At 34.6% G+C, this 91,357-nt stretch carries 88 protein-coding genes; 16 read left to right on the top strand and 72 right to left on the bottom strand.

All coding sequences use genetic code 11. The features are described from left to right. Positions 1-421: 421 nt before the first annotated feature. The 31 genes from ACWG42_RS05915 to ACWG42_RS05765 all read right to left on the bottom strand — a co-directional run bounded on the left by ACWG42_RS05915 (position 422) and on the right by ACWG42_RS05765 (position 35,359). Positions 422-970, bottom strand: coding sequence for a PTS transporter subunit EIIC (locus ACWG42_RS05915; protein ID WP_455790803.1), 549 nt, complete (start codon positions 968-970; stop codon positions 422-424). Between the two features lie 209 nt (positions 971-1,179). After that, positions 1,180-1,923 carry a triose-phosphate isomerase gene (tpiA, locus tag ACWG42_RS05910; protein ID WP_455790800.1) on the bottom strand — a complete coding sequence of 248 codons (744 nt, stop codon included), beginning with the start codon at positions 1,921-1,923 and terminating at the stop codon, positions 1,180-1,182. Positions 1,924-1,947: 24 nt separating this feature from the next. Further along, positions 1,948-3,126, bottom strand: a complete 1,179-nt coding sequence (locus ACWG42_RS05905) for a phosphoglycerate kinase (protein ID WP_455790798.1) — start codon at positions 3,124-3,126, stop codon at positions 1,948-1,950. A 204-nt stretch (positions 3,127-3,330) separates the two neighbouring features. Continuing rightward, positions 3,331-3,930 (bottom strand): hypothetical protein, encoded by a 600-nt coding sequence (locus ACWG42_RS05900; RefSeq protein ID WP_455790796.1) that lies wholly within the window; start codon positions 3,928-3,930, stop codon positions 3,331-3,333. A 15-nt stretch (positions 3,931-3,945) separates the two neighbouring features. After that, positions 3,946-4,635, bottom strand: coding sequence for a hypothetical protein (locus tag ACWG42_RS05895; RefSeq protein ID WP_455790795.1), 690 nt, complete (start codon positions 4,633-4,635; stop codon positions 3,946-3,948). Beyond that, on the bottom strand, positions 4,632-5,336 hold the full coding sequence (locus ACWG42_RS05890; RefSeq protein ID WP_455790793.1) for a hypothetical protein: 705 nt from the start codon (positions 5,334-5,336) through the stop codon (positions 4,632-4,634). Before ACWG42_RS05890 ends, ACWG42_RS05895 begins: the two co-directional genes overlap by 4 nt. Next, positions 5,324-6,205 (bottom strand): ATP-binding cassette domain-containing protein, encoded by an 882-nt coding sequence (locus ACWG42_RS05885; protein WP_455790791.1) that lies wholly within the window; start codon positions 6,203-6,205, stop codon positions 5,324-5,326. Before ACWG42_RS05885 ends, ACWG42_RS05890 begins: the two co-directional genes overlap by 13 nt. Positions 6,206-6,207: 2 nt before the next feature. Further along, the gene (locus ACWG42_RS05880) at positions 6,208-6,573 is read right to left on the bottom strand and encodes a GntR family transcriptional regulator (RefSeq protein ID WP_455790790.1); all 366 of its coding nucleotides are present in this window, start codon (positions 6,571-6,573) and stop codon (positions 6,208-6,210) included. Positions 6,574-6,681: 108 nt separating this feature from the next. Next, on the bottom strand, positions 6,682-7,701 hold the full coding sequence (locus ACWG42_RS05875) for an SIS domain-containing protein (RefSeq protein WP_455790789.1): 1,020 nt from the start codon (positions 7,699-7,701) through the stop codon (positions 6,682-6,684). A gap of 21 nt (positions 7,702-7,722) precedes the next feature. Beyond that, on the bottom strand, positions 7,723-8,538 hold the full coding sequence (locus tag ACWG42_RS05870; RefSeq protein ID WP_455790788.1) for a PTS system mannose/fructose/sorbose family transporter subunit IID: 816 nt from the start codon (positions 8,536-8,538) through the stop codon (positions 7,723-7,725). After that, positions 8,528-9,307, bottom strand: a complete 780-nt coding sequence (locus ACWG42_RS05865) for a PTS mannose/fructose/sorbose/N-acetylgalactosamine transporter subunit IIC (protein WP_455790787.1) — start codon at positions 9,305-9,307, stop codon at positions 8,528-8,530. Before ACWG42_RS05865 ends, ACWG42_RS05870 begins: the two co-directional genes overlap by 11 nt. 21 nt (positions 9,308-9,328) lie before the next feature. Then, positions 9,329-9,799 carry a PTS sugar transporter subunit IIB gene (locus ACWG42_RS05860; protein ID WP_455790785.1) on the bottom strand — a complete coding sequence of 157 codons (471 nt, stop codon included), beginning with the start codon at positions 9,797-9,799 and terminating at the stop codon, positions 9,329-9,331. Positions 9,800-9,817: 18 nt separating this feature from the next. Further along, on the bottom strand, positions 9,818-10,228 hold the full coding sequence (locus ACWG42_RS05855; protein WP_455790783.1) for a PTS sugar transporter subunit IIA: 411 nt from the start codon (positions 10,226-10,228) through the stop codon (positions 9,818-9,820). Then, positions 10,210-11,058 (bottom strand): sugar phosphate isomerase/epimerase family protein, encoded by an 849-nt coding sequence (locus ACWG42_RS05850; RefSeq protein WP_455790781.1) that lies wholly within the window; start codon positions 11,056-11,058, stop codon positions 10,210-10,212. Before ACWG42_RS05850 ends, ACWG42_RS05855 begins: the two co-directional genes overlap by 19 nt. After that, complete coding sequence (locus ACWG42_RS05845; RefSeq protein ID WP_455790779.1) at positions 11,048-13,792, bottom strand: sigma 54-interacting transcriptional regulator; 2,745 nt, start codon at positions 13,790-13,792, stop codon at positions 11,048-11,050. The genes ACWG42_RS05850 and ACWG42_RS05845 overlap by 11 nt, the downstream gene beginning before the upstream one ends. Before the next feature lie 337 nt (positions 13,793-14,129). Next, the gene (locus ACWG42_RS05840) at positions 14,130-15,641 is read right to left on the bottom strand and encodes an IMP dehydrogenase (protein WP_455790777.1); all 1,512 of its coding nucleotides are present in this window, start codon (positions 15,639-15,641) and stop codon (positions 14,130-14,132) included. A gap of 144 nt (positions 15,642-15,785) precedes the next feature. Next, entirely contained in the window at positions 15,786-16,208 is a 423-nt protein-coding gene (locus ACWG42_RS05835) for a pyridoxamine 5'-phosphate oxidase family protein (protein WP_455790775.1), read from the bottom strand. Beyond that, a complete protein-coding gene (gene ucpA, locus ACWG42_RS05830; protein ID WP_455790773.1) occupies positions 16,205-16,999 on the bottom strand; it encodes an SDR family oxidoreductase UcpA in 795 nt (264 codons plus the stop codon). Before ucpA ends, ACWG42_RS05835 begins: the two co-directional genes overlap by 4 nt. Positions 17,000-17,059: 60 nt before the next feature. Next, positions 17,060-18,499 carry a glycogen synthase GlgA gene (gene glgA / locus ACWG42_RS05825; RefSeq protein WP_455790771.1) on the bottom strand — a complete coding sequence of 480 codons (1,440 nt, stop codon included), beginning with the start codon at positions 18,497-18,499 and terminating at the stop codon, positions 17,060-17,062. Beyond that, positions 18,499-19,614: a glucose-1-phosphate adenylyltransferase subunit GlgD gene (gene glgD, locus ACWG42_RS05820; protein ID WP_455790769.1), complete on the bottom strand. Its 1,116-nt coding sequence runs from the start codon at positions 19,612-19,614 to the stop codon at positions 18,499-18,501. The genes glgA and glgD overlap by 1 nt, the downstream gene beginning before the upstream one ends. Positions 19,615-19,616: 2 nt before the next feature. Then, positions 19,617-20,753 carry a glucose-1-phosphate adenylyltransferase gene (locus ACWG42_RS05815; protein ID WP_455790767.1) on the bottom strand — a complete coding sequence of 379 codons (1,137 nt, stop codon included), beginning with the start codon at positions 20,751-20,753 and terminating at the stop codon, positions 19,617-19,619. 282 nt (positions 20,754-21,035) lie between these two features. Continuing rightward, entirely contained in the window at positions 21,036-21,791 is a 756-nt protein-coding gene (locus ACWG42_RS05810; RefSeq protein ID WP_455790766.1) for an ABC transporter ATP-binding protein, read from the bottom strand. Further along, the gene (locus ACWG42_RS05805) at positions 21,784-22,656 is read right to left on the bottom strand and encodes an ABC transporter permease (RefSeq protein WP_455790764.1); all 873 of its coding nucleotides are present in this window, start codon (positions 22,654-22,656) and stop codon (positions 21,784-21,786) included. Before ACWG42_RS05805 ends, ACWG42_RS05810 begins: the two co-directional genes overlap by 8 nt. 23 nt (positions 22,657-22,679) lie before the next feature. Continuing rightward, positions 22,680-23,663: an ABC transporter substrate binding protein gene (locus tag ACWG42_RS05800; protein ID WP_455790762.1), complete on the bottom strand. Its 984-nt coding sequence runs from the start codon at positions 23,661-23,663 to the stop codon at positions 22,680-22,682. Positions 23,664-24,191: 528 nt separating this feature from the next. Next, positions 24,192-26,177: a hypothetical protein gene (locus ACWG42_RS05795; RefSeq protein ID WP_455790760.1), complete on the bottom strand. Its 1,986-nt coding sequence runs from the start codon at positions 26,175-26,177 to the stop codon at positions 24,192-24,194. 17 nt (positions 26,178-26,194) lie between these two features. Beyond that, entirely contained in the window at positions 26,195-26,671 is a 477-nt protein-coding gene (gene rlmH, locus ACWG42_RS05790; protein ID WP_455790758.1) for a 23S rRNA (pseudouridine(1915)-N(3))-methyltransferase RlmH, read from the bottom strand. Positions 26,672-26,806: 135 nt separating this feature from the next. Continuing rightward, positions 26,807-28,657: a hypothetical protein gene (locus ACWG42_RS05785; protein ID WP_455790756.1), complete on the bottom strand. Its 1,851-nt coding sequence runs from the start codon at positions 28,655-28,657 to the stop codon at positions 26,807-26,809. Positions 28,658-28,807: 150 nt separating this feature from the next. Continuing rightward, on the bottom strand, positions 28,808-29,533 hold the full coding sequence (locus ACWG42_RS05780) for a LytR/AlgR family response regulator transcription factor (RefSeq protein ID WP_455790754.1): 726 nt from the start codon (positions 29,531-29,533) through the stop codon (positions 28,808-28,810). Positions 29,534-29,556: 23 nt separating this feature from the next. Beyond that, positions 29,557-31,866, bottom strand: a complete 2,310-nt coding sequence (locus ACWG42_RS05775) for a GHKL domain-containing protein (protein WP_455790753.1) — start codon at positions 31,864-31,866, stop codon at positions 29,557-29,559. Between the two features lie 370 nt (positions 31,867-32,236). Continuing rightward, positions 32,237-33,439 (bottom strand): FprA family A-type flavoprotein, encoded by a 1,203-nt coding sequence (locus ACWG42_RS05770; RefSeq protein WP_455790751.1) that lies wholly within the window; start codon positions 33,437-33,439, stop codon positions 32,237-32,239. A gap of 12 nt (positions 33,440-33,451) precedes the next feature. Continuing rightward, positions 33,452-35,359 (bottom strand): acyl-CoA dehydrogenase family protein, encoded by a 1,908-nt coding sequence (locus tag ACWG42_RS05765; RefSeq protein WP_455790750.1) that lies wholly within the window; start codon positions 35,357-35,359, stop codon positions 33,452-33,454. A gap of 601 nt (positions 35,360-35,960) precedes the next feature. On the opposite strand from ACWG42_RS05765, the gene ACWG42_RS05760 reads away from it, so the two are divergent. From ACWG42_RS05760 to ACWG42_RS05750, 3 genes are read left to right on the top strand one after another with little or no spacing between them, the layout of a single operon-like run. Further along, on the top strand, positions 35,961-37,595 hold the full coding sequence (locus ACWG42_RS05760; RefSeq protein ID WP_455790748.1) for a PTS transporter subunit EIIC: 1,635 nt from the start codon (positions 35,961-35,963) through the stop codon (positions 37,593-37,595). 50 nt (positions 37,596-37,645) lie between these two features. Further along, entirely contained in the window at positions 37,646-39,586 is a 1,941-nt protein-coding gene (locus ACWG42_RS05755) for an aminopeptidase (protein ID WP_455790746.1), read from the top strand. After that, entirely contained in the window at positions 39,573-40,076 is a 504-nt protein-coding gene (locus tag ACWG42_RS05750) for a hypothetical protein (protein WP_455790745.1), read from the top strand. The genes ACWG42_RS05755 and ACWG42_RS05750 overlap by 14 nt, the downstream gene beginning before the upstream one ends. Before the next feature lie 39 nt (positions 40,077-40,115). On the opposite strand, the gene ACWG42_RS05745 is transcribed toward ACWG42_RS05750, so the two are convergent. From ACWG42_RS05745 to ACWG42_RS05675, 15 genes are all read right to left on the bottom strand, one after another. Continuing rightward, complete coding sequence (locus ACWG42_RS05745) at positions 40,116-40,862, bottom strand: MBL fold metallo-hydrolase (protein WP_455790743.1); 747 nt, start codon at positions 40,860-40,862, stop codon at positions 40,116-40,118. Positions 40,863-40,877: 15 nt separating this feature from the next. Further along, positions 40,878-42,221: a replicative DNA helicase gene (dnaB, locus tag ACWG42_RS05740; protein ID WP_455790741.1), complete on the bottom strand. Its 1,344-nt coding sequence runs from the start codon at positions 42,219-42,221 to the stop codon at positions 40,878-40,880. A gap of 11 nt (positions 42,222-42,232) precedes the next feature. Continuing rightward, positions 42,233-42,679 carry a 50S ribosomal protein L9 gene (rplI, locus tag ACWG42_RS05735; RefSeq protein ID WP_455790740.1) on the bottom strand — a complete coding sequence of 149 codons (447 nt, stop codon included), beginning with the start codon at positions 42,677-42,679 and terminating at the stop codon, positions 42,233-42,235. Further along, positions 42,657-44,648: a GGDEF domain-containing protein gene (locus tag ACWG42_RS05730; RefSeq protein ID WP_455790739.1), complete on the bottom strand. Its 1,992-nt coding sequence runs from the start codon at positions 44,646-44,648 to the stop codon at positions 42,657-42,659. The genes rplI and ACWG42_RS05730 overlap by 23 nt, the downstream gene beginning before the upstream one ends. After that, positions 44,641-45,552 carry a DUF2232 domain-containing protein gene (locus tag ACWG42_RS05725; protein ID WP_455790737.1) on the bottom strand — a complete coding sequence of 304 codons (912 nt, stop codon included), beginning with the start codon at positions 45,550-45,552 and terminating at the stop codon, positions 44,641-44,643. Before ACWG42_RS05725 ends, ACWG42_RS05730 begins: the two co-directional genes overlap by 8 nt. Positions 45,553-45,703: 151 nt before the next feature. Next, entirely contained in the window at positions 45,704-46,897 is a 1,194-nt protein-coding gene (locus ACWG42_RS05720) for a tyrosine-type recombinase/integrase (protein WP_455790736.1), read from the bottom strand. An 81-nt stretch (positions 46,898-46,978) separates the two neighbouring features. Next, positions 46,979-47,182, bottom strand: coding sequence for an excisionase (locus ACWG42_RS05715; protein WP_455790735.1), 204 nt, complete (start codon positions 47,180-47,182; stop codon positions 46,979-46,981). Position 47,183: 1 nt separating this feature from the next. Beyond that, positions 47,184-48,482, bottom strand: a complete 1,299-nt coding sequence (locus tag ACWG42_RS05710; protein WP_455790733.1) for a Rep family protein — start codon at positions 48,480-48,482, stop codon at positions 47,184-47,186. Between the two features lie 306 nt (positions 48,483-48,788). Then, positions 48,789-49,307: a hypothetical protein gene (locus ACWG42_RS05705; protein WP_455790732.1), complete on the bottom strand. Its 519-nt coding sequence runs from the start codon at positions 49,305-49,307 to the stop codon at positions 48,789-48,791. After that, positions 49,307-49,687 carry a hypothetical protein gene (locus ACWG42_RS05700; RefSeq protein WP_455790731.1) on the bottom strand — a complete coding sequence of 127 codons (381 nt, stop codon included), beginning with the start codon at positions 49,685-49,687 and terminating at the stop codon, positions 49,307-49,309. The genes ACWG42_RS05705 and ACWG42_RS05700 overlap by 1 nt, the downstream gene beginning before the upstream one ends. A gap of 462 nt (positions 49,688-50,149) precedes the next feature. Next, complete coding sequence (locus tag ACWG42_RS05695; protein ID WP_455790730.1) at positions 50,150-50,767, bottom strand: hypothetical protein; 618 nt, start codon at positions 50,765-50,767, stop codon at positions 50,150-50,152. Positions 50,768-50,780: 13 nt separating this feature from the next. Beyond that, complete coding sequence (locus tag ACWG42_RS05690; protein WP_455790728.1) at positions 50,781-51,494, bottom strand: hypothetical protein; 714 nt, start codon at positions 51,492-51,494, stop codon at positions 50,781-50,783. Positions 51,495-51,567: 73 nt separating this feature from the next. After that, entirely contained in the window at positions 51,568-52,320 is a 753-nt protein-coding gene (locus tag ACWG42_RS05685; RefSeq protein WP_455790727.1) for a hypothetical protein, read from the bottom strand. 16 nt (positions 52,321-52,336) lie between these two features. After that, positions 52,337-53,113 carry a hypothetical protein gene (locus tag ACWG42_RS05680; RefSeq protein ID WP_455790725.1) on the bottom strand — a complete coding sequence of 259 codons (777 nt, stop codon included), beginning with the start codon at positions 53,111-53,113 and terminating at the stop codon, positions 52,337-52,339. 16 nt (positions 53,114-53,129) lie between these two features. Next, complete coding sequence (locus tag ACWG42_RS05675; RefSeq protein ID WP_455790723.1) at positions 53,130-53,903, bottom strand: hypothetical protein; 774 nt, start codon at positions 53,901-53,903, stop codon at positions 53,130-53,132. A gap of 134 nt (positions 53,904-54,037) precedes the next feature. Here ACWG42_RS05675 and ACWG42_RS05670 point away from each other — a divergent pair, with 134 nt between their 5' ends. Beyond that, positions 54,038-54,253 carry a helix-turn-helix domain-containing protein gene (locus tag ACWG42_RS05670; RefSeq protein ID WP_455790721.1) on the top strand — a complete coding sequence of 72 codons (216 nt, stop codon included), beginning with the start codon at positions 54,038-54,040 and terminating at the stop codon, positions 54,251-54,253. Between the two features lie 267 nt (positions 54,254-54,520). Here ACWG42_RS05670 and rpsR read toward each other — a convergent pair whose 3' ends face one another. The 5 genes from rpsR to ACWG42_RS05645 form a co-directional block, all read right to left on the bottom strand. After that, entirely contained in the window at positions 54,521-54,751 is a 231-nt protein-coding gene (gene rpsR, locus ACWG42_RS05665) for a 30S ribosomal protein S18 (RefSeq protein WP_455790720.1), read from the bottom strand. A 22-nt stretch (positions 54,752-54,773) separates the two neighbouring features. Beyond that, positions 54,774-55,244 (bottom strand): single-stranded DNA-binding protein, encoded by a 471-nt coding sequence (ssb, locus tag ACWG42_RS05660; RefSeq protein ID WP_455790718.1) that lies wholly within the window; start codon positions 55,242-55,244, stop codon positions 54,774-54,776. A 21-nt stretch (positions 55,245-55,265) separates the two neighbouring features. Beyond that, positions 55,266-55,559 carry a 30S ribosomal protein S6 gene (gene rpsF / locus ACWG42_RS05655; protein ID WP_455790716.1) on the bottom strand — a complete coding sequence of 98 codons (294 nt, stop codon included), beginning with the start codon at positions 55,557-55,559 and terminating at the stop codon, positions 55,266-55,268. Positions 55,560-55,904: 345 nt separating this feature from the next. Then, positions 55,905-56,645: an AAA family ATPase gene (locus ACWG42_RS05650; RefSeq protein WP_455790715.1), complete on the bottom strand. Its 741-nt coding sequence runs from the start codon at positions 56,643-56,645 to the stop codon at positions 55,905-55,907. 212 nt (positions 56,646-56,857) lie between these two features. After that, positions 56,858-57,640, bottom strand: a complete 783-nt coding sequence (locus ACWG42_RS05645) for a nitroreductase family protein (RefSeq protein ID WP_455790713.1) — start codon at positions 57,638-57,640, stop codon at positions 56,858-56,860. A gap of 182 nt (positions 57,641-57,822) precedes the next feature. Here ACWG42_RS05645 and ACWG42_RS05640 point away from each other — a divergent pair, with 182 nt between their 5' ends. Continuing rightward, positions 57,823-59,142, top strand: coding sequence for an MATE family efflux transporter (locus ACWG42_RS05640; protein WP_455790805.1), 1,320 nt, complete (start codon positions 57,823-57,825; stop codon positions 59,140-59,142). Positions 59,143-59,170: 28 nt separating this feature from the next. Here ACWG42_RS05640 and ACWG42_RS05635 read toward each other — a convergent pair whose 3' ends face one another. Genes ACWG42_RS05635 through ulaG form a run of 8 tightly spaced genes read right to left on the bottom strand, consistent with a single transcriptional unit; the run spans position 59,171 to position 65,970 of the window. After that, a complete protein-coding gene (locus ACWG42_RS05635) occupies positions 59,171-59,992 on the bottom strand; it encodes a Cof-type HAD-IIB family hydrolase (protein WP_455790712.1) in 822 nt (273 codons plus the stop codon). Continuing rightward, the gene (locus ACWG42_RS05630) at positions 59,985-60,845 is read right to left on the bottom strand and encodes an L-ribulose-5-phosphate 3-epimerase (protein ID WP_455790710.1); all 861 of its coding nucleotides are present in this window, start codon (positions 60,843-60,845) and stop codon (positions 59,985-59,987) included. Before ACWG42_RS05630 ends, ACWG42_RS05635 begins: the two co-directional genes overlap by 8 nt. Continuing rightward, positions 60,832-61,530, bottom strand: coding sequence for an L-ribulose-5-phosphate 4-epimerase (locus ACWG42_RS05625; protein WP_455790708.1), 699 nt, complete (start codon positions 61,528-61,530; stop codon positions 60,832-60,834). The genes ACWG42_RS05630 and ACWG42_RS05625 overlap by 14 nt, the downstream gene beginning before the upstream one ends. Position 61,531: 1 nt before the next feature. Next, the gene (locus tag ACWG42_RS05620; protein ID WP_455790707.1) at positions 61,532-62,563 is read right to left on the bottom strand and encodes a hypothetical protein; all 1,032 of its coding nucleotides are present in this window, start codon (positions 62,561-62,563) and stop codon (positions 61,532-61,534) included. A gap of 59 nt (positions 62,564-62,622) precedes the next feature. After that, a complete protein-coding gene (locus tag ACWG42_RS05615; RefSeq protein WP_455790705.1) occupies positions 62,623-62,922 on the bottom strand; it encodes a PTS sugar transporter subunit IIB in 300 nt (99 codons plus the stop codon). 18 nt (positions 62,923-62,940) lie between these two features. Further along, positions 62,941-64,425 carry a PTS ascorbate transporter subunit IIC gene (locus ACWG42_RS05610; protein ID WP_455790703.1) on the bottom strand — a complete coding sequence of 495 codons (1,485 nt, stop codon included), beginning with the start codon at positions 64,423-64,425 and terminating at the stop codon, positions 62,941-62,943. A gap of 21 nt (positions 64,426-64,446) precedes the next feature. Then, a complete protein-coding gene (locus tag ACWG42_RS05605) occupies positions 64,447-64,902 on the bottom strand; it encodes a PTS sugar transporter subunit IIA (RefSeq protein ID WP_455790702.1) in 456 nt (151 codons plus the stop codon). A 9-nt stretch (positions 64,903-64,911) separates the two neighbouring features. Continuing rightward, positions 64,912-65,970 carry an L-ascorbate 6-phosphate lactonase gene (gene ulaG, locus ACWG42_RS05600; protein WP_455790701.1) on the bottom strand — a complete coding sequence of 353 codons (1,059 nt, stop codon included), beginning with the start codon at positions 65,968-65,970 and terminating at the stop codon, positions 64,912-64,914. Between the two features lie 244 nt (positions 65,971-66,214). Between ulaG and ACWG42_RS05595 the strand changes: the two genes are divergently transcribed. Further along, a complete protein-coding gene (locus tag ACWG42_RS05595; RefSeq protein ID WP_455790700.1) occupies positions 66,215-67,009 on the top strand; it encodes a hypothetical protein in 795 nt (264 codons plus the stop codon). An 11-nt stretch (positions 67,010-67,020) separates the two neighbouring features. After that, a complete protein-coding gene (locus tag ACWG42_RS05590) occupies positions 67,021-67,809 on the top strand; it encodes a DeoR/GlpR family DNA-binding transcription regulator (protein ID WP_455790699.1) in 789 nt (262 codons plus the stop codon). A 45-nt stretch (positions 67,810-67,854) separates the two neighbouring features. On the opposite strand, the gene ispD is transcribed toward ACWG42_RS05590, so the two are convergent. Continuing rightward, positions 67,855-68,499, bottom strand: a complete 645-nt coding sequence (gene ispD / locus ACWG42_RS05585; RefSeq protein WP_455790698.1) for a 2-C-methyl-D-erythritol 4-phosphate cytidylyltransferase — start codon at positions 68,497-68,499, stop codon at positions 67,855-67,857. Beyond that, complete coding sequence (locus ACWG42_RS05580; RefSeq protein ID WP_455790696.1) at positions 68,496-70,760, bottom strand: bifunctional diguanylate cyclase/phosphodiesterase; 2,265 nt, start codon at positions 70,758-70,760, stop codon at positions 68,496-68,498. Before ACWG42_RS05580 ends, ispD begins: the two co-directional genes overlap by 4 nt. A 117-nt stretch (positions 70,761-70,877) precedes the next feature. Here ACWG42_RS05580 and mscL point away from each other — a divergent pair, with 117 nt between their 5' ends. Next, positions 70,878-71,345 carry a large conductance mechanosensitive channel protein MscL gene (gene mscL, locus ACWG42_RS05575; protein WP_455790694.1) on the top strand — a complete coding sequence of 156 codons (468 nt, stop codon included), beginning with the start codon at positions 70,878-70,880 and terminating at the stop codon, positions 71,343-71,345. Between the two features lie 19 nt (positions 71,346-71,364). Here mscL and ACWG42_RS05570 read toward each other — a convergent pair whose 3' ends face one another. The 7 genes from ACWG42_RS05570 to ACWG42_RS05540 form a co-directional block, all read right to left on the bottom strand. Continuing rightward, a complete protein-coding gene (locus ACWG42_RS05570; protein WP_455790692.1) occupies positions 71,365-72,117 on the bottom strand; it encodes an SDR family NAD(P)-dependent oxidoreductase in 753 nt (250 codons plus the stop codon). Between the two features lie 11 nt (positions 72,118-72,128). Beyond that, entirely contained in the window at positions 72,129-73,469 is a 1,341-nt protein-coding gene (gene mgtE / locus ACWG42_RS05565) for a magnesium transporter (protein ID WP_455790691.1), read from the bottom strand. A 25-nt stretch (positions 73,470-73,494) separates the two neighbouring features. Next, positions 73,495-73,659, bottom strand: coding sequence for a hypothetical protein (locus tag ACWG42_RS05560; RefSeq protein WP_455790689.1), 165 nt, complete (start codon positions 73,657-73,659; stop codon positions 73,495-73,497). Positions 73,660-73,863: 204 nt separating this feature from the next. Continuing rightward, on the bottom strand, positions 73,864-74,115 hold the full coding sequence (locus tag ACWG42_RS05555; RefSeq protein ID WP_455790688.1) for a DUF3781 domain-containing protein: 252 nt from the start codon (positions 74,113-74,115) through the stop codon (positions 73,864-73,866). Between the two features lie 124 nt (positions 74,116-74,239). Continuing rightward, a complete protein-coding gene (locus tag ACWG42_RS05550) occupies positions 74,240-76,237 on the bottom strand; it encodes an AAA family ATPase (RefSeq protein WP_455790687.1) in 1,998 nt (665 codons plus the stop codon). 69 nt (positions 76,238-76,306) lie between these two features. Continuing rightward, positions 76,307-76,549, bottom strand: a complete 243-nt coding sequence (locus ACWG42_RS05545; protein WP_455790685.1) for a hypothetical protein — start codon at positions 76,547-76,549, stop codon at positions 76,307-76,309. A gap of 9 nt (positions 76,550-76,558) precedes the next feature. Further along, complete coding sequence (locus tag ACWG42_RS05540; RefSeq protein WP_455790684.1) at positions 76,559-77,803, bottom strand: DNA polymerase Y family protein; 1,245 nt, start codon at positions 77,801-77,803, stop codon at positions 76,559-76,561. A gap of 157 nt (positions 77,804-77,960) precedes the next feature. On the opposite strand from ACWG42_RS05540, the gene ACWG42_RS05535 reads away from it, so the two are divergent. Together ACWG42_RS05535 and ACWG42_RS05530 are read left to right on the top strand one after the other, a co-directional pair. Beyond that, a complete protein-coding gene (locus tag ACWG42_RS05535; protein WP_455790682.1) occupies positions 77,961-78,545 on the top strand; it encodes a LexA family protein in 585 nt (194 codons plus the stop codon). Positions 78,546-78,593: 48 nt separating this feature from the next. Then, positions 78,594-78,851 carry a hypothetical protein gene (locus ACWG42_RS05530; RefSeq protein ID WP_455790681.1) on the top strand — a complete coding sequence of 86 codons (258 nt, stop codon included), beginning with the start codon at positions 78,594-78,596 and terminating at the stop codon, positions 78,849-78,851. An 80-nt stretch (positions 78,852-78,931) separates the two neighbouring features. On the opposite strand, the gene ACWG42_RS05525 is transcribed toward ACWG42_RS05530, so the two are convergent. After that, positions 78,932-79,792 carry an NmrA family NAD(P)-binding protein gene (locus tag ACWG42_RS05525; RefSeq protein ID WP_455790679.1) on the bottom strand — a complete coding sequence of 287 codons (861 nt, stop codon included), beginning with the start codon at positions 79,790-79,792 and terminating at the stop codon, positions 78,932-78,934. Continuing rightward, positions 79,785-80,213, bottom strand: a complete 429-nt coding sequence (locus ACWG42_RS05520) for a MarR family winged helix-turn-helix transcriptional regulator (RefSeq protein WP_455790678.1) — start codon at positions 80,211-80,213, stop codon at positions 79,785-79,787. Before ACWG42_RS05520 ends, ACWG42_RS05525 begins: the two co-directional genes overlap by 8 nt. A gap of 219 nt (positions 80,214-80,432) precedes the next feature. Here ACWG42_RS05520 and ACWG42_RS05515 point away from each other — a divergent pair, with 219 nt between their 5' ends. Continuing rightward, the gene (locus ACWG42_RS05515; RefSeq protein WP_455790676.1) at positions 80,433-81,107 is read left to right on the top strand and encodes a response regulator transcription factor; all 675 of its coding nucleotides are present in this window, start codon (positions 80,433-80,435) and stop codon (positions 81,105-81,107) included. Next, the gene (locus ACWG42_RS05510; RefSeq protein WP_455790675.1) at positions 81,097-82,110 is read left to right on the top strand and encodes a sensor histidine kinase; all 1,014 of its coding nucleotides are present in this window, start codon (positions 81,097-81,099) and stop codon (positions 82,108-82,110) included. Before ACWG42_RS05515 ends, ACWG42_RS05510 begins: the two co-directional genes overlap by 11 nt. Before the next feature lie 36 nt (positions 82,111-82,146). Here the strand turns inward: ACWG42_RS05510 and ACWG42_RS05505 are convergent, their stop codons facing one another. Together ACWG42_RS05505 and ACWG42_RS05500 are read right to left on the bottom strand one after the other, a co-directional pair. After that, a complete protein-coding gene (locus ACWG42_RS05505) occupies positions 82,147-83,133 on the bottom strand; it encodes a N(5)-(carboxyethyl)ornithine synthase (protein WP_455790674.1) in 987 nt (328 codons plus the stop codon). A gap of 383 nt (positions 83,134-83,516) precedes the next feature. After that, positions 83,517-84,491 carry an ORF6N domain-containing protein gene (locus ACWG42_RS05500; RefSeq protein ID WP_455790673.1) on the bottom strand — a complete coding sequence of 325 codons (975 nt, stop codon included), beginning with the start codon at positions 84,489-84,491 and terminating at the stop codon, positions 83,517-83,519. A gap of 485 nt (positions 84,492-84,976) precedes the next feature. Between ACWG42_RS05500 and ACWG42_RS05495 the strand changes: the two genes are divergently transcribed. From ACWG42_RS05495 to ACWG42_RS05480, 4 genes are all read left to right on the top strand, one after another. Then, on the top strand, positions 84,977-85,744 hold the full coding sequence (locus tag ACWG42_RS05495) for an ABC transporter ATP-binding protein (protein WP_455790672.1): 768 nt from the start codon (positions 84,977-84,979) through the stop codon (positions 85,742-85,744). Next, a complete protein-coding gene (locus tag ACWG42_RS05490; RefSeq protein ID WP_455790671.1) occupies positions 85,734-87,791 on the top strand; it encodes an ABC transporter permease in 2,058 nt (685 codons plus the stop codon). Before ACWG42_RS05495 ends, ACWG42_RS05490 begins: the two co-directional genes overlap by 11 nt. A gap of 358 nt (positions 87,792-88,149) precedes the next feature. Continuing rightward, entirely contained in the window at positions 88,150-88,917 is a 768-nt protein-coding gene (locus ACWG42_RS05485; RefSeq protein ID WP_455790669.1) for an ABC transporter ATP-binding protein, read from the top strand. After that, entirely contained in the window at positions 88,907-90,952 is a 2,046-nt protein-coding gene (locus ACWG42_RS05480) for an FtsX-like permease family protein (protein ID WP_455790668.1), read from the top strand. Before ACWG42_RS05485 ends, ACWG42_RS05480 begins: the two co-directional genes overlap by 11 nt. Positions 90,953-91,357 lie beyond the last annotated feature (405 nt).

The raw sequence follows: 91,357 nt of genomic DNA, 5'->3' as shown, positions 1-91,357 counted from the left end.
AAAAAGAAAATGACAAGATTATAATAAAGGATTCTTTGGACTTTTCTATATTCGAACATAATACACAAAGACAAGGCAAAGCATCTACATCAAATTATATAAAAGGATTCATGGCAAGACATTAAAAGACTGCTCGCTACGCTCACAGCCTTTTAATATAAGATTTAATTTTATATGGTAATAATTCCACACTTACTTGACACTAACGGATTCTCGTTTAGAACAAACCTACGGAAAAAGCTATCCATTGGCATGTTAACTCGCGCGTTGCTCTCTTGTAAAAGCAACATAATCTATCTCGCAACAAAACACTTGCGCACTGCTTCTCGTCACCACGTATACACCTCACTGTGAAGTGTGGGTATTCTGTATTTAAGTTTGCGATATCCACTTCCGTTTTAAGTTAGTGTCTTTAGCCACGTTAAGAGAGCGCACAGTTACCATATAATGCATAACCACCAGTAGGGAATAATTCTTTTAAAGGTTCTGTAGAGTTCGCAAATTCATTTACATTCGCTAACCAGTGTGTCCAGTTTCCATCAGGAATTACTGCAGGCCCTAAATCAAATGGTACCCATAAGAAATGATGAAGACCTGTCGGCATTGTTAACTTTTCAATAAATGTAAACAAGAATACGCCAGCTCCCCAAAATGTAAGCATAGCTTGAATAAAATAATTAAATGTAATATAAATCACAAAGGACTCCATCGCAGCCCTTCCACCTTGCTTATTAGCTAAACCAAGTGGTAATGAAATTGCATATAGCAATGGCAACTGATTGAAGATTGCATATCCTCCATCATATAGCATTGACCAGAACTGATACCATATTGTCGTACTTTCCGCAATACTTCCCATAATATTAACATTCATGAAAATAGAAGATAGACCAATGATAATCCCTGCGAAAGGCATTAACATAACTGGTGCCATCATGGCTCCCCCAAAACGTTGTAATTTTTGAACCATTTTATTTCCTCCTCTTTATTTTTTGATGCTGTGTTATAAGCGCTTTCAACACCTGCTATTTTTATACCATATACGTATATAAAAGAATAGCATTTACATGATTTATGGTATATATGCTCTAACAACGTAACTTTTTCTTTTTTGCGGTAAAAATTCCAAATGCATAGAAACAAAAAAAAGAAGCGAATTTCTTTCGCCTCTTCGTTACATTATTTTGTTTTGTTGATGATATCTGTAAAGCTATCAGCTTTTAAGCTAGCTCCACCGATTAATGCACCATCGATGTCTGGACATGCCATGTATTCAACGATGTTTTCTGGTTTAACAGATCCACCATATTGTACACGAACGCTGTTAGCAGCTTCATCACCATACATAACTTTAACTTGGTCACGTACGATTGCACAACATTTTTGAGCATCTTCTTTTGTAGCTGATTTACCAGTACCGATTGCCCAGATTGGTTCATAAGCAATTACCATGTTTGCCACACATTTAGGGCAAAGGTCAGCTAAGCTTCCTGTTAACTGTGTACGGATAACTTTTTCAGTTTCTCCAGCATCGTATTGAGCTTCTGTTTCACCAATACAAAGGATTGGAGTAATATCTGCATCAATTAAGCGTTTTGCTTTTTTGTTTACTGTTTCATCAGTATCCCCGAACATTTCACGACGTTCAGAGTGTCCAATGATACAATATTTTAAACCGATTTCTTGAAGCATTGGTACACTTACTTCACCAGTAAATGCTCCATTGTCTTCGAAGTGGCAGTTTTCAGATGCGATTACTAAGTTTTTAGCGTTTTTAATAGATTCGTTTAATGCTAAGAAAGATGTTCCTACACCGAATGTAGCATTGTCGTGGCAAATAGGATCTACTGCTTTGATAAATTCAACTGCTTCAGCAATTGTTTTATTCATTTTCCAGTTTCCTATGATAATTGGTTTTCTCATGATTTTTCTCCTGTTTTCTATTTTTTATTTGTCTGCGATTACTGCGATACCAGGTAATTCTTTACCTTCCATATATTCTAGAGAAGCCCCTCCACCTGTAGAGATGTGAGAGAATTTTTCTGCGAATCCTAATTGGATAGCTGCAGCAGCAGAGTCTCCACCACCGATTACTGTAGTAGCACCAGGTAACTGTGAGATTGCTGTACAAACTTCTAATGTACCAGTTGCGAAAGGTTTCATTTCGAATACACCCATAGGTCCATTCCATACAACTGTTTTTGCTCCAGCAAGAGCATCTTTATATAATTCGATAGATTTAGGTCCAATGTCTAATCCCATGTAATCAGCAGGAATGCTTTCATTGTCTGCAATTACAGTATTTGCATCTTCAGCAAATGCATCAGCACAAATGTGATCCACTGGTAAAATCAATTTTCCGTTTGCTTTTTCTAAGTATTCTTTTGCAAGTTCAACCTTGTCTTCTTCAACAAGAGACTTTCCAACGCTAAGACCTTGTGCTTTTAAGAATGTATAAGCCATTCCTCCACCGATCAATACTTTATCAGCTTTTTTCAACAAGTTGTCTACAACAGCGATTTTATCAGAAACTTTTGCTCCACCGATGATTGCCACAAATGGACGAACAGGTGTATCAACAGCAGCTCCTAACATTTTAACTTCTTTTTCCACTAAGAAACCTAATGCATTAGGTAAAATAGAAGGAATTCCTGCAGTAGAAGCATGTGCACGGTGTACACTTCCGAAAGCGTCTTCTACGAACATATCTCCAAGAATAGCCCAGTATTTAGCAAGTTCAGCATCATTTTTGCTTTCTCCAGCTTCATAACGAGTGTTCTGCATAACAACGATTTCTCCATCGTTTAATGCAGCTACAGCATCTTCTAATTCTTTTCCACGAGTAACAGAAACGAATGTTACCTTAGTATCTACTAATTCGCTTAAACGATCAGCTACACAGTGCAAATCATTTTTCGCTTTGTCTTCTTCAGTTTTAACTTTTCCTAAGTGAGACATCAAAATGACTTTCGCATTATTTTCTACTAAGTATTTGATTGTAGGTAATGCTTGAATGATACGGTTGTCATTAGTGATTTTCCCATCTTTTCTAGGAACGTTGAAGTCACAGCGTACGATAACACGTTTTCCTGCAACATCTAAATCTTTTACAGTTCTTTTTGCCATTATAAAATCCTCCTTATGCTAGCGCATTTATTATACCACTATCTGCCTTTTTCTGTAAAAGGATTTTTGTGATTTTGCGAAAATAATCACAATTTCTTTACAAAAGTTGAAAATGACAGCAAATCCGGCATATTTCCACCATAAAATGCGCGTTTAGAAACGTTCGTATCTCATACAAATTATACAAAAAAAAGAAAAGTGCATTTACACTTTTCCAAACTTATCCTTATGACCTACAGCGCACAAACTTTCTTTAAACTGTTCAAAATCTTCCTTTTTTAATCTTTGACTTATTGTCTTTTTTCCCCTCACATATACCGTCACTCTATTTTTTACACTACAATCACACTCAATCTCACGAAGTTCACTATAAGGTATCCAACATTTTCTGAAATAAAGTTGGTTATCTTCTACGATAATCATTACATAATCATGATAAATAAGTGAGGTATTAGAAAGTAGAATGATAAGAATCAAATCCATAATGTCATATGTTCTTTCAGCGATCGTATTAATTACATATAGTAAACCAAGAATGGACATACATAATGCAATCGTTTCAAGCTTTATTGGTGGTTTTTTGAGTATGTTTCCCTTACTAACACGACATGCGCGCATATCTCGACAAAGAGCCTTCAATAAGAAACCATTAAATACTATATAAATACCAAGAATCAACAATTCAAGCCAGTTAGACAAAGGTTTCCATGAGACTAAAAGGATAAACGCTATTAACAAAAGAATTATAAATATCCCTCTTAGTACAAATAATGTTTGATACGTTTTCATCGTAAATTGCTTCATATCATGACCTCCTTCTTAATGTAATCTTTTGAATCGCATTTTTTCATTTAATTCATGTCTTGTTCGATAACAGTACTTTCCATATATAGAGAAGATTGGTAGAACTACAAACATAATGGGAATCAAAAGAAATAAACTCGTTGGTTGATAGAAAGATAGAAAATCTAGTGGTAGTTCTCCACGAACAATACATGCAATAAATATACAAATATAAATTCCTGTTAGAATACATCCAAGCACCTTTTTCGCGCTTATTTGCGCAAAAACTACTAGGATTCCATATAATCCTGTTAATGTACTCGCCCAAATACACAATACTATGATTCGTGAATCCATTGGCACGAAGAGTGCAAAAATCCCAAACAATACAAGTTGTATCGTTATATAAATGGCAGAAGTCACACCTACATAGGCAATCACACCTTTTTTATAGATGTTGTATTGTTTGGGAAATTGATGCATGAGCAAAGAAAGACTCGTTCTCTTACGATCACTAAAGACTCGGAAGTCATTAATTAAAACTAGGAATAAAAAGTAACAACAATATGCAAATCCTAATAAAGAGAGTGTAGCTCCATCCTTATTAGAAGAGGTCACACTCAAAAGCATTACACCCATCGCCATTCCAAAAAGACAGCACAGATACGTAACTCGTCGTTCTGAAAAAGGACATAACATATAATATAGTTTTATTGTATTTTTCAATTTAACCACCTACTTTTCATGAGTTTAAGTATTCTTTTTACACACCAAATTGTAATGATGAGGCAAAGCACTAAGAAACATAGAGCATATAAAATGATTTCTATTGTAAGCACGTTTCCATCCCCTGCTATATAATCATACATAAAAGTTATAGAGAAGAATGCTACATATACTACACCTGAAAATGTAGTGGTTTTTTCTTTTTTTAAATTCATGTATACCCATGCAGCACTAAATGGAAGCATAGATCCATACACATAGGCAGTAGAAAATGAAATTCTAGAATATCCTAATATAATCATTAAGGTAGCTGCCCCAAAAAGCAAGATTGTTGTAATGACAAATGTTATAACCAGATTCCATTGAAATTTTTGAAAACTATTCGGTAACATCTTATAAAGTATGATTTCTTTTTCATTCTTTGTAACGAAAGATGATAAATGACTTTGTGTATAAAATAATACTGCCACATATACAATGATTGGAAAAATTATTCGAGGGAACATTTCATATATTATATAGTACAAGATACTATCGCTATTTCCATTTGTTAGACGAATAAGATTTTGCGCTTGATTACTCAACAGATAATACGCAACGAGGTACGTGCATGTAAATTCAATCATAAATTCTACTTTTAAAAGTTTGGGGATAGAGGTAATGTGATAAAGCTTATATGCTTCTTTTATTATTGAGAACATAAAGGTTCCTTCTTTAATAAGAAGATCGATAGTTCACGTAAATCAGGTTTCATGATGGTAATATCCATCTCTTTTGATAAACCTTGTGCTTCTTCTTTATACATAAGCCCTTCCACATATTCCCCATGTTCGCGCATGTGAAGATATCTCTTTTTCAGTGTATCTTGATCCTTCTTATTCCCTTGTACGATGACATAGCGACCACATACATCATCAATTAGTCCTTGTTCAAGGATGCATCCATCTTTCATAAACACAACATAATCCGCAACATTATTCACTTGTTCAATGTTATGGGTTGAATAAATAATGGTATGTTCTTCATCCATTAGATACGCTCTCATCTTCTCTTGTAATAAGTCTTGCATAACTGGGTCTAAGTTTGCGGCTGGCTCATCCAACAACAAATATTTCCCTTTTCTCGCCAACATTGCACACAACATCAATTTCATTTGATTCCCTGTTGACATTTCTTTAATTTTCTTTGATTGTAGTTTGTTTTCTTGAATTAGTTCAAACTCATTACAAAGTTTTATAAACTTTGACTCATCGAATGCATGAAACCCCAATTTCATAAGTTCACATACTTTTTTAATATCCATAAAGCTTGGAAAACAACAAGAATCAGGTACATAAACCATCGATTCCTTAAAGCTATCATCATCTTCTTCTACCATGGCACCATCATGAAATACTTCCCCATCACATGTGATGAGTTGGCTCATAATCTTCAGAAGCGTTGTTTTTCCTGCTCCGTTGTTTCCAATAAATACAGTTGCTAAACCTTTTGGAATAGATAAAGATAATTCGTTGATTGAGAATTCTTTATACTTCTTTGTTACATTTTTTAGTTCAATTGCGCTTTGCATATCTATACCTCCATTAGTGTTTTCAAGATTATAATCACTTCTTCATCGCTTACGTTTGCTATTTTTGCCGCATCAAGCGCTTTTTGTAAATTCTCCTCTACAATGCGAATATGTTGTTCACGTATCATTTCTTCGTCTTGTTCATTCACATAGTAGCCTTTTCCTGCTTTCGAACTAATCAACCCTTCTTGTGTCAATTGTTCATATGCTTTTAAGGTAGTTACGACACTCAATTTCAAATCGGCCGCAAGGGATCGAACACTAGGAAGATAATCTCCACTCTTAAGTTCACCACTTAAAATTTGTGCTTTAAATGCTTCCGCGATTTGTTGATACAGTGCTACGTCTGATTTCTGATTTATTTGCATGAACTCACCTCGGTCTCTAACTGTTATTGTTCTACAATAACAGTATATACAGTTAGAAAAGTAATGTCAATAGAAAAAGTCCTGATTTTACTCAGAACTTTCTTGCTTCTAATAATCAAATTGACGATAGTATCTACGATAATCTAAATTATGACCTGTATGTGCTTCTAAATGAGCCGCTAAACGATCCACTAAACATGTTGAACAAACAAGAGGAGCTACAATCCAACGGAACTCTTTTGGCATATCATCAAGTGCATATTCTGCAGTATCAATAACCACTAGTTTATCCGTATGGCTCTCTAAGAATTTTTGTGCACGTTCATCTAATGCTCTTCCTTTTCCTTCTCCTTTGATTAAGAAGACGCTAATACCTTTTTCAATCAATTCTAAAGTACCATGGAAGAATTCAGCACTTGTGACTGCTTTTGTTTTAATCCATTGCATTTCTTCTAAGATACACATGGAGAATAAGTATGTTTCTCCCCACATTTCAGTACCACCAACCCAATATTGAATAGGTGCATCATAATGTACAGCTGCAATTTTCTCAGCTTTTTCATCGAATTGCTCTTTCACTTTTAATAGGTTTTCTGGTAGTTTTGATAATCCATCCGCAAATGCTTCATAGTTATCAAATTCTTTTTTATTATGTAATAAACGGAAGAATAACCAATATAACAGAATATATTCATACTCAACTCCATTTTTGTGTTTCATAGGCACCATGTAAGTACATGCTTTTGCGAGTGGAGAATCTTCGTTCCCTGTACAACAAACTGTACGAATACCATTTTCTTTACATGCGTTCGCAATCGCAACGCTTTCTTTTGTATCACCTGATTTTGAAAGTGTGATTACAATGGAGTTTTTATTTAACTTTTTATTTCCACAAGTTAATAGCTCCGCAGCTTGTTGAACATAGACAGGAATGGTAGTAAGTTCTTTTGCGAATTCATCAATCGCCATCATTGGGGATAATGATCCACCAACTGCTGTAAAGAAGATATTTTCAAAGCCTTCCTTGCTTATTTTATCCGCAATATCCTCTGCGATTTTTCTAGCCTTGCGTATTTCTTTTGCACTTTCTCTATATGCTTCTTCATTAAATTTCAATAACTTTTTCATTTCTATTTGTCCTTCCTTTCTCTAGAATAATCCTACCGCTTTACCTGCGATACCAATGATCATAGTACAAACAATCAATACAAGTGGATTTACTTTTTTCTTTAGTAACCAGTAATAAATCCAAGTAACACCAAGACCTATCATACCTGGCATAATGCCATCTAAAATGCCTTGTAATTCAGTTGCGGTTTCACCGCTACCAATCTTTAATGCAATTCCTGTATACACCATGTCTTTACACATTGCACCAATTACCATAATACCAAGGATACCAGCAGCAAGTAGGATTTTATCCATCATGCCTGATTCACGCATTTTACTTAAGTAACTGAATCCTAAGTTATATCCCAACTGTGCTCCACCAAAACGAACAATGAATGCTGGAATATTATAAATTAAGAAATATAGCAATGGACCTATTGGATTTCCATTCAGTGCGAAAGATAACCCAATACCTAATGCAATAATACGAATACATCCAACAAAGATAGAATCACCGATTCCAGATAAAGGTCCCATCAAAGCTGTTTTAATACTGGAGATAGCTTCTCCATCTACTTCTCCAGCTTTTTTCATTTCTTCCATAGAGGCAACTACGCCTCCAACAAAAGGAGCGAACTGTGGTGTAATATTGAAGAATTCAACATGACGTACTAATGCATCTTGATATGCTTCTGAATCATCTGCATATATTTTTCTTAAGATAGGATTCATCATCAAGGCAAATGCGATATGCATTTGACGTTCATAGTTCCAAGAATACTCCATACCTAATGAACCTACATTTACGGCCATTTTATTTAAATCTTTTTTCGTAACCTTGTAATTAGAAGTCATCGTCTTCTACCTCCTTTGCTCCTTGTGTTTCTGTTGCTAATGTCCCATTTTTAGGATTCAAGAAACCAAATTGAACAAATATAATTACAACACCAAGGATTGCTACACCAAGTACTGGCATACCGATATATGCTGAACATATAAATCCTAAGAAGAAGTAAGGAATGATTTGCTTTGTTAGAATCATACGCATCAACATTGCAAATCCAAGTGCAGGTAATAATCCAGCAGCGGCAGACATACCATCAATCAACACTTGTGGAACTGCATCAATAAGACCTTTCATATTTTCTACACCTAAATAGAATGCAAAGAATACAAGTAGGAAACGACGCATGGTATTTAACATACCAATCATAAAGTGCGTTGTCATAATGCCTTTGTATTTTCCTTTTTCTGCATAGCTATCTGTCCAGCGTAAAATGAATGAGTTAAAGATATTCAAGAAGTTTCCTACTGCAAGAGAAATTAAACCAATTGGCATTGCTAGTGCAATCGCCGCTTCTGTTCCTTGACCAGTAGAAATTGCAAATGCAGTCGCTAGCACTCCACCAACGATAGAATCAGGTGGGATATAAGCACCTATACTAACGGCACCCATAAAGAATAATTCTAAGTTTGCTCCTATGATCAATCCTTGTTGTAGATCTCCTAAGACCAAACCAACAAGCGGACCTAACACAATTGGACGGTTGATATAGAGAGAACCGAATTGATAATCTAATACCCCCAAAGCCCCAATAAACCCAATTAAAATTGCTGTTAACATATTTTCCTCCTTATGTTTTCTTTACAAAACAGATGAAACTTGAGTTTTTGTATCTGCAGCTAATTGTCTAATTTCCACCTCCAAACCTCTTTCTAACATTTCACGAATTGCTGTTTCTTCGTCTTTTCCAACATAAACAGCTTTTGAAATCTGTCGATATCCATCTTGTTTCTTCGCACCACCAAGATTAATACTTGTAATACTTGAGCAACTTGCACTTAAGCGATTTGCGTCTTGTATGCTTTGTACAACGATGAGTAATTTATACTTATCCGTAACTCCACTGTTGATAGATTCAATGGAATCTTTTATATTTTTGATAACTAATTTCACACCCGCAGGCTTTCCTAGTTTTAATGTTGTTTTCCAAATTTCATCATCCACTACACTATCACTCGCTACCAATATACAATCTGCACCAACAGCATTCGTCCATGAAAATGCAACTTGCCCATGCAATAATCGATGGTCGACTCTACAAAGTTTAATCATTTGAATTCCTCCTTTCTTTTAAAATTCTTCCTCTTCACTTATCTGTTCACAAATGTTGCAATATACAATGCTTCTATTCAGTTCTGGTAATACTCTTCGTATCAACACATCTGCTTCTTGATCCTTGTATAAGAACAAATTCATTAACAGTGGTAAATTCATTCCTGTAATCAAATAGAACTTTTCTCTGTTGATATAGTTCATCAGTTCGTTGTTAACGCTTCCTCCTAACAAATCACTACATGCTATAATTTCATCTTCCGTAGGAATGGAGTGTATTGTATTTTTAATTGTTTCTTTAATATCTGTTTCTCCATTTACATAACCAGTTATCAAATGTACATTCTCTTGTTCTCCAAGAATAATTTTTACAGATTCATAAATCCCTAAGGCAAATCTGCCATGGCTTGCTATAATATAATGTCGCATAAGCATTCTCCTTCTATTTTCTTCCATGTCTTCAATGTCGTTTTTTCTCCCATCCAAGGTTCTTGAAAATATCGAGAAGACGCTGTCTCTAGTGATAAAAAGCCTTTATATTGATACTTCTCTAATTGCTTTAAATCTTCTTTTAAATTTCTATCTCCATCTCCCCAAGCAAGATGGCCTGTTGGATTTCCGTCAACGAAATGGATTAGAGCAATCTGATTTGGGAATGTTTCAAAGTAATCTTGGATTGTATCTTGTGCACGTGCCATTGCTCCAAAATCAATACATATTTGCAATGCATCATGTTGTACTTCATCAAAATAGCGTTTTAAATCTTGTACTGTATTTACTAAAATCGATTCATCTGGTTGCAGTGCTTCCATCACCAAGCATATTGCATGTTGTTTTGCTAGGTTCGCAATACGCCTCATCATGGTGATAGAACGCAACCATGCTTCCTCTTTATCTTCATCAAGGTACGCCCAACCACTTGTTACTAATACTTGGTTGCATCCAAGTAAGCTTGCTACCTCTATGATTTGTTGATAATAGGCAAATACTTCTTCTATCCTATCTTTTGACGCAATGTTATACGGCTTAGGGTTTGTTTGTTCAGGACAAATTCCAATGATTGATACGTTATATTTGGCTTCTAATTCTTTTAAAATTTGAACATCATCGTGGCGTGTATGATCAATATAGAAATGCATCGGTCCACACCAAAGTTGAGCATAGTGAATCCCTGCTTCCTGTAATCTTGCGAAGAATGTCTCTAGATGGTAATAACGATAATGTTGATTCATTCCCGCAATACGCTCTTTAAAATTCATCTTCACCTTGCCCTCCAACATCATCATGCTCTATATATTCGTATAAATATGCAATTTCACTTACAGGCATTTTTACGTGATAGTGACATAACATAGCATCGAAACTACGATTCACATTTTCTATGAAGGTTTGATGATTCTTTTCAAAATCATGCAACTCTTTGTAGTTTTCCAATGCAGTCTTAGTCACAAGACGTTCCACTAAGAAACAAATATGTATATAGATTCCTACAATCGTTTTGCTTTGAAACTTGCGATTCATAATATGTTGCAGTGCATTCATAGAATCAGATACATGATCGAGTAATGTTTGTGCATTTAGTATGGTGATATTTTCCATTACAGACTGCAAAGAGAAATTTTTTAAGAGTACTTGATCAAATTGTTCAATTTCTTCAGGATTCAAATATTCCCTTAACACATGATTTACAATATCAATGTCTTTAAAGTTCATAATTTCTTCCAAGGTTACACTCTTCACATTTTTAAGTTTCAAATGATATGGCTTTATCATTAAAACAACATCATATGTTCGAAAGAGTATATCGTTATCTCCATGCTTTAACAATTCATCATAATCATATTCGATCATCTTTAATTCAATAGATTTAGGTAAGCTTTTTCGAAATAAACTACTTAACTTTTCTGCGACAACAACACCTGCATCATTTGTAAATACAATTGCTTTTTCTTTTTTCGCAACCGATAACACTTTGTAGTGACATTGTGCTTCTTCACAAGCTACTTTTAATATCTCTTCTAATTCATAGTGTTGTAGAATTTTCGTTCCAATATTTAAGGCAAGTGATGTCGATATATTATTGATAACACCTACATTCACACTACCTGCAATTTCACTTCCAATATCCTCTAGTGATCCCATATCTACCAATAAAATGATGTTTTTGATATGACGATTATCACTGATAAATGCATTCAGTTTATCATTCACTTCTTGAATAGAAGTATCTAAAGGCATATCAATTGCCTCAAATAGATACATCGACAATAAGGAGTTAGCCGCATCCGCTATGGAAGTTGCTGTTGAATATCCATGACTCAATACAATCCCAATCGTATCTTGACTATGAATATCTTTGTTGTACACATGTATGTTCATGATTAAGAAAATCAAGTTCATATCATGCAATGTGATATTTAAATGAGATTGTATTTGTTTCAATATCAACTCTGATAAAATATATTCATTTAACATCTCTTTATGTAAAACAGCGAGTGCATCTTTAATTTCTTCTCGATGATCACTTTCCCACTCACGATAACGTGAGAAGTTTTTCTGTGAAGATAAAATCATCCTTGTTAGAACATATCCACAATTCACTGGAAGATTGATATTTCTGCTAGATTTCACAGCATTCAAAATATCAAAGACTATTTTTTCAATTGCACTCAATCGAGCATCAGAATAATTTTCCTTAAAGATTAAGAAATCATAATAATGACGTAGTATCTTTTGACCATCCAACAAAAAGGACGGAAAGGAATCTGCATTCTTTTTATATACCTCTAATAGAAGATTCCACATATTCATCACTTGATCATTATTTGTATGTTGATCTAATAAATCCACGCGAAACATTCCTTCATCTTCTTTACGTGATAAAGCAATATTCACAGTTCTCAATATTTCTACTGGAAGATGGTACATGTACACATTTAATTGAGGCTCGTTCTTTGCTTCTACATAAGCATTTGCACATATCGTTGTGATACATTTCTTTAGTTCGTTAATATTATTTTCAAATTCATATTCCAACAATAAGCTCAACATGCGTTCTTGCATATAGATTGGTAAATCTAAATGTTCTTGTTCTTCTCTAAAGAATTTGATGATGAAACTCTTTTTCTCGTCATCGTTACGGTTTCTAAGTGGGGGGATATTACAAATAACGGGAACATTTAATAGTAAGCTTTGTGATAATAAATTTTGAGGATCATCATGACAACTCATAATAATTCTTGTATTACATTCCACTATGATTTTCTTCTCACTATCACGGACAATTTTTCCACTCTTTACATAATCCGCAAGTTGTTCCTGACAATCTTCACTCAAGTAATCTACATCTTGGATATAGAGGATTCCTCCATCCGCGCGTTCTATTGTTCCTTTGATAAGTTCATTGCTTTTTTCATCATAAGAACCAAACAACTCTTTCTTATACGAAATTCCATCACTTGTCTTCATCACTTTCATCTTAATAAAGTTTGCTTTATTATCAGATAGTCCATGATTGATACAAAACTCATGACATAAACGAACAAGATAGCTTTTTCCACAACCCTTTTCTCCATACAATAGTACAGGTAGACCACCATCTGGATATAATAGTGCAGATTTTATTTGTGAGATACCATATTGCAAACTTCCTTCCGCTCCGATAGCTTTTTGAAAATCTAACAGTGTAGGACTATTCTCTTGAAGAGCTTTAAAGAATTCACGTACACTAAGAAATTCTATCTGTTGAAATTCCACATGATACTTCTTTTCTAATTCTTTACGATCAAAGTAATACACGGGACGAGAACTTATTTTTATTACGGTTTCTTCTTTTACTAATTCATTCAAATATTGTGATGTTAGTGTTCTTGATTGATTCAAAGCATTGGATATATGAATCGTTGTAAATACAGATAACTCATCCATATTGATATTTTTACTAATCTTTTTCATATGCTGTGCTATTTGTACTTTCGAACTTATATAACTCATTATTTCTCACCTCCTTGAACCACGTTTCATGGTTTCATTATAATGAGTACATGCAATCGAGTCTTTTCTTTCAAAAAAACGCGACACAAAACAAGAAAATTGTTGAATAATTGACACTTGTAATACTTTCAACAGTTCTTGTGTCAATTTATTCAACACTGTCATTGTATCGCAGTTAGTGTTGAATAACGAGATATACAAAAGGAAGTGTTAAAAAACTATGAACACTTCCTAAATTTCTTTATTAATTTTTACTTTTATATACATTTATTGGAAACCATGCAAATATCATATTTCATCCATGATGACAGAAAAAAGAAGTTCACTAGGAACTTCTCTATTTCACTTTCGCATCAATTGTATTATCTTTTACTACAACGTCATGTGCTCCACCTTCTACAATACTAGTAGAAGATACAAGCGTCATTTTCGCATTTTTCTGTAATTCTGGAATTGTTAATGTACCACAGTTGCACATGGTATGTTTTACCTTACTTAAGGTTAAATCCACATTGTCTTTTAATGCTCCAGCATAAGGCACATAAGAATCAACACCTTCTACGAATGAAAGTTTTTTACTTCCTCCCATATCATAACGCTGCCAGTTACGTGCACGTGCACTACCTTCTCCCCAATACTCTTTCATGTAAGTACCATTGATAGTAACTTTCTTTGTAGGAGATTCTTCAAAACGAGAGAAGTAACGACCCAACATAACGAAGTCAGCACCCATTGCTAAAGCAAGTGTAATGTGATAATCATGTACGATACCACCATCGGAACAGATTGGTACATAGATACCAGTTTCTTCGAAATATTCATCACGAGCTTTCGCAACTTCAATTGTTGCGGTTGCTTGTCCACGACCAATACCTTTTTGTTCACGAGTGATACAGATGGATCCTCCACCAATACCAATCTTCACAAAGTCAGCACCTGCTTCTGCTAAGAATCTAAATCCTTCCGCATCCACAACATTTCCTGCACCAACTTTTACGCTGTCTCCATATGTTTCACGTACCCATTTTAACGTAATTGCTTGCCATTCACTGAATCCTTCACTGGAGTCAATACATAACACGTCAGCTCCTGCTTCTACAAGCGCAGGGATACGTTCTTCATAATCTCTTGTATTGATACCTGCACCAACCAAATAACGTTTCTGTGCATCCAATACCTCACTAGGATTTTCTTTGTGAGAATCGTAATCTTTACGGAATACAAACGCAACCAAGTTCTGATTGTTATCAATGATTGGTAATTGGTTCAATTTATTGTCCCAAATAATATCATTTGCTTCTTTTAATGTACATCCTTCTTTACCACAGATTAATTTTTCAAATGGTGTCATGAAGTCAGATACTTTAGAATTTTCATCCATTCTAGATACACGGTAATCTCTACTTGTAATAATACCTAATAGTTTACCATTTCCTGTACCATCTTCTGTTACAGCCATAGTCGCATGACCATTTTCTTCTTTTAATGCCAAAACTTCCGCAAGTGTTGCGTCTGGGCGAATATTAGAATCGCTATGCACAAAACCTGCTTTTGTCATTTTTACACGACGTACCATCGCTGCTTCATCTTCGATTGATTGTGAACCATAAATAAAAGACAATCCACCTTCTCTAGCTAAAGTACATGCCATCTTTTCACCTGATACAGACTGCATAATTGCAGATACCATAGGGATATTTAAATAGATTGGTGATTCTTCACCTTTTTTAAATTTTACCAAAGGTGTTCTTAAAGAAACATTTGCAGGAGTACAATCTGCACTTGAATATCCAGGAACAATTAAATATTCACTGAATGTATGAGAGGGTTCATCAAAATAGTATGCCATTTTATACATCTCCTTCTTTATATTCGTCATGATACTTTCCTAATTTATCAACGATATTTTAATCAATTATAATGAGAAAAGAACACGAAGTCAAGACAGTTTGAAAATATTTTCATAAATACTTTAACTTATGTTCTTTCTACTTTATTTTATTTCAAATGTTTCCGACTTAAAGGCACTATAAAACCTACCTTTATGTGCTGTAAAACGCAATACACAATAATCTGGATCATGAACACCCTGTGGATAATACATCGTGTCCTTCTCTTCCCAAATCATCTCTTTGTATGTATCCTCTTCTAGTACTTCCATCTCTCCAAGTAACATCACGCCTCGAAAGAAACGTTTATCACTAAAGTAAATACATGCTTTTTTATTCTTTAGATATTGTTGAACACGCATTGAAGAGGTATTGGTTGTGAAATAAAATGTCTTAATCCCCTCTCTCACTCTTGGCGCTAACATCGCTTTTGTATTTGGAAACCCATCTTCATCGATTGAACTAATATATGCGACGCTTTGTTTATCGATTAAATTCCCTATGGTAAGTTGTGGATCACGCATCATACGCCAACACTCACCGTTTCAGGAAGCGTGCTTCCTCCATCGATCACAATTTGTGTACCTGTGATATAACGACTTTCATCACTTCCAAGGAACGCAGCTAAATCTCCCACTTCACAAGGATCTGCCAAACGTCCAATTGGTGTCGCATCCGCGATTCCTTGTTTTACACTCTGTGGATTTTTTTCATCACTTGCTAAGGCAATACTATCTGCCATTGGAGTATCCACATATCCTGGACAAATTGCATTCACAGTAATGTTTTTATCCGCAAACTCTCTAGCTAATGCTTTGGTCAGTCCAATTAAGGCAGCTTTACTCATCGCATATCCTGCTTCCCCACAATCCGCAACCATATATCCTGTCACAGAACTCATAATCACAACCTTACCATACTTCTTCTCCACCATTATAGGCAAAACTGCTTGTGCAATATTCCAAGTTCCCTTAACATTCACATCCAAATGAAAATCACGATCCTCACTACTTGCCTCTAGGAAGTTTCCTAAACGACAAACACCCGCATTGGACACAAGAATATCAATTGTGCCAAACATCTCTACACCAACACGCACTGCCTCTTTACAATCTAGCATATTAGAGACATCCGTTTTCACAAAGATTGCTTTTATATCATATATACGCTCCAATGTCTCACATAGAGTTTTTGTCTCTTCTCCTCGCGCACACAATATTAAGTTCGCACCTTCACTCGCATACACCTTCGCAATACCTTCACCAATACCCTTTGACGCCCCTGTAATAAGAGCCACTTTACCACTTAATTTTCCCATACTCAGTTCCTTTCTATGATTTTTAAAAAAGGAGTCATTTACATGACCCCTTCTAGATGCTTATGGATGTAACTGCGCATACAATTGACAATACGTATTCGCACTCTTTTCCCAACTTACATCAGTATTCATCGCATTACGTACTAACGTCTTCCAATCTTCTGGACAATCGTAGTATACATGAATTGCTTTCCAAAGAACACTTACCAATTCATCTGAATTGTAGTTCGCAAAGCTAAAGCCATTTCCACTCTTTTCAAACTCATTGAATGGAGTCACTGTATCTTTTAAACCACCAGTTTCTCGTACCAACGGCAATGTTCCATAACGCATAGATATCAATTGAGATATTCCACATGGCTCAAACAAAGAAGGCATCAAGAACAAATCACTTGCCGCATAAATACGATGCGCTAAAGATTCATTGTACCCTTTATAGAATGCTATCTTTCCTTTATTGCCTGCTTCTAATTGTGCCATTTTTTCTTCGATGCTTGCCTCTCCACTTCCCAATACTGCAAGTTGAATTGGCATACCACATATTTCATGTAGTTTTTCCATCAATAGATAAAATCCTTTTTGCCAAGTAAGTCTCGATACAACTCCTACTAATAACACACCAGAATCTACCGTAAGACCTAACTCTTTTTGTAACGCTTCTTTATTTAAAGCTTTCGCTTTCTTAACGTTTACTTTATTGAAATGATATGGTACTTCTGGATCTGCTTTACTATCCCAATACTCAATATCGATTCCATTGGTAATACCCCATAAATCATAACGGCGAATATTCAATACCATTTCCAAATGTTCCCCATATTGAGGAGTTAAAATCTCTTGGGAATAGGAAGGAGATACAGTCGTTACTTTATCGGCATATAAGATACCAGATTTCATAAAGCTAATACCACCATCATATCGTACATTTCCATTATCGAAAATACGATAATCAAGTCCTAAACAACTATCCAACATTTCCACACCAAAGTTTCCTTGATATGCTAAGTTATGAATGGTATACACATGCGAAATGTTACGGTAACGTTCATCAAAGCTATGTCCTTCTTTGCACATTGCTGGAATCATTCCCGTATGCCAATCATGACTATGCATGATTTCAGGGAAATAATTCAACTGATTCAACATTTCAATAACTGCTTTCTGGAAATACGCAAAACGTTCTCCATCATCCATATACCCATATAAAGCATCTCTTTCAAAGTATCCCTTATGCTCAATGAAATAGAATTTCACACTTCCATTCATACAAGAGAATACATTGACAGGTACTTCATGATACGCAATGGAAACACTATACTGCGCTTCCAATTGGAAAGTGCTATGATATTTCTTTGCTATTGGTGCATACAGAGGCATCACAACGCGCACTTCATGTCCTTTTTTCACCAACTCTTGTGGAAGTGAACCAATTACATCAGCCAATCCTCCACTCTTGATATATGGCAGACCTTCTGCCGCAACCATTAAAATTCTTGCCATTAGATTTTATCATTCCTTTTTACGTATAGTGGTTGTTCAGGTAATCCAATAAGTTCTTTTTTGCGCGTTATCTTCGCCTGTTTATCCACAACTACGTTTTCAATATGAACATTTTCACCAACATGAGCGCCTGGAAGAATTACACAGTTTTTCACCACTGCACCTTCCATGATTTCTGCTCCACGACCAATGACACTGTTCTCTACATCACCATTGATCATACATCCATTGGATACCATGCTATTTGACACATGAACACCTGAGGAATACTGTGTTGGACAAGAATCATTCGTTCTTGTATAAATTGGCCAATCATTCGCAAATAAATCCATTGCTTTATCATAATCCAACAAATCAATGTTTGCTTTGTAATAACTCTTAAAGTCATTGATACAAGCTACAAATCCACGATGCGCAACACCACGAATATCCAACTCTGCACATTCATCATTTACGATATCTCTAAACCAATAAAGAGAAGAGATATTTGCTGCTTTTACCACAAGTTCCATAAACAACTCTTTGCTCATGATGTAAGTTTCCAAAGAAATCGCTCTTTGTTTTGCATTTCCTCTATTCTTTCCAATCGCAAGAACACCTTTTTGTTTATTTAACTCTAACGTATCACAGTTAATAAATGTTTCTTTTGCATTGTCTACGTTTTGATACAACATTGTAATATCTGCACCACTTGCAATATGCACATCCAATAGATCACTAAAATCTTGACGATATACCATATGACTAGGCATTAAAATCACATATGGAGTATTCACTTGTTCAATTGCCTGCATGTTGTACATGTAAGAATTGATATCGTTGCTATAGAAATCATTTTCATCCATGCTCTTTGCTGGTAAAATATGAAGTTTTCCACGTTTTGAATTGATATTATAATGACGACCAGTTCCTAAATGTTCTAATAAACTTCTAGGATTTGTCTTCACAAATACTTTGATTTGATTTACACCACTATTACTTAAATTTGAGATAGGGAAGTCTACCAAACGATATCTTCCAAGAAATGAGAACGCTGAGATAGGACGATAGTCCTGCATTGCTTTTACATGTACGCTCTGTCCTTCGAAATTCACAATTCCAAATGCATTACACATACTTACTCACCCCTCACTCTCTTGCTGACCAGTTCAATTTCTTCACTGTTAGGATCTCCCACAACAGCTCCTGGATCAACTTTAACACCTTGTGCAATAATTGCACGATGCACCACTGCACCTTCACCAATTTCAACATCTGGCATCAATACAGCATCATTTACTACAGCGCCTTCACCAATTTCAACGTTCGTAAACAATACAGAATTATTAACTTCTCCATTGATCAAACATCCCTGATTGATATAAGCGTTGTTCACTTTACCTTTTGGTCCTACAAAATGTGGAACTGTTGCTACATCTTCCGTATAGATTTTCCAGTTAGGATCATTTAAATCCAACTCGTTATCTTTACTCAATAGATCCATATTTGCTTCCCATAAAGAATCTACCGTACCAACATCTTTCCAATACCCTTCAAAACGATAAGCGACCAAACGCTTTCCTTCATCTAGCATTGCAGGAATAATATCTTTACCAAAGTCATGGCTACTATTTGGATCATCCATATCCGCCACTAATTTTTTACGTAAAGACTTCCAATCAAAGATATAAATACCCATAGAAGCTAAATTACTCTTAGGATGTTCTGGTTTCTCTTCAAACTCAACAATACGTCCTTGTTCATCAGTATTCATAATACCAAAACGACTTGCCTCTTTAATAGGCACAGGAAGTACCGCAATGGTCGCATCCGCATTGTTCGCTTTATGACAAGATAACATCTTAGAATAATCCATTTTGTAGATATGATCTCCAGACAGAATCAATACATATTCCGGATTGTGACTGTCAATGAAATCGATATTTTGTGAAATTGCATCTGCAGTTCCGCGATACACATCAAAAGCAGCGCCATCTTTTTCACGAGGAGGCAATACATACACACCACTATCTTTTGCATCTAAACCCCAACGCTGACCAGCTGCTGCATAAGAGTTTAAAAGAACAGATTCATACTGTGTTAGTACACCAACTACATTGATGTTCGAGTTTGCACAATTACTCAGAGGAAAATCGATAATTCTATATTTTCCACCATAGTAAACTGCAGGTTTTGCGATTTTTTTTGTAAGGGCGTATAGTCGCGTTCCGCGCCCTCCGGCTAATATCATAGCCAACATGTTGCTTTGTCTCATGTTAAATCCCCCCTTAGGAATTTGTTTATACATTAAGTATAAAGTCTTTTTGGATAAATTTCCACCTTTTTTGTGATAAAATTTCACTTTTTGTATGCGTTTACACAAATCTTGTAATAAATGTATGTAAAAGCAAAAACACACAGAAAAGTCAAGTTAAAATATCGTAATTTTCGCATCTTTTTTCGTGATATTTTTTACTTGAAAAACTTCCTGCATGTTCATTATACTATCATGATTTTCTTTTTATGAGTGCAAAGACTCATTTCCAATTTCTGTAATCTATATGAAATCGTACATATTCAACAAATCATCCACCGTAGTCTTTGCGCGTTCTTCCCCTTCTAATACTTTTACAATCTTTCCTTCATTTAAAATGATGGTCTTATTGCCATAGGCAAGTGCTTGTTTCATATTGTGCGTAATCATCAATGTTGTAATATGATGTTCCTTCACAATTTTATCTGTAATATCCATAACTGATTGTGCTGTTTTAGGATCAAGTGCTGCCGTATGTTCATCCAAGAGTAATAATTTTGGTGTCACGATGGTAGACATTAACAACGTTAATGCTTGTCTTTGTCCTCCCGACAACAATCCTACTCTTGTCGACAAACGATCTTCCAATCCCAACCCAAGTTGTCCCAACTTTTCTATAAAGAATGCACGATCCCCTTTTTTAATCGCTTGAGCTAACGTTGTTCTCTTCCCACGACTATATGCAAGTCCTAAATTCTCTTCAATGCTCATATTAGGTGCAGTTCCCTTCAAAGGGTCTTGAAACAACCTTCCCACATCTTTCGCTCTTTTATACTCTGGCAAATATGTTAAGTCTTTACCATCTAATAGAATCTGTCCACTATCTACACCCACAGTTCCACTGATCACATTCAACAAGGTACTCTTACCAGCCCCATTTGTCCCAAGGATACTAATAAAATCTCCATCTTCCACATGGAAGGAAACATGATCTAACGCAACTCTTTCATCTACCGTTCCAGGATGAAACGTTACACATAAATCTTTTAAATCAAGCATGATGTTTCCTCCTTTTATTCTTCAAATACGGCAATGAAATAGCCAACGCAACTAACGCTGCAGAGAATAAGTTCATATCACTAGACGCAATTCCCAACTGCAACGCCACCGTTAATATAAAACGATAGACAATGGCACCTATAATTACCGCAAGAAATTGAAACGCCATTGTCCTACGACGTATAAACGCTTCTCCTACGATGATAGAAGCCAATCCAACCACCATCATACCAATACCACCACTCACATCCGCAAACCCTTGATTCTGGGCAAACACTGCCCCTCCAAGAGCCACAAGAGCATTCGCAATCGCAATCCCCATAATCTTCATTGTATCTGAATTAATAGAAGATGCCCTTACCATAGCTTCATTGTCACCCGTAGCACGTAAACTCATCCCCAACTGTGTCTTCAAGAACACATACAACACCAAAATCAATACCATTAAAATTATACCCACAATAATTAAATTCGTATATTCTCCTAATATATTCTCAAATGGTGTAAAAATTGTTTCCTTTCCAAACAAAGAAACGTTTGGCATACCACCTAATATTTTAAGATTGATTGAGTAAAGAGCAGTCATGGTCAAAATTCCTGCCAAGATCGCCTGTACTTTACATTTGGTTTGTAAAACACCCGTAACAATACCAGCAAATCCTCCACACACCATCGCAAACAGCAGTCCTAAAAATGGATGTCCTTGAGAAGCGAACACGGCAGATACTGCACACCCTGTCGTAAAGCTTCCATCAATTGTTAAATCCGGAATATTCAAAATCTTAAATGAAATAAAAACCCCAAGGGACATGATTGCGAAAATCAGTCCTAATAAAACCGCTGTCTGTATGGTACTAAATGCCATGTATGCTCATCCTCTCTCTACAATTACATCTTCACAAGATTTTCACTTTTTGCGACATCCTCTGGTAATGTAATTCCTAACTCTTTCATTGTTTTCTCATTCACATAAATATTCAAATCTGTCTTAAACACTTTTACTGGTAAATCTTTTACATCTTTTCCCTTTAAAATCGCATCTACCATTTTCGCAGTTTCTTTTCCTAAATTTGTATAATCAATTCCCACGCTCGCAAATCCACCATCACTTACCATAGAATCTGCACCTGTATATACTGGAACTTTTTTCTTATTTGCTTCATTTACCAATGCGCTCATAGAACTTGCTACGGTGTTATCATTTGGCGCAAAGATTGCATCGCATTCTTCTGTTAACACACTCACTGCACTTTGAATCTCGGTAATATTTGCCCCACTACCTTCTTTTAAAGTAATGTTGTGTTCCTCACAGAACTTCTTCGCTTTTTCAAGATTAGAAACTGAGTTTGCTTCACTTGTATTGTAAATAAATCCTAGTGTTTTTAAATCTGGATTCACTTTCAACGCCAAATCAAGAATTTGATCCACCTGAATCTCATCACTTGTACCCGTGATATTATTCTCAGGTTTATTTAAATCTTTCATTAAGCCAGCTCCTACTGGATCTGATACAGCAGAGAAAACAATTGGAATATCCTTGCTATATTTAGCCGCAGACATTGCTGTCGGTGTCGCAATTGCCACAATAACATCACTCTTATTTCCTGCAAACGTAGACATGATTGAATCTAATGTATTGGATTGTCCACCCGCATCCTTAAAGGATAACTTAATATTTTCTCCATCTACATATCCCAACTCTTTCATTTCTTCCTTAAAGCTATCACGAATTGTATTCAAAGATTTATGCTCCACAATCTGTGCTACCGAAACTACTGGAATCTTATCTTCCTTTTTATCTTCACTGCCACACCCTGCCATAACACTCATTCCTAATACACATACTGCCATCATTTTAATAAATTTTTTCATGTTCTTTCTCTCCTTCACTCATTGTGTTCACATGATTCATGTTTGTTTTGAAATACACCCTATGCTTTTGCCATCGCCATTCCTCTGTGTTCTTTAACACAATGACCACCTCCTTTATATAAAAAAAGCACCCGTCCATAAGTCAATTGACTACAGGACAGATGCGAATAAATTCATCTGCGGTACCACCTGATTTGATCTTTTCCTATTTGAAGAGATCCTCTCATTCGAAATGCATACACATTCCTAGCTTTATAACGTAAGCATACGTCTTGGATACTAAGCATTCGCTTTTCCCCTTGCCCTTAGGAGTCCATTTACAAGACTGCATCTCTGTCGCGTTTCCAGCAATTCGCAACTCTCTATTAGCGCATATCATGTTTTATCTCTCCGTCATTGGTTTCTTATAATTTACACCTATTTCTATTGTAAGTCAATACATAAATGTAAGTTATTTTAAAATTTTACTGAAAATTGTTTCATTAAGCTTTAAGCCCTTTTATTTTTGACACATATTTCACTATGTCCCTATTTTTCTTTTAACTCACAAATTTTGCTTATATCAGTATACTCACTTTCGAATAACTTTTGCAACTTATCTTTATCTGAATTTTCATTACCATATGTTCTATATAAGTATTCCCAATCACAATCAGACACGACCACTTTTTTTAATTCATTAGGATAATTTATAGTATTGAAATGTAAGCTCTTTGTATCGAATTCTTCAAATAGGCTTGAAAAAATATAAATGCTATCATTTCCCACTATTACTGGAACTATAATGCTAGTATCCTGTTTTTGGTATATCGATATATATTGGAAACCTTCGTTATTGTTTTTCGGCAAAAATAGCTGTTCTTTTGTAGAAAAAACAAAAGTATTACTTAAAGTAGTTTCTGTGACATTTGTCAAATAATTGTACAGATATATAGGAATCACTATTACAAAGCTAGCTATCATAGCATATTTCAAAATTCTCTTTTCATCTTTGCTATATTCTTTCAGTTTGACATTCATCCCATAAATAATCCCTGCAATAAAAAATTGTATTAAATAGATTACTACAGATAAAATTAAGGATAATGAAAACCAACTATTTTTGATAGTAGAAAATTCTTTTATAATGAGAGAAAGCAAATGATTTTGATAAGGGGTAACTAATAAATAAAAGAACAATAACATAATCAATATATTTAATATAGTACCTAGAAAAGCTATGCAAAACTGAATATTATTAACCTTTATCAAACTAAGATCATTAAATATTGTTCGACATATTATAAATGATAAAAAATAATTAATCAAATAGATTATTAACACCGTATGAACTATCGCTTTGAAATTGTCATTATCTATTAGCAAATGGAATATAATCACCGCCAGAACTATATATAATAAAATTTTTCTTATGACTTTTCCAATCCATGCAAAGCTTTCTTTCTCAATTGAAAACTTTATTACAAAATTTAAAATACATATAATTACAGCAACAAAGACCATTGAGAAAAATAACGATAAACTAGTTAATGTCGTATTTGTATGCATATGATACAGAGGGATATTATAATATTTTAAAGTTTGTATGTCAGGGAAAATCTTAAGAGCTAGACTTATTATACCGAACGCACTTAAACTAGCAGTTATAAACGCAAATATATTGTTTTTTGCAAAGGCTATAAAGCCCTCATCGTGAACTAAGTCCTCTCTTGTAGAACCATTATTATCCAACTGTAAAGTCTGCTCACTAATTCTCCCGAATTTAATATCTAAAGAATCAAAATCATATCCCTTTACTACTACAACTTCTTTGTTACGTATAAAACATTTAATCTTGTTTTTTTTCACGTCGTATTTAACTAAATAATGCATTCTATCATTTATTAAAAATCTTTTAAATATAGTGTAGCTTTGCTTGACTTCTCCACGTATCATATTAATAAACTGGAGCAATCTTATTTCTATTAAATTCAATATGTATTTATTATTTCTTTTCTCAATTACATCTGTTATTTTCTTTGTATAATGGAATTTCTTGTGATTTTTATTTAAGCCATAACGTAACGCATTAGATATTATTTCATATCCATCCGCATAAGTTAAAAAAATTATTTTTTTCTTATCAATTCCCAAATTACGTAACAACGTTATTAAAATATTTGCCTTTTCTTTTGGAGATAAATAAACATTTGTTCCTTTTGTTAAACCCAATCCAGGCCAATCTATTGCAAGTATTCTCTTACTTGTATCACATTTTGAATCAACATGAAGGGAAGGAAAAGATACACTCTCGTTTGCAACAAAAAAATATATTTCATTAGATTTAGAGTTACTATCATAATATCTTATAGGAATTGTAATTTCACTTCCTCTTGAATCTTCAAAAACATAGCTAAACACATGAAATTTGTCACTATTTATAAACTTTTTCACTTTATCTCGAAACACAATACCCACTTTTACTAAAATTATAAACACAGATAAACAAAATATAATCATTAATATTTTTCCCATTATATCCCTCCTTCTTCCTATTTATGATATGGATTATTGTTTTGAATCATAAATGCACGATATATCTGTTCTAGTACAAGAACGCGTGTCATTTGATGGGTAAACGTTAAATCCGATAACTTCCAACGATAATTACATCGTTCATATACATTCTTCCCAGGTCCCAAAGAACCTGCAATAACAAATGTTATATTACTGTTTCCACTTGTTTGCAATTGTTCAATTTTATAGGAAAACGTTTCGCTATCTACCATCTCTCCCCATAAATCTAACAGAATTACATATTCACTCTCTTTTATCTTCGATAAAATTCGTTCCCCCTCTTTCTCCTTCACCTGCTCATTTTGTGCTTCACTATTCGTCTGTGGAGCATTCTCATCACTCACTTCTATAATTTCAAGCTTTGTAAAAGGACGAAGACGTTTCTCATATTCCTCAATCTGCATACGCAAAGCTTTTTCCTTCAATTTTCCAACCGCAACTATTTTTATCATAAGAACTCCTATTCCCACACGTATCTATTCGCAAGTATTATACCATGTTTTCACAAAACCTCTCATCGTCTTTCATAATGTATAAAAACTGAAGATGTCACTATACAAGCTAACACACTTCAGTTTTCATTATATCTATTTAAAATAGATGCGATTTTTTATTTCTTTTACTGCTTGTGAAAATAAGAATTTAGTGAACCTTGCTTTTTTTCTGAATCCTTTAAAACAATCTAATGATTCGATATCAGCAAATGCCAATCTTCTTTGTCTTGCCATATACACTACACCAGCACTAATTACCGCAACCATTAGATATTGTTGGAAAGCTGTATTATCACCAGTATCGATAGATGGTTTTGTAGGCTCTTTAACTACAGGTGCAATTGTACTTACTTTACCGATTACTCCATAATAACTAAAATGATCTGTTACAAACTCTATGTATCCATCTTTAACTTCACTTGGAATTATAGATACATTTCCATTATTGTCTACATAAATAATTTTCAATTCTTTCATAGATTTCATTTCATCATTAAGAAGTATGCTGATTTTCATACTTCCATCAGGTTGAATAGCAATTCCATCTTTTAGAAGTTTGATATCAAAAAGTCCTACGACACTTGTATCTGGAGCAACTTCTAATACGTTCTTTTTAATGTTATCAATCTCATTTTGTGGTTTAGAAACAACACTCAAGATAAGACTAGAATCAAACTCTTTGCCATCCACATACTCTGCTTTTGTACCTGTGCTTGTATTTTCTAGAATGTCTTTTGAAGGAAGTTTAGGTATCACTTCAGTTTTTATTTGACCACAAACACTACAAGTATGTTTCATGACTCCTTCTTGTGTGATTGTAGCCGGTGTGGTGACAATACCTTCATCCCATGTATGATCGCCAAGGTTTACTTTTGCTCCATCATCCATAGTACATTCATGCCAGTGACTTGTTTCATTTTTTGACCATGTATCTACTGCAGTATGTTCATGCTTCTTGCTATGGTAATATGTACTACTTCCTGCTCCTAATGCTTTTAAATCTGTACTTGTAGCAAATGGAGAACCTTCCACTGCAACAATATCATTTTCATTTGAGCCCTTATAAACTTCGACACGTTCATTAAGTGTAGGTTCAATTACAAATGTACCCCTAGCTCCAATGCTCCCTACTCCTTCAGCACCCTTTGCAATTACCTCTGCAGATCCCTTTATAGAAAGTGCTGCCTTTGTCCATATACTATAGTCTGATTTAGAACTAGCGTCAATATAACTATCCTTGATAGTTATATCCTGAGTACTATATACCGCAACAAAGTCACTTTCCGCAGTTACAGTCGATTCTTTTTCTATCGTGATTGGACCAGTTATCCTAAATGCATTCATTTCTGTCCCTGTTGCTTTTGCCTCTACTTCACTGTCTGATATTGTCAAATTACCTAAAGCGTTTATACCAAAATAAGTACCGCTACATGTAATATCGGAACCATTTTTTACCATTACATTTCCATCAGATATGATGGAACCGTCTGCTTGTGTTGAAGCTGTAATTGTAACGCCATCAAATATGATGTCCTTCTTATTTAATATACTTTGTGCAGCTACAATATTCAAACTTCCTTCACCCGTGAAAGTCACATTCGCATTCGCTACTGAGAAGACACCAGTATACCTTTCTATTTCAATATTGTTTTGTCCGTTTAACACTATTGTAAAATCACTATTAATTCTATTCTCTATAGCATGTTTTATATCATTGACCTCAGTAATCTTCGCATTGTTAAGTGTTAAAGTGTTCGTGGTTGCGTTATAAGTTGCCGTTCCTTCTCCACACTGTACTGTTTGATTCACCGCAGTAACAATGTTCACACCATTAACCCAAACTTCACCTCCAGAAGCATAGCCTTTTTTCAGCGGTATATTGGACAACACCATGGCTATGGCAAATACAAATAAACACAATTTCTTAATTACATTTTTTCTCATTGTCATTTCCTTACCCTTTCCTTTATATCTATCACATTTGTGACAAACTATTCTTACCTATATCATATACGAAAAAAAAGAGAATTTTCATTTCCTACGTGAAATGTAGTATTCTCTTCGTCAATAACAGGATTTTATTAGAATTTTCTTTTATTCTTTGTTTGAAGCATACTCTAATAAAGCTATTTTTAAATCGTTGTACTTGTTTCTTGAGATAGGTATCACCCTTCCTCCAAGAATAGTTACATGGGATGTAGTCATAGCTGTTATGTAATCTAAATGGATAATAAAGGAACGATGTGGCATAAAGAAGAACGGGAAGTTTTTTAATTTATCATAAAGAGAAATTAATGTATAGGTTGTTTCTAAAGTTCTTCCATCGGAAAAGATACATATTTGTTTGTGGTTATAGCCTTCAATTAATACAACGTCATGAAGATTAATCTTGGTAAATCCTTCTTTTGTTTTTAAAATGATGGAAGGACGAGTTATTGGTTGTACTTTTTGTATACTTGATAATAGTTCTGCATCAAACTCTGATGCATTGATAGGTTTTACTAAATAGTTACTTGCTTTTACTTGGAAAGCATCAAGCGCATATTCTCTTGAAATCGTTAAAAATATAATTTCGGATGCTTCTTTTCTTTCCCGAATACTTCTTGCTAAATTTATTCCATCAATTCCTGGCATGAGGATATCTAACAAGTAGATATCAAATCCGCCATTGATTTGGATGTACTCTAGTACATCATATGGAGACATAAAAACTTTCATTTCTATAGGATACTCTGGATGTTGTTTACCAAATGCTTTAATAAGCTTTTTAAGTTCCTTTATATCAACTTCTTTATCCTCACAAATACATAAACGAATCAAAACTGTTCACCCCTTCTTTTTCTTTATTTTAATATGGTTGGCTGGGATAGAATAGGTGTAAGAACACTTGTAGGAATTACAAATTCTGGACAACCAGCGTTTCCTGGCGCAACTTCATATTCTTCAAAGATAATCACTAATTGATTTTGATCATTGATATAAAAATCCTGATTTCTCGCGATATATTGGAACCAATCACTTTCTGGCCACATATCACCAGGTATAAAATAATTAGCTAAACCTGCATCTACTTGTGCTTTCATTTGTGATAATATTTCTTCACTAATGACATTTACATATTCATACTTACCTGTAAATAAATCTTTAAGTTCTATCACATTTCCTGTTTTCATATCTAACATAAAATGACGGAATATATTTTGGGAGCCTCCTACATTTAATGTTGATTCAAAACGTATGATAAGGAGTTCTCCATCGTTACGTACGGTTGTGTATTTTGTATCCATTGCTACATAACCTTCATATTTTCTTGCGACATACCATACATACTTTTCTCTTAATGTTTCTACATAAGCTTCCATTTTCTGATTGATTTCATCAACGCCTTCGCTTACATCCGGAGTATCAGGAACTACTGGTGTTACTGGAGTTTCTGGTTCCTTTGGTTTCTCTGGAGATGGTGGTGTTGGTTTTTCAACCTCTACGATTGGAGGAATGGTCCCTCCACTGTTTTTGTTGTCTTCCCAAGAAATTGTTTGAGAAGGAGCTGTTGTGACTTTTTGTGTACTTTCTTTTTGGGTATCTGCTGTTTGTTCATTTGCGTTTGCTATTTTAGAATTAGGATCTTCTATTCGTTTCACCTCTGGTATTTCCATATGTATTTGTGTTGCTCCCCAACCAGCACTTATAGAATCTGCTTTGCTCACCTGAAGGAAACTTCCAAATATGTTTTCTCCATCTGTTGCATATATTGCACCTACTCCACCGAACGCAAGACATAAGAATAACATGGATGCTAAGGTTGCTGAAGATGCTTTCTTCGTACGCTTTATTTTTTCTGGTACGCTTAATGCTGGTATTTTTTCTTCAAATAACATTACCTTTAACTGGAAGCTTCCATCTGTACAAGTTCCCTGTAATATTCCTTGATATTTCTCCGTAATTGCTTTAATACTTCTTAGACCGATTCCATGACCTGCACGTGCTTCTACAATAGGAAGCCCTTCTTTATCAAATGTGTATGTTTTATCATACGTGTTTTTAACTACGATTATAAATTTCTTTTCATCTTCTAGGACTGCTTTTAATTGGATACTTGCTTCTGGTGAATTTGTTTCTTGTATTGCATGAATCGCATTCTCAAGAGCATTTGCTAAAATAATACAAATATCCATTTCATCATATAACATCCCACTTGGAATCAATACGTTTGATTGCACATTGTAACCTAGTTCTTTTGCTTGTGATATATAAGAAGATATCACTGCATTCACTGTTTTATTCTCACAATATTGAACAAGTTCACTTTCTTTCATATGTTCATCAAGTCTAGCAATATATTGCTTTATCTCTTCACTATTTTCATTACTTGCTAATGTATTCAATACCATTAAATGATGACGCATATCATGACGATAGCTTCTTCCTTGTTCTACTTTCTTACAAATAGATTCATATTCTTGTCGTTGTATCTTTAATTGTTGTGCGATAACTCTTTCATCTTCTTTCATCTGTAACGTTCTTTGAGCTAATATCAATACACGAGATATAATAAAGAATACAGATAATGCAGTTAAAAAGAGAATCAACCAAACAATAGAATTATTAGGCGTATTTTTAAAATAAGAAACACTTATGAAAATCATAATCGTAGGAAAGCATAATGGTAACCAATTTGTATCGTTATGTAGTACATTTGATTGAAATGCTTTTCGCATATAAACATTTACAATCCATAACAATATAATGGCTCCCATAATCAAACTAACACTTATTACAACGCCTCTATTCATACCATAATTATCTACACCTTTAATCATAGCTTTTCGAAAGAATTCTAAGTTGCTTGAAACCAAAATGGCAATTGTCCAAATAGAAGACGTTTGAAAAAAACCTGACTTAGAAAGGATATAAACACATATAATCACAGGCAGATATGCAGTCAATGGCAACATCGTTAAAACAAGCATAATCTCCTTACTATATAGGTAGCCTCCTACTTGTAAAGAAATGATACCAGTTAAAAAAACAAGGGTGATAAGGATCGTCACTCTCTTTGTGAATCTGGATTCTAACAAACTAGCGCAAGTCAGTAAAAATGTAAAAAACGGAATGGCTGCCCATAAGCATATGAATAAGTGTCGAGTTATCATAGAACCCCTCCTAGTTTTAATTATTTTTGATGTGTAGCTTTCTCCCTGAAATTGCTACATAATGTTTTTTCTTCTGTTTTTATTATAGCATGATTTATAAAAAGTGTCGCTAACTGTTCATGCAGTTATCATATTATAGTAGATATGTAAAAGGAATCATAGAAGGAGTTGTTTAAGTTTTGAAGGTTTCATGATGTGGATTGTTTTGTGTTCCAATCGCGTTTTAAATGATTGCGACCATGTATACTCCTTGCTTAATCAATACGTAAGGAATTTATCACACATACAGGAAATGAAGTACAGTTAATGTATGCGTGATTTACTTCGTACATGGAAAAAAACACCTCACGATTGTGAAGTGTTTTGGTTGTTAGTCTTTCATAGAATCTAAGATACCATCTACTAACGCATTCATTTCATTTGTATTAGCTTTGCTCATACTTGATACAAAAGATAATTCTTCATTTAGAATACTCATTTGTTTCATTTCTTCTAAACACTCTTTCATTAGGCTACCAGATTTTGGTGCCCATGAACCATTTTCTATGATTCCAATGGTACGTTTTTGTAAGTTTAGAGCTTTCATATCCATTAAGAAATTATGCATTACAGGATAGATTCCTAAATTGTACGTTACACTCGCAAGTACAATGTGGCTATACTTGAAGGATTCTGATATAAGTTGGGATACATGGGTATTGGATACATCATACATCGCAATATTCGTCATGCCCTTTTCTACTAGCTTTGTCGCAAGTACATTGGCAACGTTCTCTGTATTTCCATACATGGATGCATAGGCAATAAGAACCCCTTTTTCTTCTGGTTCATACGTACTCCAATGTTGGTATTTATCTAATAGGTATCCGATGTTATTACGCCATACTGGTCCATGTAATGGACAGATGATTTTAATATCAATGGTACCTGCTTTCTTTAGTAATGCTTGTACATGTGGTCCATATTTACCAACGATATTGGTATAGTATCTTCTTGCGTCATCAATCCAATCACGTTCAAAGTTCACTTCATCATTGAATAGCTTTCCATCTAAGGCTCCAAAGGAACCAAAGGCATCAGCGGAAAACAATACGCCATTGGTTATGTCAAAACTTACCATTGCTTCTGGCCAGTGTACCATTGGTGCTTCAACAAAGGTAATGGTATGTGTACCAAAGGTTCTTGTATCTCCTTCTTTTACGGTGTCTTCTTTCCCATCTACATCAAAACCAAATTGACGCATAAGAAGGAATCCCTTTTCTGTAGAGATTACTTGTACATTTGGATAACGTAATACTACTTCTTCAATAGATGCACAATGATCTGGTTCCATATGATTGATAATCATATAATCTAAGTCACGTCCATCTAATACATATTCTAAGTTTTCTATAAATTGTCTTCCTATAGACCAATCAACTGTATCAAATAATACTGTTTTTTCATCCATTAAGAGATAGGAATTATAGGAGACCCCTCTAGGAATTGGATGAATATTTTCAAATAAAGCTAATCTATGATCACTTCCACCAATCCAATATAAATCATCACATACTTTTCTTACGCATTGCATATTGTTCTCCTCCTAATTCTCTATAAACTGGTCTTTAAGTTCGCCACATTCTGGACAAACCCAGTCTTCACTTAATTGTTCAAATGGTGTACCTGGTGCTACATCGTTTTCTGGATCACCTATGGTTGGATCGTATTCATATCCACATCCGTTGCATATATGCAATGGGTAGGATGGTGCTTCTTTTTTAATGAATGGTTTTTTCATCTTTATCATTGCGGGAGCCGGTTTCTTTTCTTCTCCATCATCAAGCGCTGCGCTTAATAGTGGTAAGATTTCCATAAGGTCTCCTACAATTCCATAATCCGCATTCTTAAAGATAGCAGCATTCGCATTCTTATTGATGGCGACAATGGTTGTGGCATCTTTAATTCCTTTTAAATGTTGACTTGCCCCTGAGATTCCACAGGCAATATATAAGTTTCCTGCAAATTTTTGACCAGACATTCCTACGTAGCGATCAATTGGTACATATTTTAAAGTTTCCGCTACAGGACGACTAGAACCTAGTGCTGCCCCAGCTTGTTTGGCAAGTTCTTCTACCAGTGCCATATTCTCTTTAGAACCAATTCCTTTACCAGCACTGACCACTCTTTCTGCTTCAACGATTGGTGTATCCATTGAAATTCCTACTGTAAAATCATACCCATCGCTCTTTAATACACTTACTAGTTTATCTACTTTCTCTTCTGCACTACCTTCTTTAAAGATCATTTTTTTACGTGTTCCGGTAATTGCGGTAGATGCACTCTTTACTGCTACGGATGCATTCTTTGGTTGTTTCCCAATGATATGGGACGCAATAACCACTCTTTGAATTTCATTGGTTCCTTCATATATCGTACAAATTTTCGCATCACGATACGCACGTTCTACTTCCATGCCTTTCAAATATCCACTACCTCCAAATATTTGTAAAGCATCGTTCACAATTTCTAGACATACATCAGATGCATATTGTTTTGCCATAGCGGATTCCATACCGTATGGTTCATGGTGTTCTTTTAATTCCGCAGCACTATAAATAAGCATACGTGCAGCGCGTAGTTTTGTAGCCATATCTGCTAGTTTAAAGGATATGACTTGTTGTTGCGCAATGGGTTTCCCAAATTGAATACGCTCTTTTGCATATTCCAAGGCATTTTCATAGGCACCTTGTGCTATACCCAAAGCTTGTGAAGCAATCCCAATACGTCCACCATCCAAAGTAGCCATTGCGATTTTAAATCCTTCGCCTTCTTTTCCTAATAAATTCTCTACAGGTACTTTTACATCGTTGAAGATAAGTTCCGCAGTGGATGATGATCGAATTCCCATTTTGTCATAGTGATCTCCAAATGTGAAACCTTCCCATCCTTTTTCTACGATAAATGCACTAATTCCTTTCACTCCGATATTTGGAGTAGTTAAAGCAAATACTACATACGTATCCGCAACTGGTGCATTTGTAATAAAAATCTTACTTCCATTTAATAAGTAATGGTCACCTTTCAGCTCTGCTGTGGTTTCTGTACCACCGGCATCACTACCAGCATTGGGTTCTGTTAACCCAAAGGCACCAATCTTTTCTCCTTTTGCGAGTGGAATCAAATATTTCTTCTTTTGTTCTTCTGTACCAAAGTTAAAGATCGGCCAAGTTCCAAGAGATACATGGGCAGATAAGATAACACCCGTTCCTCCATCCACTCTACTTAACTCCTCTACCGCAATCGCATAGCTTAATACATCTTTTCCTGCTCCGCCATATTCTTTTGGATATGGAAGACCCATGATGTTTAACTTCGCAAGTTTTTTGATAGCTTCTGCTGGAAATTCGTTTTGCTGATCAAGCATAAACGCAATTGGTTTTATTTCCTTCTCGGCATACTCGCGTACGATGCTTCTTACTTCTTCTTGTTGTTTACTTGTTACATAGTTCATTCGCTTTTCCTCCTCATACATTACAGGATATGTTTGATTGTGTGCTAAATTCACATGACATATCACTTTGTAACTCTAGGCTAACACAAATGTAAGCGCTTTGTCTTTTGATATGCTCATGAATTTTTTATTGGAATATTTATGTAAAATTAACATGGTCCTTATTTCGTTAACAGCACCTTAACTTCTTATACGTTATGATATAGATGTAAAAAGGAGATGTGAGTTATGGAAACGATGAATATACTGTTATCCGCTGTCGGATTAGTTGTTGCGGCTATACCTGCCTATCTGGCATATAAACTATTTACATCTGCAGTTGATACAAAACATGCACATATGAAATAATCAATTTCGTTATGGTTCTATATATGGTGTGGGCGCGCTGAATAAGCGTGCCTTTTTTTGGTCTTTCGTAATCGTTGATGGGTATATATCTTTGGAGTAGTATGATAAAATATTGTTATCCTTCATAACCCTTACAATGAAAGCGTTTTAATTGTTTAATTTTTACCACATTGTTAGGGAACTTTTAAATAATTACAACGCTTAGCACTTTCTATCATCATGATAAAATAAAGTTAAGAAAAGGAGTGTAACAATGAAAGATAAAATACAAGTATTTGCCGGCGCGATGATGACACCAATCATAGTAATGGTTGTTGCCGGGTTCTTTATTGGTATTGGTTCCGCGTTCTACAATATCAATAATGTGCAGGCTTTGGGTCTTGGGGGAATTATAGTTGAAGGAAATTTGATTCACAGTTTCTTTAAGCTTATTAATGATTTAGGGTTTATGGTTATGCGTTTCTTGCCACTGTTCTTTACAGTCGCAATTACATTCTCACTAGCAAAACGTGAGAAAGGATGGGCAGCGTTTGGTGCTGTTGTATTCTTTATCGCTATGAACCAAGTAATTTCATCTTTATTTGCAGTAAATGGTATCACACCTGAAACTACAACCGTAGAAGCCTTCGTATCGTCTGGTATGAGTTTGGATAATGCATCCATGAAGGCAGCTCTATATACCACATTCTTGGGAATCTTTACATATGATAGTTCTATCTTTGGAGCGTATATCACAGCTTTCTTGGCAAGTGTGATTCACAATCGCTTCTACCAACAGAAGTTAAGACCTTCACTGTCTTTCTTCTCTGGTCCACGTTTCGCTATCATCATGATGTTTATATTTGCAATTCCAGTTGGTATCATCATGTATTTTGGATGGCCAATTCTATCTAGCGTAATTTCTTCTGGAACAAATATGTTAACAGGTTCTGGTTTATTTGGAACATTCGCTATTGGATTCTTAGATAAAGCATTACTTCCATTTGGTTTACATCACTTAATTCCTGTACAGTATACAAGTATGGGTGGTACAATGGAAATTGGTGGACAACTATATCAAGGTGTTACCAACATTATGTATGCGCAATTAGGTGATCCTGATTCCATGGGATATATTACAAGAAACTTCGAAACAGGTCGTATCTTAGTTCACTTTGGTGCTTTACCTGGTATTACCTATGCAATGTATAAAACAGCATTTAAGGAAAATAGAAAAAAAGCAGCTTCTATCTTGATACCTGCTGTTGTGACTGCATTTGCAATCGGTATTACAGAACCAATTGAATATACCTTCCTATTTGTTGCACCAGCATTGTTCTTCTTAGTATATGCACCATTAACAGCGTTAGGGTATGTACTATGTGAAGCATTGAATGTATCTATTATTGGCGCAAGCTTTAGAAACTTATTTCCAAACTTGCTACAGCCACAAAAAGTACATGCATGGCCACTTGTATTCTTGATTCCAATTTTCTTCATCGTGTTCTATTTCATCTTTAAATGGGCAATTGAAAAATGGGATATCAAAACTCCAGGTCGTGATGGAAGAGAAGACTTTGCATTATATTCTAAAAAAGATTACAAAGAGAAACAAGAAGCAGAAAAAATCGGATCTGATGAATTCGTTAAAATTGAAATTAGTGATGATTTACCACAACGTATCTTAGAAGCTCTTGGTGGTAAAGAAAACATCGAAAACATTACCAACTGTGCCACTCGTTTACGTGTAGAATTAAAAGAAGTAGAAAAGTGCGCAACAGATGAAGAATGGACTTCCAACTTAAGTGCAATTGGAATTGTTCGACGTAAAAAATCTCTACAGATCATATATGGTACACAAGTAATCCAAATTACAACAAAGATCAAAGAGATCATAGATTGGGAATAAGAAAGGTCTCCGTAAGGAGATTTTTCATTTATAGAAAGTGAGGACATCTTATGCAACTACAAAATAACGCAATACAAGCATATCTAGATACATTAACAAACCAATTAGAAAAGCGATTATCTTTTTCTAAAACCTTACAGGATTCTTACTTTAAGGAACATAGCTTTGAAGAACTACTACAAGATAATCATGCTTGGTATCAAGAAGTACAACAGTGTTATGATACTTCTTATGCAAACCCTGCGTATACCGCTAGTTTATTACCTAAGGAACTTGCGCCTATTTGTACTTGGTTGTATTATCAAGTGCAAATGATGATGCCCTCTATCTTCCAACGAAATATCAAACACATAGAACAAATTGTACGTTATGTAGATATCCTGAAAAAACATATCCTTGATAATCCTACTGAATACTTAAAGGATGCCGTACAAAATGATTTACATAACACATTAGCACAAGACTTCCAACAAAACTATACAACCAACAACTTCACCACAAAACTTCTACGGGAAGTAGACCTAGAAGATTTACGTTACATCTTCCGTTATGGAATTTATATTAGCAATGCTGAAGTTGAACTTGCACAACTGATACAAAAGAAAGAGGAACATGAAATTCTTCAATTAGCTGAAAAAATGGTGCGTGCTTATCAAAAAGGATTTCATGTTAGAAATAAGAAAAAGACAAACCGTGATTGTTCACGCGTTGTCTTAATCGTAGGATTAGAAAGAGTGGGAGCTTCTATCCTTAAGCTATTACAAGAAGATCACCAAGAAGGATGTATTGCCCAACTAGTGTACAAAGATATAGACCCACAAGTCTTATTCGATCATCGCCAAGAAGAGGCTTTGTTCTGTGATGATGCTTATATGTCACATAAAAAAAGTGCATATCAAGAAGTATGCGAACTCTATAAAGATGCCTTACATACGTACTTAGGAAATATCATCATGGTTTCCTTTGGACAAAACAAGTTAGACACAACAACAAAAGAAAGTGCTGCTCATATGAATGAGCTACAAAATAAATTGGTCAAACAATATGAAATGGATACAAAAATCATCTTTGAAACATACGTTCCTAAAGGAGAAATAAGCTTTACGGGAATGGCATATCCAACACGTGAAATCTGTGAGGATAACTATGAAAAGATATTCCAAGATGTTATGGAAATCAATCTTATGGACCCAACAAAACATGAAGCTATCCAAGAACTCTTAATCGATGTATTTGATCAAAGTGACTTTGTGGAAATAATAGGTTCCAATAAGAATGAAACGAACATTAAAGTAAAACTACCAAAACTTAAAGACCCTGCACATCAAAGCAACTTCTCCAACTGTGGAGCCGATATCAATATTCCCATAGGAGAAGTATTCACGAGTCCTCAATTACTTGGAACGAATGGTTTATTACATATTCGTAAAGCACGTATTTCTAAAATTGCATTTGAAGATATTCGTATGGAATTTGAAGACGGCTTCGTAAAAAAAGCAAGTTGTCAAAACTTCGATGACCCTAAGAAAAATGATGAATTGATACAGGATGTCATCTTTCATCATCGCGACACTCTACCTATGGGAGAATTTGCCCTTGGCACCAATACCTTTGCCTATGTAAAAGCGAAGGAAGATGGAATCTTATATAAATTACACACCCTCATATTTGAAAAACTAGGTCCCCATATGGCAATCGGAGATACATGCTTTGCTTGGTCCGAAGACAACAGCATCTATTCTGTTCATTCAGGAAAAGAATTAGTTGCGAAAGATAATGAATTTAGTATCGCACGTCATGAAGATGTAACCAAAGCTTATACAGGTATCCACTACGATTTAACCATCCCATATGATGAAATTCAATCCTTGCGTGCGCATCATTATGATGGTACAATTACTCCAATCGTAGAAAATGGCTTCTTCGTTTTAGAAGGCTGTGAGTACTTGAATGACCCATTGAAAGGGGATTATCACAATGAAACCAAATAAAGTAGATATGTATTTTAAAAATAAGAATTTCAAATTTTATAAATTCGCACGTTTCATGTGCCTTATATTCCCTGTACTATATATGGTTTTCATCTTCTTGCTCATGATGCAAACAAATCTTGGCTATCAAGAATTAATCGTGAAAACTCCGATTTTAACGGCAGGATTCTTTATTTGTTTCATGAACTTCTTCATGTGGTTACGTACTCGTAAAGCACTTGATGAAATCACATCCCCTGCATACATTGCACAATTCAAATTGCGTAGTACAATCTATGCGTTCGCACAACTTATCATGTTCAATTACCCTGCAGCAATCTTATTCGCCCTTACACTTTATAAAAACTTCAATTGGACAAAGCAATCCTTTATGCAAACAATTCAACTTTGTAAAAAGGAACGCCTAATCATTCCTCTTGTTATCGATGTATGTGTAATTGCATTATTTATCTTCTTGGCAACATGGTTTGCAGCAGCATTTTCGAAATAAGAAAAGAAAGTAGAACAGTTTGGAAAAATCCAATTCGTTCTACTTTTTATTTCCACCTACATACATGCCAAATTGTTCTGCAGGATATCGTACGATATTTTCCGCATCAATCTTCTTTTTAGCAAGTTGTTTTTCCAATGCCTCTAGAGCTAAATCCCTTGTATTTCCTTCTCTTGAAATATGAGCTAGGATAATCTCTTTGGTATTTTCACCCATGGCATCCGTTATAATATTTGCACAATCTTCATTACAAAGATGGCCTGTATCTCCAATGATCCGTTGTTTTAAATACACAGGACGATTGGTTTGCATGAGCATTTCAATATCATGATTGCTTTCAAATATGTAGTAATCCGCATTTACTATGCGCTGCTTTACTTCATCTTTTACATAACCAGTATCTGTAACATAGACCATTTTTTCACCTTCTGCTTCAATGATATAGCCAACAGTTCCTTCACAGTCATGACTCAATGGCAACACGGTGATATGAAAGTCTTGGATATCAAATTCCTCAAAGGGTTCTATATTCTTTAAATTCTTAGTTTTTATTTCTTGTGTTGCATAGGTTGGAATATGTTCAAATGTTTTCATTTGTGCCACATGATCACTATGCGTATGGGTAATGAGAATCGCATCCGCACTTGCTGGATCGTATTCCATGCGACCAAAACATTCCATTAAATATTTTTTTGTTGAGCCACAATCGATGACAATGCTGCTATCGTTATGTTTAATGACGCAACAGTTGCCAGCGGATCCACTCGCCAAAAGAGCAAACTTCATGTATTACAATCCTTTCTAATAATCGCCACGAGCAATGTTAAAGAAGGCTGAAATAGATTTCTGGAATGCCAGTTCTATTCTACCTGTTGCCCCATTACGATGTTTTGCGATATCCACATCGGTTTTATCCGTTGCATTTTCTTCTGGTGTTTCTTCTTTGTTGTAATACTCATCGCGGTACAAGAACATAACAATATCGGCATCCTGCTCAATCGCTCCAGATTCACGTAAATCCGATAACATTGGATGTTTATCTGGTCTACTTTCTACCGAACGAGATAGCTGGGATAAGGCAATTACAGGACACTCCATCTCTCTGGCAAGTCCTTTTAAAGAACGAGAGATTTCAGAGATTTCCTGTTGACGATTATCGCCACCGCCTTTGCCACTACCACTAATTAACTGTAAGTAGTCAATGACAACTAAATCAAGTCCATGCTCCGAACGAAGCTTACGACATTTTGAGAACACTTCACTAATTTTGATATTGGAACTATCATCCACAAAAAGTTTGGTCGCCATCAATTCATTGGCAGACTCATTCAATTTATTAAATTCGTTATCATCAATATTTCCACTTCTTAATTTATTGGATTGCACGGAGGACTTCGCACTTAAAATACGTTTCATCAATGCCTCCGCAGGCATTTCCAGAGAAAATATAGCGATCGCGCCTGGGTTGTAGAAGCTTGCATTCAGCGCTAAGTTTAGCGCGAATGCGGTTTTCCCCATGGCTGGACGAGCTGCTAAGATGATCAAATCACCACGTTGAAAACCGTTGGTAATTCTATCTAAATCATTGTAACCTGTTTTAATACCTGTTACATGATTATCACTACTACGTAGTTTAATTAATTCTTGCATAACAGTAGATAATACATCACGACTAGATTTGAAATCTGTTGCTCTACGGCTTCTTGTGACTTTTAATATTTCACGTTCTGCCTTATCCATTACTTCATCTAAATCACTTGCTGTATCAAATCCATCTTCCGCAATCAATTCTGCTGTTTCTATTAGATGTCGTAAATGTGCACGACTCTTTATAATCTCTATATAATATGTGCTATTTGCACTGGATATAGCAGTATCACTTAGTTTGATAATGTAATCTGCACCACCAACTAAATTCAACTGTTCTGTATCTTGTAAACGTGATACAAGGGTTGTCACATCCACTGGTTTTCCAGATTCTCCAATATCCATCATAGCACTAAATATCCGTTGATGAATATCTAAATAGAAATCCTTTGCCCCAAGTCCTTGATCATAAACGATAGAGGCAACATTGGGATAAATCATCATCGCACCTAATATAGATTGTTCTGCTTCATTACTATGTGGTAATTCTCTACTCATACCAATCTCTCCTATCCAATGACGTGAACTTTAATAACACCAATAACCTTACCTTTATATAAATCGATTTTTACATTGCTATACCCTAAAGAGGCAATCGTTCCTGTATCAATAACTTTACGTTTATCTACTTTAAGACCATGTTTTTCACGAAGTTGTTCCACGATTTGTTTTGTGGATACTCCGCCAAACACACGTCCACCATCTCCTGCTTTTACATGGAATTCTAGGGTAATTGATTCTAATTTTGTTTTTAATGCTTGTGCATCTACTTCTTTTTGTTTTTCTTCTGCTGCATGTTGTGCATTTTCTTCATCTAAGATTTCCATACTTTTCTTGGTTGCTAATACTCCAAGATTTTTATTCAAAAGGAAATTTCTTGCGTATCCATCAGATACATCTACGATATCCCCTTTTTTACCTACTTTTTTAACATCACTTAACAAGATTACTTTCATTGTTTGAATCCTCCTTTATTTCGTCTAAATATTCGCGTATCTTTTCTTTTAATTCATTCTCTACTTCCATCACGGTTGTATTTTCACGTTGTAAAGCGGCGGCACTAAAGTGTCCTCCACCATGCATCTTTTCCATAATAACTTGTACATTGATCGTTCCTTTACTACGTGCAGACACCGCAATGCTACCTTCTTTTAAGGCAGAGATGACAAAGCTTGCTTCTACATCTTTGATACTTAACAGGGTATCCGCAGCCTGTGACATCAGGGTACGATTACATCGTTCATTTCCACTTACTGCCGCTATAATCAATCCGTTGTTATATCTTCTAGCGTATTTCATAATTGCCGTCTTCGCTTCAAAATCATCGAAATCTTCTTTCAACATATTCTCAGCGATGATTGGATCTACCCCTAAGTTTTTCAAATAAGCTGCAGATTCAAATGTACGACTTCCCGTACGCATTTTGAAACGATTGGTATCCACAAGAATACCAACATACATCAACGTTGCTTCTTCTTCACTTATATCTACTTTATTGCTTTGGTATGGTAAGAATTCAGTTACCAATTCACAAGCCGAACTAGCACTTGATTCCACATACACCAATAAAGGATTTGTGATAAAATCTTCACTTCTTCGATGATGGTCAATTACGATGACACGGTTTGCTTCACTTAAAGTAAGTGGAGCTCCTGATTGTTTAGGATTATGATGATCCACCGCAATCAATAAATCCGTCTCTTCCATCATTTTACTTGCTTCTTCATCACTTATAAAGTTATGGCGTAAGGTAATCTTTTCTCCATATCCATCCAATGCTTCTTGTAGTTGTGGTTCAATACCACCGCTCTTACTCACTACATAACATTCTTTACCATAAGCATATGCTAAACGAGACATACATAAAGCACTTCCCATACAGTCAAAGTCCATCGTCTGATGTCCTACCACAAATACACGGTTGACTTCTGAAATGGCTTCTTTGATTGCCTGAGACATGACACGCACACGTACTTTACTACGTTTCTCACGTGACTCACTACTTCCACCATAATACTTCACACTTTCGCCATACTTCTTCACAGCAACCTGATCTCCACCACGACTTTGAGCCAACTCTAATAAATCATTGACCATATCATCTAACAATTGGAAATCATCCGTACCACGCGCAAAGGACATACTCAAGGTAATCTGTACATCAATCTCTTCTGCATTTTTACGAATCGTATTCAAAATATCAAACTTATCCTTCACTACATCTTCATAGATAGATTCATTGAAGATTACTAAGAATCGATCACTTCTTAAACGACGAATAAACATACCATAACGTCCTGCCCATTCAATAACCGGCTGACGAAGTTGCATGTTAATGGTTGCCATAGTACTCTCATCTTCATATTGTTGTATTTCCATATAGTTGTCTAACTGAATCAAACCAGCCACGACACCATCTTGTTCATATTGTTCTTTCAAATTAGCAAGTTGCGTTACATCACGTACATACAACACTTGTGCATTCTCTTTACGTGTAATTTCATACACATACTCTTCACTCTTCGCTGAAATAACATCTACATCCCCTTGAAACAAATTGGATATATCTGTAATCCAGGAAGTAACTTTCTTCCCAACGATATCAATCTTTCTTTGCATGATAAAATCATTTACCCAAGTAACATTATATTGTTCATCATAAGTAATGATTCCAATCTCTCCAAACATCAACGCATCTTTTGCGTCATGTCCAAGAATTCTAGAGATATCTACATATCTCTGCATCTTATCTTTTTCATATTTGGTAATAATCCAAATAAAAATTAGGACATTGAAAAGTAGAAGAACAACCATCGGTGATATCTTGACTCCTTCTATGTCTGCCATATATAAAACAACGACAGCCGCAATTTCCGCAAGCACAATAATCGCAACCTGAATCTTAAAATTCTCTAACTTATCCACGTATGACACCTCGTTTCATCCGTTCTCTTAAAGAAAACAGCATATCTAATATTCCAACAATTGCGATTCCATCTTGTACGTATCGAATAAAGATTCCAATCATAATCAAAAAAACAAGTCCTCGCTTCTTCATCACAATGGCTTTCATCATACAAGTAAGTGCTCCATATCCTATCGCAAATACAAATGCACATAGAAATAACGCAACTATCAAAGTAGAAAGTTCTTGGTTTAATTTTAGCACATTTCTACCTAAAAATAGCACCCAAATGATAATAATTATGATTCCCCATACTTTTGAAACATGGATATCAAACATGGACTTCATTGGTAAGGTTTCTATTTTTAAACGTGCCATTAATATCTTCGAGATTAAATGTATACAAATGGTCTGAAGAACGCTCATCAATACGGCACTCAAAAGTACAATCATTGGAATGATTTGAGCTAAGGAAACACTTCCTAAATTCACATGTAAAAACTCTAGTAACATGCGTACCATTTCCATATCTTCTTTCGGATTATATCCAAAGATACTTGCCAACACCATCGTCGTAATAATATAGGATACAAAGGTAACTATCCCACTCCATATTAGAAGAACTCCATTCTTCCATTGTCTACGATTTCCCTCTCCATATACAAGCCCCACAACAATACAACAAAATAGATAAAATATAGTGGTTGGTGATGAAATCATCAAACTCAACAACAACATACAAACCGCTGTTGTAATTCCTGATTTTATTCCATACTTTGCTGTATAGACAAGAATAGGAAATGTTAAGATCCAATACAGAAAGAATTCCATCATATTCGCAAATTGTCGATTCACAAATAACATCACACCAACCAAAGCTACCATCATAGCTCCTTCCGTGATTCTTCTAGTTTGTTGATTCATATAAACATCTCCTTTCTTATACAAAAACCTCCACCTGGTTACAGATGGAGGTTATCACGATTATTCGCTAACGTATAGCAGAAATCATTAAACACTATAGTTACGTTCCTTATCCATCCCACATTTTTTTATTACACCAATTTTACACCATTTAAACAAATGATATTCTATTCAAATCATCAATGTCCATTTCAGGTTTATTATGATCATAGTATGCAGTCATTTCGATTTTACTATGCCCTACATAATTCTTAATCGTCTCATACGAAACTCCACTCTTTTTACATTTTGTAACAAAAGTATGTCTGAAACAGTGAGGTGAAAATGGTTCAAGATAATAAGGATCTCGATTTTCTAATTTAGCAATTTCTTCTTCAAGTAAATTGGCTTTCATAACCACATTTTTTATTGTCCTGTTTACATCACCATATCGAATAGGAACACCTTGTTGTGTAGTGAATACCATATCAACAAAGGGTTCTACTTGTTTCCATTGTGATGCATGTAACGCCTTAATCGCTAACTGCTTTCTAAGAACTCTTTTTAAAACCTTTTCCATGTCTGACAGTAGCGGAATCACTCTCTTGCTATCCTCTGTCTTAGGTGTTGTAAAGAAGAAGTGACATACCTCATCATCTTTTAATCTAGCATAGTGCAACGTTCTTTGTATAAAGATTTTTTTATGTTCGAAATCGATGTCGCCCCATTTTAATCCTAGCAACTCTCCTATACGTGCTCCACATGAGAGGTTTGCACAAAAAATATCATAATGCTGATAACTTTCTGCTGATTCTAAAAACATAGTTTGTTCTTCTTCAGTCAAATATCTCGATTCATATTTTACTTTTTTGGGTAATACAATTGATTCGCATGGATTGAATGTAGCAAAACCATTTCCAATAGCCTTTTTAAACATTTCTTTTAACAATGATTTAAACATGTTCAATGTTCCATAAGTATAGCCTTTTTCATGCAATTCATTGAAAAGTCTTTGTATATGAAATGCTCTAATATCACATAATTTCATCATACCAATAACATCACTTCTACAAGGCGAGAACGTTTGTTTAATTCTATAAATTGTTGTTTCTTTTACATATCCAACTTTATATAGTTTCACAAACTCATCAAACCAGTCTGCTAACGTTATATTACAACCATTCAACAAAAGACCATATTCTGAATCATGTCTTTCTTTTTCAAGTCTTCTTCGTAACATTTTTAAATCTTTGTCATAAAATGTTTGTCGATTCTTATAACGGTCTACAAACCGTCCCATGTAAGTCCCATCTTTTCTTTGACTAATTCCCTTGCCTATTTCACGTCCTTTTAAATTTTTGCCCATAATTCTCATCCTTTCTATTTATTGAAAGAATGAAGTAAAAACATGATTATATTCTATCATATATCCACTTCATTTTCTATATCAAACACCAGATATACTCTCTAAGTATTTATCTAATAATTTTCTATTTGCATAAAGGCGATTTCCTTTTCTAACTACATACAAACATTTTGGATGATTCAGCTCATTTCTTACTGTATTTTCTCCCCACCCTGTATAAGCCATCATCTCATTGACATTTAACAAAGCTTTATCTTTAATGCTTATTTGTTTTTTTGCATTCATATCATATTGATCCCTCTTTCTTTTTCACTTCTATTAAATTTGTGAATATTTCATCTGTTAACACACTCGGCTTATATGTTTTACCCGTATGTTTAGATTGCTTGATAGTTTGTTTTATTGTGGTTTCATTTAAAAATGACAAATAATCAATAGCATTTTTCTTTTCCTCGGCGACTGTCTTTTCCTCGATATAAGCTAAGGTGTCATTAACGAAAGACGAAACTTGTTTATACCTTTTATTCACTTTATCCCATTGATAAACTATGATTATATCTTCCATGACATGAATAGTCGTAGTTATCCTACGTTTTAACTGAATCATGTCTTGTGGAGTGATCTCATTAAATGGATTGGAATATAATTCATCTATTGATCTCGTTGTTGTAATAATAAATAATTCGCTTTCTATAAATCGATTTCTGTATCTAGCGCTGATTCCTGCATTGCAATTATTGTCTAATATCCGTAGCATCGATTTAAAATTGATGGCGTTTTCATCAAAATCTTCCATAATCACGCACTCCTGATCTGAAAAATCATCTGCCCAGTTTTTCCCCTCAGAAGATATATAATAACTGAGATTAGAACTTTCAGCTATTCTCTTTGCAAGTGTTGTTTTTCCTACCCCAGAAGCCCCATAGATCAAAATGACATTTATTGACCTATTGTGAGAAGAAGCAATCATCTTCTCTGCTCTAAGCTTGAATGCAGTTTCAACTTTGCTATTATAATATAGTAAAATTTCACTCGGAATTTTTTCATATTTGTTATAGTTTTTTATTTCCCCTTTCAAAATCTGTTCAAGGATATCTTTAAGAAGAACTTTGTTAGTAAGTTTTGTTACTTCCTGTTCAACGTCAAAATTACTAATTACTTCATCCCAATTATATTGGTACTTATCCTGTGCTGAAAGATTACCATGCACTAAATAAAGCAAAGCGCGTGCAAATTTTTTTGATTTAATGGTACTAACAAAATTTTCTTCAATTTTGAAATCTCGAGCAATGCGATTGAATGACACCGCATACGGAAAATGTAATTGTAGGTGCACATGTGGTATCACAGATATTTCCACTTCTTCGCCGGTTTCATCATTTTTAACAATTTTAGTATCTTTGTCGTGAATGATCCATGCAAATTTATCTATATATTTTTGGTTACCATCTTCATCAAAACCTGTATTTTCTTCGAGTGTTTTTTTCATGAAATCTAGGTCAAACAAAATAGTGCCATCTTCATTTTCAAGATTGCTTACTATTTCCGCCATTTTTCTTGAAATTGATTTCTTCTCTTTTTTCATAATAACTCCTTTTTTACTACTCTACTACTTACCATTTGGGACAAGCTCCCCAAATGGAAAAGCCCACTTACTGGGTATATTCAGCATAAAATCCTTGTAACTACCTAACTACTGTAGTTTTAGAGGTCTGCCTTAAACCGGTGTATGATTGCAGAAAATCGCTGCAATCAGCATTGATGTCGGCAAACGCTCCCACTTTTCTGCCTTGAGGGCATCATCCGTGAGCATTCACCGCCAACAATGTCAAGTTAGGGATGCTACCTAAATATTTCTAGCACCTCTTATAAACATGAAGAAAATCTCAAATTAGAGTTTAAGAATTTTCCTAAATTTTTTATCGATTACTTCTTGTTTATGTTGCACATGGACAAGTCCGGTATTGTTCATTGCTACATAAACGTTAATGATATTTTTTCTCATTTCGACAACGATCATATCATTCAGGTTATCAAAGCAATTACATTCCGCAAAATCTAAAATAGCATTGTATTTGTTTATAATATCAGCCTTAATACTCTTTGATAGTTCAGCTTTATCCGGAGTATTTAGATTATAAACTGCATCAAAACTCATTAGAAACACACCAAGGTTAAAGTTTGTTTCCACTTTTCTGCAACTCAATGATGCAACACGTGTCATCGGTACTTCCATGTGTTTGTTGACGATAGAGGTTTTCAATTTCTTCCGTATATCATCAGTTGCAAATAACCAAAGTTGTGGTGCAATTATTGGCTCACGATTATGGTCGTGTAGCCAATTTTTAAAAGCATCCTTAACATAAACTGCTAAACAGGGTGGTTGATATTGAAAATCGTACTTTCCCATTATATTTGTACCTCCATATCATTTTCATTGATTACTGTGAAGTCTGTTGCAGAAACAGATGCACCTTTCAGCAAAATACCTTTTTCAGTGATAAAAGCGTACGGAGATACGTAAGCATTTTCTAATGAAACGCAAAATTGTCCGTTCTTTTTTTCAATTTCTTCTTGGGTGATTTTGCAAATGGCAGTTTCAATACGCACCTTGAATGTTCGCAGAAATCTTCCGTTTGGTAGTTTGCCATGACTACAAGTGAGTTTAACTGCTTTCACTTCATTTGTAGCACTATTCAATACTTTCTCGATTGCCTGTACATAGACATCGTCAGTACCTAAGACATTATCTAAAGGCACCATTACTTCTTCAAAACCTATATTTTTCATATAAATTTCCTTTCCGGACTAGAATGTCCTACAATCTTTTTAGATTGTTCATTAGAACTAATTAGGTTTGTGAAAATCGATTACGTAGTTTGAAGAATTTTAGGTTTTTATATACACCTTTTTATTGTTCTATGCGTAATTGCCCATGTTCTACTACTTGTTCATGGTTTTGATTATCAACTAACTTCATCAGTCAATATATATAGAAAAAATCCAGCAAATAAAAAGACTGTTGCTGGAATTTATATAGGGGAAATGCGATTTTCATTGTCTTGCCGAAAATAGCCTTGTTCTAGTACTTTCATATAGTTCTTAGGTTTTTTTATCAACTTTTCCTTATGAATAGCCTTGTTCTATCTATTGGTATTAAAAGTAATTTATTTTCGCAAGCTATGATGTTATAAATTTGTTGAAAAAGGCAAAAAAAAGACTCCATAATGGAATCTCGACAAATATTTCTTATTATAGCTTTATATGATAAGGATATTGGAGCTTTGCAACCAAGATACCAATTGTTTCCTCTCCTTCTTCACTATACTGTATTTCTTCAATTTTTTGATGAATATCAACATTCTTTTTTAATTTCAAACATTTGCTTGTCACAGAACTTTTCAAGGTATTACATGCCTCTTTTTCTTCATTTTTATTCACTGCCCAATAATGCTTATATAACTTTTTAAATTCTAGGGTTTCTTTGATATACAAAAATTCTTTGATCACAAATGCAACTGATCCTTCCGTTCCTGTTGTATTTTCATTGTATTTAGTGACTTGACTGTGTTTAGTGGAATTAGAAGGTGTATATGGAAAAAAGACATATATATCATCCCCTGTCTCCTGTTTCCATTCATTACAAAACCTTTGGGTATGTTCTACGTTTAACCCTTTGTGTGCCCAGCAACATTGGTGTTCATTTTCCAAATTTTCTAATTTTTTAGGAAGTATATCCTTCAAAAAGTCCTCACCTACGTGTTCGCTACTTTTGCTTATAATAATTTTATCCAATTTCATATCAAACAAACTAATACTTTTTAAACCAAGTTTTTTTAAATCACCTTTAGATATCCATTTTGTTGTCATTTACTTCATCTCCTTATTTTTTTACACCACAAGAACATTTAAACCCTGTGGTAATTGTTCTATAATATCCCTCTTGCACTGTTACAGTACGAGTTCCGTATTCTGCTGGGTGATTTACAGTATTGTAACCTACAGCATCTTCTCGCCACTCTGAATACCAACCACTCGATTCACCTCTATCCATATGATAATCTTGATGAGCGATTAATTGACTCTCTGCCCAACCAGTTATATCCTTATGACAACCTGAGCAGAACTCATGTTCCCGAAACTCTTTAACTGGAACCTGTTCAGTCCAAGCGCCTTTTATCACATATTGTTCATTTTTTGTAATTGGTGCGATCCATTCTTGTTTTGTTTGTTCAATCCAAGAATGTTCATGATTAGGAGTGTTAGGCTTGCTCGTATTATCATTGGATGTACTTGAACCACCATTTGCTGGTTTATCTGTTGACGAACTTTCATTGCTAGATTTTCTATCATCAGTATTACTTGTTGAAGTACTATTTGATTTATTATCTTTTTTTGTGTCTTGATTGTCTGATGATGTGCTATCATCATTTAACTTTTCATCAGATTTTGTATCATCATTAGTTTTACCATCAGATGATTTATCTTCATCTTTTTTTGTTTCTGATTGCTTAGCATTCTTAGGCGTTGCACTATCACCATTATTAGATAATGCATAAATAGAGCCACCACCAATGAGTACCAATGCTATTATCACTATGGCTATTTTTTTCTTATGTTGCTTAATACTTTCTATCAATTTCTCTTTATTCATTTTATCCTATCCCTCATTATTTTGTTTTACCGCAACCTCTACATTTATGACCTGTTACAACTGTTTTATAATATCCATCTTGCACTGTTACAGTACGAGTTCCATATTCAGCTGGGTGGTTGATTTCCTCATAACCACTGCCTGAATAAAACCCACTTGGCTCTCCTCTGTCAATATGGTAGTTTTTATGTTCTTCAAGAGCTGGAGTTCCTGCTAAATGAGAAATATCTTTATGACAACCACTACACATCATACGTTCAACCCAAACATACTCTGTCCATGCGTCTTTAATTACATATTGTTCAGTCTTTGTTACTGGTGCGATCCATTCTTGTTTTGTTTGTTCAACCCAAGAATGTTCATGATTAGGAGTATTGGGCTTGCTCGTATTATCATTGGATGTACTTGAACCACCATTTGCTGGTTTATCTGTTGACGAACTTTCATTGCTAGATTTTTTATCATCGTTATCACTTGTTGAGGTACTATTTGATTTAGTGTCTTTTTTTATGTCCTCGTTGTCCGATGATGAGGTGTTATCATCATTTGACTTTTCATCAGATTTTGTATCATCACTTTTTTTATTATTAGATGATTTATCTTCATCTTTTTTTATTTCTGATTGCTTAGCATTCTTAGGCGTTGCACTATCACCATTATTAGATAATGCATAAATAGAGCCACCACCAATGAGTACCAATGCTATTATCACTATGGATATTTTCTTTTTATGTTGCTTAATACTTTCTATCAATTTCTCTTTATTCATTTTATCCTATCCCTCATTATTTTGTTTTACCGCAACCCCTACATTTATGACCTGTTACAACTGTTTTATGATATCCATCTTGCACTGTTACAGAACGTGTTCCATATTCTGCTGGGTGATTGATGGTTTCTGTGCCTACTTGTTCATTTACCCAGTTTGAGTAAGATCCACCACTCTCACCATTTTTAATATGATTCCTACTATGGGCAAACATATCAGAATTAGACATAAATGTCATATCTATACGACAATCTGTACAGTAAACATGTTCTCTCATTTCCATAATCGGTTTTTGTTCAGTCCATGCATCTTTGATGACATATTGTTCATTTTTTGTAATTGGTGCAACCCATTCTTGTTTTGTTTGTTCAACCCATGAATGCTCATGGCTAGGAGTATTAGGTTTGCTCGTGTTGTCATTGGATGAACTTGAACCACCATTTGATGGTTTATCTGTCGATGAACTTTCATTGCTAGATTTTTTATCATCGTTATCACTTGTTGAGGTACTATTTGATTTAGTGTCTTTTTTTGTGTCCCCGCTGTCCGATGATGTGGTGTTATCATCATTTGACTTTTCATCAGATTTTGTATCATCACTTTTTTTATTATTAGATGATTTATCTTCATCTTTTTTTATTTCTGACTGCTTAGCATTCTTAGGAGTTGCACTATCACCATTATTAGATAATGCGTAAATAGAGCCACCACCAATGAGTAGTAATACTATCATCACTATGGATATTTTTTTCTTATGATGCTTAATATTTTCTATCAATTTCTCTTTATTCATTTTATCCTATCCCTCATTATTTTGTTTTACCACAGCCACTACATTTATGACCTGTTACAACTGTTTTATAATATCCATCTTGCACTGTTATAGTACGAGTCCCATATTCTGCTGGGTGATTGATAGTCTCTGTTCCTGTTTGAATGTTCTTCCACTCAGTTCTCCAACTTCCTGAATTAGCTGGACATGCCTTTACATGGGCTTTGAATCCACCACTTGTAATAACATCAGTTATATCTGCACCACATCCATTACAGATAGCCCTTTCTAAATACTCCATGATAGGTTTTTGTTCAGTCCACGCATCTTTGATTACATATTGTTCAGTCTTTGTTGCTGGCGCGATCCATTCTTGTTTTGTTTGTTCAACCCAAGAATGTTCATGACTAGGAGTATTGGGTTTGCTAGCATTGTCATTGGATGAACTTGAACCACCATTTGATGGTTTATCTGTTGATGAACTTTCATTGTTAGATTTTTTATCATCGTTATCACTTGTTGAGGTAGTATTTGATTTAGTGTCTTTTTTTGTGTCCTCGTTGTCCGATGATGTGGCGTTATCATCATTTGACTTTTCATCAGATTTTGTATCATCACTTTTTTTATTATTAGATGATTTATCTTCATCTTTTTTTATTTCTGATTGCTTAGCATTCTTAGGAGTTGTACTATTACCATTATTAGATAATGCGTAAATAGAGCCACCACCAATGAGTAGTAATACTATCATCACTATGGTTATTTTTTTCTTATGATGCTTAATATTTTCTATCAATTTCTCTTTATTCATTTTATCCTATCCCTCTTACATACAGTCATTATACTTTACATAATCATATAATTCAATAATCATCGGTTCATTTCGTACCGATTTGTCAATACTATGATTACTCTATCTTATAATTCACTTAGAGGTGGTATAGTATGGAATTTAAGAGAATTGCAGAATTAAGAGAAGATAACGATATGTCAAAAGCAAACTTTGCCCTAAAGATAGGAGAGAACCCTAGAACCTATAGAAGTTATGAAAGCGGAACTCGTACCATGCCATATGAAGTACTTATTAAAATCGCTGATTATTTCAATGTTTCAACAGATTATTTGTTAGAAAGAACAGATAATAAAGGGATGAATAAATAACATATTATACAAAAAAGGCTATAACGAGGTAGACAATCTAATGCCTATAAGTTATGCCTTTTTTTCATTTATGTTTTTACTCCATTACTTTTTTTGAATTTTACACCATTTATACTTTTTACTCCAATTTACACACCAATTTATTAACAAGTGCTAAGAACAAATAAGAGGATATAATAAATATAAAACAAACAAAAAAGCCCTTAATACATGATTATCCAAGTATTTAAGGACTTCATTTGATTAGCCTAATTTATGCTATATAAATTATTCGCTTACGTAAGGCAATAAAGCCATCTGACGAGCACGTTTGATCGCAGTAGCTAACATACGTTGATATTTCGCACGTGTTCCTGTAACACGTCTTGGAATGATTTTTCCATTTGCGGAAATAAATCTTTTCAATAATTCAATATCTTTGTAGTCGATTGTTTCAATTTTATTTTTCGTAAAGTAACATACTTTTTTACGTCCCATACGTTGTTTTTTAAATGCCATTGTAAAATCTCCTTTCTACCATTTAGAATGGTAAATCATCGCTGGCGATATCTAATGTATCGCTGCTCGCAAAATCACTGGAGTAAGACTGTGAAGCACTGTCATCGCTTTGGTATCCTTGGCTCTGATTGAATGTGTCTTCAGGAACATATGCATTTGCATTTCCTGCGGAAGCATTCTTAGATTCTAAGAACTGAACAGAATCGGCTACCACTTCTGTGATATACACACGTTTTCCACTTTGGTCATCATAGCTACGTGTCTGGATTCTACCTTCTACGCCAACTAAAGAACCTTTATGAGTATATTGTGCAACGATATCTGCTGTTTTATTCCAAGCAACGGTATTGATGAAGTCAGCTGTTGGCTGTCCTTCTGTTTTCACACGACGATCGCATGCAATCGTAAATGATACTACGCTCGCACCAGATGCGGTTTTACGCAATACTGGATCTTTCGTCATTCTTCCAACTAATACAACACGATTGATCATAGTCTTTCTTCCTTCCTAAACTTATTTTTCTGCTTCTGTTTTGATAATCATATAACGAACAACGTTCTGGTTAATACGAGCTAAACGTTCGAATTCTGCAATTCCTTCGTTGTTAGCTGTTACGTTAATAACAACGTAATAACCTTTGTTCATGTCATTAATTTCATACGCGAACTCTTTCACACCCATGTCATCAATTTTATCAATTGAACCATCACGGTCAGTTAGGATTTTGTGTAAACCATCCATCACACTTGTGCGACTTGCATCATCTAAAGATGCGTTCACGATGTACATAATTTCATATTTTTTCATACTGTACACCTCCTCTTGGTCTATGGCCCTATGTCTACATAGAGCGGGGAGTAGAAAATCTACCCGTTTATAGATTATATCACTGCACTTGTCTACTTGTAAAGATTTTTTTTCATTTCGTGGTTTCTCCTGATATTCCCTATAAATAACGTAAGATAAAGATAGATAAAATTGATTCTATCGAACGAAAGCGATTTGCTTTCGTGCATCCATATTCAAACAAACAAGTAATCAATAATATCGATTTAATCTGGAATTGAGATTCGAAGTTAAAGAGTTTTTCTCTATTACATTAGCAATAAAGTAAATTCATAATATAAAGCTGTTTTAAATTTTTAACCAACATCACTCCTCTATGTTATCGTTAACATAGAGACTCGATCTAAATGCCTTATCTTTAATATATCTACTATATAAAAGATATAAATTACTTTCTTCGTATTTTATCCTATTCATTTTACCATCTTCATCTACCTCGATTAAATCAGCCAAAGGATACCCCGCTAAAATAGGTGAATGAGTCGCTATTAAAAACTGACAGTTCTTTACTTCACTTAATTCATGTATTATGCTAATAAGTGCAAATAATGATGAAGGAGACAAGGCAGACTCGGGTTCATCCATTATGTAAAATCCATCTTCTTGGAAATACATCTTAATCACTTCTAAAATACTTTCACCATGTGAATGTAAATGATTATTCACCTTTATTACCTCATCTTCGTAGTATTCAAATAATTTAGTATTGAGGTTATACATCGTTTCGGTTCTTAAAAAGAAACCAGTTTTCATTTTTTCAGGTGTTCTATGAACTGTCAAATAATCACTAAGCATAAAAGTTTCATCATATGTCATAAAGTTATAGTCTCGTCCACCACCCTCTGAATTGAAACCTCGATTTACCGCCAAAGCTTCTAATAGTGTAGATTTTCCAATACCGTTTTCACCCAATAAAATAGTAACCCTTTTTTTAAATTCAAGATTTCTGAAATTTTTAATCAGTGGAACATTAAAAGGATATTCATCACATCTTTGTTCATCATATTTCATTTCGATACTATCTATCAAAAAATCGCTAAATTTCATGCTGTCCTCCCATTTATCTTTTATGTTTACCAAAAACGATTACAATATTTTCTTTAATCTCTCATTTCTTTACTTTTTTTATACACTTCAATTATCTGCCGATTCCTTGATTATATGAAATAATTTTTCAAGAAAAAGTTTTCCTCCATGATTACTCATAGTATAGATATATAATTTCTATTCTTACTTCAAAGAAACAAACTTTATATCCCTTATAAATAACGTACCTTAGCAGGCTTTTTAGGGGCGCTTCTAGGATAGTTTACATTTGGTTCTCCTAAAACTAAGGTCATAATCACTTTTTCTTTTCGTTGTAGTCCCAATTTCTTTCGCAAAGCGAATGACATATTACTTGCGATCGTAAAAAATCCACTATACAATACACCAAGTCCTTGAGCTTCCGCCATCCATGCCATATTAGAAGCAGCTAAAGAACCATCCACTTTCTTAAAGCTTCCTTTTGCGACTACAAGTATGGCGACTGGTGCTTGTTTAAAGAAGAAATGAGCATCAGGTGTCATATGTTTTGCACTCTTACTATATAAGGAAGCAAATGGCCATAATTTACGTAGTAGTTTTACTGCGATTGCCTCTACCTCTTGAATCTCGTTTTGTACGATGATATAAGATACACCCTGCGCATTCTTGGCAGTGGGTGTAAACCTCCCTGCTTCGATGATATAGTTCAGTACTTGTTCATCGATTTCTTTCTTCTTGAATTGTCGTATACTTCTCCTGCTTTTTATAGCATGCAGTAGCGCATCCCTTTCTAGTGGAGGTTGTGCATTGCGTTCTACGATTTGACTTAGATCAAAGCCTTCTATTTCTACTGCATTCTTTGGACATATAGACACACAGTGTCCACACTTCATACAATCTTGATCTAAAATAATAGCACACTGTTCTTTTATTTCTATATTGGATTGTGGGCAATCTTTTACACAAGCTGCACACCCAATACATAATTCCTTATGTACATTGATGAAATGTTCCATACAAATACATCCTTTCTTTCACTGTTATCCACATTATAACAAATACCTTAGTCAAAAGTAGGAACTAATATGCATTCTTTTCAGGTAATCATTTCTTTTCCTTTTAAATCGCGCTATAATTATAAACAAGAATTAAGGTGATTGAATTGAAGGAACAAGTGTTAAAGAAAAACAGAGGGCTGATGACTGAGGGAGTCATTTGGAAAGAATTGTTGTTGTTTTCCGTACCATTGTTGTTGGGAAACCTTTTTCAACAGATGTACAATGCGGTGGATTCCATCGTTGTTGGACAAAACCTAGGAGCCCATGCCCTTGCGGCAGTAGGATCTAGTGCCCCTATTATTAACTTACTCGTAAGCTTCTTTATGGGTATTAGTGTGGGAGCGGGAGTTATCATTTCCAGATACTTCGGTGCTCGTAATAAAGATATGGTACAAGATGCCGTCCATACATCTATGAGTTTAACGATTATATCTGGACTAGCTTTAACTGTTATCGGTGTATTTCTTTCCCCCTATATTTTAGAGTGGGTTGGAACACCAAGTGATGTTATGGCAAATTCTGTACTATATTTAAGGATATACTTTTTAGGAGTATTGTCTGTGATGATATATAACATGGGAAGTGGTATTTTACGAGCTGTGGGTGATTCTAAGAATCCCTTATATTTCTTAATCATCTCCTCAGTTACCAACGTCATATTAGATATTGTATTTGTTGTTTACTTCCATATGGGAATTGAAGGTGCTGCTTGGGCAACGTTGATTTCCCAAACCATAAGTGCAGTACTTGTGGTGATCTTATTATGTAGAACAAAACAAGATTATCAATTACGATTGAAAGATATTAAATGTCATAAAGATATGATGGTTGAGATTATACGCATTGGATTACCAAGTGGTATACAAAATGCGATTGTATCATTTTCAAATGTTATCGTACAAAGCAATATTAATGCATTTGGGTCTCTTGCGATGGCGGGATGTGGCTCTTATACAAAAATAGATGGCTTTGCCATCCTTCCTGTTATGAGTTTCTCTATGGCATTTACAACCTTTACAGGACAAAACATCGGTGCTAAGAAATTTGATCGTGTAAAAAAAGGCGCAAAGACCGGGATTATCATGAGTGTTATTACAACGGTTATAATTAGTGCCTTGTTACTGATTCTTGGACCATACGTCTTATCCATCTTCTCTAATGACGCACGTGTTATCAATTATGGATTACGTATGATGTATATATTGGCTCCATTCTATATCTTCCTAGCGGTTTCACATTCCTTCAACGGAATCATTCGTGGGGCTGGTGTTACTACCATACCGATGATTGTTATGGTAACGTGTTGGTGTGGATTGAGAATGTTATGGATTTTAACATCTGTACCTATCTTCCATAATATCAATGTTGTATTTATGGGGTGGCCTATCACATGGTTTGCAAGTTCCTTATGGTTGTTTCTATACTATAGAAAAGGAACATGGTTAAAAAAATATATGTAAAAATGGAATACGCAAAGTATCCCATTTTTTATTTCAGTATATGTTCTTTAATAAAACGACTGACACCTTGATGATTATTATCAAGGGCAATCATATCCGCATGTTGTAACACATCGTTTTGGGCATTCTCCATAGCAACTGCAATTCCCGCAACTTGAAACATCGATACATCATTAAAGTTATCCCCGAATACAAGTACATCTTTTAGATCAATACCTGCATCTTCCATAATGCGTTTTAATGCGACCCCTTTGCTTGTGTCTTTATGTGTAATTGTGTAGATTTCATCTTCACTCCTTAAACATTGTAAGCTTTCGCAAGTCGCATGAATGCGTGCTTGTACACGTTTCATCTGTGAAGGATTTTCATTTACCGCAACAACCTTAAAGACATGATGTTTGGCAATCTCTACGCCAGCATACTCATAGCGTAGTGTTGATTTTCCCTTTAATCGGTTTAAAAATAATTCCAAAGGTTCTTGTGCACCATGTACATAAATTGCTTCTGAGGTATAGGCAACATAAGAGATTGACTCACTTTCGTAAATGGACAATGCTTTCGCCATGTCCTCTTCTTCCATTGTCTGTTCAAACAAGCATTCATCACCACGATAAATACAAGCTCCGTTGTTCACAATATAAGCAAAATCAATTTGTAGCTCTTGAATAAATGACTTCATAATTTGTACATTTCTTCCAGATGCTAGCGTAAACACGATTCCTTTTTCTTTCAATTGCGTAATCACATCCCTAATGCCATTATCCAATTGCTTTTCATCGTTCAATAATGTACCGTCCATATCTGCGACAATACAACGTATATCGTGAACGTTCACTTCTTTTTTATCCATAAAATACAGCGTCTAATTTATCTCTTAAGAAAGACGCGCTATGTTTACAAACTTCTTTCCAATCTTTGTTTCCAGTATACCAAAATTCGCCTACAAACATTCTAACGCCCATTTGTTTTAAAACCTCTATATTATTTGTGTATTCACTATGTCCTGTACCAAATGTAATCTCACGATAATGATTTGGAATGGTTTCTTTCAGATGGGAGGCAACGATATGCCCAGCACCTTTTTCAAGATCTTCATCAACACTTACACCATATAATAAACTAGCATTTTTCAGATTCCCTATATCTGGATAAACACCTAAATATGGTGAGTTTAATGCTTCTACATAGTACATACTTTTTTCAACCGTATCCATAAATGGCGTTTCCATGGTTTCAAATCCTAAAAGAACACCTTTTTCTGCCGCCATATATACAGCTTTCGCAAGATTTTCTATGAAGATTTCTCTTGTTTGTGTAGTTCCTTCTTCATAATATACATCATATCCTGCTAATTGTATGATACGTATTCCTAAGTCGCATGCTAATTGAACAGCTTTCTCCATGATTTCAAGAGCCTTCTTTTGCACAGCTACATCAGGATGTCCTAATGGATATTTACGATGTCCACTCAAACACATAGACTGAATACGAACACCACTCAAAGACATTGCGTCTAAGATTTCTTCGCGCTGTTTCTTTGTGTAATCTAAACGCGCTAATTTTTCATCTGTTTCATCGATGCTCATTTCTAAATAGTCAAACCCAAACTCTTTGCATAACGTAAGCTTTTCTAACCATGTGAGATCACCTGGCATTGATTTTTCATATTGCCCTAATGCGTAAATCTTATCATCCCTGTCCATAATATGCACCTGGTCCATGTTTACGCTTGAAGTGTTTATCCAATAATTCTTGTTGCATATGTTTGTTGTCATCCTTTTGAAGTTGTAAAGAAGCAAATGCCATAGCCGCACACTCTTCCATTACGACTGCATTATGCACTGCATCAAAAGGATCTTTTCCCCATGAGAATGGTCCATGACTATGAACTAACACCCCTGGCATTTCATCGGGATTGATATTTTTACTTTGAAATGTCTCCACAATAACATTTCCTGTTTCTAGTTCATACTCACCTTGTATTTCCAAAGGACTCATGCAACGTGTACAAGGAATATCCCCATAGAAATAATCTGCTTGTGTAGTACCAAGCGCTGGAATTGCTTTTCCTGCTTGTGCGAATGAGGTAGCCCAACGTGAATGTGTATGTACAGCTCCTTTAATATTTGGAAAATTCTTATAGAACGCAAGATGTGTCATTAAATCACTGCTTGGTTTTAGTTTTCCTTCTACTACATTTCCATCCATATCACATAAGACAATGTCTTCTACACTCATATGATCGTATTCCACACCACTTGGTTTGATCGCAACGATTCCTTTTTCTCTGTCGATTCCAGAGACATTTCCCCAAGTAAATGTAATCAATCCATATTTCGGCAATAATAGATTTGCTTCAAAAACTTGTTTTTTTAGTTCTTCTAACATATTAGCCCTCCTTCGTAACGATGTATACCGCAGCCTCATTTTTTGTATGATTAGCCGCAACGATAACATCTCGATGCTCTTCATTGATCAAAGCGATATTGGCAGGGCCAACACCCTTTTCAATACATGTGCTAACATATTTCCCATCTTTGTATTGCACATAAAACAATTCCGCATCACATCGACGTACACCTGCAATAAAGGTCGGTGTTCCACCTAATGTTCCACCTACTAAGGTATGTGCAAAATCAATTTCATTCTCATATGTATACACTGGAGTATATTTACCATTTACTTTCTTATAAATTTTGATTGTGTTTCCATGGAATGGTTCAATGGTCATAATTTCTTTGTTTCCATCTCCATCGATATCCACTGTTGCAATCTCTCCGATTTCTCCTTGTAATACACTCTCAACACGCCATTGTCCACCAAGTTCTTTTGGAGGCATGACTTTTAAAATCCCTTGATCACTTCCAAAATAACCACAGTTTTCATCCATATCTTTCCAATACCCATGATTGCGATATAAACCATCTACCAATACTTCTACTTCAATCCCTTTGGATAAGTCTTCTGGTAATTGTGCTACATAAATTCTGCCTGGCACACTCCAATCATCTTTACTCTCTTTAGAAGTCGCAATGGTTGCGCCAATGAAATAATTCACACCATTTGCATGATAAATATCAAATCTATGAATATATGGCATAGCTAGTACATCTTTAATTTCAAAGCCATCCTTGCCATATTTTCCCCATACAATCTTTGCTAAAGATGGGGATACTTTTAAATAAAACTCTTGTACTGCAAGAAATTCATTTTCTTTTCCTGGAATCGCTATAATGGACATACATCCTCCAGCTTCTTTCCAAATTGTCTCTTCGTGTGTTAGTGTATCGAGAGCAAACATCTCACATCCAACATTAGGGTCTTCACTTGCGAAGACGATATGATTTGTATGATTGATTGGCAAACTACTCGCACAATAACAACGTTTTATTTCAGCCAATGTACGTTTTTCGATATTCATATAACATTCCTTTCCTCTTACGATTGGGTAAAAGAAAAGCTGCGCTTGGCAGCTTTTACTTATTTTTCAAGTGCTGCTGTCAGCCCTTCTTCGATTTCTTTTGCGGACATTACATTTTTTAGCCCTACAATCTTTGTGCCTTTTTTCTGTGCATCTTCAAACATTGGTACAAAATTCTTTGAGCATAATACAATGTCATATTGTCCTGCTGCTGATTTACCCTCTGAGATTGCGCAGTGATGGATATCTTGTACTTCAAGACCCATCTTTTTCACAACCTTATCGACGTTCAATTTTATCATCATGCTTGTTCCAGCTCCATTGCCACAACAAACCATTATTTTTAATTTTCCTGCCATATTATGATCTCCTCTATGCTAGGCACTTGTTGCCTTTTGTGCTTCCATTTTCTTTAAGTATTCTTCGTAATCTTCTGCGATTAAGAAGTATGTATCTGGATGTTTACGATATTGAATCTGTGGAATTGCAAGTAGAATCAAGATAACGATTGCAATACCGAAGTATCCTGCAAATTTCATAATGACTGTAAACATTGGCCATACAGTTGCCCAGTCAAACATGCCTAGGTATCCTCCGTATGCCGCAAGTCCAACCCATCCAGCAATTAACGCAGATCCAAATACTTGGATCAAACCAGAAATGAATGGTAGAATAACTGCCGCTTTGATACCGCCTCGATTATCTGCATATGTCGCAATTACGGCGTTATCGAAGAAGACTGGTACAAACCCTGCAATAACAAGTGTTGGTGATTTCATCAATAACAATACCATAATAGCTAAGAACTGTCCTAAAGCACCCATTAAGAATCCTACTGTAACTGCATTCGCACTACCAAATCCAAAGACCGCTGCACAATCGATTCCTGGAACTGCACCAGGTAAGAAAGTACTAGAGATACCTTGGAAAGAATTTGTTAATTCTGTAACGAAGGTACGTACACCCAACTGTAGAATTGCTAAATAAACCGCAAAGTTTAGTGATGTTGTCATAATGTAGAAGAAGAAATTATCGGTCGCTTTCATAAATTCCATAGTTACCAAATAATCTTTTCCTAGCACCATCAAGATGGCACCGAAGAAGATAAACATCAATACAGAAGTAGCTACCATGTTCTCATTAAAGATAGATAAGAACCCTGGGAATTTAATATCATCTAATCTTCTTGATGATTTTGTTTTCATCTTTTCTGCTATTTTTCCAAAAATCGCAATACCAAACATTTGTTGATGGGCGATACAGAATCCACCACCCTCGGTAAGTTCTTGTGTAATTTCAACTGTTAAGTTAGAACCAACTGCCCAATACAATCCTAAAATCAATCCCATAACGATAAGAATTGGTGTATCTCCCATACTAGGGAAACAGAATAGAATTAACCAGAACGCTGTGGATGCTTGTTGCATTTGAACATGTCCTGTTGTAAATACTGCACGTAGTTTTGTCCATTTCTTTAAACGAACTAGAATTAAGTTCATAATAAACGCAACTAATAATAAAATCATTACTTGTGAGAATGTTCGTTTGAACATTTCATCCAATCCAGAAGTAACCGCATTTTGTCCAAAGTATGGATCGATTACCATAGCATCTAAATCGAATCTATCTTTTAAACCAACCAAGATAGGACGGAAGTTATTTACTAACCCTCCAGAACCAACGGATAAGATTAAATATCCAACGGTTGCTTTAATAAATCCTGCAAGTGCTTCGTATAGTGGCTTTCTTAACAACATATAACCAACAAGTACCATCAACCCTATAAAATATGCTGGTTGCGTTAGGATGTTTGTTGCGAAGAAACTCCATATGCCTAATATAAAGTCTAAAATTGCTCCCATAAAATTATATCCTCTCTTTGCTTATGATTCGAAATCATCCGCAATTTTCATAAACTCTTCTTTCGTTTCTGCTTGTAATAGTGCTTCCACTATCTCCTCATTCATTAATGTTTCCATCAATTGTGAAATATTTTCGATATGTTTTTCATGATCAATCGCAGCTAAAGAGAAGAAGAGTCTTGCTTTCTTATCTGGATCACTTGGATCAAAATCTACTTCGTCATGAACTTTCATAAAGCTAATTGCCGTACCATTGCACCCAACAGCCCCTTCGGTTGAATGTGGCATCGCAATATTTGGTGCTATCACAATATATGGACCGTAGGTATTTACACACTTAATGACTGCATCAATGTATTCGTCTTCTACCGTACCATCCTTTAATAAAGGTTGATAACTTGCTCGAATTGCATCTTCCCAATGATCAAAATGTTGTTCAAATGTGTAATGTCCTTTTTCAATTATTTCCTTTAACATATCATTCTCCTATAAAATAGAACGGAATGGAACGTTTGGTTCATCGCTAAAGCAATCTTCAAATCCTCTACGATAATGGAATTGACGTTTGTCTTTATCTGTAGGCCAAACATACTTTCCTCCTACATCCCAAATGAATGGGTGAAATTGATACTGTAATACATCTTTCTTGTATTCATATAACATGTTGATTTCTTGTGGATCTGCTTTGAAGTTTGTCCATACATCATAATGGAATGGAATTACAACTTTACAGTTTAATGCTTCTGCCATACGAAGGATATCTACAGATGTCATTTTATCTTGATTTCCTGCAGGGTTTTCTCCATAAGAACCCAAGGCAATATCAATATCATAATCTTTTCCATGTTTTGCATAATATGTGGAATAATGAGAATCACCACTATGGTAAACACTTCCTGCTGGTGTCTTAATGATATAGTTTACTGCTTTTTCATCCATATCAGTTGGGCATACACCGCGAACATCGACATCATTCGTTACTAAACAAGTACGATCAAAACTATCTACTACGATAATTTCTGTATCTTTTACTTTGATGACATCCCCTGGTTTTACAGTGATACAACGTTCTGCTGGAACACCATAGCTCAACCATTTTTCAACACTTTTTGCTGGTCCGATAAATGGAACCTTATCTTCACAGTTTTTCATAACAGCTGCTGCATAATATGGATCAATATGATCGTTGTGATAATGTGTAGATAACACAGCGTCTACGCTTGTTACCGCAAATGGATCGTACACAATAGGTGCTGCACGTAAGTTTGGTTGTGTCATTCTTCCACCTGTCATATTTCTCATTTGATGGAATTGATCCATTTCTTTTGTTTTCTTTGAACGTTTTCCATTTCCAAACCATAAATCGATAGAGATGTTCGTATTGTTTTCTGTTTTAATCCATAACCCAGTACAACCAATCCACCACATTGCGAAAGTCCCTTTTTCTACAACTTCTTGATCGATTTCTTCATTTAACCAAGTACCCCATTCTGGGAAAGCACCTAGTATCCATTTTTCTCTTGTGATATTGTCAATTTGACTCATATGTTTTTGTCCTCCATTGTTGTCGTTATTTACATGCATGCATTTGGCCAAGCACTTTGTACACCTATATCATAATTACTAAACGTTCTATTGGCAATAGCATTTTATGAACAATTTACATATTTTATGAATATTTAATCATTTGTAAGCGATAGTCATTTTATTATATGATTGTTTATATGAATGTTTATATTGACATTATAGTTAAACAATCATATAATGACGATATAAAGGAGTGATTACTATGAAGTTTCTTAATCGTTTTCGCCTAAGCGAGCCGGCTCGCAAATACATTATGTATGCCATTTATATCATATTTACAGTATATACATTATACAAATTAGTTCTTGAGCCTTCAGCTGAAGGCAAGGTTGCCTATTTGATATTGTTACTATTTTTTATGGGAGCTGCCTTATGGGCAGAATATCTACGATATTTATACCAACATATGATAGCTTCCTTAACGATGGAATGCGATCATGCAAAAGCAAGACATTATTATAATCTATTAAAGAAAAAAGACATTCTTAAAAATTATAAGAATCCTCTATATATCTTTGATACCTTATACTATCAAGATATCAACCAACCAGACACCTGCTTATCTATACTAGAAGATCATGACAACATGTTTCGTTCTTCCCTTGATTATTTATTAATTCGTAATTATACATACTTCTTTTCAAATTATCGAAAAGGAAATCGTACACAAGTGAAAAAATATTACCAAGAAGTGATCAAAGTTCGTGGCGCGAAAATAAAAGGTACAAAAGTGAATCCTTTATATAGTTGGGAATTCATTGACGCACTCTACTATTTAAGCACAAAAGATTATAAGAAAAGTCTTCATTGTTTTCATGATGTACATACCCAAAACTTTAATCATCGAGAACTATCACAGTTCTATTTAGAATATGCACGCGCATATATCGCAGTAGAAGATCATAAAAATGCTCGCCAAATGCTAGAAAAAGTTTTACAATTAAGTAATCAACTAACCTATAAAAAAGAAGCGCTTAAACTACTAGAAAAGATTTGAGGTGTGTTATTATGAAAATGAACAAAGCCATCGTAGATGAACGTAGGGATACGATTATGAGAGAGATTCAATCCAAAGGAAAAGCCCTTGTGGATGACCTTGCACAACAATTACATGTATCCGCCTTAACCATACGTAGAGACTTACAATATTGGGAAGAAAAAGGTGCAGTCGAACGTTTCTATGGAGGCGCAAAGCTAATTCAAAGCTTTGTTAATATCGATGATCCAACAATGTCTAACGAATTGTACAAACATGCCATCGCAAAATATGCGGCACAATACGTACAGGATGGTGATACTATTTTTATCAACACAAGTTCTACTGCTTTGTTAATCATTCCTTATATCAAGAATAAACGAGTCACCGTTATTACCAATAATGGAAAAGCGATCTTTATGGATCATGACCCTTTGTTAAGTATTTGCTTAACTGGTGGAGAACTACGTAATCCTAAAGAAAGTATGGTTGGTGATTTAGCACTTAACAACTTGAATCGTGTTTCTGCCACAAAAGCATTTTTAGGATGCAGTGGGTTTTCATTACATTCTGGAATGACAACCGCAATCTTACAAGAAGTGGCCATCAATGAAATGATGATCAACCGTTGTCTTGGTGAAACGTTTATATTAGCCGATCATACAAAGATAAAAAATGAACACAGCTTTATCAGTGGTAACATCCAATCGTTTGATTACTTAATCACAGATGTACTAGCGGATGAAGAAGAATTATTAGCGATACAAGATGCGGGTGTAAAAACAGTTACACTAAATGCATTATCACGTATCGAACGATAAGCAAACACTCCTACATACAAAAAACTCTGCCAGCGCAGAGTTTTTCTATGAACGGATATCTTCTATGGTTGTTACTTTTAAATTCTCATAACTTCCTTCTACTTCATATACAATTTCATCACTACAAAGTTCCACCACTTGTGCATCATCACTCGCAACAACACCTTCTCGCATTGCTTTTTCATAACTCTCTATAATGAGCTTGGTTTCAAATGCTTGTGGTGTTTGTGCTTGTCTAAGATTGCTTCTTTCAAACGTTTGAACCACTTTCCCATTCACTACTTCCTTAATGGTATCTTTTACAGGAACCATTAACAAACATGCTTTATGAACAGAGAGTTCATCTAAGATTCGTTTCAAACACTCTTGTGATAACCAAGGACGCGCACCATCATGAATCATAACATGTTCTTCTTTAACTTCCTTTAAACCGTTATATACAGATTCTTGACGTGTATCTCCACCAATGGTAAAGACGATGTCTTCTTGAGGAAATAGTTTCTTAAATACTTCCCTATCATCTTCACTTATCACTAGCACAATTTGTGTACACTGTGCATCTTTTAAGAAGATTGATACCGTTTTTTCAATAATGGTTTCTCCACTATCAAAGGTATACAAAAGTTTATTATATCCAAGACCCATACGGCTTCCACTACCTGCCGCAACTATCAATGCACTATACTTCATGCGTTTCCACCCTTTCCTATTTCTTGTTTCAAACGTTCTTCAAACTCACTCACTGGCATTGGTTTTGCGTAATAATACCCTTGCACATAATCACATCCGAAATCCTTTAACATATCGATATGTTCTTTTTTCTCGATTCCTTCCGCCAATGTATGAATACCTAGTTTCTTAGCCATTTCCATAACATTTTCCACAACAATCTTCGTACGTTCTTTATAAATATCATCCACAAAGAAATTACGATCGACTTTAATAACATCAACATCAATATTCTTTAACAATCCCAAAGAGGAATATCCATTCCCAAAGTCATCCATGGATACGCTAAATCCTGCATCGTGTGCTTGCGTTAAAACATGTACTAATAATCCTTCATTTTCAAAGAAGATAGTTTCCGTTAATTCCAATTCAATATACTTTCTTGGGACCTGATAACGATTCGTTATATCTACTAAATCCCCTATAAAATTCGCATTGTATAAGTGTAATCTTGAGAAGTTCACTGATATACATACGAGTGGTAATCCTTGTTGAGCCCAACTTTGTAGGATTTTGCATACATGTTCAAACATATATAAATCCAATTTGATGATAAAACCATTTTCTTCAAACAAAGGTATAAAGGAACCTGGAAATAATAGGCTTCCATCCCTTTGACGCCAACGAACCAGTGCTTCTCCCCCAGAAATAAGTTCATCCTTCAAACGATACTTCGGTTGTATGTGCACTTCAAACTCCTCATGTTCAAGTGCTTTCGCCATCGCTTCTTTGATTTCAATGCGATGTTTTGTTTCTACTCGTACGGCATCATCATAATAAAATTCAACAATATCACTATTTGCCACTAAGCTTTTTGATTGACGATGTGCATAATTCACTTTTTCATAGACACTAGAAATATCTTTTTCTTCGCTATCTACAATATAAACACCTGAATGGAAACGTATCAAATGATCAAAATCAGAGCCCATCAATCGATTAAAGTTATCTACGAATTTTTGACGAATCTCCGCTAGAAAATTCTCATGTTTATCTTGCATCATCACAATAAATTCATCTGCACTAATACGTGCATATGCTTCTTTATTCATATCCAAAATTTCATGTAATACATCAGAAATATTTTTTAATACGGCATCTCCTGTATGAAACCCCAAACGATCATTGATAAACTTAAAGTTTTCAATATCAAACTTCACACAGATATACGAAATAGTTTTGCGTTCATTCAATAAACGTTGCGCAATATACTTAAATGCATTAAGATTCGAACAACCCGTCAATTCATCTTCATATGCAATCTTCATAAGATTTTTTTGACTCTTACGATTCTGTAAAATAATGAATATGAGTAATAGAATAAATGTAATCGCAGTTAACACAACGATTCCTATATTTCTTATTACAATACGATCGGTATATCTAGTAATAACTGCTTTAGGTACCAAGGTAACTGCATACCAATCTTCAATTCCTATTTTAGAGTATGCACCAAGTCGTTCTACATCATTCCATGTATAAGAAACAAATCCTTCTTCATCATGCTTCATCTGTTCTTTGATGGCACTAACCTTTTCTTTTCCATCTTGTGAAGCATCAATTTCATCAAATAAATCTGTTAAATCAGATGATGAATCATTTACATCACTAGGGTATGCAATCGGAGATCCATCCTTCTTAATAACATAAGAGAATCCCTCTCCTACAAATGTCTTAGAACTCAATATTTCAATAAAATCATCATTACGATTGGTCGCAAATATAACTCCCGCTATTTCACCTTTTTGATAAAAAGGAACAGCATACACATTGATATAAGCCCCACCTACTTTATCTGTTAGGCGATCACTTACACTATCGTTTCCTTGAATAGCTTTGTTAAAGTATTCCCTATTCGCAATACTAAATTCTTGTCCATCGGTGGTAACCGCATTCCCTTGTAAATCTGCGTATCCCATACGTTTAAATGAAGAACGAGAACTTTCTGATTGTAATATATCAATCGCAAAATCAATTGAGAATTCATCTTCCTTACCAATTACATTAGATATAGCAGCTAACTTATCCAAATGTATTTGTACTGTTTTCTGCATAATACTTGCATTTTGAGAAGCAATTTCACTTAAGAAATTCTTGTTTAATGCACTCACATCTTCATTCGTACCATGGATGAAGTAAAAAGAACCTCCCACAATCGCTACTGCGGATATGGATATAAAAAGTATAAATGTAAGAATATTCTTTGATATTTTCTTTTTCAAGTTAACACCTCATATCTTCATATGTAATAAAAGAACGAATATATAGTTTATTTTACCATAGATTGTAATTCCTAGATAGAATTATGTTAAAATAATGACGTAGAAAAGAGGGATATCATGAAACATATTTTAAATGAATTTAAAACGTTTATCATGCGTGGGAATGTTCTTGACTTAGCGGTTGGTGTCATCATCGGTGGGGCATTTCAAAAAATCATAAGTTCTTTAGTGAATGATGTAATCATGCCTATTATCACCATGATTACTGGTGGCATTAATTTTACCAATTGGTTTATTGCGCTTGACGGAAATACTTACGCAACCATTGCAGAAGCACAAAAAGCAGGCGCATCCACTTTAAATTATGGTACCTTCCTAACAGAAGTCATTAACTTTTTAATCATGGCATTTGTTATCTTTGCGATGGTAAAGACTATGAACACGCTTGCCAGTCGTGTAAAAAAGGAGGAGGTTGTAGAAGCAGCACCAACCACAAAACAATGTGAATTTTGTAAAAGTGAAATCCCAATAGAGGCAACTCGTTGTCCATATTGTACATCTAAACTTGAAAAACAGGAATTGTAACGTTCGTTACAGTTCCTGTTTATTTATTCTTACGATGTTGTATATGATAACTACATTCCATCAACACTTCATTTGGCATAAACTTCGTTAGAAAATAAGATGCCTTCATTAAAACTCCTGGAATAATTAAAAGTTTTCGGTTCATCATACCCTCTAAAGCATCTTTCGCAACACGTTTGCTTTTTTTCCCACGCATCATAAACTTAACGTTCGCGACTTTATCAAACTCCGTTCTTACAGGTCCTGGACATAACACAGAAATAGAAACCATACTACCTTTTTTCTTAAGTTCTTTATGAATCCCCATACTCAATCGCAATACATAACTTTTGGTTGCGTAATAAGTCGCCATTAAAGGACCAGGCAAAAATGCCGCAGAAGAAGCTACATTCAAAATCATCCCTTTATCATTCTTCACAAAATCCTTCAGAAATAACTTAGTTAGAATATGAACCGCTTCTATATTGGTGCGAATCATCTGTAATTCTTTATCTAAATCGGTTGTATCAAATTCTCCAAAATCACCAAATCCAGCATTATTGATTAAAATATCCACACCATCATATTTCACTCGTTCATATACTGCACGACACTGCTGTTCCTTACTTAAATCCGCAACAATCACATCGACTTCAACGGATAATTCTTCTTTCAATTTCTGTAAACGATCTCCACGTCTTGCGACCAGCACAAGATCACATCCTCGTTTCGCTAACTCTTTCGCCATATCTCGGCCAATTCCACTACTTGCTCCTGTAATAAGTGCTTTCATTCATACACCTCCTAAATGATATATGGCAACACCATGGTTGCTAAACCTAAGAATAAGAAAAATCCCATAACATCGGTCACTGTAGTTACAAACACTGCACTTGCTAAGGCAGGGTCTACATGGAACTTTTCAAGAATAATCGGAATAAAATAACCCGCAAGATTCGCTAATATCATATTGAGTAACATCGCAATACCCGCAACCGCTCCAAAGATTGGATTGCTCTCCATTAACAATGCGCCTCCCGCAACCAATAATCCGATCACAAGTCCACTTAAAATCCCAACCGCAAACTCCTTAAACAAAATTCTCATCGCATTCTCTTTGGTCAAATCTCCCAAAGAAATTCCTCGAACAACAATGGTCAATGTTTGTGTTCCGGCATTACCACCCATACCCGTAATAATTGGCATAATGGTAGCTAACGCAACATATTGTGCAATGGTACTTTCAAACAAACTCACCGTTGCGGCTGCTAGTACAGCAGTAAATAAATTTACAATTAACCAAGGAATACGACTTTTAAAGGATTCTTGTGTTGTAGAATCTACACGTTCTTCTTTATTAACCCCACCTAAATGGTGAATATCTTCTGTATTCTCTTCTTGAATGATATCGATGATATCATCGAATTCTACAATCCCCAACATATGATTTTCATCATCCACAACAGGCATTAAGATGAACCCATACTTTTCAAATTTATGAGCAACTTCTTCTTGGTCCTCACTATAATGCAAAGTGATAACATTGGGATTGGTAATTTCCATCATCGGTGTATCAAAAGAACTTGTAACAATATCACGCAGAGAAACAACACCCTTCAATACATCTGTGTTATCCACAACATATAGATAATAGCTTGTCTCTCGATCGGTATTTTTCTGTAAATAATTTAACGTTTCTTTTACTGTATTTTTTGCGAAGATTTTGATGAACTCTGTTGTCATGATACCGCCGGCACTTTCAGGTTCAAAACTCATCAATTTTCGAACATCCAACTGATCTTCATAGTCCATTTTTTCAAGGACTTCTGCGACTTCGTCTTCTTCTAATTCTCCAATCAAATCTGTGATTTCATCACTCGACATTTCATCCAATATATTTTTTTGACGAGCATCAGATAGTTGTTTCAATAATTCATACTTATCTTCGTCATCTTCTTCTTCTACTACATCTGCTAAAACATCATCTGGCAAACGACCTAAAATTTTATCCGCATCTTCTTTATGCGCATGCAAAAGGTCCAAGATATCTGCAGGATGTATGGTATCAATGGTGTCCTTAATATCTTGCGCGCTTCCATGCAAAAACAAATCAAGCAATTCTTCTTTTGTAACTATTCTCTTCATATGGTCTCTCCTTTAATAGGAGGATCTAGCACATCGACGGTGGTAAATGATCCTCTTGTGTTTGATTCAATGATGTTTGTTTGGGTTCTGGATGCATATTTACCACCACACTTTCTTTTCCAATTGTACCACAAACCCATAGAAATGCCCATTGGAAACATTCATGACTTTCGAATGCATGCAGTTTCACTTAAAAGTCTATTTTATATACATATGCAAACTTAGTATGGATTTAAAATGATAAAAAATGTGTATCTTACTTTTATTGTTCAATCAATGGTTCTATATTTCATAGAATAAATTATCTTAATATACAAAAAAGGTAGTAAATCATCTATCATTTGATCATTTACTACCAATTTATGTTCTTTCACTTCTTGAGGTACAATATGACTTATCTTTTATGTTTATGTGCAGTTATAATGGTATAACTATGGGCATTGATCGTAAAAACATACTCTCCTAAAGTCGCATACCAATTCTTACCTTTTCTAATGACGTCACAAGACTCCTTGCTTATTTGTTGTTTACACCATGAAACTATATCCTCAACGCAAACATCTAAGTTTCTCTTGATTCGCTCTTCTCCCATTTCTGTAGTATGTATAGCATCCATTATCGCTAGTAAACTATCTTTTTCACTCATACCAATTCCCTCTCTTTATCTCATACCATTATATCTCAGATTAACCTTTCTGTATCACTGAATAAAAGATTTCCATAAAACAACAAGAAGCCCTTATCAGGACTCCTCGTAAATTTCATTTTAATTAAGCCTTTACTATTTTTTGTTTTAACTTCTTCGTTGCGGCTTCCAATGTTGGACTTGTTTCAATTGCTTCCATGATGGCAGTCTCTTCCATTGTTTTATTCCATTTCTTCAACATGCCTTGTACAACTGATACTTTCTCTTTTGGTTCTAAATCACGAAACATAAAAATTTCATCAAAGATCTCCACAAACGATTTTCCAAGAGCCCTTTCTATTTGTTCATATGGACGAGTTTCTTCATCAAATCGTAAAGAGTTATGTTTGGATATCGGAAAATCTCCTTGCATAATCATAATGGAATGACGTAAATCAATTTTATAAATATCTCGTTCAATATATCCTTTTTGAATCGACTGTCTTAAAAACTGTAACATTCCCTCATTAGCCATGTGTAAGTTGGTAATGGATATGATGGTATATGGATTTCTACGTAGCTTTGATAAATTGTGTTCGATATTCTTTTCAAATGATGCCATATCAAACAGCACAACATCTTCTTGGTTTAGATAGTTATGATTGAATATATCAATCAATGTATTCTTACCTACCCCATGATTTCCCAGGAAAAGCCACACTCCTAAAGGTCGGTTCGATATGACTCCTTGTTCAATCCATTCCAATTGATGAATTACCTTTCGTATAACATCCCTTTGTCCTACCATATTCTTTTCTAATTGATGTCTTAATTCATCCAAACGATTTCGAGATGCGATAGGTATCGCAGTTAATTTTTCAATAACATCTTTCACAATCTCTTCATCTATGAATTGTTTATGAGAACGTTTCGCTCCCACACAAGCCAAATCTAAAACATCAATGGCTTTGTCTGGGAATTTTCGTGCAGGAATATAATATTCACAATACTGTACAATCGTCGATATCATATCCTTTGGTATCTGTACCAAATGGAACTCTTCATATTCTTTTATTTTTGCCTTTAACATTTCTACAGTTTCTTCTTTGCTAGGCTCTTTGATTGTAATCACTTGAAAACGACGTTCCAATGCCCGATCTTTTTCAATGTATTTCTCATACTCTTCAATCGTTGTAGCGCCAATACATTTGATAATACCTCTTGCAAGATAAGGTTTCAAAACACTTGATACATCAATGGAACCTTCAGATTTTCCTGCTCCTATCATCTGATGAATCTCATCGATAAATAAGATGACATTAGGATATTTTTGTAATAGTTTGATAATATTTTGAAGCTTCTCTTCAAAATCTCCACGATACTTTGTGCCAGCTACCAAAGAGTTCAAATGCAATTCATATAAGATTGCATTTGCTAATGAAGGTACTTTTCCTTGTTGAATCATACCCGCTAATTTTTCTACTAATGCTGTTTTTCCAACTCCCGGTTCTCCAATTAACAAAGGATTTGCTTTATCCTTGCGCGATAAAATAGAGATCATGAAATTTAATTCATCATCTCTTCCTACAATATCTACATTACTACCACATACATTTAAATTACGTAGTTCTCCTAATTTATCAAGTTCATGCATAGAGCCATTCTCCAATTGCATCAATAAGATATCTTCATCAATATCATAACGATGAAGGATTTCTGTTGCCACACAGCTTGTCGTATGCAACAAAGCCAAAGACAAACATTCCACATCCATTTGCTTCGTTTGTTTTTGATTTGCTTTCATCATAGCACTTTCTAAAATACTATCCACTACTTGCGTGACTTGTATTTCTTCTACATTTTGATCCTTTAATCCAAACAACACCATAAGATCCTCTTTCAATTGAAAGTAGTACATCCCTTGTGAAGATAACATTTTGGATAAAGGCGTGCTGCTATCTTTTAATATCGCTAGCAGTAAGTGTTCACTGCCGATATAGTTGTTTCCCATGTCTTTAGCTTCTTGTTTTGCACAATCCATGATTGCGCTCACTTGTTTATTCATGCGATACTTCATATCATCACCATCCTTATCATTCCTCAGTATATGTTTTTCCAATGTCGCTTTTGTTAGTATAACCATTTTATTTCTGGATATTTCATAGATGGTTTGTTTTATGAAAAACATTTCGACGAAGTTGGACAAACATGTTTATGGTTTTGTACTTTCCATAAACCACCTTGTTCTTTCATAATATAGATTGCGAATATTCCCCGCGATACGACAACGATATAAAATCCCACATCCTCCTACTTCTGATACTGCTCTTTTTACATCTATAATGCGATCAATAGCATACTCTCTTCCATCTTCCCATACGATAGAAATTGGTGTAATCCCACCTTCTTTATCCACCTTCTGATATACACTTACATAACGTTTATATAATTTCATAAAGACCTCCTAGAAAAAGGAAACCGGATATACAATGTGATCTTCTTTAGGATTAAAATTTGTTAGCTTTTTATCCAACAACATGGCACATCGCTTTGCCTTAGAGAATCCAAATTTTATACGTATTCCATCAATGGTTTCTTCCAAACATTTTTGTTTATGGCGTTCTTCTTCACTCACAAAGAAATTCATTTGTCGATAAGTGCTATCCTTTTCGATTCCACTAATGGATACCCCAATGGTTCGAAGAGGTACTTGAAAGGTGTAATTTTCTTGTAGAAGTTCTATCACATGCGGCATGATTTCATTTGCTAAGTTGGTTGCCTGTGCTATCTTTCTTTGTCTATGAAAAGTAATAAGCTCCTTACTACGCAAAGATATACTAATAATATTCCCTGCTAGTCCCTGTTCTTTCAATCGTGAGGCGATGGATTCTACCAAAACATAATACACTAGCTTTGCCTCTTCAAATGTACAAACATCCTTAGGAGAAGTAACTGCGTTACCTACTGATTTTACTTGTTCCTTGTGGTTAGAGAGTGCTACTTCAGATACATCTTCTCCATTCGCAAACCACCAAATCCATTCCCCCATTTTCCCGAAATGATCCTTCATCCACCCTAGTGGCAATTGGGCAAGTTGTCCAATTGTCTCAATAGAATAATATTGTAACTTTTTCTTTGTGGCTCTTCCTACATAAAAGAGTTCTCCAACAGATAAACCCCAAACCTTTTCTTTATAGTTTTCTTTTGTGATTTCTGTTAACCCCATATGCTTATCCATATCAGAACCTAGCTTTGCGAATATTTTATTAAAGCTAACACCAATGGAAATTGTTAACCCAATTTCTTGATAAACTCTTGTTTGAATAAGTTTTGCGATTTCATACCCAGAGCCAAATAAAGGAAGAGATTCACTTACATCAACCCATGCCTCATCCAATCCATAAGATTCTACCTTATCACTATATTCATGATAGATATCTTTCACTCTATCTGTGTAATAAATGTATTCTTCATAATCTGGGTGAACAATGCGAAGATGTGGACATTTCGCATAGGCTTCCCGCAAGGATTCTCCTGTTGTAATATGAAATTTTTTTGCTTCATCATTTTTTGCCAATATAATTCCATGCCGTTCTTCTTCATGTCCTCCAACTGCCATGGGTACACCTCGTAACTGTGGAAATTTCATCTCTTCAATTTGTGCATAACAATGATTGATATCACAATGCAAAATAACTCGTTCGCCCATGTCGTTCACCTCTGAATTTATTATAATACTTTTGTTCCATATTTCAATAGTTTTTGGAACATTTGAATTATTTTCCATTTTGTGAAAAATGATCGTTCCATTATTGACAACATTCATATCTATGGTAAACTAACCATATAGTACTGGAGGATATGTTATGAACCTTAGTGAACTAATTACCTATTATCGCAAAATCAATGGAATGAGTTTAGAAGCCATTGGAGATGTCGTAGGTGTCGCGAAGTCTACCGTAAAACGATGGGAATCCGGAGAATCGAAAAATATACCAGATTCTAAATTAGAAAAGCTGTCGGAGTTATTTGGAATTGATGTGTTTACTTTTCTTAATGGACAAGTGAAACCTATTTTAGGATATGTGAAAGCTGGGTATGATTTATTTGCCAATGAGAATTTGTTAGGATATGAAGAAGTCACAAAGAAAGAGGCTTCACAAGGGGACTATTATTTAAAAGTACAAGGTGATTCTATGAATGGATCTCGTATCAATGATGGGGACTTGGTATATGTGAAGACTTGTCAGGATGTGGATAATGGGGATATTGCGGTAGTTTTATTAGATCAAAGTGAAGTCACGATTAAGAAAGTGCTTAAGAAAGAACATTCCTTAATCCTTATGGCGACCAATCCTGTATATGAACCTAAAGTTTTTAGTGAAGAAGATATGCAAGCCAATCGTATACAAATTATTGGTAAGGTGTTACACTCAAAAATTCAATTCTAATGCATAAGATGGAAAAGAATGGCAATCATGAACATAGGAGGAATGATCATGTACGCTATTCGAAGTACCAAAACCAACCGATGGTTTTCTGGAATCGATACACGTTTTGGGGAAGGAAGTTCACATCACTTGATTATGGATGATACCATACCAATGTTATTTAAGACAAAGGAACTTGCAAGAATTGAACTATTAAGTAATCATATGCATATTCGTAAATATGAGATTTTAGAAGTTGACTTACATATTGTCACAAATAAGCCAATCGTAGCGAATTATAATTCGATGGCAAATACAAATGGATAAGAAAGCATATGGACGATACAAGTCATGCTTTCTTTTTCTAACTAAAAAAAGCAGTAGAGTTTAAATCTACCGCTTAATCGTTACTGCCAATAACTTATATTTTTCTTTACAAATTGCTCAAATGTCTGTGGTTTCTTATTCATTACCTGTTCAAAAATTGGTGTTACTTTTTTTGCTGTTCCCAAACGTGTCATCATATACAACATCCCCATAACAGTACAATATTCTTTTTCCAATCCTCTTATTTCTATCCAATATTTTTTTGCAATAGATGGTTTAGGATTGGTATATATGATATCTCTGCCTAATTGTTTAGATAAGATTTTTGCAACTTCCCAATAATCAATTGCTTCTGAACCTGTTATTGAATAGCCTTTATTTTGGTGTGACTCAGGCTCACTTAAGACCTTTGCAGTGATTTCACCTATATCCTCAGCGTCTATGAAGCTAGTTAATGCTTTTTTTACTGGAACAACAATCCTGTTAAAATGCTTTATCTCAAAAGCATGAATACCACTGATGTTCTGCATAAAGAAGCTAGGACGTATATGGCAATAAGGTAATTTTGCTTGCTCGATATACTTCTCAATTTTATGGTGTGGTGGAACAGGGTTGTTTTCAACGCCAATCAAAGAAAGAAAGCTGATTAGTTTCATTCCTCCATGGTTTTTTAATACGTCAATAAATGGTTTTAAGTCATCTGGTTTACCTAAATGTGGTGGACGCATTATAAATACCCTGTCTACATCTTCCAAAGCATTGTTAAATGTTGTTGGATCTGTAAAATCGAAATGAACTACCTTCACTTTATCACCAAACATTTTGGTAAGCCTTTCTACACATGTCCCTGCTACGGTTACTTCTTGCCCATTTTCAAGGGCGTATTTTACCACGTATTTACCTACGTTCCCAGAAGCACCAGTTACTAAAATTCTACCCATTGTCTTTTCCTTCCGACAGAATATCATTTGCTGTTTCCAATAATGCTAACAAATCACTAAATTTCTCTTCACCCATTCGTTCTTTCAATATAGACATCATTTTAAAGTATTCTTCATACGTATCTTCTACAAGTTGAATAGCCTTATCCGTTGGAATGAGAAGAACACTACGTTTATCAGTTTCAGATTGTTTTTTCTCAATATAGCCACTTGCAGATAGAGAGGTTACCATATTCGTTGCCATTGATTTTGTAAAACGGAAAAATCGTGCTACTCCGATTGGTGTTTTTTCCTCTTCTGTTTTCACCAAATAAATCAACATTCCCATTTCACTGGAGCGAACGGGAAGTTCTCTTTTTATATTGATATTCATTCTACAAAAAAGAGAAATTTGCTCTGATGCTCTTATAAAATCATCCATAATTGTACTCCCATCCATATCTATAAAGTACACTCGATGTACTTTATTTAATAGTAGTACATCAAGTGTACTTTGTCAATGGGATTATAGTTACTTTTCTTACGAATGCCTTTTGTTTACAAAAAAGAAGTATATGTTAGCTAACACTTTTGTAAGTTGCTGAGATAAAACTTTTTTTTGAAGATTTCATACGTTATAATAAGACTAGGTGGTGATATCATGTATCGTATTATGGTAATTGAAGATAATGATAAAATACGTAATGAACTTAGTGATTTTTTAGGAAAGAATGGGTATCAAGCGCTTGCGCCTATTGATTTTGAACATATTCTTGACGTTGTAAAAGAAGAGAAACCAGATTTAATCTTGTTAGATTTGAACCTTCCTGTTGTGGATGGTCATTTTATCTGTCGTGAAATTAGAAAAGATAGTAATCTTCCTATCATTGTAGTCACAAGTCGTGATTCTGAAATGGATGAATTGATAAGTATGAACTTAGGAGCAGATGATTTTGTCACAAAACCTTATAATTTACAAATTTTATTAGCACGTATTTCACGTGTTTTACAAAGAGCGTATGAACATTCTAGTGGAAATGTTTTAAGTATCCATGATATACAATTGGATATTTCTAAGAGTACCTTATCCTATCGAGATAAACTTGCGGATTTAACAAAGAATGAACTTCGTATTATGCATTGTTTGTTTGAGAATAAGAACAAAATCGTATCTCGTAATGAGTTGATGCAACATATGTGGGATTGTGATCTGTTTGTGGATGATAATACCTTAACAGTAAACATCAATCGTTTGCGTAAGAAGTTGGAATATCTACAGTTAGATGATCTGATTGCGACAAAACGAGGATTGGGTTATATCATATATGAGGACTAGAGATTTCTTACGTGAGAAGTTTTATTATGTTCTCTTTACCTTATTTACAAGTACCGTTATCTTTATGTTTCTATATGCAGTTAGGACAAATTTCCAAGTCATTATCATTATTGAAATACTTATTTGGATTACCTTCTTTTGTAATATGTTTGTGGAATTTGGAAGAAGAAAATCCTTTTATACAAAGTTAGAAAGTATTCTTGAAGGGTTGGATAAGAAATATCTTTTAACGGAAGTGATAGAAGAACCTTTATTTATGGATGGGAAAATATTACATGATACGTTAAGAACTGTTGATAAATCAATGGCAGAGCATGTAAATACCTATCGTCTTAGTCAAAATGATTATAAAGATTATATTGAGATGTGGGTACATGAAGTAAAAACACCACTTGCGGCAGCGCAGTTGGTAATACAAAACAATCCAGGTCCAGCAAGTGAAAGCCTTGTGGAAGAGATTAATAAGATTGAGGATTTTGTCGATCAAGCTCTTTATTACGCAAGAAGTACGAATCCAGAAAAAGATTATATTATCAAAGATATCTCCTTACAAGAAAGTGTCAATAAAGTCATTCGTAAACATTCCAAGACGTTTATTTATAAAAAGATTCGAATGGAAATTGATGATATTGACGTACATGTGTATAGTGATGCGAAATGGTTAGAATTTATTTTGAATCAAATCATTGGCAATGCCCTAAAGTACACAAGTGAACAAACAGGAGTGCTTCATATTTATACTACAAAATCAGAAAATAATATTTCTTTACATATTCATGACAATGGAATAGGAATAGAGGAACACGATATCTCTCGTATTTTTGATAAAGGATTTACGGGTACAAATGGACGTACCAATGAAAAAGCAACAGGTATGGGATTATACCTTTGTAAGAGCTTATGTGATAAACTCTATCTTTCCATTGATGCTCAGTCCACACCATCAGTGGGGACAACCATTTGTATTACATTTCCTATTAGTAAACTTATGTTATTAAAATGAAAATGAAGACACTCGACAGTGCCTTCATTTTTTTATTTAGTGTATTATCGCTTTGTTTTTTTGTTGCATACTTGTTTGGTAGGTTGTTATCTTTTCATCATGGATCACACCACAGGAGATGATTTTACATTCCTTTAAGATTTCCTCTTTGCTTGTAATCAGTGCGTCCACGTAATCTGCAATCAAAGGCGAAATCGTTGAAGTTGCGCTGCGATAGTAAAGAGAAGGTGTATTATTTACTGCATATACCATAACACCATCCATTTCATAAAGTGGATCTTTGATTGTTGTGGAACGAGCGCCTTCAATTGCGCCATCCACATCATCACTGACATCAATTAACATAGCCTGTGGTTTCATATGTTGTAAATCCTTATGATACAGGATATGGTCTACTCTTGATGGGTCCCATAGTACTGCATTGATGACAATATCAAAATCACCTATCTCATCACGTAGTTCATGTTCCATTTGACGATTGAAGAATTTTACCTTGCCACCAAGGGATTGTATGATATAGTTCGCTCCCATCGCAGTATTTCCACGACCAATGATGGCGACTTGTTTTCCATATGCCAAGATACCAAGACATTGCAAAGCGTGCAATACTGCACTTTCTCCCGCAATGAAATTATTCTCCCAAAATAAATGACGGCCATTATGCGTAAGTTCTTCCCATGCATAACAAACAAACTTTTTATCCACTAATAAGGACGTAAGTTTAGGATCTTCTACTGCATGTATCCATCCAAATAATTGTGTATGTTCTTTTAAATCCTTTAAATATCTTGCTTCTCCAATTTTAGGATCACAAACAATATCGCAAGTAAGTACCTGTTTTCGAGATTCTACATGTACACCCGCCTTGTTGTAACATTCATCTTCTATGCCAAAATCTTTACCATAACCCTCTTCTATAAAAATTGAATCTTTATGTGTAATCTTCATAATATCTTCTGGCAAAATTGCCAAACGCTTTTCAAACAGTTTATCACTTTTCACAAAACCTATTGTCTTATTCATATATCAGTACACCCTTTCTTAATATCTAGAAATCAAGCGTTCTGTATGTTCTTATATTCGTTACGATACTACAGAACGTAAGTATTCAACGAACAATGACAGGGGAGGTTTTTGATGATCACTTCGATTATGAATCTGATAGTTCTCATATAACGCTAAGTATAAATGGGTGTTCTGCATCAAAAACACCTCCTTTTGTGATGAGTAGCGAATTGTATTGATCGCAACTATGGTCTCAGTATAACACTTCCCCTATCGTTATACAATTTTACATATCTCTATCTTCCATTCGTAAAGTTGATACAAATTGAACAAATTAAAAGATAATCAGTGATGAATGATTATCTTTTTCTATTTATCTAATAGCCTAAAGTATAAAAAAACTATCTAAACAATAAGTCACTATTTTCTAAAATTCTATCTATTACAGGATGCATAACTTCTGTGTCCAACATTTTGTGAATAGTGCTCACTTTATTACCAGTATCCTTGCTAGAAAGACCACAGTGATACATAATTTCATCAGATGTACCATAATCTAAAACGATATAGCGATCATGAAATTCTCTAATCCTTTTAACATATAAACTGGAATATTCTCTATTAAAATTGTCTACTTCTAGTTTATGTAATTTTGGTACACTTTTATTAGCAGTAAATATGGTAATATTCACGTTTCTTTTTTTATGCTTAAGTAAAGTTAAAGTGTCAATATCTACATAATTATCAATCAAAAAAATCGTGTGTTTTGCATGTTTATAGATGTTGATATATGCTTCATTCGCTTCAAACTTCTGTCCTTCTAAGAATGTTATTTCTTTGATCGGAGTATCATCTAAGAAGTTGTCCATTATTTTGTCTATATCTGTTTTAGTAACCATTATAGACTCAATGCCTGTAATTCTTTTATCTTGATCAATCATATGATTAGATAGTTTTAAAATTTCTTCATTACTTATTAGTTGTTGGTTTTCAACAATGTAGTGTTTCATTTTCTGAAAAGATCGCATGATATACATGCTCTGTTTTGTGGCAACTTTACCTTTCAATACTGTAGCTAGCATGTAAACACCAATTTCTGTGAAGACTCTTATTTTAGAAGTTCTTCCTCCTTTTTTACCTTTCGTTTGTATCGTGGTCGCAATTTGCGACTTCGATAATAGAGTCATTTCAGTGTTCGTCAATTCATACATAAAATCTTCTGGAAACTTTTCAATATTTCTAGTTACCTGTTCATTTAGGCGTTTTACTTCGTATCCATATAAGTTAGCTAAATCACAATCAAGCATAACTTGTTGTCCACGAATTACGTGTACTAAATCTTTGAACTCTTTATCATTTGTAATTATTTCATTCATCTAATTACCTCCCTTCAATATATATATACGATATAAAATGTCAAAATCCTAAATATCTTTAAATTTTTGCGAAATCACATAATGTGACTTCACGATTAAGAAAAAATCCCAAGAGGAACCTTTTGATTGCCTTACTACAACTATCTCTATATTCAATAAACTCTCTATTTATTACCATTATTTTCACTACCTTTCTATTTTTGTAGAATTTCGATATAAATTGGAGGGACAATAAGCATATGACAAAAGAAATATTCGCTATTATAATTACGCTTTTCATAGAATCATCCTTCCTTAATTTATACTAATATTTTCTTTATTTATAAATTATCAATAAGTATACTTTACAAATGGAAGATCTCTATAAAAGGTAAACATAGCTCTGTATTTTACCTTACAACAATGTAAGAACAATGATATATACATCTATGGAATAGGATTGTTTCCTCTATTAAACTTAAAGTATACAAATGAGGAGGATGTTTATGAAAACAATACTACATGTGGATAACATAGAAAAATATTATGGGAGTCGTGGAAATATCACAAAGGCTGTAGACAATATAAGCTTTCAAGTACAGGAAGGAGAATTTGTCGGTGTTATGGGACCAAGTGGTTCTGGTAAGACAACTTTATTAAACTGTATTTCTACCATTGATCGTGTGACGAGTGGACATATTTATATCAATGACCATGATATTACCGCATTGAAAAAGGATGATTTAAGTAAGTTTCGTCGTGATGAATTAGGATTTATCTTTCAGGATTTCAACTTGTTAGATACCTTAACGGCATATGAGAATATTGCTCTTGCCTTAACGATTCAAAAAGTAAAGAGTTCAGAAATTGATATGCGAGTAAAAGAAGCTGCCTATAAATTAGATATTATGGATACGTTAAACAAATATCCTTATCAATTATCTGGTGGACAAAAACAAAGAGTTGCTTCTGCACGTGCGTTGATTAGCAATCCTAGTATGATTTTGGCGGATGAACCAACAGGTGCTTTGGATTCAAAGTCAAGTCGTATGTTGTTGGAATCCATGGAACGCATGAATCGTGAATTCAAGGCGACCATTATGATGGTAACGCATGATGCCTTTACTGCTTCTTATGCACATCGTATCTTATTTATTAAGGATGGAAAAATATTTAATGAAATCGTACGTGGAAATGATTCTCGAAAAGACTTCTTTAATAAAATATTGGAAGTTGTTACTTTATTAGGAGGTGACACGAGCAATGTACTTTAAACTTGCGCTTAAAAACGTTAAAAAGAGTTTTAGAGATTTCCTTATTTACTTTCTAACGTTAGCCTTCGCGGTATGTTTGTTTTATACCTTTAACTCGTTTCAAAGCCAACAGGCTGTTATGGAAATGAACGATAGACAGAGTGTGCTTGTAGAACAATTATCCGTTTTAATGAGCGCTTTATCGGTATTTGTTGCGATTATCTTAGCGTTCTTAATTCTATATGCGAACAATTTCTTAATCAAACGTAGAAAGAAGGAATTTGGTTTATATACTTTATTAGGTATGCCTAAGTTTCTAATATCAAAGATTTTAATCTATGAAACATTTATTATCGGAGTTAGTTCCTTACTTGTTGGGATGGGGCTAGGAATACTATTATCCCAAGCGTTAACCGTAGTAACAGCAGGTTTGTTTGAAGTTACTCTTCATTATTCCTTTGTGTTCTCCTTATACGCAACACTTGTCACAATCATATCTTTTGGTGTAATCTTCATCATTTCAATGTTGTTGAATAGTTTCCTATTAAGTCGCTATAAGTTGATTGATCTTATTCATGCGGATCAAAAGAATGAATCTCTTAAGATTAAAAAAGTTTGGTTAAATGCGATTTTCTTCATTCTTTCAATTCTTAGTTTAGGGTTTGCATACTATATTTCTTTAGATAAGGGTGCGGAAGCTTTAAATTATTTGATTCCGATTATCATCGCTGGATGTATTGGTACTTTCTTATTCTTCCTATCTTTAGCTGGGTTCTTATTAACCATTACGCGTTCTTGTAAACGTGTATACTTTAAGAATTTGAACTGCTTTATTTTGAGACAAATCAATTCTAATATCAATAGCAATTTCCTTTCTATGAGTTTTGTATGTATTATGTTGTTACTAAGTATTGGTGCGTTATCAACAGGATTGAGTTTGAACTCTACCATCAATGAAACAATCAAATTATCTACGCCTTATGACTATACGTATGTAGTGGAATATTATACGGCGTATTCACCAGATAAAAACAACAATCTTCCACTGAACGCAGAAAGTTTACTAGAAGATTTGCAGATTGATAAACAATATATCAAAGAGGAAAACATAGAAAAATCATATGTGGCAGATATTCGTTTAAATGATCCAAGCATCATCGATCATATACAAGATGAATTCTTTAAATCTCAAATGGCAACTAGAAACAATACAAGAATACGTGCCATTCCATTATCGGTATATAATCAAGAACTATGTGTTCGAGGATACGATCCAATTTCTTTAAATAAAGATGAAATCTTCATCTTTACAAATACAGAAATGATGAAGCCAATTGTACAAGATGTAATTGATGCCAAACCAGAAATAACATTGTTTGGTAAAACATTAAAGACTGCCAATGATTCTTATGATGGAATTCCAATTGGCACTACTGCAGCAATCAATAACGATATGTTAGCACTTGTTGTCGATGATTCTAACATTCCTAAAGATACAGAAGTCTTTGATATCTATTGGAATGTGAATCATAGTGATTCTATAAGTGATGAAGACTTTGCGAACATGGTAGAGAAACAGGTTCTAAAGGTAAACGAAACGTTAGATGAAGACATCTTTTTCCAAATTGTTGGCTGTATGAACACAAAAGATGATGTATATTCATCTAGCAAAGGGTTGAGCGTTATCTTGACTTACATTGGAATCTATTTAGGTATTGTCTTTATGATTGCCAGTGCAGTAATTTTAGCTCTTCAACAACTTTCACAAGCAAGTGACAACAAAAGACGTTATACCATTTTATCTAAAATTGGTGTTGATAAACGTATGATGAATCGTTCTATCTTTTCTCAAATTGGTATTTACTTCTTATGTCCTTTGGTACTAGCCATTGTGCATAGTATCGTAGGAATCAAAGTTGTAAGTTATGTAGTGGTCATGATGGGTAGAGCAGATATATTCTTATCCTCTATTGTTACTGGAGGGATCATACTCGTTATCTATGGATCCTATTTCCTTGTGACCTATGTTGGTTATAAAAACATTATCAAAACTAAAAGTATTCTATAAGATGTCAAAGCTAGCTATTTGACATCTTTTTTCTATACGATATGTGCTACAATAATTTTATAACTTACAACAATGTAAGGGTATTGTTATACAGTTCCATGGCTACCAATCTTGAAATGCCTTAAACTATAGGTGAGCGATGGAGGTGTGTATATATGAAACGATTATGGATATATCGCTTTGAACTGTGTATTGCTACATCTGGGCTTTTACTATTAGCCAGTGTGTTCTTTCCAACTAGCTTACCCGCAGGATTCTATGTGTGTATGTTGATCCTGTTTCTCATATCCATCGTATTGCTGAAACTTTCCGCAATAAACGAACATTTAAAAAACAAAATTAGAAAGGGAGGGTTTTTATGAAACCAGTATTACGTGTAGAAAATATAGAAAAATATTATGGAAGCCGTGGGAATATTACAAAGGCGGTAGATAGCATTAGCTTCAAAGTCCATGAGGGAGAATTTGTTGGAGTTATGGGACCAAGTGGTTCTGGTAAAACAACATTACTTAATTGCATCTCTACTATTGATAATGTAACGAGTGGACACATTTATATCAACGATAAAGATATCACCGCATTGAAAAAAGATGCGTTAAGTAAATTTCGTAGAGATGAATTAGGATTTATCTTTCAAGATTTTAACTTATTAGATACCTTAACTGCATATGAAAATATTGCTCTTGCCTTAACCATTCAAAAGGTAAAAAGTTCAGATATTGACAAGCGTGTGAAAGAAGTCGCAACCAAACTAGATATCCTAGATACATTACAAAAATACCCATACCAATTATCTGGTGGACAAAAACAAAGAGTTGCTTCTGCACGAGCTTTGATTACCAATCCTAGTATGATCCTTGCAGATGAACCAACAGGTGCATTAGATTCTAAATCTAGTCGTATGTTATTGGATTCTATGGAACGTATGAATCGCGATTACAACGCGACTATTATGATGGTAACACATGATGCCTTTACTGCTTCTTATGCACACCGTATCTTATTTATTAAGGATGGAAAAATCTTTAATGAAATTATACGTGGAAATGATTCTCGCAAAGACTTCTTCAATAAAATATTAGAAGTTGTGACCTTACTTGGAGGTGACACGAGCAATGTACTTTAAACTCGCGCTAAAGAACGTTCGCAAGAGTTTTAAAGACTTCCTCATTTACTTCTTAACGTTAGCGTTCTCTGTTTGTTTATTTTATACTTTTAATTCCTTTCAAGCACAACAAGCAGTTATGGAAATGAGTCAAACCCAATTAGAAATTATCGAAATGTTAACGATGTTAATGACCATTCTTTCTGTGTTTGTCGCCATTGTTCTTGCGTTCTTGATTTTATATGCGAATAATTTCTTAATTAAGCGCAGAAAAAAAGAACTTGGTATTTATACGCTATTGGGTATGCCAAAACGCAAAATATCCAAAATTCTTGTATATGAAACATTTGTCATTGGTTTAACATCTTTGGTTATTGGGATGTTATTAGGACTCTTATTATCCCAAATACTTACCGCAGTATCTGCTAGTTTATTTGATGTAACCCTGAACTATCGATTTGTGTTCTCTCCAAGTGCAACCATTGTTACATTATTGGCATTTGGTGGAATCTTCCTACTTACGATGCTTTTTAATACCTTTGTATTAAATCGCTATAAATTGATTGATTTGATTCATGCAGATCGTAAAAATGATGAATTAAAAATTAAAAAAGTATGGGTATCCATCATCGTATTTATAATCTCCTTGGTATGTTTAGGTGGAGCTTACTACTTTTCTATGAAAGATGCTTTTACCGCATTTATGAATTTATTACCGATTATCATTGCTGGAAGTGTTGGTACGGTACTATTCTTCCTATCTCTTGCGGGATTCTTATTAACCGTTATAAAATCAAGCAAGAAAGTATACTTTAAAAACTTGAACTGTTTTATTCTAAGACAAATCAATTCCAACATTAACTCAAACTTCATTTCTATGAGTATCGTGTGTATTATGTTGTTGTTAAGTATTGGAGCGTTATCTACGGGCTTATCTTTAAATAGTACCATCAATCTAGCACTACGTAACTCGACACCTTATGATATCACATACACAGCATTTCAATACAATCAGTATGCGAATGAAAAACCTGTGAATATGCCAGATAACACTGGTGAATTGTTAGCGAACTTACCTATTGATAAAAGTTTAATCAAATCTGAATTCTTAACAAAGAAATACAAATCTGATGTGAATTTCAAAGATCCAGCAATCATGGATTGTTTAAGCGATAACTACAAAAGTATGATCTATGAAGAGGGTGATGTATCTATACCTGTCTTCTCTTTAAGTTCTTATAATCAAGAGTTAAAGGCAAGAGATTACGATACCATCAAGCTATCTGATAACGAAGTATATCTATTTTCTAACTCGGAAATGCTTGCGGATGGAGTACAATCGATACTTGATGCAAAACCAACCATACAGTTATTTGGACATGACTTGAAAATTTCCAATGATGACTATATGGCGATTCCAATTGGTACTACAACCTCTGTAAACACAGAAACATTAGCATTGGTTGTAAAGGATGAGTTTATCCCCGAAGACACACAGGTATTAAATTATTATTGGAGCGCAAACCACGTAGATTCTATAAGTGACGCTGCGTTTGCGGAAGAATTACGTAATGCACTTTTCCAAATAAATGAATCCTTACCTGAAGAACAATTTTTACAAACGATCGACTTTTTCTACCCTACAAAAGATGAAGTCTACATCAACAGCAAAGGTTTAAGTGTTGTGTTTACGTATATTGGTATTTATTTAGGTATTGTATTTATGATCGCAAGTGCAGTGATCTTAGCACTTCAACAGTTATCACAAGCAAGTGATAACAAGAAACGTTATATGATACTTACAAAAATTGGTACTGATAAACGTATGATGAATCGTTCTATTCTAATGCAAATTGCGATTTACTTTATGTTGCCGTTACTCTTAGCCCTAGTGCATAGTTATGTAGGAATACATGTCGTCAATGTCATGGTTATGAGCTTTGGTAAAACAGATATTATGATGTCCTCTCTTACAACAGCGGGAGTTATCATAGCGATCTATGGTTCTTATTTCCTTGTCACATATATGGGATATAAAAATATTATTAAGAGTTAAATAGGATTAGCTATTAATTTAAAATGCACGTAATGAATCAGATGAACCGTTGATTATGTGCATTTTTTATACTACTTTTATTACAAACCTTTCACGCTTTGATACAAAAAAGCTACTCTCTAGGAGTAACTTTTTAATTTAAAGGCATCAAACGCTAAGTTGCGATGTTAACACATAACATTTACCTAGAAAATGGCGCTTTACTTAGACTTACCTTTGATACCTGTATTATATAGTATGCCAGTAAATCTGTCAACTATGATGATTTACACCACTAGTTGTTCTCATTCGAAAATGATAATGTCTCAATGTATCAATATTGAAAATGTCCCAATGTAATTTAATAAAAGTATATAATATCTCCTTAAGGGAGGTCATTATGAGAAAGGTTGAATTAAGAATGAA

The sequence above is a fragment of the Amedibacillus sp. YH-ame10 genome (assembly GCF_053848885.1).
Note: the sequence above shows the minus strand (reverse complement) of the source record. Positions and strands in the feature narration are given on the sequence as shown.

Coding starts and splice junctions, on each gene's coding strand:
- ACWG42_RS05805 (WP_455790764.1), bottom strand. CDS start 22,656: ATGGCATTTAGTACCATACAGACAGCGGTTTTATTAGGACTGATTTTC.
- ACWG42_RS05555 (WP_455790688.1), bottom strand. CDS start 74,115: ATGAGTGAAAAAGATAGTTTACTAGCGATAATGGATGCTATACATACT.
- tpiA (WP_455790800.1), bottom strand. CDS start 1,923: ATGAGAAAACCAATTATCATAGGAAACTGGAAAATGAATAAAACAATT.
- ACWG42_RS05515 (WP_455790676.1), top strand. CDS start 80,433: ATGTATCGTATTATGGTAATTGAAGATAATGATAAAATACGTAATGAA.
- mgtE (WP_455790691.1), bottom strand. CDS start 73,469: ATGAAGAGAATAGTTACAAAAGAAGAATTGCTTGATTTGTTTTTGCAT.
- rpsR (WP_455790720.1), bottom strand. CDS start 54,751: ATGGCATTTAAAAAACAACGTATGGGACGTAAAAAAGTATGTTACTTT.
- ACWG42_RS05810 (WP_455790766.1), bottom strand. CDS start 21,791: ATGCTTGATTTAAAAGATTTATGTGTAACGTTTCATCCTGGAACGGTA.
- ACWG42_RS05670 (WP_455790721.1), top strand. CDS start 54,038: ATGGAATTTAAGAGAATTGCAGAATTAAGAGAAGATAACGATATGTCA.
- ACWG42_RS05605 (WP_455790702.1), bottom strand. CDS start 64,902: ATGTTAAAGGAAATAATTGAAAAAGGACATTACACATTTGAACAACAT.
- ACWG42_RS05645 (WP_455790713.1), bottom strand. CDS start 57,640: ATGGAACATTTCATCAATGTACATAAGGAATTATGTATTGGGTGTGCA.
- ACWG42_RS05875 (WP_455790789.1), bottom strand. CDS start 7,701: ATGAAAAAGTTATTGAAATTTAATGAAGAAGCATATAGAGAAAGTGCA.
- ACWG42_RS05745 (WP_455790743.1), bottom strand. CDS start 40,862: ATGAAGTTTGCTCTTTTGGCGAGTGGATCCGCTGGCAACTGTTGCGTC.
- ACWG42_RS05510 (WP_455790675.1), top strand. CDS start 81,097: ATGAGGACTAGAGATTTCTTACGTGAGAAGTTTTATTATGTTCTCTTT.
- rlmH (WP_455790758.1), bottom strand. CDS start 26,671: ATGATAAAAATAGTTGCGGTTGGAAAATTGAAGGAAAAAGCTTTGCGT.
- ACWG42_RS05865 (WP_455790787.1), bottom strand. CDS start 9,307: ATGTTAACAGCAATTTTAATTGGGTTTATTGGGGCTTTGGGGGTATTA.
- ucpA (WP_455790773.1), bottom strand. CDS start 16,999: ATGGGAAAATTAAGTGGTAAAGTGGCTCTTATTACAGGGGCGTCAAAG.
- ACWG42_RS05595 (WP_455790700.1), top strand. CDS start 66,215: ATGAAGTTTCTTAATCGTTTTCGCCTAAGCGAGCCGGCTCGCAAATAC.
- ACWG42_RS05530 (WP_455790681.1), top strand. CDS start 78,594: ATGTACGCTATTCGAAGTACCAAAACCAACCGATGGTTTTCTGGAATC.
- ACWG42_RS05570 (WP_455790692.1), bottom strand. CDS start 72,117: ATGAAAGCACTTATTACAGGAGCAAGTAGTGGAATTGGCCGAGATATG.
- ACWG42_RS05610 (WP_455790703.1), bottom strand. CDS start 64,425: ATGGGAGCAATTTTAGACTTTATATTAGGCATATGGAGTTTCTTCGCA.
- ACWG42_RS05615 (WP_455790705.1), bottom strand. CDS start 62,922: ATGGCAGGAAAATTAAAAATAATGGTTTGTTGTGGCAATGGAGCTGGA.
- ACWG42_RS05700 (WP_455790731.1), bottom strand. CDS start 49,687: ATGAAAAATATAGGTTTTGAAGAAGTAATGGTGCCTTTAGATAATGTC.
- ACWG42_RS05710 (WP_455790733.1), bottom strand. CDS start 48,482: ATGAAAAAAGAGAAGAAATCAATTTCAAGAAAAATGGCGGAAATAGTA.
- ACWG42_RS05885 (WP_455790791.1), bottom strand. CDS start 6,205: ATGCAAAGCGCAATTGAACTAAAAAATGTAACAAAGAAGTATAAAGAA.
- rplI (WP_455790740.1), bottom strand. CDS start 42,679: ATGAAAGTAATCTTGTTAAGTGATGTTAAAAAAGTAGGTAAAAAAGGG.
- ACWG42_RS05535 (WP_455790682.1), top strand. CDS start 77,961: ATGAACCTTAGTGAACTAATTACCTATTATCGCAAAATCAATGGAATG.
- ACWG42_RS05860 (WP_455790785.1), bottom strand. CDS start 9,799: ATGATTAAACTTTGTAGAGTCGACCATCGATTATTGCATGGGCAAGTT.
- ACWG42_RS05505 (WP_455790674.1), bottom strand. CDS start 83,133: ATGAATAAGACAATAGGTTTTGTGAAAAGTGATAAACTGTTTGAAAAG.
- ACWG42_RS05635 (WP_455790712.1), bottom strand. CDS start 59,992: ATGGATAAAAAAGAAGTGAACGTTCACGATATACGTTGTATTGTCGCA.
- ACWG42_RS05545 (WP_455790685.1), bottom strand. CDS start 76,549: ATGAAATTATATAAACGTTATGTAAGTGTATATCAGAAGGTGGATAAA.
- ACWG42_RS05495 (WP_455790672.1), top strand. CDS start 84,977: ATGAAAACAATACTACATGTGGATAACATAGAAAAATATTATGGGAGT.
- ACWG42_RS05630 (WP_455790710.1), bottom strand. CDS start 60,845: ATGGACAGGGATGATAAGATTTACGCATTAGGGCAATATGAAAAATCA.
- dnaB (WP_455790741.1), bottom strand. CDS start 42,221: ATGAGTAGAGAATTACCACATAGTAATGAAGCAGAACAATCTATATTA.
- ispD (WP_455790698.1), bottom strand. CDS start 68,499: ATGAAGTATAGTGCATTGATAGTTGCGGCAGGTAGTGGAAGCCGTATG.
- ACWG42_RS05480 (WP_455790668.1), top strand. CDS start 88,907: ATGTACTTTAAACTCGCGCTAAAGAACGTTCGCAAGAGTTTTAAAGAC.
- ACWG42_RS05590 (WP_455790699.1), top strand. CDS start 67,021: ATGAAAATGAACAAAGCCATCGTAGATGAACGTAGGGATACGATTATG.
- ACWG42_RS05750 (WP_455790745.1), top strand. CDS start 39,573: ATGAAACCAAATAAAGTAGATATGTATTTTAAAAATAAGAATTTCAAA.
- ACWG42_RS05890 (WP_455790793.1), bottom strand. CDS start 5,336: ATGTTCTCAATAATAAAAGAAGCATATAAGCTTTATCACATTACCTCT.
- ACWG42_RS05795 (WP_455790760.1), bottom strand. CDS start 26,177: ATGGGAAAAATATTAATGATTATATTTTGTTTATCTGTGTTTATAATT.
- ulaG (WP_455790701.1), bottom strand. CDS start 65,970: ATGAGTCAAATTGACAATATCACAAGAGAAAAATGGATACTAGGTGCT.
- ACWG42_RS05870 (WP_455790788.1), bottom strand. CDS start 8,538: ATGACTTCTAATTACAAGGTTACGAAAAAAGATTTAAATAAAATGGCC.
- ACWG42_RS05905 (WP_455790798.1), bottom strand. CDS start 3,126: ATGGCAAAAAGAACTGTAAAAGATTTAGATGTTGCAGGAAAACGTGTT.
- ACWG42_RS05840 (WP_455790777.1), bottom strand. CDS start 15,641: ATGGCATACTATTTTGATGAACCCTCTCATACATTCAGTGAATATTTA.
- rpsF (WP_455790716.1), bottom strand. CDS start 55,559: ATGAAAAAATATGAAATTATGTACATCGTGAACGCATCTTTAGATGAT.
- ACWG42_RS05915 (WP_455790803.1), bottom strand. CDS start 970: ATGGTTCAAAAATTACAACGTTTTGGGGGAGCCATGATGGCACCAGTT.
- ACWG42_RS05845 (WP_455790779.1), bottom strand. CDS start 13,792: ATGAGTTATATAAGTTCGAAAGTACAAATAGCACAGCATATGAAAAAG.
- ACWG42_RS05625 (WP_455790708.1), bottom strand. CDS start 61,530: ATGTTAGAAGAACTAAAAAAACAAGTTTTTGAAGCAAATCTATTATTG.
- glgD (WP_455790769.1), bottom strand. CDS start 19,614: ATGTGTAATGCATTTGGAATTGTGAATTTCGAAGGACAGAGCGTACAT.
- ACWG42_RS05815 (WP_455790767.1), bottom strand. CDS start 20,753: ATGAGACAAAGCAACATGTTGGCTATGATATTAGCCGGAGGGCGCGGA.
- ACWG42_RS05770 (WP_455790751.1), bottom strand. CDS start 33,439: ATGCAATGCGTAAGAAAAGTATGTGATGATTTATATTGGATTGGTGGA.
- ACWG42_RS05880 (WP_455790790.1), bottom strand. CDS start 6,573: ATGCAAATAAATCAGAAATCAGACGTAGCACTGTATCAACAAATCGCG.
- ACWG42_RS05765 (WP_455790750.1), bottom strand. CDS start 35,359: ATGAACTATGTAACAAGTAAACAACAAGAAGAAGTAAGAAGCATCGTA.
- mscL (WP_455790694.1), top strand. CDS start 70,878: ATGAAACATATTTTAAATGAATTTAAAACGTTTATCATGCGTGGGAAT.
- ACWG42_RS05850 (WP_455790781.1), bottom strand. CDS start 11,058: ATGAATTTTAAAGAGCGTATTGCGGGAATGAATCAACATTATCGTTAT.
- ACWG42_RS05550 (WP_455790687.1), bottom strand. CDS start 76,237: ATGGTTATACTAACAAAAGCGACATTGGAAAAACATATACTGAGGAAT.
- ACWG42_RS05705 (WP_455790732.1), bottom strand. CDS start 49,307: ATGGGAAAGTACGATTTTCAATATCAACCACCCTGTTTAGCAGTTTAT.
- ACWG42_RS05525 (WP_455790679.1), bottom strand. CDS start 79,792: ATGGGTAGAATTTTAGTAACTGGTGCTTCTGGGAACGTAGGTAAATAC.
- ssb (WP_455790718.1), bottom strand. CDS start 55,244: ATGATCAATCGTGTTGTATTAGTTGGAAGAATGACGAAAGATCCAGTA.
- ACWG42_RS05620 (WP_455790707.1), bottom strand. CDS start 62,563: ATGAATATCGAAAAACGTACATTGGCTGAAATAAAACGTTGTTATTGT.
- ACWG42_RS05520 (WP_455790678.1), bottom strand. CDS start 80,213: ATGGATGATTTTATAAGAGCATCAGAGCAAATTTCTCTTTTTTGTAGA.
- ACWG42_RS05835 (WP_455790775.1), bottom strand. CDS start 16,208: ATGATGCGTGATCCACAACTTACCATAGGGAATTTAATCGATAAACAA.
- ACWG42_RS05900 (WP_455790796.1), bottom strand. CDS start 3,930: ATGAAGCAATTTACGATGAAAACGTATCAAACATTATTTGTACTAAGA.
- ACWG42_RS05485 (WP_455790669.1), top strand. CDS start 88,150: ATGAAACCAGTATTACGTGTAGAAAATATAGAAAAATATTATGGAAGC.
- ACWG42_RS05725 (WP_455790737.1), bottom strand. CDS start 45,552: ATGAATCAACAAACTAGAAGAATCACGGAAGGAGCTATGATGGTAGCT.
- ACWG42_RS05490 (WP_455790671.1), top strand. CDS start 85,734: ATGTACTTTAAACTTGCGCTTAAAAACGTTAAAAAGAGTTTTAGAGAT.
- ACWG42_RS05785 (WP_455790756.1), bottom strand. CDS start 28,657: ATGAGAAAAAATGTAATTAAGAAATTGTGTTTATTTGTATTTGCCATA.
- ACWG42_RS05715 (WP_455790735.1), bottom strand. CDS start 47,182: ATGAATGCAAAAAAACAAATAAGCATTAAAGATAAAGCTTTGTTAAAT.
- ACWG42_RS05695 (WP_455790730.1), bottom strand. CDS start 50,767: ATGACAACAAAATGGATATCTAAAGGTGATTTAAAAAAACTTGGTTTA.
- ACWG42_RS05675 (WP_455790723.1), bottom strand. CDS start 53,903: ATGAATAAAGAGAAATTGATAGAAAATATTAAGCATCATAAGAAAAAA.
- glgA (WP_455790771.1), bottom strand. CDS start 18,499: ATGGCAAGAATTTTAATGGTTGCGGCAGAAGGTCTGCCATATATCAAG.
- ACWG42_RS05685 (WP_455790727.1), bottom strand. CDS start 52,320: ATGAATAAAGAGAAATTGATAGAAAGTATTAAGCAACATAAAAAGAAA.
- ACWG42_RS05640 (WP_455790805.1), top strand. CDS start 57,823: ATGACTGAGGGAGTCATTTGGAAAGAATTGTTGTTGTTTTCCGTACCA.
- ACWG42_RS05755 (WP_455790746.1), top strand. CDS start 37,646: ATGCAACTACAAAATAACGCAATACAAGCATATCTAGATACATTAACA.
- ACWG42_RS05800 (WP_455790762.1), bottom strand. CDS start 23,663: ATGAAAAAATTTATTAAAATGATGGCAGTATGTGTATTAGGAATGAGT.
- ACWG42_RS05540 (WP_455790684.1), bottom strand. CDS start 77,803: ATGGGCGAACGAGTTATTTTGCATTGTGATATCAATCATTGTTATGCA.
- ACWG42_RS05680 (WP_455790725.1), bottom strand. CDS start 53,113: ATGAATAAAGAGAAATTGATAGAAAATATTAAGCATCATAAGAAAAAA.
- ACWG42_RS05720 (WP_455790736.1), bottom strand. CDS start 46,897: ATGGGCAAAAATTTAAAAGGACGTGAAATAGGCAAGGGAATTAGTCAA.
- ACWG42_RS05650 (WP_455790715.1), bottom strand. CDS start 56,645: ATGAAATTTAGCGATTTTTTGATAGATAGTATCGAAATGAAATATGAT.
- ACWG42_RS05855 (WP_455790783.1), bottom strand. CDS start 10,228: ATGCGACATTATATTATAGCAAGCCATGGCAGATTTGCCTTAGGGATT.
- ACWG42_RS05775 (WP_455790753.1), bottom strand. CDS start 31,866: ATGATAACTCGACACTTATTCATATGCTTATGGGCAGCCATTCCGTTT.
- ACWG42_RS05760 (WP_455790748.1), top strand. CDS start 35,961: ATGAAAGATAAAATACAAGTATTTGCCGGCGCGATGATGACACCAATC.
- ACWG42_RS05500 (WP_455790673.1), bottom strand. CDS start 84,491: ATGAATGAAATAATTACAAATGATAAAGAGTTCAAAGATTTAGTACAC.